General features: G+C 60.5%; 107 protein-coding genes (2 of these 107 cut by a window edge). 48 read left to right on the top strand and 59 right to left on the bottom strand.

All coding sequences use genetic code 11. From position 1 onward, the window contains the following. The 4 genes from ntrX to glnL form a co-directional block, all read right to left on the bottom strand. Window positions 1-810 carry the 5' portion of a nitrogen assimilation response regulator NtrX gene (gene ntrX / locus FHS83_RS16515; RefSeq protein ID WP_167084136.1) on the bottom strand. It extends 606 nt beyond the left edge of the window, so only the first 810 of its 1416 coding nucleotides appear in the window; its start codon is at window positions 808-810; its stop codon lies beyond the left edge, outside the window. After that, window positions 779-3061: a sensor histidine kinase NtrY-like gene (locus FHS83_RS16520; protein WP_167084139.1), complete on the bottom strand. Its 2283-nt coding sequence runs from the start codon at window positions 3059-3061 to the stop codon at window positions 779-781. Before FHS83_RS16520 ends, ntrX begins: the two co-directional genes overlap by 32 nt. A 150-nt stretch (window positions 3062-3211) precedes the next feature. Beyond that, window positions 3212-4663: a nitrogen regulation protein NR(I) gene (gene ntrC / locus FHS83_RS16525; protein WP_167084140.1), complete on the bottom strand. Its 1452-nt coding sequence runs from the start codon at window positions 4661-4663 to the stop codon at window positions 3212-3214. Further along, the gene (gene glnL, locus FHS83_RS16530; RefSeq protein WP_167085584.1) at window positions 4656-5774 is read right to left on the bottom strand and encodes a nitrogen regulation protein NR(II); all 1119 of its coding nucleotides are present in this window, start codon (window positions 5772-5774) and stop codon (window positions 4656-4658) included. The genes ntrC and glnL overlap by 8 nt, the downstream gene beginning before the upstream one ends. 223 nt (window positions 5775-5997) lie before the next feature. Here glnL and FHS83_RS16535 point away from each other — a divergent pair, with 223 nt between their 5' ends. The 3 genes from FHS83_RS16535 to FHS83_RS16545 are packed head-to-tail and all read left to right on the top strand — an operon-like array spanning window position 5998 to window position 8137. After that, the gene (locus tag FHS83_RS16535) at window positions 5998-7170 is read left to right on the top strand and encodes a bifunctional 2-C-methyl-D-erythritol 4-phosphate cytidylyltransferase/2-C-methyl-D-erythritol 2,4-cyclodiphosphate synthase (RefSeq protein WP_167084141.1); all 1173 of its coding nucleotides are present in this window, start codon (window positions 5998-6000) and stop codon (window positions 7168-7170) included. Further along, entirely contained in the window at window positions 7167-7640 is a 474-nt protein-coding gene (locus FHS83_RS16540) for a phosphatidylglycerophosphatase A family protein (protein ID WP_167084142.1), read from the top strand. Before FHS83_RS16535 ends, FHS83_RS16540 begins: the two co-directional genes overlap by 4 nt. After that, a complete protein-coding gene (locus FHS83_RS16545) occupies window positions 7640-8137 on the top strand; it encodes a CinA family protein (protein WP_167084143.1) in 498 nt (165 codons plus the stop codon). The genes FHS83_RS16540 and FHS83_RS16545 overlap by 1 nt, the downstream gene beginning before the upstream one ends. Window positions 8138-8233: 96 nt before the next feature. Here the strand turns inward: FHS83_RS16545 and FHS83_RS16550 are convergent, their stop codons facing one another. Together FHS83_RS16550 and lipA are read right to left on the bottom strand one after the other, a co-directional pair. Beyond that, the gene (locus tag FHS83_RS16550) at window positions 8234-8686 is read right to left on the bottom strand and encodes a type II toxin-antitoxin system RatA family toxin (protein ID WP_167084144.1); all 453 of its coding nucleotides are present in this window, start codon (window positions 8684-8686) and stop codon (window positions 8234-8236) included. Beyond that, the gene (lipA, locus tag FHS83_RS16555; RefSeq protein ID WP_167084145.1) at window positions 8686-9645 is read right to left on the bottom strand and encodes a lipoyl synthase; all 960 of its coding nucleotides are present in this window, start codon (window positions 9643-9645) and stop codon (window positions 8686-8688) included. Before lipA ends, FHS83_RS16550 begins: the two co-directional genes overlap by 1 nt. A gap of 206 nt (window positions 9646-9851) precedes the next feature. On the opposite strand from lipA, the gene FHS83_RS16560 reads away from it, so the two are divergent. Both FHS83_RS16560 and FHS83_RS16565 read left to right on the top strand, forming a co-directional pair. After that, window positions 9852-11447 carry an AMP-binding protein gene (locus tag FHS83_RS16560; RefSeq protein WP_167084146.1) on the top strand — a complete coding sequence of 532 codons (1596 nt, stop codon included), beginning with the start codon at window positions 9852-9854 and terminating at the stop codon, window positions 11445-11447. Window positions 11448-11615: 168 nt separating this feature from the next. After that, the gene (locus tag FHS83_RS16565; RefSeq protein ID WP_208414918.1) at window positions 11616-13205 is read left to right on the top strand and encodes an AMP-binding protein; all 1590 of its coding nucleotides are present in this window, start codon (window positions 11616-11618) and stop codon (window positions 13203-13205) included. Here FHS83_RS16565 and FHS83_RS16570 read toward each other — a convergent pair whose 3' ends face one another. Beyond that, entirely contained in the window at window positions 13206-14021 is an 816-nt protein-coding gene (locus tag FHS83_RS16570; RefSeq protein WP_167084147.1) for an arylamine N-acetyltransferase family protein, read from the bottom strand. It lies immediately after the preceding gene. Window positions 14022-14076: 55 nt separating this feature from the next. Beyond that, window positions 14077-15651, bottom strand: a complete 1575-nt coding sequence (locus tag FHS83_RS16575; RefSeq protein ID WP_167084148.1) for an asparagine synthetase B family protein — start codon at window positions 15649-15651, stop codon at window positions 14077-14079. Between the two features lie 240 nt (window positions 15652-15891). Between FHS83_RS16575 and FHS83_RS16580 the strand changes: the two genes are divergently transcribed. From FHS83_RS16580 to FHS83_RS16595, 4 genes are all read left to right on the top strand, one after another. Continuing rightward, entirely contained in the window at window positions 15892-16293 is a 402-nt protein-coding gene (locus tag FHS83_RS16580) for a PadR family transcriptional regulator (protein WP_341801565.1), read from the top strand. Further along, entirely contained in the window at window positions 16271-17179 is a 909-nt protein-coding gene (locus FHS83_RS16585; RefSeq protein ID WP_167084150.1) for a sensor domain-containing protein, read from the top strand. The genes FHS83_RS16580 and FHS83_RS16585 overlap by 23 nt, the downstream gene beginning before the upstream one ends. Window positions 17180-17436: 257 nt before the next feature. After that, window positions 17437-19017, top strand: a complete 1581-nt coding sequence (locus FHS83_RS19845) for a peptidoglycan DD-metalloendopeptidase family protein (RefSeq protein ID WP_167084152.1) — start codon at window positions 17437-17439, stop codon at window positions 19015-19017. A gap of 84 nt (window positions 19018-19101) precedes the next feature. Further along, the gene (locus tag FHS83_RS16595) at window positions 19102-19677 is read left to right on the top strand and encodes an acetate uptake transporter (RefSeq protein ID WP_167084154.1); all 576 of its coding nucleotides are present in this window, start codon (window positions 19102-19104) and stop codon (window positions 19675-19677) included. Window positions 19678-19714: 37 nt separating this feature from the next. On the opposite strand, the gene clpB is transcribed toward FHS83_RS16595, so the two are convergent. The 9 genes from clpB to FHS83_RS16640 all read right to left on the bottom strand — a co-directional run bounded on the left by clpB (window position 19715) and on the right by FHS83_RS16640 (window position 34433). Further along, on the bottom strand, window positions 19715-22333 hold the full coding sequence (clpB, locus tag FHS83_RS16600; protein WP_167084156.1) for an ATP-dependent chaperone ClpB: 2619 nt from the start codon (window positions 22331-22333) through the stop codon (window positions 19715-19717). 561 nt (window positions 22334-22894) lie between these two features. Further along, a complete protein-coding gene (gene galA / locus FHS83_RS16605) occupies window positions 22895-25348 on the bottom strand; it encodes a beta-galactosidase GalA (protein ID WP_167084158.1) in 2454 nt (817 codons plus the stop codon). 538 nt (window positions 25349-25886) lie between these two features. Next, entirely contained in the window at window positions 25887-26330 is a 444-nt protein-coding gene (locus tag FHS83_RS16610) for a DUF4167 domain-containing protein (RefSeq protein ID WP_208414919.1), read from the bottom strand. Window positions 26331-26517: 187 nt separating this feature from the next. Next, window positions 26518-27327 (bottom strand): peptide chain release factor N(5)-glutamine methyltransferase, encoded by an 810-nt coding sequence (prmC, locus tag FHS83_RS16615; RefSeq protein WP_167084162.1) that lies wholly within the window; start codon window positions 27325-27327, stop codon window positions 26518-26520. Further along, window positions 27324-28406 carry a peptide chain release factor 1 gene (prfA, locus tag FHS83_RS16620; RefSeq protein ID WP_167084163.1) on the bottom strand — a complete coding sequence of 361 codons (1083 nt, stop codon included), beginning with the start codon at window positions 28404-28406 and terminating at the stop codon, window positions 27324-27326. Before prfA ends, prmC begins: the two co-directional genes overlap by 4 nt. A 105-nt stretch (window positions 28407-28511) precedes the next feature. Then, on the bottom strand, window positions 28512-29633 hold the full coding sequence (gene ispG / locus FHS83_RS16625; protein WP_167084165.1) for a flavodoxin-dependent (E)-4-hydroxy-3-methylbut-2-enyl-diphosphate synthase: 1122 nt from the start codon (window positions 29631-29633) through the stop codon (window positions 28512-28514). 27 nt (window positions 29634-29660) lie between these two features. Next, window positions 29661-30710: a helix-turn-helix domain-containing protein gene (locus tag FHS83_RS16630; protein ID WP_167084167.1), complete on the bottom strand. Its 1050-nt coding sequence runs from the start codon at window positions 30708-30710 to the stop codon at window positions 29661-29663. A gap of 222 nt (window positions 30711-30932) precedes the next feature. Then, window positions 30933-33143 carry a phosphoenolpyruvate--protein phosphotransferase gene (ptsP, locus tag FHS83_RS16635; RefSeq protein ID WP_208414920.1) on the bottom strand — a complete coding sequence of 737 codons (2211 nt, stop codon included), beginning with the start codon at window positions 33141-33143 and terminating at the stop codon, window positions 30933-30935. 66 nt (window positions 33144-33209) lie between these two features. After that, on the bottom strand, window positions 33210-34433 hold the full coding sequence (locus tag FHS83_RS16640; protein WP_167084172.1) for an aspartate kinase: 1224 nt from the start codon (window positions 34431-34433) through the stop codon (window positions 33210-33212). 112 nt (window positions 34434-34545) lie between these two features. Here FHS83_RS16640 and ubiG point away from each other — a divergent pair, with 112 nt between their 5' ends. Continuing rightward, complete coding sequence (ubiG, locus tag FHS83_RS16645) at window positions 34546-35304, top strand: bifunctional 2-polyprenyl-6-hydroxyphenol methylase/3-demethylubiquinol 3-O-methyltransferase UbiG (RefSeq protein ID WP_167084174.1); 759 nt, start codon at window positions 34546-34548, stop codon at window positions 35302-35304. Here the strand turns inward: ubiG and FHS83_RS16650 are convergent. From FHS83_RS16650 to FHS83_RS16685, 8 genes are all read right to left on the bottom strand, one after another. Beyond that, complete coding sequence (locus FHS83_RS16650) at window positions 35301-37154, bottom strand: glycosyltransferase (RefSeq protein ID WP_167084176.1); 1854 nt, start codon at window positions 37152-37154, stop codon at window positions 35301-35303. The two genes, ubiG and FHS83_RS16650, sit on opposite strands and share 4 nt — an antisense overlap. Window positions 37155-37297: 143 nt before the next feature. Beyond that, entirely contained in the window at window positions 37298-37699 is a 402-nt protein-coding gene (locus FHS83_RS16655; RefSeq protein ID WP_167084178.1) for a hypothetical protein, read from the bottom strand. Continuing rightward, the gene (locus tag FHS83_RS16660; RefSeq protein WP_167084180.1) at window positions 37696-38085 is read right to left on the bottom strand and encodes a hypothetical protein; all 390 of its coding nucleotides are present in this window, start codon (window positions 38083-38085) and stop codon (window positions 37696-37698) included. Before FHS83_RS16660 ends, FHS83_RS16655 begins: the two co-directional genes overlap by 4 nt. 89 nt (window positions 38086-38174) lie before the next feature. Then, the gene (locus FHS83_RS16665; RefSeq protein WP_167084183.1) at window positions 38175-38591 is read right to left on the bottom strand and encodes a DUF1178 family protein; all 417 of its coding nucleotides are present in this window, start codon (window positions 38589-38591) and stop codon (window positions 38175-38177) included. A gap of 39 nt (window positions 38592-38630) precedes the next feature. Next, window positions 38631-38882, bottom strand: coding sequence for a DUF1178 family protein (locus FHS83_RS16670; protein ID WP_167084185.1), 252 nt, complete (start codon window positions 38880-38882; stop codon window positions 38631-38633). Between the two features lie 19 nt (window positions 38883-38901). Continuing rightward, entirely contained in the window at window positions 38902-39777 is an 876-nt protein-coding gene (locus FHS83_RS16675) for a carbon-nitrogen hydrolase family protein (RefSeq protein WP_167084187.1), read from the bottom strand. 18 nt (window positions 39778-39795) lie between these two features. Further along, the gene (grxC, locus tag FHS83_RS16680) at window positions 39796-40050 is read right to left on the bottom strand and encodes a glutaredoxin 3 (protein WP_167084189.1); all 255 of its coding nucleotides are present in this window, start codon (window positions 40048-40050) and stop codon (window positions 39796-39798) included. A gap of 27 nt (window positions 40051-40077) precedes the next feature. After that, window positions 40078-40854 carry a ComF family protein gene (locus FHS83_RS16685; protein ID WP_167084191.1) on the bottom strand — a complete coding sequence of 259 codons (777 nt, stop codon included), beginning with the start codon at window positions 40852-40854 and terminating at the stop codon, window positions 40078-40080. 17 nt (window positions 40855-40871) lie between these two features. Between FHS83_RS16685 and FHS83_RS16690 the strand changes: the two genes are divergently transcribed. Continuing rightward, window positions 40872-41723 (top strand): methyltransferase domain-containing protein, encoded by an 852-nt coding sequence (locus FHS83_RS16690; RefSeq protein WP_167084192.1) that lies wholly within the window; start codon window positions 40872-40874, stop codon window positions 41721-41723. Between the two features lie 167 nt (window positions 41724-41890). Here FHS83_RS16690 and FHS83_RS16695 read toward each other — a convergent pair whose 3' ends face one another. The 4 genes from FHS83_RS16695 to FHS83_RS16710 form a co-directional block, all read right to left on the bottom strand. Continuing rightward, complete coding sequence (locus tag FHS83_RS16695) at window positions 41891-42340, bottom strand: cupin domain-containing protein (protein ID WP_167084194.1); 450 nt, start codon at window positions 42338-42340, stop codon at window positions 41891-41893. Next, window positions 42337-43428, bottom strand: coding sequence for a RuBisCO large subunit C-terminal-like domain-containing protein (locus FHS83_RS16700; protein WP_167084196.1), 1092 nt, complete (start codon window positions 43426-43428; stop codon window positions 42337-42339). The genes FHS83_RS16695 and FHS83_RS16700 overlap by 4 nt, the downstream gene beginning before the upstream one ends. A gap of 76 nt (window positions 43429-43504) precedes the next feature. Continuing rightward, on the bottom strand, window positions 43505-43648 hold the full coding sequence (locus FHS83_RS16705) for a Flp family type IVb pilin (protein WP_167084198.1): 144 nt from the start codon (window positions 43646-43648) through the stop codon (window positions 43505-43507). After that, window positions 43645-44049: a (deoxy)nucleoside triphosphate pyrophosphohydrolase gene (locus FHS83_RS16710; RefSeq protein ID WP_167084200.1), complete on the bottom strand. Its 405-nt coding sequence runs from the start codon at window positions 44047-44049 to the stop codon at window positions 43645-43647. The genes FHS83_RS16705 and FHS83_RS16710 overlap by 4 nt, the downstream gene beginning before the upstream one ends. Before the next feature lie 828 nt (window positions 44050-44877). On the opposite strand from FHS83_RS16710, the gene adhE reads away from it, so the two are divergent. Next, window positions 44878-47535, top strand: a complete 2658-nt coding sequence (gene adhE / locus FHS83_RS16715) for a bifunctional acetaldehyde-CoA/alcohol dehydrogenase (protein WP_167084202.1) — start codon at window positions 44878-44880, stop codon at window positions 47533-47535. Between the two features lie 54 nt (window positions 47536-47589). Here adhE and FHS83_RS16720 read toward each other — a convergent pair whose 3' ends face one another. Beyond that, window positions 47590-48912, bottom strand: coding sequence for a serine hydrolase domain-containing protein (locus FHS83_RS16720; protein WP_167084204.1), 1323 nt, complete (start codon window positions 48910-48912; stop codon window positions 47590-47592). A 155-nt stretch (window positions 48913-49067) separates the two neighbouring features. Between FHS83_RS16720 and FHS83_RS16725 the strand changes: the two genes are divergently transcribed. Both FHS83_RS16725 and FHS83_RS16730 read left to right on the top strand, forming a co-directional pair. Then, on the top strand, window positions 49068-49601 hold the full coding sequence (locus tag FHS83_RS16725) for a MarR family winged helix-turn-helix transcriptional regulator (protein WP_208414921.1): 534 nt from the start codon (window positions 49068-49070) through the stop codon (window positions 49599-49601). 72 nt (window positions 49602-49673) lie between these two features. After that, window positions 49674-50735, top strand: a complete 1062-nt coding sequence (locus FHS83_RS16730; RefSeq protein ID WP_167084208.1) for an acyltransferase family protein — start codon at window positions 49674-49676, stop codon at window positions 50733-50735. On the opposite strand, the gene FHS83_RS16735 is transcribed toward FHS83_RS16730, so the two are convergent. From FHS83_RS16735 to argJ, 4 genes are all read right to left on the bottom strand, one after another. Continuing rightward, window positions 50736-50972: a hypothetical protein gene (locus FHS83_RS16735; protein ID WP_167084210.1), complete on the bottom strand. Its 237-nt coding sequence runs from the start codon at window positions 50970-50972 to the stop codon at window positions 50736-50738. 140 nt (window positions 50973-51112) lie between these two features. Then, window positions 51113-51838 carry a M15 family metallopeptidase gene (locus tag FHS83_RS16740; protein ID WP_167084212.1) on the bottom strand — a complete coding sequence of 242 codons (726 nt, stop codon included), beginning with the start codon at window positions 51836-51838 and terminating at the stop codon, window positions 51113-51115. Window positions 51839-51983: 145 nt separating this feature from the next. Beyond that, window positions 51984-52442, bottom strand: a complete 459-nt coding sequence (locus FHS83_RS16745) for a RidA family protein (protein WP_167084214.1) — start codon at window positions 52440-52442, stop codon at window positions 51984-51986. Window positions 52443-52531: 89 nt separating this feature from the next. Next, window positions 52532-53812, bottom strand: coding sequence for a bifunctional glutamate N-acetyltransferase/amino-acid acetyltransferase ArgJ (argJ, locus tag FHS83_RS16750; protein ID WP_167084216.1), 1281 nt, complete (start codon window positions 53810-53812; stop codon window positions 52532-52534). A 191-nt stretch (window positions 53813-54003) separates the two neighbouring features. Between argJ and secA the strand changes: the two genes are divergently transcribed. Both secA and FHS83_RS16760 read left to right on the top strand, forming a co-directional pair. Continuing rightward, on the top strand, window positions 54004-56766 hold the full coding sequence (gene secA / locus FHS83_RS16755; protein ID WP_167084218.1) for a preprotein translocase subunit SecA: 2763 nt from the start codon (window positions 54004-54006) through the stop codon (window positions 56764-56766). Between the two features lie 204 nt (window positions 56767-56970). After that, on the top strand, window positions 56971-57711 hold the full coding sequence (locus FHS83_RS16760; protein ID WP_167084220.1) for a CPBP family intramembrane glutamic endopeptidase: 741 nt from the start codon (window positions 56971-56973) through the stop codon (window positions 57709-57711). Window positions 57712-57714: 3 nt separating this feature from the next. Here FHS83_RS16760 and FHS83_RS16765 read toward each other — a convergent pair whose 3' ends face one another. From FHS83_RS16765 to FHS83_RS16775, 3 genes are all read right to left on the bottom strand, one after another. After that, window positions 57715-58497, bottom strand: coding sequence for a TylF/MycF/NovP-related O-methyltransferase (locus FHS83_RS16765; protein ID WP_167084222.1), 783 nt, complete (start codon window positions 58495-58497; stop codon window positions 57715-57717). A 74-nt stretch (window positions 58498-58571) separates the two neighbouring features. Next, window positions 58572-59945 (bottom strand): hypothetical protein, encoded by a 1374-nt coding sequence (locus tag FHS83_RS16770; protein ID WP_167084224.1) that lies wholly within the window; start codon window positions 59943-59945, stop codon window positions 58572-58574. A 26-nt stretch (window positions 59946-59971) separates the two neighbouring features. Beyond that, window positions 59972-60931 (bottom strand): acetyl-CoA carboxylase carboxyltransferase subunit alpha, encoded by a 960-nt coding sequence (locus FHS83_RS16775; protein WP_167084226.1) that lies wholly within the window; start codon window positions 60929-60931, stop codon window positions 59972-59974. Window positions 60932-61182: 251 nt separating this feature from the next. On the opposite strand from FHS83_RS16775, the gene FHS83_RS16780 reads away from it, so the two are divergent. Beyond that, window positions 61183-62400, top strand: a complete 1218-nt coding sequence (locus FHS83_RS16780; protein WP_167084228.1) for a dicarboxylate/amino acid:cation symporter — start codon at window positions 61183-61185, stop codon at window positions 62398-62400. Here FHS83_RS16780 and FHS83_RS16785 read toward each other — a convergent pair. From FHS83_RS16785 to FHS83_RS16800, 4 genes are all read right to left on the bottom strand, one after another. Then, on the bottom strand, window positions 62397-63521 hold the full coding sequence (locus tag FHS83_RS16785) for a pentapeptide repeat-containing protein (protein WP_167084230.1): 1125 nt from the start codon (window positions 63519-63521) through the stop codon (window positions 62397-62399). The two genes, FHS83_RS16780 and FHS83_RS16785, sit on opposite strands and share 4 nt — an antisense overlap. Window positions 63522-63677: 156 nt before the next feature. Beyond that, window positions 63678-64613, bottom strand: a complete 936-nt coding sequence (locus FHS83_RS16790) for a site-specific tyrosine recombinase XerD (protein WP_167084232.1) — start codon at window positions 64611-64613, stop codon at window positions 63678-63680. Then, window positions 64610-66475 carry a hypothetical protein gene (locus tag FHS83_RS16795; RefSeq protein ID WP_167084234.1) on the bottom strand — a complete coding sequence of 622 codons (1866 nt, stop codon included), beginning with the start codon at window positions 66473-66475 and terminating at the stop codon, window positions 64610-64612. Before FHS83_RS16795 ends, FHS83_RS16790 begins: the two co-directional genes overlap by 4 nt. Beyond that, the gene (locus FHS83_RS16800) at window positions 66456-66626 is read right to left on the bottom strand and encodes a hypothetical protein (RefSeq protein WP_167084236.1); all 171 of its coding nucleotides are present in this window, start codon (window positions 66624-66626) and stop codon (window positions 66456-66458) included. Before FHS83_RS16800 ends, FHS83_RS16795 begins: the two co-directional genes overlap by 20 nt. Before the next feature lie 102 nt (window positions 66627-66728). On the opposite strand from FHS83_RS16800, the gene FHS83_RS16805 reads away from it, so the two are divergent. The 3 genes from FHS83_RS16805 to FHS83_RS16815 are packed head-to-tail and all read left to right on the top strand — an operon-like array spanning window position 66729 to window position 69712. Beyond that, complete coding sequence (locus FHS83_RS16805) at window positions 66729-67262, top strand: shikimate kinase (protein WP_167084238.1); 534 nt, start codon at window positions 66729-66731, stop codon at window positions 67260-67262. Next, window positions 67259-68353: a 3-dehydroquinate synthase gene (aroB, locus tag FHS83_RS16810; RefSeq protein ID WP_167084240.1), complete on the top strand. Its 1095-nt coding sequence runs from the start codon at window positions 67259-67261 to the stop codon at window positions 68351-68353. Before FHS83_RS16805 ends, aroB begins: the two co-directional genes overlap by 4 nt. A gap of 51 nt (window positions 68354-68404) precedes the next feature. Next, window positions 68405-69712 (top strand): HlyC/CorC family transporter, encoded by a 1308-nt coding sequence (locus tag FHS83_RS16815; RefSeq protein ID WP_167084242.1) that lies wholly within the window; start codon window positions 68405-68407, stop codon window positions 69710-69712. 13 nt (window positions 69713-69725) lie between these two features. On the opposite strand, the gene FHS83_RS16820 is transcribed toward FHS83_RS16815, so the two are convergent. Beyond that, window positions 69726-69992 carry a BolA family protein gene (locus FHS83_RS16820; RefSeq protein ID WP_167084243.1) on the bottom strand — a complete coding sequence of 89 codons (267 nt, stop codon included), beginning with the start codon at window positions 69990-69992 and terminating at the stop codon, window positions 69726-69728. 311 nt (window positions 69993-70303) lie between these two features. Here FHS83_RS16820 and FHS83_RS16825 point away from each other — a divergent pair, with 311 nt between their 5' ends. The 4 genes from FHS83_RS16825 to FHS83_RS16840 all read left to right on the top strand — a co-directional run bounded on the left by FHS83_RS16825 (window position 70304) and on the right by FHS83_RS16840 (window position 75162). Then, the gene (locus FHS83_RS16825; RefSeq protein WP_167084245.1) at window positions 70304-70693 is read left to right on the top strand and encodes a J domain-containing protein; all 390 of its coding nucleotides are present in this window, start codon (window positions 70304-70306) and stop codon (window positions 70691-70693) included. Window positions 70694-70749: 56 nt separating this feature from the next. Next, window positions 70750-71745: a cobaltochelatase subunit CobS gene (cobS, locus tag FHS83_RS16830; RefSeq protein ID WP_344100937.1), complete on the top strand. Its 996-nt coding sequence runs from the start codon at window positions 70750-70752 to the stop codon at window positions 71743-71745. Window positions 71746-71749: 4 nt separating this feature from the next. Beyond that, window positions 71750-73639 carry a cobaltochelatase subunit CobT gene (gene cobT, locus FHS83_RS16835; protein ID WP_341801567.1) on the top strand — a complete coding sequence of 630 codons (1890 nt, stop codon included), beginning with the start codon at window positions 71750-71752 and terminating at the stop codon, window positions 73637-73639. 74 nt (window positions 73640-73713) lie between these two features. Then, window positions 73714-75162 carry an acetylxylan esterase gene (locus FHS83_RS16840; protein ID WP_167084251.1) on the top strand — a complete coding sequence of 483 codons (1449 nt, stop codon included), beginning with the start codon at window positions 73714-73716 and terminating at the stop codon, window positions 75160-75162. Window positions 75163-75303: 141 nt separating this feature from the next. On the opposite strand, the gene FHS83_RS16845 is transcribed toward FHS83_RS16840, so the two are convergent. Both FHS83_RS16845 and rpmB read right to left on the bottom strand, forming a co-directional pair. Next, the gene (locus tag FHS83_RS16845) at window positions 75304-76065 is read right to left on the bottom strand and encodes a hypothetical protein (protein ID WP_167084253.1); all 762 of its coding nucleotides are present in this window, start codon (window positions 76063-76065) and stop codon (window positions 75304-75306) included. A gap of 135 nt (window positions 76066-76200) precedes the next feature. Further along, complete coding sequence (gene rpmB / locus FHS83_RS16850) at window positions 76201-76494, bottom strand: 50S ribosomal protein L28 (protein WP_167084255.1); 294 nt, start codon at window positions 76492-76494, stop codon at window positions 76201-76203. A gap of 251 nt (window positions 76495-76745) precedes the next feature. Between rpmB and FHS83_RS16855 the strand changes: the two genes are divergently transcribed. The 6 genes from FHS83_RS16855 (at window position 76746) to FHS83_RS16880 (ending at window position 81550) form a co-directional block, all read left to right on the top strand. Then, window positions 76746-77603: a DUF3108 domain-containing protein gene (locus tag FHS83_RS16855; protein WP_167084257.1), complete on the top strand. Its 858-nt coding sequence runs from the start codon at window positions 76746-76748 to the stop codon at window positions 77601-77603. A 45-nt stretch (window positions 77604-77648) separates the two neighbouring features. Further along, entirely contained in the window at window positions 77649-78230 is a 582-nt protein-coding gene (locus FHS83_RS16860; protein ID WP_167084259.1) for a GNAT family N-acetyltransferase, read from the top strand. Continuing rightward, window positions 78230-79105: a carbon-nitrogen hydrolase family protein gene (locus FHS83_RS16865; protein ID WP_208414923.1), complete on the top strand. Its 876-nt coding sequence runs from the start codon at window positions 78230-78232 to the stop codon at window positions 79103-79105. Before FHS83_RS16860 ends, FHS83_RS16865 begins: the two co-directional genes overlap by 1 nt. After that, on the top strand, window positions 79105-79509 hold the full coding sequence (locus FHS83_RS16870; RefSeq protein WP_167085592.1) for a ketosteroid isomerase-related protein: 405 nt from the start codon (window positions 79105-79107) through the stop codon (window positions 79507-79509). Before FHS83_RS16865 ends, FHS83_RS16870 begins: the two co-directional genes overlap by 1 nt. Window positions 79510-79592: 83 nt before the next feature. Continuing rightward, window positions 79593-80816 (top strand): hypothetical protein, encoded by a 1224-nt coding sequence (locus FHS83_RS16875; protein ID WP_167084261.1) that lies wholly within the window; start codon window positions 79593-79595, stop codon window positions 80814-80816. After that, entirely contained in the window at window positions 80762-81550 is a 789-nt protein-coding gene (locus tag FHS83_RS16880) for an alpha/beta fold hydrolase (RefSeq protein WP_167084263.1), read from the top strand. Before FHS83_RS16875 ends, FHS83_RS16880 begins: the two co-directional genes overlap by 55 nt. Here FHS83_RS16880 and FHS83_RS16885 read toward each other — a convergent pair. Continuing rightward, a complete protein-coding gene (locus FHS83_RS16885; RefSeq protein WP_167084265.1) occupies window positions 81547-82434 on the bottom strand; it encodes a 2-dehydropantoate 2-reductase in 888 nt (295 codons plus the stop codon). The two genes, FHS83_RS16880 and FHS83_RS16885, sit on opposite strands and share 4 nt — an antisense overlap. Before the next feature lie 195 nt (window positions 82435-82629). Between FHS83_RS16885 and FHS83_RS16890 the strand changes: the two genes are divergently transcribed. Continuing rightward, window positions 82630-83595 carry a retroviral-like aspartic protease family protein gene (locus FHS83_RS16890; protein WP_167084267.1) on the top strand — a complete coding sequence of 322 codons (966 nt, stop codon included), beginning with the start codon at window positions 82630-82632 and terminating at the stop codon, window positions 83593-83595. Between the two features lie 169 nt (window positions 83596-83764). Here FHS83_RS16890 and scpA read toward each other — a convergent pair whose 3' ends face one another. Continuing rightward, window positions 83765-85870 carry a methylmalonyl-CoA mutase gene (scpA, locus tag FHS83_RS16895; RefSeq protein WP_167084269.1) on the bottom strand — a complete coding sequence of 702 codons (2106 nt, stop codon included), beginning with the start codon at window positions 85868-85870 and terminating at the stop codon, window positions 83765-83767. A gap of 433 nt (window positions 85871-86303) precedes the next feature. Here scpA and FHS83_RS16900 point away from each other — a divergent pair, with 433 nt between their 5' ends. After that, on the top strand, window positions 86304-89042 hold the full coding sequence (locus FHS83_RS16900; RefSeq protein ID WP_167084271.1) for a helicase-related protein: 2739 nt from the start codon (window positions 86304-86306) through the stop codon (window positions 89040-89042). 63 nt (window positions 89043-89105) lie between these two features. Further along, complete coding sequence (locus FHS83_RS16905) at window positions 89106-89378, top strand: RNA-binding S4 domain-containing protein (RefSeq protein ID WP_167084273.1); 273 nt, start codon at window positions 89106-89108, stop codon at window positions 89376-89378. A 149-nt stretch (window positions 89379-89527) separates the two neighbouring features. On the opposite strand, the gene FHS83_RS16910 is transcribed toward FHS83_RS16905, so the two are convergent. Continuing rightward, entirely contained in the window at window positions 89528-90295 is a 768-nt protein-coding gene (locus FHS83_RS16910) for a ThuA domain-containing protein (RefSeq protein ID WP_167084276.1), read from the bottom strand. A gap of 56 nt (window positions 90296-90351) precedes the next feature. After that, a complete protein-coding gene (locus FHS83_RS16915) occupies window positions 90352-91209 on the bottom strand; it encodes a DUF7946 domain-containing protein (RefSeq protein WP_167084278.1) in 858 nt (285 codons plus the stop codon). A gap of 135 nt (window positions 91210-91344) precedes the next feature. On the opposite strand from FHS83_RS16915, the gene FHS83_RS16920 reads away from it, so the two are divergent. Continuing rightward, a complete protein-coding gene (locus FHS83_RS16920; RefSeq protein WP_167084281.1) occupies window positions 91345-91692 on the top strand; it encodes a type II toxin-antitoxin system RelE/ParE family toxin in 348 nt (115 codons plus the stop codon). Further along, entirely contained in the window at window positions 91689-91994 is a 306-nt protein-coding gene (locus FHS83_RS19550) for a helix-turn-helix domain-containing protein (protein ID WP_167084283.1), read from the top strand. The genes FHS83_RS16920 and FHS83_RS19550 overlap by 4 nt, the downstream gene beginning before the upstream one ends. 2 nt (window positions 91995-91996) lie before the next feature. Here the strand turns inward: FHS83_RS19550 and FHS83_RS16930 are convergent, their stop codons facing one another. Next, complete coding sequence (locus FHS83_RS16930; protein WP_167084286.1) at window positions 91997-92416, bottom strand: GNAT family N-acetyltransferase; 420 nt, start codon at window positions 92414-92416, stop codon at window positions 91997-91999. 534 nt (window positions 92417-92950) lie between these two features. On the opposite strand from FHS83_RS16930, the gene fdxA reads away from it, so the two are divergent. The 3 genes from fdxA (at window position 92951) to FHS83_RS16945 (ending at window position 94761) form a co-directional block, all read left to right on the top strand. Continuing rightward, complete coding sequence (gene fdxA, locus FHS83_RS16935) at window positions 92951-93289, top strand: ferredoxin FdxA (RefSeq protein ID WP_167084288.1); 339 nt, start codon at window positions 92951-92953, stop codon at window positions 93287-93289. Window positions 93290-93614: 325 nt separating this feature from the next. Continuing rightward, window positions 93615-94175 carry a CarD family transcriptional regulator gene (locus FHS83_RS16940; protein ID WP_167084290.1) on the top strand — a complete coding sequence of 187 codons (561 nt, stop codon included), beginning with the start codon at window positions 93615-93617 and terminating at the stop codon, window positions 94173-94175. Between the two features lie 115 nt (window positions 94176-94290). Beyond that, complete coding sequence (locus FHS83_RS16945) at window positions 94291-94761, top strand: hypothetical protein (protein WP_167084293.1); 471 nt, start codon at window positions 94291-94293, stop codon at window positions 94759-94761. A gap of 9 nt (window positions 94762-94770) precedes the next feature. Here the strand turns inward: FHS83_RS16945 and FHS83_RS16950 are convergent, their stop codons facing one another. Both FHS83_RS16950 and FHS83_RS16955 read right to left on the bottom strand, forming a co-directional pair. Next, window positions 94771-95013, bottom strand: a complete 243-nt coding sequence (locus tag FHS83_RS16950; RefSeq protein ID WP_167084295.1) for a hypothetical protein — start codon at window positions 95011-95013, stop codon at window positions 94771-94773. Between the two features lie 26 nt (window positions 95014-95039). Further along, on the bottom strand, window positions 95040-95816 hold the full coding sequence (locus FHS83_RS16955) for a thermonuclease family protein (RefSeq protein WP_167084297.1): 777 nt from the start codon (window positions 95814-95816) through the stop codon (window positions 95040-95042). A gap of 173 nt (window positions 95817-95989) precedes the next feature. On the opposite strand from FHS83_RS16955, the gene FHS83_RS16960 reads away from it, so the two are divergent. The 5 genes from FHS83_RS16960 (at window position 95990) to FHS83_RS16980 (ending at window position 101628) form a co-directional block, all read left to right on the top strand. Beyond that, complete coding sequence (locus FHS83_RS16960; RefSeq protein WP_167084299.1) at window positions 95990-96568, top strand: cytochrome b; 579 nt, start codon at window positions 95990-95992, stop codon at window positions 96566-96568. 51 nt (window positions 96569-96619) lie between these two features. Further along, a complete protein-coding gene (locus tag FHS83_RS16965) occupies window positions 96620-97579 on the top strand; it encodes an L-threonylcarbamoyladenylate synthase (protein WP_167084301.1) in 960 nt (319 codons plus the stop codon). Next, entirely contained in the window at window positions 97576-98973 is a 1398-nt protein-coding gene (locus tag FHS83_RS16970) for an FAD-binding oxidoreductase (protein WP_167084304.1), read from the top strand. Before FHS83_RS16965 ends, FHS83_RS16970 begins: the two co-directional genes overlap by 4 nt. A 244-nt stretch (window positions 98974-99217) precedes the next feature. Further along, window positions 99218-99991 (top strand): molybdate ABC transporter substrate-binding protein, encoded by a 774-nt coding sequence (gene modA / locus FHS83_RS16975; protein WP_167084306.1) that lies wholly within the window; start codon window positions 99218-99220, stop codon window positions 99989-99991. Further along, on the top strand, window positions 99991-101628 hold the full coding sequence (locus FHS83_RS16980) for an OprO/OprP family phosphate-selective porin (protein WP_167084308.1): 1638 nt from the start codon (window positions 99991-99993) through the stop codon (window positions 101626-101628). The genes modA and FHS83_RS16980 overlap by 1 nt, the downstream gene beginning before the upstream one ends. 28 nt (window positions 101629-101656) lie before the next feature. On the opposite strand, the gene FHS83_RS16985 is transcribed toward FHS83_RS16980, so the two are convergent. From FHS83_RS16985 to FHS83_RS17010, 6 genes are all read right to left on the bottom strand, one after another. Beyond that, window positions 101657-102076: a hypothetical protein gene (locus FHS83_RS16985; RefSeq protein ID WP_167084310.1), complete on the bottom strand. Its 420-nt coding sequence runs from the start codon at window positions 102074-102076 to the stop codon at window positions 101657-101659. 1 nt (window position 102077) lies between these two features. Beyond that, window positions 102078-104726, bottom strand: a complete 2649-nt coding sequence (locus FHS83_RS16990; protein WP_167084312.1) for a glycosyltransferase family 2 protein — start codon at window positions 104724-104726, stop codon at window positions 102078-102080. Window positions 104727-104732: 6 nt separating this feature from the next. Next, window positions 104733-105293, bottom strand: coding sequence for a BamJ family beta-barrel-assembly machinery protein (gene bamJ / locus FHS83_RS16995; RefSeq protein WP_167084314.1), 561 nt, complete (start codon window positions 105291-105293; stop codon window positions 104733-104735). Between the two features lie 73 nt (window positions 105294-105366). Continuing rightward, window positions 105367-105792 (bottom strand): hypothetical protein, encoded by a 426-nt coding sequence (locus FHS83_RS17000; RefSeq protein ID WP_167084315.1) that lies wholly within the window; start codon window positions 105790-105792, stop codon window positions 105367-105369. A 4-nt stretch (window positions 105793-105796) separates the two neighbouring features. Next, window positions 105797-107029 carry a hypothetical protein gene (locus FHS83_RS17005; protein ID WP_167084317.1) on the bottom strand — a complete coding sequence of 411 codons (1233 nt, stop codon included), beginning with the start codon at window positions 107027-107029 and terminating at the stop codon, window positions 105797-105799. A gap of 64 nt (window positions 107030-107093) precedes the next feature. Then, on the bottom strand, window positions 107094-107792 hold the full coding sequence (locus FHS83_RS17010; RefSeq protein ID WP_167084319.1) for a LysE family translocator: 699 nt from the start codon (window positions 107790-107792) through the stop codon (window positions 107094-107096). 558 nt (window positions 107793-108350) lie between these two features. On the opposite strand from FHS83_RS17010, the gene FHS83_RS17015 reads away from it, so the two are divergent. Further along, window positions 108351-108614, top strand: coding sequence for an usg protein (locus FHS83_RS17015; RefSeq protein ID WP_167084322.1), 264 nt, complete (start codon window positions 108351-108353; stop codon window positions 108612-108614). Here the strand turns inward: FHS83_RS17015 and FHS83_RS17020 are convergent. Further along, the gene (locus FHS83_RS17020; protein ID WP_167084324.1) at window positions 108611-109936 is read right to left on the bottom strand and encodes a dihydroorotase; all 1326 of its coding nucleotides are present in this window, start codon (window positions 109934-109936) and stop codon (window positions 108611-108613) included. The genes FHS83_RS17015 and FHS83_RS17020 overlap by 4 nt on opposite strands. A gap of 65 nt (window positions 109937-110001) precedes the next feature. Here FHS83_RS17020 and ygfZ point away from each other — a divergent pair, with 65 nt between their 5' ends. From ygfZ to FHS83_RS17045, 4 genes are read left to right on the top strand one after another with little or no spacing between them, the layout of a single operon-like run. Continuing rightward, window positions 110002-110778 carry a CAF17-like 4Fe-4S cluster assembly/insertion protein YgfZ gene (gene ygfZ / locus FHS83_RS17025; protein WP_167084327.1) on the top strand — a complete coding sequence of 259 codons (777 nt, stop codon included), beginning with the start codon at window positions 110002-110004 and terminating at the stop codon, window positions 110776-110778. A 39-nt stretch (window positions 110779-110817) separates the two neighbouring features. Continuing rightward, window positions 110818-111588 carry a VOC family protein gene (locus tag FHS83_RS19275; RefSeq protein ID WP_208414924.1) on the top strand — a complete coding sequence of 257 codons (771 nt, stop codon included), beginning with the start codon at window positions 110818-110820 and terminating at the stop codon, window positions 111586-111588. Continuing rightward, on the top strand, window positions 111585-112211 hold the full coding sequence (locus FHS83_RS17040) for a DNA-3-methyladenine glycosylase I (RefSeq protein ID WP_167084329.1): 627 nt from the start codon (window positions 111585-111587) through the stop codon (window positions 112209-112211). Before FHS83_RS19275 ends, FHS83_RS17040 begins: the two co-directional genes overlap by 4 nt. Window positions 112212-112231: 20 nt before the next feature. Then, entirely contained in the window at window positions 112232-113110 is an 879-nt protein-coding gene (locus tag FHS83_RS17045; RefSeq protein ID WP_167084331.1) for a DUF1684 domain-containing protein, read from the top strand. 3 nt (window positions 113111-113113) lie between these two features. Here the strand turns inward: FHS83_RS17045 and FHS83_RS17050 are convergent, their stop codons facing one another. Then, a protein-coding gene (locus FHS83_RS17050; protein WP_167084333.1) for a hypothetical protein crosses the window boundary here: on the bottom strand, window positions 113114-113286 show its final stretch. It continues 1063 nt past the right edge of the window; the window shows 173 of its 1236 coding nt (coding positions 1064-1236); its start codon lies beyond the right edge, outside the window; it ends in the stop codon at window positions 113114-113116.

Raw genomic sequence — 113286 nt, forward strand, 5'->3', positions numbered from 1 at the left:
CCCTACCCGCGTAAAAGTCTGATCGACCAGAACACGCAGTACTTTGCCCTGGGTTTCGAGCGGCATGTCGCCGACCTCGTCCAGGAACAGCGTGCCGTTATGGGCAAGTTCCAAGAGACCGATTTTGCGCGGTCCCTCGGCGGTTTCCTGGCCGAAGAGTTCGATTTCGATGCGATCGGGCTCCATGGTGGCGCAGTTGACCGCCACAAAGGCATTGCCGGCGCGGCGTGAGCGGGCGTGCAAGAGACGCGCGAGCAGTTCCTTACCCGAACCCGGAGGGCCAGAGATAAAGACACGGCTATTAGTGGGCGCGATCTTCTCCACCGCTTGGCGGATTTGCGCCATCAGCGAGGACTGGCCGACGAGTTCGGTCTCATCGCCCGCCTTCAGCTTCAACTCTTGCACTTCACGCTTGAGGCGCGCGGCTTCCAAGGCACGTCCGACAACATGAATGAGCCGGTCCGCCTTGAAGGGCTTCTCGATGAAGTCGTAAGCGCCTTTCTTGATCGAGGCGACCGCGGTTTCGATGGTGCCATGACCGGAGATCATCACCACCGGCAGATCGGGGTGCTCGCGCTTGATCGCTTCCAGCACCTGGATGCCGTCGAGGCGGCTTCCCTGCAGCCAGATGTCGAGAACAACGAGTTGCGGACGGCGCTGGCGCACAGCGTTAAGCGCAGCATCAGCATCGCCGGCACTGCGCGTGCCATAGCCTTCGTCGTTCAAGATCCCCGCGATCAGGTCGCGAATATCCTCTTCGTCGTCGACAACCAGAATTTCAGACGCGAGAGGCAATCCGTGTTTGCTCATCGGTTAGACCTTTTTCACGCAAGTTCCGTTGTTTCAGCGGGAACACGAGTGACACCCGTGCTCCTTTCCCGTCTTCTGCGGCGTCTTCGAGGAGGATCTCGCCGCCATGGTCCTCCATGACCTTACGTACAATGGCAAGGCCGAGGCCGGTGCCTTTCGCACGCGTCGTAACATAGGGTTCGGTCAAGCGGTGCCGATGCTCCGCAGGCAGACCAATACCGTTATCGGTGACTCGGAATGCAACAAGCGAGTCGGACGTTTCTATGGCAACCAAGATTTTTCCTGGAAGATCGTCGCCTTGGGCAAAGCGCGAGGCGATGCCTTCCGTTGCGTTCTTGATGATATTAGTCAGCGCCTGGCTGACCAAGCGCCCGTCGCATTCAAGATAGACCATCTCCTTCGGCAGATCGGAGTCGAAGGTGATTTCCGGATGAGCTTCACGCTGCAAGAACAGCGGCTGGCTCACAAGTTCCTGCGCGCATTCGCGGCGCATCACCGGCGTCGGCATACGCGCAAAAGAAGAGAACTCATCTACCATGCGGCCGATATCACCGACCTGACGGATGATAGTGTTGGTGCATTGCTCGAAGACCTGGCTGTCTTCGCCGACACGCTCGAGATAGCGCCGCTTGAGGCGCTCGGCGGAAAGCTGGATCGGCGTCAGCGGGTTCTTGATTTCGTGCGCGATGCGGCGCGCCACATCGGCCCAGGCAGCGGTGCGCTGTGCGGAGACAAGATCGGTGATGTCGTCAAAGGTCGCGACATAGCCGGACGCTTGGCGGCCCTGCTCGCTTGTCACCTGCACCGAAAGCTGACGCGTGCTGGAGCCACGCTTGACGGTCGCCTCTCCGCTCGCCCGCCCCACAGGTTCCTGGATGGCGCGGCGGATCAAGGCAGCAAGTTCGGGAACGGCTTCGGCGTAATGCTGGCCCTCAAGCTCTTCCGGCGCGGCATTCAAAAGGCGCGCGGCGGCGCGGTTGACGATAGTGATCTTGCCATCGCCATCAAGGCCGATCACGCCCGCCGACACACCTGCAAGCACGGTTTCGGTGAAGCGGCGGCGCTCTTCATTTTGCTGGTTGGCGGCGATCAGCGCGCCGCGCTGGGCATCAAGCTGATGCGTCATGCGATTGAAGGCGGCGCCCAGCGCGCCCATCTCATCGTCGCCGCGTTCGATCAGCACTTGCGCCTTGAGGTCGCCTTCGGAGACCCGTTCGGCCGCGCTGATCAGGCGTGAGATCGGGCGCACGATGCGATTGGCTGCCCAGAGGCCGAGCCAGATGGCGGCGAGCAGGATCACCATCGACACGGCGGCATAAAGGCTGGCGAAGGTGAAAAGAATGCTCGACTTGTTGCGCTCGGTCGCCTTGTACTGGTCGTAATATTCCTGGGTGCGCTGGTAATAGCCGATCACTTTGGGATCGACGGTACGTACCAGCACGAGATAGGCGTCATTCAGCGCCGTGAGGCGCACCAGCGCGTAGACGATGCCTTGATCGGGCTTGCCATCGATGACGATGGTGCCGTCACGCGCAATATTCCAGGCTTCCGCAGTGGGCTGCGGTGCGGCGGCCAAATTGGGATTGCGGTTGTTGATTGGAACCGTACGCGACAGCACACCGCCGCTGGAATCGATGACGAAAGAGGCTTTCAAGCCGTGATTGCGCGTCATGTCTTGCAGCTTGGCAAAGAGAATGCCGAGCTGCACCTTGTCGGTCTTCCAATCGAAAATCTCGGGATCTTTTTGGAGCGCATTGGCGATTTCGCGCGCATCTGCCGTCAGGGTGCGTTCATGCTCGAGCTGATAGGCCTCGGCGACCTGGGCGCCGTTGCGGGCCACCTGTTTGACCTGGGAGGAGAACCACGCCTCCACCCCTTGATTGAGCGTCACCGCAGCGAAGACCGCGACCAGGATGGTCGGGACCACGGCGATCAAGCTGAAGGTCATCACCAGCCGTGCATGGAGCTGCGAACCGGCATGGCCGGAGCGGCGCTCAGCCCAAAGCCGCACCAATCGCCACGCGATCAGGGTGCCCAGGGCCAGCACCATGGCGAGATTGACGAGCCCAAGTGCAATCAATCCCGGCGGCGTCCCGTCGGTCGGCTTCAAGGTCTTCAGCGAAAGATAGAGATAGCCGCCCGAGGCGAGCGACAGCAGGGCCATGCTTATGGCGAGCCAAGCAGGGCCGGAAAGCCCGCCTGCGCCCGTTAACTTTCGGCCCGATGTTTTTACGACTGTTGTCGTTGCCATACCCAACCGCCAAAAAGCGGTGGCCCCCCTAAGTGGCAGCCAACGCTTCGGAAAAGGCCAGTGTAACGCAATCGACACCTGTTGCAAGAATGCAGCGGTGACAGCTTTGGGCCTGGTTAATTTGGCCCCGTTTTCCGCCTATTTCGCGGCTTATTCCGACTTCAAGCCGCGGATGACCTCCAGGCCCAGATCCCGGATTTTCTTGCGTAGCGTGTTACGGTTGAGCCCAAGAAGGTGCGCGGCGCGAATCTGGTTCCCCCGCGTCGCGGCGAGGCAGATGGACAGAAGCGGGCGCTCAATCTCCTGCAATACCCGGTCATAGAGGCCCGGAGGCGGCAGGCGGTCGCCATGGCTGCCGAAATACTTGGTCAGATGGCGCTCGACCGCCGCGCTGAGTGAGACGGGCTCGTCACCCTCCTCCGCGCTCGAGGTCCGCACCGGTTCTTTCAGTTCGGTGGCAACGGCGGCGGCGGGGATGGAATCACCGGCATGCAGCACCGCGAGGCGCCGGATGAGGTTTTCCAATTCGCGCACGTTACCGGGCCAGCGGTGGTGGCGCAGAATTTCCAGCGCCTCAGGCTCCAGATGCTTCGCGGGCAGGCCCTCTTCCTCGGCCTTGCGCAGGAAGTGGCGGACAAGATCAGGAATGTCCTCCGCACGCTCGCGCAGCGGCGGCAGGCGCAGCGGCACCACGTTGAGGCGGTAGTAGAGGTCTTCGCGGAAGAGGCCCTGCTGGATGAGCTGGCGCAGATCGCGATTGGTGGCGGCAATGATGCGCACGTCAGTCTTGATCGGCGTGCGGCCGCCCACAGTGGTGTATTCGCCCTGCTGCAAGACGCGCAGCAAGCGGGTTTGGGCTTCCAGCGGCATATCGCCGATTTCGTCCAGGAACAGCGTACCGCCTTCGGCCTGTTCAAAGCGCCCCACACCGCGGTTCGTAGCCCCGGTGAAGGCGCCGCGCTCATGGCCGAAGAGTTCGCTTTCCACGAGTTCCTTCGGAATCGCGGCCATGTTGACGGCGACGAAGGTGCCATGCCGCCGCTTGCCATAATCATGCAGCGCGCGGGCGACGAGTTCCTTGCCGGTGCCGCTCTCGCCCATGATCATGACGGTGAGGTCGGTCTGGGTCAGACGTGCGATGACACGGTAGATTTCCTGCATCGCGGCGGAGCGCCCGATCAGGGGCAGGCCGTTCTCCTCGCCTTCATGATCGGTGGCGGTATCGCGCGTCTTCTGTGGCGCGGCGAGCGCGCGCTGCACCACGCTGGTCAGCTCTTTCAGATCGAAGGGCTTGGGCAGGTAATCGAACGCGCCACGTTCGGCCGCGGTGATCGCCGTCAGGATCGTGTTCTGCGCGCTCATCACAACGACCGGCAGATCAGGCCGCAGCCGCTTGATGCGCGGGATGAGATCGAAGCCGTTTTCGTCCGGCAAAACGACATCGGTAATGACGAGATTACCGTCACCGGCCGAAACCCAACGCCAGAGCCCGGCGGCCGTGCCCGTTGTGCGGACGTTATAGCCAGCCCTGCCCAGGGCCTGGTTCAATACCGTGCGGATGGCGGAATCGTCGTCGGCAATCAGAATAGTGCCGTCAGGCATTCTTGCTCTCCTCGGGTCCGATCACTGCCTTGGGCAGGAGGATTTTGAAAATCGTACGGCGCGGCACCGAATCGCATTCGATCACCCCGCCATGGTCGCCGATGATTTTGGCCACCAGCGCCAGCCCCAGCCCCGATCCGCCACGCTTGGTGGTGACAAAAGGATCGAAGATGTAGGGCATCAAATCGGACGGGATACCCGCCCCGTTATCACGCACGGTCACTTCCAGCGGCAGGCTGAGTCTTTCGCCCGCTACCGCCGCGCCGAATTTCACGCCCGGGCGATAGCCGGTGGTCAGCGTGATTTCGCCGCCCTGCTCCGGCAGTGCATCGGCTGCGTTGCGCACCAGATTGAGGAAGACCTGAATAAGCTGATCGCGATCGCCGGAGACGCGCGGCAGCGAGGGATCAAATTGCTCTACGAATTTGACGTTGCGGGCGAAGCTCGATTCCGCCACACGGCGCACTCGGTCGAGGACTTCATGAATGTTGACGGGCGCGCGGGGGAAGCTCCTCGTGTCGCCAAAGGATTCCATGCGGTCGATCAAGCCGCGGATGCGATCCGCCTCGTCCAGAATAAGCTGCGTCAACTCGCGTTCATTCGGTGGCAATTGCTCTTCAATGAGCTGCGCCGCACCGCGAATACCCGCCAGCGGGTTCTTGATCTCATGCGCCAGCACTGAGGCCATGCCGTGCAGCGAGCGCACCGCGCCGCGCGCGATCAATTGCTTGTCGATGCGTTGGGCAAGGCTGCGTTCCTGCAGCGTGATCACCACCGCGCCATCCGGCTCGATCAATGGCGACACGGTAATATCAGCAACATGCTCACCATGACGCGGCGTGGACAGATCGACATGGCGTTCGCCCACCGAGGCGCGCCGCTCAATCGCTTGCGATACAAGCTGTAAGACGGGGCTGCCGAAGGGGATCAAATCCCGCAAAGTCTGTTTCGACAACAAACCAGCCCCGGTCGAGAAAAACTGCTCAGCGGCAGGATTCACGAAGACGATCTCAAGGCCGGGACCGACCACGATCACGGGCATCGGGAGGGCGTTGGCGATTTGGGCCGTCACGGGCAGATCGGCCATACCAGATGAAGCGGGCACACTCATATCCATGCCTATTACTTGGGCATGATAGAGCAATGCTGACAAACTGTGCAACACCTTGCGCTGCCTAAAAGAAGGCATTTTTTGGATCAGGGAGTCGCAGGCTGGTGGGTTCCTATAGCTCCGTTCCGTGACTTTTGCGATTCCCCTGCGTCTGGGGCTTGTCGCAGGCCTAGGAAGTTGACAGCCGATGGCTTATCCAACCCCGGTTCCTAGAGTCTGATCTATGTCGCGTTTAGCCATTTTGATCGTTGCCGCGGGAAAAGGCGTCAGGGCCGGCGGTGCCGTACCCAAGCAATATGCGCCCCTCGCGGGAAAACCCATTCTTCGCCGTACCTTGGAGGCGTTTGCCCGGTATGAGGGCGCTCTCGTCCAGGTGATGATTGGCCCCGAGCAGGCCTCGCTTTTCGCCGAAACCACCGCCGGGTTGAAACTGTTGCCACCCCAAACCGGGGGGGCCACCCGCCAGGAAAGTGTTCGCCTGGGGCTGGAGGCCTTGGCCGCCCATAAGCCAGATTTTGTGCTGATCCATGATGCCGCCCGCCCCCTCGTCTCGCCCAAGGTGGTGGACGGGGTAATTTCGGCCTTGGAAGCGGGGGCCGACGCCGCCGTACCGCATCTGGCGGTCTGCGATACCTTGCGCAAGGAAGTCGACGGGCAATGGGTGACGGTCCCGCGCGACGGGCTGATGCGGGCCCAGACCCCACAGGGCTTCCGCTTCGCTACCATTCTGAAAGCCCATCGCGACTTCGCCTCCCAAGAGGTCACCGACGATATGGCGCTGGCTGCGCTCGCCGGATTGAAGATTGTCGCCACGCCGGGAGAAGAAACCAACATGAAGGTCACCACGCCGGAAGATTTTTCCACCGCCGAAATGTTTTTGAAGGCGCGCGAGACTACGCTTCCCGATGTGCGCACCGCCTCAGGCTATGACGTGCATAAATTCTGCGAAGGCGATCACATCTGGCTTTGCGGCTTGAAAGTTCCCCATAGCCATGGGCTCGAAGGCCATTCCGATGCCGATGTCGGCTTACATGCTTTGACCGATGCGCTGCTCGGCACCATCGCCGACGGTGATATCGGCTCCCATTTTCCGCCTACGGATGAACGCTGGCGTGGCGCCGATTCCACGATCTTCCTGGCCCATGCGACGAGCCTGGTGCGCGACAAGGGCGGCGTGATCAGCCACTGCGACGTCACCATCATTTGCGAACGACCGAAAGTCGGCCCGCAACGCGAAGCCATGCGTGCTAAGATCGCCGAAGTGCTGAAAATGGATATTTCGCGCGTCAGCGTGAAAGCGACCACCACCGAGGGCCTCGGCTTTACTGGTCGTCGTGAAGGCATCGCCGCGCAAGCGGTCGCAACCGTCGTCTTTCCTCCCATGGTGTTGAAATGAGCGCAGCGCTTGCCACAGGCTTCGGGGTTGGCCGGGTTTCCAAAGCGCCTGGAACGGTCGCGAGCCTTGCCGCGCTGGTGATTGCCATTCCAGTGTTGTGGCTGACGCGCTGGCAGGGCCTTGCGGTCCTCGCCGTGATCACCACCGCGGTCGGCGTTTGGGCGTCGGAGCAATATGCCAACTCCACCGGCATCAAAGACCCCAAGGAATGCGTGATCGACGAATTCGCCGGGCAGTGGCTCGCCTGCGCCATCGGTGCCATGGCCGCGATGCACGACGAGCCCGCGCTTTCCATTGGTGGCTATGTCGCGGCGTTTCTGTTGTTCCGCCTCTTCGACATCGCCAAGCCCGGCCTGATCCGCCGGGCCGAGAAACTTCAAGGCGGCTTGGGCATTATGGCTGACGATGTGCTCGCAGGCGCGGTTGCTGGCTTTGTCGTCTTTCTTTTTGCCTTTTCGGGATTCCTCTGATGTTTTCAGACGCCCTCATTCAGCTTGCCGCGACGGTGCTGGATGAGGCGCGCACGAAAGGCGTGATGATCGCCACCGCAGAAAGCTGCACCGGCGGGTTGATCGCGGGGCTTCTCACCGAAATTCCTGGCTCCTCCGATGTGGTGGAGCGTGGCTTCGTCACCTATTCCAACGAAGCCAAAGCCGATCTGCTCGGCATTCCCTTATCGCTGATCCAGGATAACGGCGCGGTGTCTGAAGTGGTGGCGCGTGCCATGGCTGAAGGTGCGGTACAGAAATCGCTTGCGCAAGTGTCCGTTGCCGTTACCGGCATCGCTGGCCCTGGCGGCGGCAGCGCAGAGAAGCCCGTCGGCCTTGTGCATATGGCAGCGGCGCGCGAGGACGGCGTAACCCTCTATGAAGAACACCGCTTCGGCGATATCGGCCGCACAGAAGTGCGCCTTGCAACGGTTGAAGCAGCGTTGAAGCTGGTGCGGAAGCAGCTCGCACAACCCTAAACCGTCATGGCCGTCCTTGAGGCGGCCATCCATCTTTGCAGAAGAATTCGGAAACCCCGGATGGCCGAGTCCGAGCCCGGCCATGACGGAAAGGGCTTAGGTAATAGTCTTTCGCGACAGCTTCCGCGCCCTCGTCTCGAAAGCGCCGGCCATCTGGCCCATCACGACTTCAAAGGCTTTGCCCGCCACCATGTTGAGCAGCATGGAGCGGAATTCGAAGGCGATAGAGAACTCCACCTTGCACTGGCTTTCGCTGGTCGGCGTGAAGCGCCAGCGGTTTTCGAGCTGGCGGAAGGGTCCACCCTCTGTCTTCACCACATCGACGGTGTGCGCCACGGGATCAAGCGTGACCCGGCTGATATAGCGCTCATTCAGGCCAGCGAAGCCGACGCGCATTTCTGCATCGAACACCGTGTCCGAGACACGGCGCACGATTTTCAGGCCTGTCACCCAGGGAAGGAATTCCGGGTACTTCTCCACATCCGACACGATCTGGAACATCAGATCAGCCGTATACGGAAGAATCCGGGATTCGCGATGGCGGGGCATCAGCCGCCCTTTGCCGTCCGGTTGGCCTTCATCTGCGCGAAATCGGCATCGGCGTGATAGGAGGAACGCGTCAGCGGCGTCGCCGAAACCATCAGGAAGCCCTTTACCTTGGCGGTCGATTCCAGGGCCTGGAATTCTTCCGGCGTCCAGAAGCGGTCGAGCGGCGCATGCTTGCGGGTCGGCTGCAGATATTGGCCGATAGTGAGGAAATCCACGCCGGCGGAGCGCATATCGTCCATCACCTGCATGATCTCTTCGCGGGTCTCACCCAGGCCGACCATCAGACCGGATTTGGTGAAGCCTTCGGGATAGAGTTTCTTGGCTTCTTCGATGAGGCGCAGCGAATGGTAGTAGCGCGCGCCAGGGCGGATGGAGAGGTAGAGCCGCGGCACGGTCTCGAGGTTATGGTTAAAGACGTCGGGGCGCGCTTCCATCACGGTTTCGATGCCGCCCGGCTTACCGCGGAAATCCGGCGTCAGCACCTCGATGGTGGTGCCGGGGCTGGCGGCACGGATAGCGGTAATGGTGTCGGCGAATTGCTTGGCGCCGCCATCGGCGAGGTCGTCACGATCGACCGAGGTCACGACCACATGGCGCAGACCCAGCTTGGCGACCGCCTCGGCGACACGCGCCGGTTCCTCTGTATCAAGCCCGCTCGGCAGGCCGGTCTTCACATTGCAGAAGGCGCAGGCGCGGGTGCAGGTGTCGCCCAGGATCATCATGGTGGCGTGGCGATGGGTCCAGCATTCCCCGATATTGGGGCAGCCCGCCTCTTCGCAGACGGTGTGCAGGCCATGCTCGCGCACCACGGTCTCGGTGCCCGCATAGGCTTTCCCGCCTGGCGCTTTCACCCGGATCCATTCCGGTTTTCGTAAAACCGGCCCTTCCGGGTTCTTGGCTTTTTCGGGATGCCGGAGCGCCCGGCGGTCTTTTTCGGTTTGATCAATGACGACGGCCATAGCTCCGATATAGGCCGGGTCGCGGGGTGTTTCCAAGCTTTTTGCCGCGCCGGAGGCTTCTTGAGCGCCGAAAGTTCCGCCACAGCTTAAGCGTGTTGTGGAGAGGACCCTACCCCTGCCAAAACGCCCCTACCGTTAAGGTTGGCGCTCTTATATGGTCCCCCGCCAAATCAGCCAGGCCAGAAGAGTCTGGCACCTTGGGAGACATGCCAGCTGTGAGTGTAGGCCTTGCCGCGTTGACGGGCGCCCCGCTTGCCCCGTTCGATCTGTCTTGCAGCCAGAAGACCGTGTTCGAGGCGCTTCTGGAAGCGCGTGCGAAATTCGGCGGCAAGCGCACCGCCATTGTCGATAGCGATGACCGCGCCCTCTCCTATGATGAGCTGGTGCGCGCCGCCCTCGCCCTTGGCCATGCGCTCAAGAAGGGCACCTCGCGGGGCGAGAATGTCGGCATCATGCTGCCGACCGGGCTTGGCTCGGTGCTCTCCTTCTTCGCGGTCTCGGCCTTCGGGCGCATCCCGACCATGATGAACTTCACCAGCGGCGCTGCGGGCATGATGAGTGCCGCGCGCACCGCCACGGTGGAGCGAATCGTGACCGCCCGCCGCTTCATCGAACTCGCTAAGCTCGAAAACCTCGCCGAGGAACTCAGCAAGGTCACCCAGCTTGTCTATCTGGAAGATATCCGCGCTAAGCTCTCGCTGCGCGATAAGGCGGTGGCGGGTATCGGCCAGTTCTTGCCAAGGCTGGTGACCCCGCGCCCGGCGCATGAATCTCCGGCGGTGGTGCTCTTCACCTCGGGCACCGAAGGCGAGCCCAAGGGCGTGGCGCTGTCGCATTCCAATATCATCGTCAATATCAAGCAGGTCTGCCAGCACGTCGCCATGTTCCCGCATGATGTGATGTTCAACCCGCTGCCGACCTTTCACTGCTTCGGACTTTTGGGCGTGCTGGTGCCGCTGTTCCAAGGCATGAAATCGGTGCTGCATCCAACGCCCTTGCGGCCGCATGAGATCGTCAAGCGCGTGCAGGAGACCTGCGCTTCGATCCTGCTCTCCACCGATACCTTCATGTCCCAATATGCCCGCGTCGCCGAAAGCGGTGAGCTGAAATCGGTGCGTATGGCGGTGTGCGGTGCCGAGCGGGTGCGCGATGAAACAAGGCGCCTCCTCAAGAAGAAGCACAATCTCGATGCCATCGAAGGCTATGGCTTGACCGAGACCTCGCCCATCGCGGCGGCGAACCAGCCGGGCGATAATCGTCCGGGTACGGTGGGCCGCCTGATGCCTGGCATGCAGGCGCGGCTGGAACCAGTGGACGGCATTCCTGGCGCGGGGCGGCTTTACGTCAAAGGCCCTAATGTGATGCTCGGCTATATCAAGGCCCAGAATCCGGGGGTGATCGAGCCGGTGGAAAACGGCTGGCACGATACCGGGGATGTGGTCTCGGTGGATGATGAAGGCGTGATCTCGATCAGGGGGCGCCTGAAGCGTTTCGCCAATGTTGGCGGCGAAACCGTGTCGCTGACCGTTACCGAGAACTGCGCGGGTGCGGTCTGGCCCGACCACCGACACGCCGCGATCGCTGTCGCTGATGACCGCAAAGGCGAGCAGATTGTGCTGGTCACTACTGCAACTGAACCAGACCGTACAGCCCTGATCGCCTGGGCCCAGGCCAATGGCATGGCCGAAATCGCCCTGCCGCGCCGCATCCTCACGGTGGATGACATCCCCGTTCTTGGCACTGGTAAGCCAGACTACATGAAGGTGGACACGATCGTCCGGGCGCGTCTCAAAGCCGGTTAATGACCGCCACACCCAGGGACGCTTGCGTTCGTGCGCGGCCCGACATAGACAGCGCGACCAAAATCAGGCGCCCTGCCGCCCCCGGTAACTTACCCCTACCGCGTGGCCGCCCCGTCCTGATAGATTTTAGGCAAGGCGCGAGACTGCGCCATCTGGGGGGAGACGAATTTGGCCGTAGCGACACTTGCCGCCGCGTCGGGCGAAGACATCATTGCCTTCGACATGGTGCGGACCAAGAAATCCCTGTTCCAGGCACTCGCAGATGCGCGCGCGACCTATGGCGGCAAACGCCCCATCATCGTGGATGGCGACGAACGCGTCCTCACCTATGACGATATCTTCCGCGCCTCGCTGGCGCTCGGTCATGCGCTGAAGAAAGGCACCAAAGCACGCGAGGCGGTTGGCATCATGCTGCCGACCAGCGCGGGCGCGATCATCTCTTTCTTCGCGGTAACCGCTTTCGGGCGCGTGCCCGCCATGCTGAATTTCACCAGCGGCTCGGCAGGCATCATCTCCGCCATTCGCACCGCCAAGATCAAACGCGTCATCACCGCGAAACGTTTTGTCGATCTGGCCAAGCTCGACAGCCTCATCGCTGAACTCAGCCAAGTGGTGGAAGTCGTCTATCTCGAAGATGTGCGCGAGAAGATCGGCCTGATGGACAAGCTGACGGCAGGCGTCGGCCAGTATGCGCCGGGCCTCGTCGCCCGCAGCACCTCGGCAGATCAGCTCGCGGTGATCCTGTTTACGTCAGGTACCGAAGGCCAGCCCAAAGGCGTGGCCCTCAGCCATGCCAACATCCTCGCCAATGTGGAACAAGTACGCGCGCATATCGCACTCTATCCCAATGACGTGATGTTCAATCCCCTGCCCACCTTTCATTGCTTCGGCTTGACGGTGGGGGCGATCATGCCGCTCTTGTTCGGCCTGAAATCGGTCTATCACCCAACGCCCTTGCAGCCGCATGAAATCGTGCGCCGCATCAAAGGCTATGGCGCCACCATTCTGCTCTCGACCGATACCTTCATGTCGCAATACGCGCGCGCGGGCGATCAGGGCGATCTGAATTCGCTGCGTATTGCGGTCTGCGGTGCCGAGCGCGTGCGCGACGAAACCCGCCAGCTTCTGCGCCGCAAATATGCGATGGAAATTCTGGAAGGTTATGGCGTCACCGAGACCTCACCGGTCGCCGCCGCCAATCAGCCCGGTGCGATGCGCCCCGGCACTGTAGGTCGTTTGATGCCGGGCATGGAAGCGCGGCTTGAGCCGGTGGAAGGCATCCCGCATGCGGGCCGCCTCTTCCTCAAAGGCCCGAACGTGATGCTCGGCTATATGAAGCCGGAAAATCCGGGCGTGATCGATCCGCCCGCAGGTGGCTGGCATGATACTGGCGACGTAGTTGCCATCGATGAAGACGGTTTCATCGCCATCAAGGGGCGCCTCAAGCGCTTTGCAAAACTTGGCGGCGAAGCGGTGTCACTGGCGGTGGTGGAGAATTGCGCCTCCGCGGTCTGGCCCGATTTCGCGCATGCCGCCGTGGCCTTCCCCGATGGGCGCAAGGGCGAGCAGATTGTTTTGATCACCACCAATCCAGATGCGCAGCGTGTCGAGCTGGTTGGCTGGGCACAGAACCACGGCGTTTCCGAACTCGCGATCCCGAGAAAGATCGTGCATGTGAAGGAAATTCCCGTGCTCGGCACCGGCAAAACCGACTATGTGAAGGTGGAAAAACTGGCGTTGGCAAGTACCGCGAGCTGATCAGGCTTCGCGCTCTTTCAGCACCTCTTCATGCCGGGCGCAGATTTTCGGCCAAAGATCTGCGGCCTCAGGCAGATTTAGGCCGAAGACATCGCGCAGTGCGCCTACATATTCTGCCGCGCTTTCGACCAGATAGTCGGTGTCGCCTGCAGGCGTGAGCTTGCGCAGTACGCGCCCGCGCATTTGCCAGATACCTTCGGCGAAATGATGCTGCAGCACCGCGTTCTGCACAAAGGGCGAGTCCGCCGCCGATTGCAGCCATAGACAGCGCTCCGCCAGCGCAGCTTCATCCGCCGCTACAAGCTGGAAATCAAACGAAGCCGCGCCGCCCGTTTTATGATTGTGCAGGCGCCACCAATTTTCTTCCGGCCGTGACAGCGAAAACGCAAATCCGTGCGAGGAAAAAGGCCCCGTAACCAGAAATATAGGATCGATCGCGCCATCGCCAAAACCGACATCGGCGAGAAAGACACCCTCCTCCACATCGACGCGCAGGACCAGATGATTGGCATGCGCCTTAGCACCCATGGTCTCACGCATCACCGCGCCAGCGCAGCGCGTCACCTTGAATCCCAGCTCGGCCAGCACTGCACCGAAGAGGCCATTCATCTCGTAACACCAGCCGCCGCGCTTGCCGTGCACGATCTTGTCGAAGGCTGCTGCAGGATCGAGGCTGACCGGCCGGCGAAATTGCACATCCAGGTTTTCATAGGGGATGGCGCGCAAATGCGCCCGATGCAGCGCCGCAAGGGTGCGCAAATCTGGCTCTCTGGGGCCATCATATGCGATGCGTGCAAAATATGCGTCGAGGTCCATGCGCCTGCCCGGGGTGAACACTTCCCCTAGCAGATTTGCGCTCCTGCTGAAACTATCAGGCCGACTGTTCAACCACTGGGGGACGCACTGTAATAGCCGCCCGTGCCCGTAGCTGGGGGATACGGAACACATTCATCTTCGAAGACAACAAACGCAGGTAATAGAGTTCTTCCTTGGAGTGAATGTTGAAGCCTTCGAATTCCTTCAGACCATTCACGAAATCCATATCGGAAATGGCGTCTTCGAAACGGTCATCCCAGGCAAATTCATCGGCCTTGGCCTTAAGCCCAGCACCTTCGCTGAAGAGGATTTTGGAGCGGTCACGGATCATGCGCGGCAGCGATTTGGGGTGTAGATCGAAAAGATCACGCAATGCCGCCTTGCCGGTGAAACCGCTACTGCCCGGGCGCACCAGATCATCCGCCACAAGCCCGCGCGCGTAATTGGCCAGCATGGGATCGAGGAAAGGCACGCGCGTTTCTAAGGAATGATGCATCGAACAGCGATCCACACGCTGCAGGCTGATGCGGTTCATCAGTTCAAGAATTTCCTCGCGCATCGCGCGGCCATAGGTGGCGTCATGGGCGAAGGCTTTTTCAAGCGGGGTGTAGCCGCAGAAGAGCTCATCGGCGCCCTCGCCGCACAGCGCCACCTTGAAACCGTCCTTATGGATGGCTTCGGACACTTTCATGGAGCAGACCGCGCCACGCACCAGCGCAGGTTCAAAGGATTCCGCCGCAAGCACCGCTTCGCCGAGCGCGTCGAAGGTCTCATCGCTTAAGGGATCGAACGGGATCAGCTTCAAATCGAAACCGGTGGTCTCGGCATAGGCCATGGCGAAGGGATAATCGGTGGAGTCCGGTCCGCCGACGAAATACCCCGGCGCGCTCGGCGCGATCTGGCGCGCGTAATGGGCCACCAGTGTGGAATCGATGCCGCCCGAGAACATGATCGCGAAAGGCAGATCGCGCGGAATATGGCGCGCTACGGCTTCCGACAAAAGCTTGTCCAGCACCTTCGGATCACTAGATGCAAAGGGCTCTGTAGGGGTGGTGAGAAGCGACGGGAAAGCGCCGCAATATTCGCGGGTCAGAAGATAGCCAGGCGGCAATACCAAGACATCGCCGCTCTCGATACTATCCAGAAGCGGACGCATCTCGGAACAGAAGGCAAAGCCCTCACCTTCCTGCACCACATAAAGTGGCTTGATGCCGAAAGGATCGCGCGCGGCCAGGAACTGCCCCGTTGCAGGCTCATAGGCGACGAAGGCATACATACCCGAAATCTTCGCCAGCGCCTTGGCACCCCAGCTCCGAAGCGCGTTAACCAGCACCTCGGTGTCAGACTGCGTTTTGAAGCGGATGCCCGTGGCTTCCAGCTCGGCCCGCAATGCCTCGTAATTGTAGATTTCCCCATTGAAGGAGAGCCACAGCCGTCCGTCATAAGAGATTTGCGGCTGGATGGCGTGATCGCGGTCCACAATCGCCAAACGGCGGGTCGCCATGGCCACATTGGGGGCGGGCTCGCCGATGGGATCGCTAATATCGCCGCGGCTGGTGATTCCGGCCATCAGCCGCGCGACGACCGTTTTGGCCTCCGGCCAGCCTATGGCAACAGCAATTCCACACATCACGCGATCTCCCAGCGGGCAATTTTCAGCCTAGGCCGCGGGCGATGAAGGATAGATTAACCCTGCCAAAGCCTTACGCAGTGTTTCCAGTGGAAATATTCTTGCCATTTCTTAACCATTAGGGGTATGAAGTACAAAATAGTTCGAACTTCGCACTAGTCGGCACTTGCATATTGCCAAGTTGATGCTAGATAGAACTTAGCAATAGCCGAGAGGGCGGAAGACAACGCGAGTGTTTAAGTGACTGAAGAAACTCAATACACGCGGAAATTCCGTAAGGAGCTGATGGCCGGACTGTCGTCCCTGGTCCTGCTGGCGGTGCTCGCACGCGCCGGTCGGGAAATGTATGGATATGAGATCGCCAAAGCCGTGAAGGCTGAAGGCGAAGGTGGATTGATCTTCAAGCAGGGGGCGATCTACCCCGTGCTCAGATCCCTGAATGCCTTAGGGCTCCTGGAGAGCCGGGTGGAGGCGTCGGCTTTTGGTCCGCCGCGCCGCTACTACAACATCACCGACGAAGGCCGCAAAGCACTCGCCGAATGGCAATTCGCCTGGCGCGATATGCGAGAGTTCGTCGATGACGCGCTGAAGGCTGGCATCACCCCGGGAGGGACGGGACATGAATATCAGCCAACCGCCTGATTCAGTACGCGGTTATCTGAACGCATTGCGGCGCGCGTTAAAAGGCGCGCCGAAGGGGCTGATCGCCGATGCCCTCGCCGATTGCGAGGAGCATCTCAATATGGAGATCGCCCAGAATCCAGAGATGGACGAAGCCGCGGTGATGGCGCAGGTCATCGAAACCTATGGCTCGCCCGAAGAGATCGCAGAGGAGTACCGGGATATGGAAGCCTCGATATCGACTCCCTTCCCCAAAGCGCCTGAAACCAACGAAATCAGCCGTAATGGCGGCTTTTTCAACGTCATCTCCGATCCACGCACCTATGGCGCACTGCTCTATATGTTGCTGTCGCTGATGACCGGTATCTTCTACTTTGTCTGGACCGTGGCCGGACTTTCGATTTCGCTGTCCACCTCGATCCTGATTTTCGGCATCTTCATCGCCCTGCTTTTCATCGCCTCGATCCGCCTTCTCAGCCACGTCGAAGGCCGGATTGTGGAAGGCCTTTTAGGGGTGCGTATGCCGCGCCGCCTGCCGCTCTCCACTGCCTCCGACGAAAAGCTTTGGACGCAGATCAAGGAAGCCTTGGGTGATGTGCGTACCTGGACTTCCATCGCGTATCTCTTGCTGATGCTGCCGCTCGGTGTGGTTTATTTCGTGATCGCGGTTGTAGGGCTTTCGGTTTCGCTTGGCGTGACCGGCGGCTGCATCTACTCGCTCCTCACCAATGAGAGCCACATCTCCATCAGCGATCTTCCGTGGCTGGAACACCTCTTCCACACAGCGCCGGGCCTCATTCTGTTGGCACTCGTCGGCGTGTTGCTCTTCTTCGTGGTCCTGCATGTGGCGCGCGCCATTGGCTGGATGCATGGCAAGATCGCCGAGGCTCTGCTGGTTCGTCTCTAATCTTAAAACGATTACAGAATACGGCGCGTGTACCCCAACAGGTATGCGCGCCGTGTGTTTTTTGGGGCTCATCTGTTGCAGCAAAGAGAGTCTTTGAGGCGACAGTTCCGATCCCGTTACGCGGACAACACCCAAGTTTGCACGCATCTTATTGTTAAAGCTTGGGAAAAGGTTGACGTGCGAGGCTTGGCTGGGGCTATATGCGCACGCACTGCGTAAGCAGTCGCGTGAGGGGACATCCTGTAGAAGGCGGACTCGTGACTCGTCACAACGACACGACTCAATTCGATACTGAATGGACTCCGGCCATCGATGGCACGGGCAAGGTACTCAACACCGATAGTCGCTGGACGATTGTCTCTACCTCCGTGTCGGCGCTGATTGTCGGCTCGATTGCGTGGCTTGCGGTATCCACCATGCCACCGGTAACCGGCGGTTCCGTCGAAAACGCCAGCAAGGGCTTTTTACCTTATCGTCTCTTCCAGCAACTCAGCCAGTCGAGCAACAACGCCCTCTTCGGTAATGCTCCTGCCGAGCCTGCCCTCCCCGCCCAGCAGAATAACCTCGATCAGAATCTCGCCGCCGAACGCGCGCAAAAGCCCAAATCCTCCATCGAGACCCATACGGTAACGCTTGATGCGGGTGACACGCTCGCGGGCGCCCTCGAAAATGCAGGCATTTCGGCGGACGACGCCAATGCGGCGATTGCCGCGCTCTCCAAGGTCTATAGCCCGCGCCAGCTTCGCGCCGGCCTTGCCTTCGACATCACCTACAACACCAAGCCGGATGTTTCGACCACGAACAATTCGTCGTCGGATTATGAAGGCGACGACATCTCCAAGGGCAAAGCCGTTCAGGGCGAACCCATCGCGCGCCTTCTCAGCATTAAATTCTCGCCTTCCGTGGAGCACGATGTCACCATCACGCGTGGTGATGACGGCACATTCCAGGCGACCGACACGGTGAAGAAGCTGGTGCCGCATGTGCATCGCGCGGGCGCCGCCATCGATGGCAGCCTCTATCTCTCCGCAATGCGCGCCGGTATTCCGACCGATGTCGTCGGTGAGATGATCAAAATGTTCTCCTATAAGGTCGACTTCCAGCGCGACCTGCACCCCGGCGACTCCTTCGAGGTGTTTTACAATTACTACTACACGCCCGAGGGCCAGGCCGTCCGCAATGGCAACATCTCTTATGCCGTAATGCGGCTGGGCGATAAGCAGATCGTTCTCTATCGTTACCAATCCGATCCCAATGCCCCGGCCGAGTATTTCGATGCCACGGGCGAAAGCGCCAAGGGCCTGTTGATGAAGACGCCGGTTGACGGCGCGCGCATTACCTCTGGTTTCGGCATGCGCTTCCATCCGGTGTTGGGCTTCTCACGCATGCATAAGGGCGTTGACTTCGGCGTTCCGATTGGCACCCCGGTCATGGCCGCCGGTGCTGGCACCATCGCCTTCATGGGCTGGTCGAATGGCTATGGCCGCTTCGTTCAGGTCAATCACGGCAATGGCTATGCAACCGCTTACGGGCATCTTTCGCGTTTCGCGGCGGGCTTGCATGTCGGCTCGCGCGTCGGCCAGGCCCAGGTGATCGCCTTCTCGGGCAATACCGGCATGTCGACCGGCCCGCATCTGCATTACGAAATCCGCGTGCGCAACGAGCAGGTTAACCCCCTGAGCGTGAAGATGGCCCAGGGCCGCAAGCTCTCGGGCAAGGAGATGCGCGCCTTCCAGAGCGAGCGCCTCAGAATCGACGATCAGATGGCGGCAACCAAGCTCGAGACCAAAGTGGCGGACGCCACCGCGGCGGCCAATTTCAAGTCGCTCTCCAAATAAGCGTTTTTCGTTAGGAAAACTAACGAGAATCCCCCACTCTTCCCGGCAGCCGGCGCTCACGACCGGCATCGGGAGAGAAATACGATGTCTACACAAACTGCAGCCCCGCAGGCGAACCCGGCCGCTCTCGGCTTGGTCGGCTTCGGTCTTACCACCGTACTTTTGAGCCTGATTAATGCGGGCGTTTTGCCGGAGAGCGGCGAACCCGTCGTGATCCCCCTCGCTATCGCCTTCGGCGGCACCGCGCAAATTCTCGCCGGGCTGATGGAGTTCAAGCTCGGCAACACCTTCGGCACCACCGCCTTCACCGCCTATGGCGCCTTCTGGTGGTGGTTCGCGCTGATGCTGATCTTCGGCCATACCGGCGTCATCGATATGAGCAATCCGGGACCAACAGTTTCGGTAGCGCTGATCCTGTGGGGCGTGTTCACGCTCTATATGTGGATCGGCACTTTCAAACTCACCCGCCACCTCTTTCTTGTCTTTCTGACACTGTGGGTGACGTTCTTCCTGCTTGGCTTCGGCGGGCTTCTGCATATGCCTGCAGTGCATCAGCTTGGCGGCTGGCTCGGCCTCGTCTGCGGCACGCTGGCCATGTATGGCAGCTTCGCCATCGTGACCAACTCCACCTTCGGCAAAACCGTTTTGCCGCTCGGCTAAAAGACAAAGGGCGCGGGATCACCCCGCGCCCTTCTCGTTAGTTCAACGCCCTACTCGGCGCGTTCTCGAAAGCGAGATCATCCGGCTCGCGGAATTCCTGGCCGTTGAGCGTCAGCCCCGAATGGCCGGTGGAAACCTCCACGACGGAGCCATCGCCGATCCGCCCTTCGAGCAGCAACTGCGCCAACGGATCTTGCAGCCGCTTCTGGATCACGCGCTTCAAGGGTCGCGCGCCATAGACCGGATCATAGCCCGCATTGGCGAGCCATTCGCGCGCCTTGCCATCAAGCCCGATCTCGATCTTGCGATCCGCCAGAAGCTTGGTCAGCCGCCCGATCTGGATGTCGACGATGCGGTCCATATTTCCGCGGGTCAGGCGATGGAAGAGAATGATCTCGTCCAAACGGTTGAGGAATTCGGGGCGGAAATGTCCGCGCACCACCTCCATCACTGCCGCGCGGCTTTCGCGGGTCTCTTCGCCGGTGAGAAGCTCCGTACCAAGATTAGAGGTCAGGATGATCACGGTGTTCTTGAAATCGACCGTCCTGCCCTGCCCATCGGTCAGACGGCCATCATCGAGCACTTGCAGAAGCACGTTGAAGACATCGGCATGCGCCTTCTCGACCTCATCGAAGAGGATCACCTGATAAGGACGCCGCCGCACGGCTTCCGTCAGCACGCCGCCTTCTTCATAGCCGACATAGCCCGGAGGCGCGCCGATCAACCGCGCGACCGCATGCTTCTCCATGAACTCGCTCATGTCGATGCGCACCATGGCGTTGTCATCGTCAAACAGGAACGAGGCCAGCGCTTTGGTCAGCTCGGTCTTGCCGACGCCGGTTGGGCCTAAGAACAAGAACGAGCCGATCGGCCGGTTCGGGTCCTGCAAGCCGGCACGCGCACGGCGCACGGCATTGGAGACAGCGCGGACAGCTTCGGATTGGCCAACGACGCGGTTTTGCAGCGCCTCTTCCATCTTGAGCAGCTTGTCGCGTTCGCCTTCCAGCATCTTGTCGACGGGAATGCCGGTCCAGCGCGACACGATCTGCGCGATATGCTCGGGCTGCACCGCCTCATTGACCATGGCGCTCTGGCGCTGCTCATCAATTTCCTTTAGCTGCTTTTCAAGGCCCGGAATGACGCCATATTGTAGCTCGCCCGCGCGGGCATATTCGCCGCGGCGCTGGGCGATGTCGATTTCGGCGCGCGCTTTATCCAGGCGCTCTTTCAAGCTCTGCACATCCTGGACGGACTTCTTCTCGTCCTTCCATTTCGCGGTCAGAGTGGCGGAGTCCTGCTCCAGATTGGCGAGCTCTTTTTCGAGATTCAACAAACGTTCCTTGGAGGCGTTGTCGGTCTCTTTGCGCAAGGCTTCGCGTTCGATCTTGAGCTGCACAATGCGGCGATCAAGTTCGTCGAGTTCTTCCGGCTTGGAATCTACCTGCATGCGCAAACGGCTGCCCGCCTCGTCCATCAGATCGATGGCTTTATCGGGCAGGAAGCGGTCGGTGATATAGCGGTTGGAGAGCGTCGCCGCGGCCACAATAGCGCTATCGGTGATGCGTACGCCGTGATGGACTTCGTATTTCTCTTTCAGACCACGCAGGATGGAGATGGTGTCTTCCACCGTCGGCTCGGACACGAAGACGGGCTGGAAACGCCGCGCCAGCGCCGCATCCTTTTCGATGTGCTTGCGATACTCGTCGAGCGTGGTCGCACCAACGCAATGCAGCTCGCCGCGCGCCAACGAAGGCTTCAACAGGTTGGAGGCGTCCATCGCGCCTTCGGCTTTGCCTGCGCCGACCAGCACATGCATTTCATCAATGAAGAGGATCACTTTGCCTTCGGCGGCAGTGATTTCCTGCAGCACAGCTTTCAGACGCTCTTCGAATTCGCCGCGATATTTCGCGCCCGCGATCAGCGCGCCCATGTCGAGCGCCATCAGGCGTTTGTCGCGCAAGCTTTCGGGCACGTCGCCATTGACGATGCGCAGCGCCAGGCCTTCCGCAATCGCGGTTTTGCCAACGCCAGGTTCACCGATCAGCACGGGATTGTTCTTGGTACGGCGCGACAGCACTTGAATGGTACGCCGGATTTCCTCATCGCGGCCGATCACCGGATCAAGCTTGCCGGTGCGGGCGAATTCGGTGAGATCGCGGGCGTATTTCTTCAAGGCATCATAGGCGTTTTCGGCCGTCGCACTGTCGGCGGTGCGGCCCTTGCGCAGATCGGAAATCGCCTTGTTGAGGTTCTGCGGCGTGACGCCGGAATCCTTCAAGAGCTTCCCGCTGTCGCCGGTGGAGGTGGCGAGCGCCAGAAGCAGATATTCAGCAGTGACGTAGCTGTCACCGGCCTTGGTGGCGGCTTGCTGGGCGGCCTCGAACAGGCGCGCCAATTCGGGGTTCACATAGACCTGGCCGGAGCCGGAGCCCTCCACGCGGGGGAGCTTGCCAAGAGCGCGGGCAACGCCATCGCGCACCTGTTCGGGGCGCCCGCCAGAGGCTGCGATCAGCCTTGCGGCCAGGCCCTCTTCGTCATCGATAAGGACCTTCAAAAGATGTTCGGGGGTGAATTGCTGGTGGTTCGAGCGGACGGCTAAGCCTTGCGCCGATTGGATGAATCCGCGCGCCCGTTCGGTGAATTTCTCAATATCCATGTCTGCCTCTCTAGCCCTCGCGGCAAGGCCCCGGAAACCGGCAGCCTAGAACGAGTCCGGTGAAATGGGCACGCCCCAGAATGGGCCCGCACCCGAGAGACTATGTGGGAAGCGATTGGGGAAACGGCAAGGGCAAGCGGGGAACTAGCGGAAACTTTTCGGTGCGGCAGGCCTTTAACCTCCCCCTGGCGGGAAGGTCGGAGAGCGTAGCGATCCGGGTGGGGGGAAGCGTTTGGGGCGAGCCTCGACCGCCCCCACCCACCCGAAAAATCGTTCGCTGCGCGCCCAATTTTTCGCTCGCACGCTGGCGCTACTCGCCCCCGCAAGGGGGAGGTTAAAGGAGGCGTTCGACGCACGCTCATCACCCTCCGTGCCCGCTGCACCATCGCAAGGCGCAGGATCAGGCAGTCGGTTTGAGTGATCAGGGCGCGGATCTCGGCCCGATGCTGCTTGGTGCCTTCTGAATGGCGGCCATGGCGGAGGCGAGCCGTCCGAAATGCGCCATTAATTGCCGGAATTGTTGCGCAAAACAGTTGGCGGCGCGGCAGATGATCGCCGGGCTCAAGCCCGCGTCGGTTGTGACCGCGGGATCGGTCCGGCCTTGACCGGGATCGACAGTTCCGCCGACTTCAACCCGGGCGCCGTGGCGCGCAGCTTGAGCGTTCCGGTCTTTGCCTCGATCGACTGCACGATGACCTGGCCAAGGCCGTTGAACAGCGAACGGCGGTTGCCTTTTTCCGGCTCAAGAGAGGTTGGATCGCCGTTGCCGAGGCCGATGATGGCGCCGCCCTTGATCTCGTAGGTGATCATGTGATTGGCGAGCGGCACGGTCCGGCCCTTGACGTCCACGGCTTCGACCATGATCGGCTGGGCGTCACGGCCATCGGCAATGAGCGCCGGCCGGTCCTGTGTCAACCGCAGCGCCACCGGCTCGCCGGTGGTCTCATTGATGACCGTCGAGACCACCTTTGCGCCATTATAGGCGCGGGCCTCGATGCGGCCGGCTGTATAGGGCACGGTCCAGCGGTTCATATCGTATTTATCGGCCTTCTGCCGACCGGCCGACTTGCCATTGACGAACAGCTCGACCTCCTCGGCGTTGGTGCAGGCCATGACCATGATGGGCTTGTCCTCACTGCCCGCCCAGTTCCAGTGCGGCACGAGGCCGAGCACAGGCCCGTCTTTGATCCATTGCGCGCGGTGGATGTGGACCGCGGTCTTGTCGAATCCGCACAGATCCATGATGCCGAAATAAGAGCTGTTCGACGGCCAGGAGAACGGCTTCGGCTCGCCGTGGTAATCAAACCCGGTCCAGACAAAGGTGCCGGCGACGAAATCGCGCGTATCGATCTGCTTCCAGGCGTCGCGGTGCGTCTCGCCCCAGCCGGCAAATTCGTCGTCATAGCTGGCGAGGACTTGTGCCTTTTTATCCGTCACGAAAGCCCCGCGGGTCATGAGGGCGGAGCTGTCCTCCGATGAGAAGATCGGCTTGTCCGGATGCGCCGCGTGGAAAGGATCATACTGGCTCTGCTGGTAGTTGATGCCGACGACATCGACAGCATGGGACACGTTGAGTGGGGTGAACAGGCCGCCGCTCATCGCGGCGGTGACCGGGCGCGTGGTGTCGAGCGACTTGACCACAGAACTCATGCGCCGGACCATCTGATAGCCGGCCTCGGTGCCCTGCATCGGCTCCTCGTTGAACACCGACCACAGATAGACGCTGGGGTGATTGCGGTCACGCCGCACCAGCCATTCAAGCTGGGCCATGAAGTCCGGCGAGGCGTTGAAATTGCGGTTCTCGGCCATGACAAGGAAGCCGTGGCGGTCGCACGCGTCCATCAGCTGCTTGCTTTGCGCATTGTGCGAGAAGCGGATGGCATTGCAGCCAAGCGATTTCAGGCGGCGCAGGCGGAAGTCGAGCACGCCGTCTGGCACGGCGTTGCCGACGCCGGCATGGTCCTGATGCAGACACACGCCCTTGATCTTCACAGGCTGGTCGTTGAGGAAAAAGCCTTTTTGCGCATCGAAACGCTGGGTACGGAAGCCGGCATTGGTTGTAATTTGATCGAGCACTGCACCGGTCACGCTCGTGAGCGATGTCGTCACTTGGTAAAGATGCGGCGTGTCCACGCTCCACAATTGGGGATTGGCAAACGGTAGATCGTAGTTGACCACGGTTTCACTGAGCGGCGCGACGCTGACCTCTTTTGTCAAGCCGGGGCGCGTGCCTGTTGATGATTTTTCGTCGCCAATGTCGGTGTGAACGCGGACGGTCTCGGTCTTGTCGCCGGAATTGTAGATCGTGACCTCGACCGGCACATGCCAGCCGTGTTCGTCTTTTACCGGATGCGCGAAGACCCCGTCGGTTTTGATGTGCACGGGATTGCGCTTGACGATCCAGGCATCGCGGTAAAGTCCACCGCCTTCGTACCACCAGCCTTCCATAGCTTCGGCATCGACGCGCACCACCAGCGAATTCAGCTGATCGCCATAGGTGGCGTAGGGCGTAAGGTCGATATAGATCGAATTATAGCCGCTCCAGTTGCGGTCGACGAGTGTGCCGTTGAACCACACGGTGGCGAAGGTGGCGACGCCGTCCAGTTGCAGCTCTATATGCTTGCCGTCGTCCTGCGGCTCGAAGCGCAGCATGTTGCGATACCACGCCACGCCCCGGCGGCGGTAGCCCTGATCGACATTGCCGCTCTCCTCGATCGGCTGGAAGCTGACAAAGTCGTGCGGCAGGGTGACTGGCTGCCATGCGCTGTCGTCGAATTTGGGGGAAGCCGCTCCGCGCGCTGCGCCGGCTTTGGCAGCATTATAGGTGTCGTCATGTCCGGTGATCGGTGGGAAGGGGATATCTCCGGCAAAGAAGCGCCAGCCCTTGTTGAGTAACAGGACCTGGCGAGGCGCGGTAACGGGGGCTGCCGCGGCGATGGCGCGCGACACGAAACCCGGAGTGGATGCGACCAAACCCAGCGCGCTCGCGCCCTTGATCCATTCGCGGCGATCCATGCCTGCCTCCCTGCATTATTATTATTGCACTTATTAGTGCAGCGGCTTGCAGGGACGCGCAAGGAGAGAATGATCCCTCTTGGCATTTCGGATTTTGGGACGCGAGGTCACAATATCATGGCGACGATTCCATCGCCCAGTGTGGTGGCGCTCACGACGTATTCCCCCACCCGAAATACTTCACACTTCCGAAAATGGCGTTAGTCGGCTGGATTGCACTGATGCTGGTATTTCTTTCGCACCATTTTGCGAAAGGAGATTTAGCGTCAATTGGCTTTTACGAATGGTGTCACAGCATAGCTATTGCGACTGCAATAGCGGCACCGCAGGCTGAAATGCGCGCGAGCTAGCACCAACTCTAAGACCTAATTTCGTAAAACTGTGTCTCGCACCTGCGCCCCCCTTCGCCCCTGCGGGGCACTTCCCCCCCGTAAGAACGGGGGGCAGAAAAGGGAGGGCGGTGCGTTTGGGGGCGAGCCCCCACCAGAAATTTGCGGTCGCAAATTTCGACCTCCCCGCGAGGGGGAGGTTAAAGAAATTACTCCGCCGTTTCGGCTTCTTCGCCTTCTTCTTCGTCGGACTCTTCGTTGTTGCCTTCGGAGAGCGAGAAAGAAGCCTGGCTGGGGCCGCCCTGTTGAACCACAGGCTGCTCACCGGTGCCAGTGGGCTGGCGCTGCGCCTGTTGTGCCTGCCATTGCGCCTGTTGCGCCTGGGCCGCGGCCATGATGCGGAAATAATGCTCGGCATGCTGCAGATAGCTTTCCGCCATCACGCGGTCGCCGCTCGAATTGGCATCGCGGGCGAGCTGCAGATACTTCTCGTAGATATGCGAGGCCGTGCCGCGGATCTTCACCTCGGGGCCGTTGGAATCATAGCTGCGGTTCGGATTGAAACCGCCGCCACCGCCGCCGCCGTTACCGCCGTTGCCACCGCCGCTATGACCGTTTTGCGGCCTGCGGCCGCCTCTCCGAGAGCGTTTCACAGTATCCCCTTGGGTCCTAAAGCTGGCATGCCCTAACGCGAGCGCGAGGCTGCCTTGCATACAATAAATCGAAACACGTCTTTCGCAGTGTCTGAGGCTGGACGCATCCAACGCGCCACATCCGCCGCGGTCACAGCCGCAGGCAGGGCGCCTTTCCCCAGGCCCCGAAATTAGCCGTTCCCCCGCCCTATTCCAACTCTTTTTTCGGCAAAGGCTGACTTTGGGCAATCACGATACGGGAAATTCCTGAGAGGTCTTTGGCGGCACGCAATACGTGAAGCCCCGCGGCGGACAGAATCTCGGCCGTTGAGTCGGCCTGGCCGATTCCAATCTCGACGAATGAGGTGCCGCCCAGCCGGTTCAGCTCTGGCGCCAGGGCGCGCACCGCATCAAGGCCGTCGGGACCGCCATCCAGCGCGCCAAAAGGCTCATATTCGCGCACATCAGGCTCCAGCGTGGCGATATCGGCGGTGGAAATATAGGGCGGGTTGGTGACGATGACGTCAAAACGTTCATCAAGTGCCTCGGCCCAATTGCCGGGGCGGATTTCGGCCCTGGTGCCGAGCCTCAGCCGCTCCATATTAGCTGTGGCAATCGCACGCGCGGTATCGGAGGCTTCGACGCCGAGGCCCGTAGCATTGGGGTATTCCGACAACACCGCCGCCAAAATGCAGCCCGAACCGGTGCCAAGATCGAGGACGCGCAGCTTCGCGGCTCGGTCGGGAAATTCGGTTAACACCGATTCGATCATGGTTTCGGTGTCCGGGCGGGGAATCAGCACCCCAGGCCCGACCTGGAAATCAAGACTCCAGAATTCCTTGTGTCCGGTGATGTAGGCAACAGGCTCACGCTTCTCGCGGCGAGCGATGAAGCTTTCGAAGGGGGCCGGATCACGGGCGGCTTCCCAGAGCACGCGCGCCTCAAGCCGGGGATTGTCGACGCCTGCCGCCGCGAGCCGGGCACTGGCCGCGCGCAAGATCTCGCGCTCGTCGCTCACGCCAGTTCCGATTCGAGTTCGGAGAGACGATTGGCCTGATCTTCGGTGATCAAGGCATCGACCACATCGCCGAGATCGTCGCCGGTGATGATGCGATCGAGCTTATAGAGTGTGAGATTGATGCGGTGATCGGTGACGCGGCCTTGCGGGAAGTTATAGGTGCGGATGCGTTCCGAACGATCACCCGAACCGACCAGGGTCTTGCGCTCGGAGGCGCGCGCGCTATCGACGCGTTCGCGTTCCATCTCATAAAGCCGCGCTTTCAGCAGCTTCATCGCTTGGGCTTTGTTCTTATGCTGAGATTTTTCGGTCTGCTGCGCCACCGCAAGGCCGGTCGGCAAATGGGTGATGCGCACCGCGGATTCGGTTTTGTTGACGTGCTGGCCGCCTGCGCCGCTCGCGCGGAACACGTCGATACGCAGATCCTTTTCATTGATCTCGATATCGACGTCTTCGGCTTCCGGCAGCACGGCGACGGTGGCGGCAGAAGTGTGAATGCGCCCGCCTGCCTCGGTCACCGGCACGCGCTGTACGCGATGGCCGCCGCTTTCGAATTTCAGCTTGGCGAAGACGCCCTGCCCCTGCACATCGAGGATCGCTTCCTTGATGCCGCCGAGATCGGATTCCGAAAGGCTCATCACCTCCACCTTCCAGCCCTGAAGCTGGCAATAGCGGGTGTACATCTTCAAAAGATCGCCCGCGAAAAGCGCGGCCTCATCACCGCCGGTGCCGGCGCGAATTTCGAGAATGGCGGAGGAATTGTCGGCCGCGTCTTTCGGCAGAAGTTGAATCTTGAGCGCGTGTTCAAGCTGTTCCAGCGTGGATTTCAGCTCGGCGCGTTCTTCTTCGGCCAGGCTGCGCATCTCGCTATCCGTGGAAGGATCGGCGATCAGCGCTTCGGTTTCTTCGATTTGCTTTTGCGCGGTGCGATAAGCCGAAGCCGCTTCCACCACCGGCTCCAACTCCGCGCGTTCCTTGGCGAGCTTGACGAAGGCGGGACCGGCAATGCCGGAGGACAATTCGGCTTCGACAGCCTCGAAACGGGAAAGCAGACGTTCAAGTTTGGCAGCGGGGATCATGGCGAAGTCCTGATGGAGAAATGGCGAACAGCAGCGTGCGCAAAAGCAATGGCTCTCGTCGCTACAAGCTGTTCGCCCATTTCCGCATCGGTTTCGCCTTCTCGCTTATTCGGCCGCTTGATTATGCGTAGCTTCGATTTCGGCGGCCTTCTTCTCGCAAAGATCGACAACGTGATCGATGAGATCGCCGTTCTCGATGCGATAGACCGGAGCGCCATTGAGATAGATTTGGCCGTGGCCCTTGCCCGCGCCGCCGCCGGTGAAGCCGATATCGGTGCCGAGCGCCTCGCCCGGGCCGTTCACGACGCAGCCAATGATGGAAAGGCTCATCGGGGTGGTGATGTGCTTGAGGCGATCTTCCAGGGTCTTCACCGTGTTGATCACGTCAAAGCCCTGGCGGGCGCAAGACGGGCACGAGATGATGTTCACGCCGCGCGAACGCAGGCCCAGCGACTTCAGGATATCGAAGCCGACGCGCACTTCCTCTTCCGGAGGCGCAGACAGCGAAACGCGGATGGTGTCGCCGATACCGGCCCACAACAGATTGCCGATGCCGATGGCCGATTTCACCGTGCCGGAGATCATGCCGCCTGCTTCGGTGATGCCGAGATGCAGCGGACAATCGACCGCTTCGGCCAACGCCTTATAGGAGGCGACTGCGAGGAAGGCGTCCGAGGCCTTCACCGAAATCTTGTATTCGCGGAAGTCGTTTTCTTCGAGGATGGCGACGTGCTTCAGCGCGCTTTCCACCATCGCTTCGGGGCAAGGCTCGCCGTATTTTTCCATCAACTCGTTTTCGAGCGAACCGGCGTTCACACCGATGCGGATGGAGCAGCCGTGATCCTTGGCGGCTTTGACGACTTCCTTCACGCGCGCCGCCGAGCCGATATTGCCCGGATTGATGCGCAAGCAGGCAGCGCCCGCCTCAGCGGCTTCGATGGCGCGCTTATAATGGAAGTGAATGTCGGCGATGATCGGAATAGTCGCGGCCTTGCAGATCGCCTTCATCGCCGCGGTGGAGTCTTCATCTGGACAAGACACGCGCACCAGATCGGCGCCCGCTTCTTCCACGCGGCGGATTTGATCGATTGTCGCCTTCGCATCCGCCGTGACCGTGTTGGTCATGGTCTGCACGCTGATCGGCGCGTCTCCGCCGATAGCCACAGAACCAACATGGATTTGGCGGCTTTTACGGCGATTGATGTCGCGAAACGCGTAATGACCCATAGCTACCCTTCGACCGTCGGACTCTACTCAGCGACGGTTACCATTATAGCGATCCATAATCGACTGCGGATCGAGCGAAAGTGCTTCCGTGGTTTCCTGACTGTGGCCCGCGGTCCCCACCACCATCCCGTCCAGGTCGAGTTCGATCGCCCCTCCATTGGGTGTGGTTAAGGTCAGGCCTGGCACATTCGGCAGGCGATAGCTGTCGCCCGGCTTCAAAAGACGGTTTTGGAAAACGCGGCCATCGGCGGCCTGGACCAGAATACGCGTCGCCTCGCGGGCACGCAGCACCACGCGCGCGGGCTTGGAGGCATCGCCATATACCTGCCCCTTGGGCAGCGGCGGCAAGGCGAACGCGGGCTGACCCGAGCTTGGCTGCGTTTGTGCTGGCGGCGTCGCAAGAGACGGGTCGAGAATACCAGCCGCAACTTGGCCAGGCGCTGCCTGCCCTGGAACGGTCTCGGTTGAATCCGACTGCTGTGAGGTATCTGCGGGCGGCGGTACGACAACTGGCTGCGGCTGCTCGACGGGCTTCGGCGGTGGCGCTTTACGTACCGGATGCTGGATCACGGGAGCTGGCGCGACTGTAGGCTCGTTCAACATCCTGTCAGCAGACGCCGCGAGCTGATATGCGCCGTAAAGCACGAGCAGCACCACCACACCGGCCATGAATTTCCAGCCATGCGGCATGCGCGGTTCGGCGTCTTCATCGATCACGGTGATCGGAACGACCGTTGCGTCGCTGCGCCCGGCAATCTCAGCCTTGAAGCGTTCGACGCATTGAATGGAGTCGAGGCCAAGATAATCCGCATACGAACGAATGAAGCCGACCGCATAGGTTCGCCCCGGCAAAGCTTCAACGCGATCCTCTTCCAAAGCTTCGAGATGATCTTTGCGGATCTTCAGCGCCCGAGACACGGTCGCAAGATCATCACCACGCCGAAGCCGCGCCGTGCGCAGATCCTGGCCGACAGTGTCGAGGGGCGCGTCCATCTCATCGGAGATTTCGCGCAAATGGATGCGACGACGGTCCAAGCCGCCTTCGCTATCGAGTGTGAGCCGCGTGACTTTGGTCATGGTTCCTGAGTGCGCCGCCCAGCGCCCTGCCGCAGCAACTATACCGCGCTTCCATTAGTAACTTAGATCGAAGCTTCTAGTCACGGAAATAAAGGATTTCCCAGTTAGTACAAGTCCTTTGGCATATAGGCCGGTTCCCTGGAACGGTTCTGGAATCGGGTCGCAAAAGCATAACTCCCGGATGTGCAGCTATCGCGACATCATTTTACGGAAGTTATAATCTTATTTCAGGACGACCCCCCGTTCGGCCGCAAAGGCTGCCAGACGCGACCTGAGCGAGTGGTCGGTACGTCCGCACAACTTTTCCACGTATTGGGAGATTTCCCCATAATTGAGGCTGCGGATCATCGTTTTGATGGGGCCGATATGACCTGGCGACATCGACAGGGTGCGCACCCCGAGCCCGATCAAGGCCATGGCGTCCAGAGGCTTACCCGCCATTTCCCCGCAAAGGGACACCTCTCCCCCGCTTTCCGCCGCGCTTTGCACGATCTGGCGGAACAGGGTCAGGGCAGCCGGATTGAGGAAATCATAGCGCTTGGAGACACGCGGATTGGTCCGATCCACCGCGAAGGTGAAGGACAGAAGGTCATTGGACCCGATGGAGACGAAATCGGCCGAGCGCATAAGCTGTGGCAGCATGAAGGTCAGCGCGGGAACCTCCAGCATGGCGCCGACCAGCACCTGCCGGGGCTGACGCTGCCCCAAAAGCCGGGCGCGCTCGATTTCGCGGTCGATCAGCGAGCGCCCCGCATTGAACTCGGCGACATGGCTAACCATGGGCAGAAGGATGCGCAAAACCTTGCCGGCGGAGGCTTTGATCAAGGCGCGGGCCTGATAGCGCAGCAAGGCTGGGCGGTCCAAGGCGATACGGATGGCACGCCAGCCGAGCGCCGGGTTCTCCTCGCGCTCCCAACGGGCGTAAGGCAGCACCTTGTCACCGCCGAGGTCGAGGGTACGGAACACCACCGGCTTATCGCCCGCCGAATCCAGGATTTCCCTGTAAAAAGCGGTCTGATCAGAGAGCCGGGGCATGGTCTCGCCGATCATGAACTGCAGTTCTGTACGGAAAAGCCCGACCCCATCCGCGCCGGATTCCGCCAAATGGGGCATATCGAGCGCCAGGCCCGCATTCATCATCAGGCGGATGTGAACACCGTCTTTGGTCTCGGCGGGTAGATCGCGGATGGTGGCAAATTGCGCCGCACGATGCTCGCGCAGAATACGCTTGGCATCAAAAGCGTGGATGACATCCTCGGTGGGGCGAAGATGGGTTTCGCCGGTCTCGCCATCGACGGCGATGCGATCGCCTGCCCGCGCCGCATCGGTCACGCCAGCCGCTTCCGCCACCATGGGAAGGCCCATGGAGCGCGCCACAATAGCGACATGGGAGGTCGACGCCGCCTCTTCCAGCACCAGACCGACAAGGCGGTCGCGGCGGTAATCGAGCAATTCCGCCGGGCCCATACTGCGCGCCACCAGCACCGAATTTTCCGGCATATCGAGGCCGCGCTTACCGACATCACCCGCGAGATGGCGCAAGAGCCGCCGCGCCAGATCATCAAGGTCATGCGCGCGTTCGCGCAGGATCGGGTCCTGCATCTTGGAGACGCGCAAACGCATTTCGTCCTGCACACGCTCCACCGCAGCTTCGGCGGTAAGACCGGTGCGAATGGCATCACGCATGCGCTGGCGCCAGCCCGCATCATGGGCGAACAAGCGATATGTCTCGATCACCTCGCGGCTTTCACCGGTGAGATCAAGCTCGCCGGAATCCAGCATGTGATCGACGGCTTCGCGCAGCTTGCCGATGGCTTCTTCGAGGCGCGCCAACTCCAGCGTGGGATCGTCGGCGATCATGCGCTCGACCTTCACGCGCGGCTCATGCAGCACCACCGTGCCGATGGCAACGCCTTCGGAAAGCCCTTCGCAATTGAACTTGCGCGGCCGGTCCGGCGAGAGTTCCGGCTCATCCAGTTCGGCAACGTTGAAGAGCACACCCTGCGCCACCACTTCCGCCAGCACCATGGCGACGGTTTGCAGCGCTTCCACCTCTTCTTCGGCGTAATTACGCGAGGCCGCGTTTTGCACCACGAGGACGCCGAAGACCTGCCCGCCACGCACAATCGGCACGCCCAAAAAGGCGTGATACGGGTCTTCGCCGGTTTCCGGGCGATAGGAGAATTTAGGATGGTTGGGCGCGTCGGAAAGGTTCACCGGCTCGCCCGCCTCGGCCACCAAACCGACGAGGCCTTCGCCTGCCCGCATCCGCGTTCTATGCACAGCGGCGGGGTTCAGGCCTTCGGTGGCGAAGAGTTCGAGCGATTTGCCCGCCCGGGTGAGATAGATCGAACAGACTTCTGCCACCATGTTGGCGGCGATGACCGAGACCAGCTTATCGAGGCGCATCTGCGCGCTCGTGTTCTCGGCCATGATCTCGCGCAAGCGCCTCAGCAGTGTCCTCGGGCCGCCTGCAACGGGCATATCAGTTCACCTCACTCAAGCTGCATCCAGATCGTAAGCGGAGTGCAACGCGCGAACAGCCAATTCGACATATTCCTCGGCGATCAAGACGCTGACTTTGATTTCGGAGGTCGAAATCACCGAGATGTTGATGCCCTTTTCCGACAAGGTGCGGAACATAGTCTGCGCCACGCCTGGATGGGTGCGCATGCCGATGCCGATGATCGAAATCTTGGCGACATTGGCGTCTGACGTGATCTCGCGATAGCCGATGGTTTCGGCGGCATCTTCCAGCACCTTGATAGCGCGGGCCAATTCGGTGCGCGGACAGGTAAAGGTCAGATCGGTGCGCTTTCCGTCATCGGAGATGTTCTGCACGATCATATCGACATTGATGCCGGCATGGGCGAGCGGCCCGAAGATCGCGGCGGCGATGCCGGGATGATCCGGAATCTTCATCAGCGAAATCTTCGCTTCGTCGCGCGAATAGGCGATGCCGGTGACCGGTTTCTTTTCCACGATGTCTTCCTCGTCGCACAGAAGCGTGCCGCCCGCGTCGGGATCGAAGGTCGAAAGAACCCGGACGGGCACGCGATGTTGCATAGCGATTTCCACCGAGCGGGTCTGCAAGACTTTCGCGCCCAGCGAAGCCATTTCGAGCATTTCCTCGAAGGCAATCTTTTCCATCCGCTGCGCCTTCTTGGTGATGCGCGGATCGGTCGTGTAAACACCATCGACATCGGTGTAGATGTCGCAACGCTCGGCCTTGATGGCAGCGGCGACCGCCACCGCGGAGGTATCCGAGCCGCCACGGCCAAGGGTCGAGATACGCTCGCCTTCCGCCACACCCTGGAAGCCCGCGACCACGGCGACGGTGCCGGATTCCAGACAGGCGTTGAGGTTTTCGGGCGGCAAATCCTCGATACGGGCGGAGGCATGCATGTTGGAGGTCTTCATCGGCATTTGCCAGCCGAGGAAGGAGCGCGCCGGAACCCCGATGGAGCCCAGGGCAATGGCGAGGAGACCCGAGGTCACCTGCTCGCCCGCCGCCACCACGGCGTCGTATTCCTTGGGGTCGTAGTGCTGGTCGAGGTCATTGATGAATTTGACGAGCTTATTGGTCTCTCCCGCCATGGCCGAAACCACAACCGCCACTTGATGACCGCGCTCTACCTCTTTTTTGACCAGCTGGGCCACATTGCGGATGCGATCGAGGTCGGCCACCGACGTCCCGCCGAATTTCATCGCAATCTTCGCCATCGCACTGCCCGCTTAAGGAACCATTTGTTGCGTCATACATAACCGCGTGTTTCCAAAGGCTCAACCCGGACTTTGCCTCCCTTGATGGGCGAAGGTGCGATATAAGGCGCTCATGACCGAATCCGCTGACCCTTCCGCCCCCGCACGCCCCTCCGTTGATCCCGCTGAGATTGCAAAATTCTCGGCCATGGCCGCCGAATGGTGGGACCCTACCGGCAAGTTCGCGCCCCTGCACAAGTTCAATCCGGTGCGGCTTTCCTTCATTCGCGACACCGCCGCGGCCCATTTCGGCAAATCCGGGCTGGTACCGTTCGAGGGCTTGCGCCTGCTCGATATCGGCTGCGGCGGCGGGCTTTTGTCTGAGCCAATGACCCGGCTGGGCTTTGCGGTGACGGCTGTGGATGCTTCCGTAAAAAACATCAAAACCGCCATGACCCATGCCACTGCGCAGGGGCTTTCCATCGATTACCGCCACGGCAGCGCCGAATCGCTGGTGGAATCAGGCGAGCAATTCGATGTGGTGTTGAACATGGAAGTGGTCGAGCATGTCGCCGACCTCTCCCTCTACCTGGCCGCTTGCGCCAAGCTGGTGAAGCCGGGCGGGATCATGTTCGTCGCCACCCTGAACAAGACACTGAAGTCCCTCGCGCTCGCCAAAATCGGGGCCGAGTACATCCTGCGCTGGCTGCCGCCGGGCACCCATGACTGGTCGCGCTTCATCGAGCCCAAGACGCTGAAGGCGCTTCTCACCGAAAACGGCCTCTCCGTCACCACCACGCAAGGCGTCAGCTTTGACCCGCTCAATTGGTCCTGGCGCCTCTCGAGCGATACCGACGTGAATTACATGGTGGTGGCGGAACAAGCCCGCTAAGCGACGGCGGTTGCGGGGACCTCCTTTGTCTCGACGTAATCGGGCACGGTGAAGTTCTCCCACACGGGATAACCTTCCAGGATTTCCTTGGCGGCTGCACGCAGTTCGTAAGGGGCATCGCCCGCCAAAGCCATCAGCCAGTAAAGCCAGACCAGCATGAAATCGCGCGCGGCCTGCTGGCGCCCCGCCTCGTCCTTGGCGAGGAGATAGCCGAAATTGCGCATCGCGAAATCGGCGAGCTTGGCCAGATCTTGCGGCACCGCGGTTCCTTTTGGTGCGAGAATGCGGCCCATATCGGCATGCGCAATAGCGGGCTCCGACGCCAACTCATTCTCCAAGGCACGGCAAGCGGCAAGATTGATGACGCCCTCCTGCGCCGCCAAAGCCAGACGATTAAAGCGATCGACCGTCGTCGGCTTGGGGATCAGCGCGAAGGCTTTTTCGTAAAAGGCCAGCCGCAGCGCGCGCAAATCCTCTGTCTTCGGCAACCCGCCCACCATATCGGCCAAGGAAGCGGGACCGAAAGTCTGCTGGATATCGCCATAGAACGGCATGGCGAAAGCCGCGGGATGGCTCGCGCAGGCCTCGGCGGCCGCCAGCATATCATCGACGGCCAAGAGCCGTTCAGGGCTTTCCACCTCCATATAGGCATGAATGCGCGAGAGCGCGGCCTTGCCGGGAGAGACGCGGCGTTCGCGCCAACCCGTCTCGGCGCCGATCTTGGCAAAGAGATCATGGTAAAGCGTGCGGTAATCATAGTCTTTTTTCATCCGCGCCTGGCCCTGGCGCGCGATGCGGATGCAAGCCTCTTGGTCGTTTAGAAGCTGCTCCAGCTTGGCATCGAAGTCGCTTTCATCGAAACCGACATATTCCTCGCCAGGCGTGAGCGTTTTCTCCATCTCCTGCGGGCCGGTGGCATAGCGCGGCTCATATTGCATTAGCACCGCCCCGGCATTGGCCGCTTCGCAGCTTCGGTAATTGTAAGGGCCATGGATGCCGACGGCATTGATCACAATCCGCGCCGCGCCGAGCAGTGCGATGTAATCGTCGCGCGACAGGCCCGTTACCATCTCGAAACGGAAGCGGGCGCCGTATTTGGCCTTGGCTTTTTCGAAAAGCGCCGCCGTGATCTTGCGATAAGGGCCATAGAACATCGGCCCCTCACCGGGAAAGGTCATCAGCACATCGATCGGGCGCGGATCAGCAGCGTTGCCGCCGATGATGTGATGGAACGAGCCCCAAGATAACCCGAACGGCACATCGAGGATTTTGCGCGGGTCCACCGTGTTCTTCAGAATATCGCAGTAGCGGCTGGAGAGCGGCAGGACATAATCGAACTGCCGCGCCACGGCATCCACCTTCCAAGCATAGAAATGATGGCAAAGGCTCGCGACCGTCGGAAAGGGCGCGCGCTCCAGCCCGCGCAGATACCTGTCCAGTGAACAGGTCTGATAGTCGAAATAGAGATCGGGCACGAACCCCTTGGGTAAGGCGGCCAGGACATCGCTCATATCCTGGGTAAAAGGATCGACCACGATGACGTCTTGCGCGGGCTGATCACTTTGAGACAGCACCACATAGAGCACATCGGCAACCGCCAAGAGCGGGACGGCGTGGAAATTAAGCAGCTTGCTACGGCTGCCATACAGTACGCGTGGTCTACGAATTTTCAGATGGGCGGCATGGCGGATGCGGAAGCGGTTGCGGGCGTCCAAGGCAAATGGCTGGCTGGCGGACGCAACCACAAATTGCTCGAACTGTTCTTCCAGCGCCGGGACGAGATCCGGCGCCTGCTCGGCTAAGGTGGAAAACTGCTCTAATTGCGCGAGAATTTGTTGAAGTGGTTGCATAAGTAACTCCCCGGGTGAGGGATTTTACTTACGTCCAAATACCTAGAGTGGAATTAACCCTAACGGGAATATAAAATCACATTCCCGTGCAAGCTGCGACATTCCATCGCAGCGGGAATTATTCACAATATGCAACTGTAGAACTACCCAGCCCGGGCGAAGGGCACCTGCTGGCGGGCGGGCATGCGGCGAGAGCGGACCATCACGAATTTGCCGGACCAGTCCGGTCGGATGGTCCAGATACCCTCGATGATCGAGCCATCAGAATTCGACAGGCCTCGATACTGAATCCGGCAATGGGCCTTGCCTTCATAGCTCTTGATGAAATGGATATCCCGCCCCTGGCGGCGGCCTTCGATGATGCCGAACAACACCGCGCCGCGATCAGGACCTCTGGTGCAAATCTCATTGGTGGCGCCCGTGAAGCCGCTGCTGGTATCGATCAGCGTTGCTCCAAAGGGCACAGTAGGATCTTCATTCGGATAGCTGAAGAATCCTTGCCAGATACCGGTCAGGTTGATGGCGGCGAGTTGGGGCTGGGTCATCGCTGGAACGGCCTGTCGATATAGAGTTTCTGACGGACCAAAATATGGGGCACACAGAATTTCTCCTGCCCGCTGGTAATGCCCTTGGGCACATCCACGCTGACAATATCGCCGCGCGTCTGCGCGCACGCCGCCTCCGTCTGGCCGATATAATGGATGAACCGAACTGTGTTTTGCGGGCAGACATCGCCACAACGCACGTCGACGACCACCGGCAAGCCGCGATGCAACCCGAGAACGCGATCCACAGGCGGATCTTTCACGGCCTGAACACTTTGGGCGCGGCTGACGAGAGCGTTATCATCGAGCTGGTCGCCGGCGGCGAAAGCAAAACCGCCTAGCACGACCCAGGCCGTCGCGAGACATGCGTTGAAGACCAGCCGCATCCCGGATTCCCTTAATTCCAGGATGAAGTATAGCGATCTACGCGCTTGACGGGAATTAAGTTTGCGTCACCGGAGTGACGCTTTTCATCTCAGTTGGCTTCTTCTTCGAGATCAGGCGGCAAAGCGGCGATTTCAACGCCCTCTTCCACCAGCGCTTTGGCCTCTTCCAGCGAGGCTTCACCATAAATTTGGCGCTCTTCCGTCTCGCCGTAGTGAATTTTACGCGCTTCTTCGGCAAATTCCTTGCCCACGTAATCGGCATTCTCAGTGACGTATTTGCGCATGCCCGTCAGGAACTGGCGCATTTTCTTGAGTTCATCGGCTTTCAGCGTGGATTTCTTGGTCCCCGATACCGCCGGGGCCATCGGCGCTTTGGTCACCTTGGGCGAGGAGCATACCGGGCAGACAAGTTTTCCAGACGCTTCCTGCTCGTCATAAGCGGAGCTGGAGGCGAACCAACCCTCGAACGCATGGCTGTTAGCACATTGAAGACTGTAAACGATCAATACCGTACCTCTGGGCAGTACCTTTAAGCCTTCACCAAATCATCTGGCGAAACAGCCGCCGCCGCAAGTCTGAGCACAGGGCGGTGCATCGGCCATATCCATACAGGACCCTGGCACCGCATTGCGCGTGCCCGAAAGCGAGGGCGCCATCGGTGCTTTCTCGACATGATGTGAATGGCATTCTGGGCAAGCGATCTCGCCTTTTTCCGCCATCTCATCGAAGCGGCTTGAGGAGGTGAACCACTCCTCGAAGTGATGATCCTTGTCGCATTTCAGCGTGTAAACGATCACGGCAATTCCCCTGAACTGGTCAGTCTTCTGATGCTTCACCAGAGAGGCGCTTTTCCGCAAGGCTGATGCCGGTTGTCAATGTGAAACGGCGACCATGCCGCAGGCTGGGGATTTGGGCCCGCGCCGCGCGCGACTTCTCCGGATCAATCTCGGCGAGGATGAATCCCGGCTCGGTGCCTGCTTGCGCCAGAATCTCTCCCCAAGGCGAAATGATCAGTGAATGGCCATAGGTGCGCCGCCCATTGGCATGCAGACCGCCTTGCGCGGGCGCCAGCACAAAGGCACCGTTTTCAATCGCGCGGGCGCGTAAAAGCACTTCCCAATGCGCCCTGCCCGTGGTCTCGGTAAAAGCCGCGGGAACCGTGAAGAGGAATGCGCCCGCCTCCGCCAAAGCGCGATAAAGCTGCGGGAAGCGCAAATCATAGCAGACCGAAAAGCCGATGCGGCCCGCGGGCAAATCCGCGGTCACCGCGATATCACCGCCCGCAACGGTATCGGATTCGCGATACAGCTCGCCGCCCGGCAGATCGACATCGAAGAGATGGATCTTGTCGTATTGCGCCGCGATCGAGCCATCCGGCCGGATCAGGAAGGAACGATTGGCCGTGCGCGTCTCGCTCACCTTGATCGCCAAGGAGCCGATCATCAGCCAAATGGAAAGTTCCTCAGCAAGGGCGCGAAACACCGCCAAAGCAGGATCGTGTTCTTGCGCAAAACTCTTGTCGAGCTTGGCGCCCGCATCCGCTGCCATCAGGCTGGTGTTTTCAGGAGTCGCTATGAAGCTCGCGCCCGCGGCTTTCGCCTCGCGGATCAACGCCACTGCCGCGGCGACGTTCTCTCCAATCTCCTCGCCCGCGCAAAGCTGTACGCAAGCGGCCTGGAACGGAGCCGTCATGGTGTTTGCCTTTCTGGCTTATGCGCTCAGAAGCGGATCAAGCTCGCCCGACGCATCCAGCGCATGCAGATCATCACAGCCGCCGACATGGCGCTCGCCGATGAAGATTTGCGGCACGGTGCGGCGGCCGGAACGCTCCATCATCTCCTTGCGCGCGGCGGCGTCCATGTAGACGTCAACTTCCTCAAAAGCGGCGCCCTTGTCGCTAAGAAGCTTCTTGGCCCTTGCGCAGTAAGGGCAGATCGGGGTGGTGTAGATTTTGATGTTCGCCATAACTGTCCTTTATACCGCCTCTCCCCCCTATATGGGATGCGTAGTCACACGTGCCAAGGCCAGCACGAATACTGCCGAAGCGCCCGCGCGCTTCAAGGCCCTTGCGGCGGCGCTGACGGTGGCGCCGGTAGTTAAAACGTCGTCGATTAATAAAACGCGCTTTCCCGCCACTTGGCTGCGTGCCGCTTTGGGGACACGGAATGCCCCCTGGACGTTGCGGCGGCGGGCCTCGGCAGAGGGCATTTTGCCCTGGCTGGGGGTGGGTTTGATTCGCTCCAGCACCGTCGGCTCCAAAGGCAGGCTGCAGCGTCGCGAAAGCCCCCGCGCCAGCTCACCAGCCTGGTTATAGCGCCGCTTCCACAGCCGCCAGCGGTGCAACGGAACCGGCACAATCATATCGGATTGGGAGAGGAGCAGCCGCCCACTGCGCTCCAGCCAGCGGCTGAAGGCGGGCACCAGATCCAGCCTATCGGCGTGCTTCAGCGCCAGAAGCGGCTTTTTGGAGAGCTCGTCATAGGAGAGGATAGCCCGAGCCCGGTCGAAATATGGCGGATGCGCAAGACACGCGCCGCACAGCGTATCCTCGCCCGCATCAATCTCAAATGGCAGGCCGCAGGAGGCGCAGACCGGATCATCGATGAAATGCAGCATGGCCCAGCATTCGGGGCAAAGCCCATCCGGCTCGGTCACGCCCTCGCGGCACAACATACAGAGCGGCGGATACACCACATCGATCAGCATGCGGGCGAATTTTCGCCGCCACCTGCCCTCTCTCTCGCCGACACTGTTTTCGTTGGGGCTCATTCTGCTAGTTTAGCGCAATGAGCCAGAATGATCCAAAAGCCGAGAACAAGCCCGGCCCGCCGCGCATTTTCGACCCCGCGATTCAACGTCTTCGCAGGCAACGTGCGGCGCGGCTGCAAGCGGACCGTTTTCTCCTGACCGAGGCTGCGGAGGGGGTCAAGGCTCGCCTCGCTCCGGTCAATCGGACATTCACAACCGCGCTATCTTTAGATGAGAACGCCAACGCCATACTTCAAGGGCCCGGACTTACTTGGCGGACGGCAACATTCAACGATGTTGGCCGTCTGGACGCGGATAATGGTTACGATCTCGCGGTCAGCATATTAGGATTGCATAATATTAACGATCTGCCCGGCGCGCTGGCGCAAATCCGCCGCGCACTGAAGCCCGATGGCTTGTTCGTGGCCGCGCTGTTCGGCGGCGCAACGCTTACTGAACTGCGTGATAGTTTCGCCCAAGGCGAGATTGCCACGACGGGCGGGATTTCTCCGCGCGTCGCCCCGATGGCGGATGTGCGCGAGCTGGGCGGTCTCTTGCAGCGCGCGGGCTTTGCCCTGCCCGTCGCCGATGTCGAGCGCACCACCGTGCGCTATCGCGATTTCTTCACTTTGGTGCGCGATTTGCGGGCTATGGGCGAAACCAATGCCCTTTCCAGCCGCAAAGGGTTCTTATCGCGTGCCACCCTCGCCGCCGCGCTGGAGCATTACCGCGAACATTATGCCGACGAGAATGGCAAGCTGATTGCCACCTTCGAGATCATCTATCTCCTCGGCTGGGCCCCCGATGAAAGCCAGCAGAAACCGCTTAAACCCGGCAGCGCGAAGATGCGGTTGGCCGATGCGTTAGGGGTGAAGGAGCAGAAGCTGTAACGCGCATGTCATCCCGGCCAAGCACTTCGCAGCACAAAGTGCGTAGAAGCGCGCCGAGCCGGGACCCACTTCATCGCCAGCACAGATTTCGAAGTAGGTCCCGGATCGCGCCATAGTGCGAGACTTCGAAATCTGCGTGGCGCGTCCGGGATGACAAACTATTTGGGTTATCCGAAGAACTTCGCCACCGCCGGATCAGAGGCTAGCGCGGCGCGTTCGGCTTCGCTCGGGAGCTGGGGCTTGTCGCGTTCGACATCGACCATGCAGAGAAAGCCCATCGCCTCTCCCGCATTGGCACGGAACTGATGCCAGGTCATGGGATCGATGGTGACGAGATCGTTTTGCGCGATATCGAAGACCTTGCCGCCGACCATCACTTGGCCATGGCCGCGCAGGATCAACACGGCGTGGACATGCTCGTGCCGTTCCAGGGTGGAATAGCCGTTCGGCGCCATTTCGAAATAGCGCAGCTCGCCCTTCATGCCGGGATGGCGAAACAAGGTTTGGCGCGTGATGGCATGAAACGGCGCTGCGCCTTCTTCCTTGTAAGCGAGAAGATCGGTGTTCTCCCAACGATAGTCGGAGAAGTGCCGCACCGGGCTCGTGGTCTCGCTCATGAAAAATTCCTCACCGCATCACAGAATTTCGCCGTCTCGGCGGTGATGTTCTCTTTCGCCGACAAGAGGCTACCGCCGATGAGAAGGATCACGCCCGTGCCGAAGAAACTCAGAAGTTCGGGCACGCGTTTGAGCTCCATGCCGCCCGCAGGCACCGGCACGCAAGGCTTTTGGCCTTTGCTCTCTTCCAGACACCAGCCCGCGATCTTCTTGCAGAGCTGCGGGGGATAGCCGAAACGCCCGCCGTAATTGGCAAAGACCGAGGCATCCGAGCCCATCAAGCGCATCAGCTTGCCGAAGAAAAACGCCGGCGCCATCGGCCCGCCCGCCATGGACGGATGTGTCATGAACAGGAAGTCAGGATTTTCCGCCTTGATGGTCTGGAATTGCGCGAAACCACAAAGCATCGGCGCTATAAGAACGCCATCGACACCGTTATCGCGGCAGATCTGCATCTGCGCCCGCATCTTGTCGAGATTGCCGTTGAGGCTCGGCAAATAGCGCGTGGCAACGCCGCTCTTGGCGCGCGCCTTATGCACGGCTTCCGCGATCACCGGCACACGCGCGGCGAAGGGCGCGTAATACTGGTCCGCGAGACCGTGATCGTCCTTGATGTAATCGATGCCGCCGAGCGCGATGTCATAGGCAAGCCGCGCCAGCGTGGCGGGCGGGGTTCCTTGCGGCTTCAAAGCGGTGGCCGACAAAGCGCCCTTGGCGCCGACGCGGGCGCGAAAACCTTCGAGGCCGTGATTGGGACCGCCGAAGGCCTTCACGATATCTTCGGGGAAAATCGCATCTTCCAGCGTGATGCCATCCTGCAGCGACGTATTGCCGAGGATCATGTTGATGAACTGGGCGGCGTCATAGCCCGTGGTGATGGAGGCCAGCCCGATGCGCACTTCGTATTCGCCCGCGCCGAGATCTTTGATCTCCTCCACCCGGCCGAGCACATTCTCCAGCACAAAGGGGTCGTCGATCGGCGCGACGGGCATTTCCACGCTTTGCTCCACGGCGATGCCTTGAGCGCGGGCTTCGATGGTCGCGGCCTCAGCCTTGACGCGATAAATGGTCGTGATGCGTGTCGTCATGGCGCCGGACCTTAACGGCGGCGCGCCCCAAGGCAAGAAAATTCATTTGCCGGGAAAAAGCCGTAAAACGGCCAAGCTAGAACTGAATCCGCTCATAGAGCGCCAGCACGGATTGGCCGAGATTGGTCACCGCCAGCACAATCACCGCCGCGATGAGCGAGGCCACGAGCGCGTATTCGATGGCGGTGGCGCCGCTCTCGTCGTGCAGGAAGTCCGTCATAGCAGGTCCCTGAGCATCGGGATTAGCGGCAGGTCCGCTGGCGGCATCGGATAATCGCTGAGCTCCTTTGCCCGCACCCATTTCAGCGCCGTGTGTTCCTTGGCCTGCGGGATGCCCTCCCAGCGCCGGCAGATGTAGAGCGGCATGAGCAAATGAAAGTCCGCGTAGGCGTGCGAGGCGAAAGTGAACGGCGCCAGACAGGGCTCCTTCACCGTGATGCCCAGCTCCTCCTGGAGTTCGCGGATGAGTGTCTCCTCCGGCCGCTCTCCCGCTTCCCATTTGCCGCCCGGAAATTCCCACAGTCCCCCCATCTGCTTTTCAGGCGGACGCTGCGCGATCAGCACCCGGCCATCGGAATCGATCAGCGCACAGGCCGCCACCAGAACCAGTTTCAGCGCCATATGCTCATCTCCCGCCATTGTGCCGTACCGATCCTTGCGGAGCGGTTTAAAAGCGCGCTTCGCTTGTAGGCGGTTTGCTTAACCGCAGGCTAACGGCGAGGCCAGCCTGGTTTAAGGATTTCTGTGGATGCCCTGGGTTACTTGCGGGACTTGGGGCGACCCAAGTCCCGCCAGCCGGCACACGCTGATCCCCTGGGCTGCAGAAGGTCTCGTGGTGCGCGCTTGAGGTTATCGCGGTCGTCTTCCAGTCCGATCCTAGAACCGGATGGACCGTCGCCGCCCTCAAGTATGAAGAAATTGTGACTCCAAGCCCCTACACTGTCCAGGGGAATCCCGGATCGGGACAAGTTTACCGCGATCATCTACTGGAGGTTGTTTTCGGGAGTGATCCGCAGCCCGGCGGCCCTGCTACCAAGGCTCAGCTCATTTTGTATGCGCCGCTGACAATCATGCACGAAAGAGAATCGCGGGGCGACGTCCCGGAGATTTCGGCCGTTTTCCCCCTTCGCGTCCCAAAACGGCAAAAAAGGGCTGAAATATTTTGTAACACTCCGCGCGGGCGTCAAATCGCTTGCAGCAGCGCCGAGTATTTCAAAAGCGCCCCGTGTGCCTTGCGCTTCGTGAAAATGATGCATCTCGGATACCGCAACTTGCCTCGACGATAGGCAGTAAAACGGGGCAAGTCCGTGGCGGTACGGATTGATGTTACTGCCTATGACAGACAGGTTGCCGCATGTGCGCACCCGCCATACTTCTTTGTCTAACGCTGTCAATAAAGCGGGTTTATATCGCGGACATCACTGATGCGAAGTTGAAGAGGACCTGAACATGTCAGTCTCTAGCCTGCCCGAGTTGGATGCCCTGGTCGCCCGCGTAAATGCGGCCCAGAAGGAATTCGCCGGCTTCTCGCAGGAGAAGGTCGACCAAATTTTCCGCGCTGCGGCTTTCGCCGCGACCGAAGCGCGTATCCGCCTTGCCATGATGGCCGCCGAAGAAACCGGTATGGGCGTTGTCGAAGACAAGGTGATCAAGAACCACTTTGCCTCTGAATACATCTACAACAAGTACAAGGACGAGCCGACCTGCGGCGTGCTGGAAGTCGACAATGTCGGCGGCACGATCACCATTGCCGAACCGATCGGCGTGATCTGCGGTATCGTTCCGACCACCAACCCGACTTCGACCGCGATCTTCAAGGCGCTGATCTCGCTGAAGACCCGCAACGGCATCATCTTCAGCCCGCATCCGCGCGCCAAGAAGGCGACCTGCGCCGCTGCCAAGCTGGTGCTCGACGCCGCCGTCGCCGCAGGCGCCCCGGAAGACATCATCGGCTGGATCGACGCCCCCTCGATCGAGCTTTCCAACGCCCTGATGCGCCACCCCGGCATCAACCTGATCCTGGCCACTGGCGGCCCGGGCATGGTGAAGGCGGCTTACTCCTCGGGTAAGCCCGCCATCGGCGTCGGCGCCGGTAACGCCCCGGTCGTGATCGACGAATATGCCGACATCAAGCGCGCCGTCGCTTCGATCCTGATGTCCAAGACTTTCGACAACGGCATGATCTGCGCCTCTGAGCAGGCCGTGGTCGTGGTCGACAGCGTTTATGATCAGGTCCGCGAGCGCTTCTCCAGCCATGGCGGTTACATCCTGTCGGATAACGAGCTGGGCGCGGTGAAGCAGACTGTCTTCCCCGAAGGCCATCTCAATCCGAACGTCGTCGGTCAGCCCGCGGTGAAGATCGCCGCCATGGCCGGCTTTACCGTTCCGCCGGAAACCAAGGTCCTCATCGGCGAAGTCGAAGAGACCGTGGATAGCGAACCTTTCGCGCACGAAAAGCTCTCCCCCACCCTCGCCCTGTATCGCCGCAAGGATTTCGCGGCGGCGGTCGATGCGGCGGCGGACATCGTGGCGCTGGGCGGTATCGGCCACACTTCGGTGCTCTACACCGATCAGGACCGTCACGCCGATCGCGTGATGGCCTTCGGCAAGCGCATGAAGACCGCGCGTATCCTGGTCAACATGCCGTCGAGCCATGGCGGCATCGGCGACCTTTATAACTTCACCATGGCCCCGTCTCTGACGCTCGGCTGCGGCTCTTGGGGCGGCAACTCCATCTCGGAGAACGTCGGTCCCAAGCATCTCATCAACCGCAAAGTGGTCGCGAAACGCGAAGAAAACATGCTCTGGCACAAAGTCCCCAAATCCATCTATTTCCGTCGCGGCGCGATGGTCGAAGCCTTCAAGGAACTCGCCGGTAAGAAGAAGGCCCTGATCGTCACCGACCACTTCCTCTTCGCCAACGGCTACACCGACGAAATCGTGCGTCTGGCCAAGGAACAGGGTCTCGATGTCGATATCTTCAACGAGGTGGAAGCCGATCCCACGCTGTCGATCGTCCGCAAGGGCGTTCTCAAGGCCAATGCCTTCCAGCCGGACGTGATCATCGCCGTCGGCGGCGGTTCGCCGATGGACGCGGCCAAGATCATCTGGGTCATGTATGAACACCCGGAAGTCCATTTCGAGGATCTGGCGCTGCGCTTCATGGATATCCGCAAGCGCATCTACAAGTTCCCGAAAATGGGCATCAAGGCCGAGTTCATCGCCATCCCGACCACCTCGGGCACCGGTTCAGAAGTCACCCCCTTCGCGGTCGTGACCGACGATTCCACCGGCCAGAAATATCCGCTCGCCGATTACGAGCTGATGCCCACCATGGCGATCGTGGACGCCAACCTGGTGATGAACCTGCCCAAATCGCTCACCGCTTTCGGCGGCGTCGATGCCATCACCCATGCCTTGGAAGCCTATGTCTCGGTCATGGCGAACGAGTATTCCGACGCCCAGGCCCTGCAGGCCCTCAAGCTCCTGCGCGAGTACCTGCCGGCCTCTTACAAGGAAGGCGCCGCCAATGCGGTGGCCCGCGAAAAAGTGCATAACGGCGCCACCATTGCCGGTATCGCCTTCGCCAACGCCTTCCTCGGCGTTTGTCACTCCATGGCGCACAAGATCGGCGCGGCCTTCCACATCCCGCACGGCCTCGCCAATGCGCTGCTGATCTGCAACGTCATCCGCTACAACGCGAATGACAATCCGACCAAGCAGACCGCCTTCTCGCAGTATGACCGTCCGAAGGCCCGTGCCCGTTACGCCCAAATCGCCGATCACCTCGGCCTTGGCGGCGCGCGCACCGGCGATAAGGTCAACAACCTCATCGCTTGGCTGGAAGGCCTCAAGAAGGAGCTCAACATCCCGGCGTCGATCCAGGCTGCAGGCGTCTCTGAAGCCGACTTCCTGGCGCAGCTCGACGAAGTTGCCGTTAAGGCGTTCGACGACCAGTGCACCGGCGCCAACCCGCGCTTCCCGCTGATGAGCGAACTGAAGCAGATCCTGCTCGACAGCTATTATGGCCGCGCTTACGTCGACACCTATGACAAGAACTCCACGGAAGATATCGACTCTGCCGTGGTAAACCTGATCCGCGCCTAACAGATCAGGGTTTCACTGAAAGCCTCCGGAGCGAAAGCCCCGGAGGCTTATTTTTTAAGTGCGGTCCGGCAGACGGGCGCCGATAAAGTCCGCTGGATTGGCGGCGTGGGGATGTCCCCGGTTGGATAAGACAATCACGGTGTAGCCGGATCGCGGATATACGGCAAAGTCGGCATTCACGCCGGGCGCGCTTCCGCCATGGCCATAGAAGGACGCGCCGTTTCGAGCTGCAACGGTGAGGCCCAAGGACCAGTTGCGGCTGCCCGCGGATACTTTTGCTGTCGTCAACAGCGCAAGATGACGAGCATCGAGCAAAGCCCCCGCCGCAAGCGCCATTGCGAAATTGTTGAGGTCATCCACCTTGGAATACCCTCCCCCCGCAGGCAGACCCACGTAATACGGTAACGGCTTTAATCCGGTCTGCGCTGCGCCCACTTGCGGTATCGCAGTGTTCTCTTTCGTGGCGAGCGGCCCGGTCTCGGACATATCGGCTTTACGGAAAACATTTTCAGCGAGATAGGCGTCCCAGCTTGTGCCGGAGACCCGTTCGAGGATCGCGCCCAGCAATATGAAGCCCAAATTGCTGTAGCCCCACCGCGTGCCAGCCGGAAACGCCGGCTCAACCCGCCCGAAGATACGGATAAAATCGGCGGGGGTGCGCAGTTCCCCGGCATGGCGATCATATTCAGGTCCGAAAAAGTCCCCCGTCCCTCCTGTATGGGTCAAGAGATGCTCCACGGTCACCGTGCGGGCTATGGAGGTGTCTGGATAGTCGGATAAAAGTTTGCCGACGGTGTCGGTTAGCTGCAGTCGGCCGCGCTGTACAAGCTGTAGGATGCCAACCGCCGTGAACATCTTGCCCATGGATCCGATGCAATAACGGGTGTTGGGCGATGCTGCTGGATCTCTCATGCCTGCCACCGAGCCATAAGCCTCGCGCATCACCACATGGTCTTTTTGGGCGATAAGAACCGTGCCCGAAAACCGTTTAGCCGTCGCCTCCGTCGTGAGTTTGGCGTGCAACATCTTCAGGCCTGCGGCCTTGCCAAGACGCGGGAGGACGGCCTCGCGAGGATCGGTTGCACCGGAAAAACGCACATCTGAAATCCCATGCGTGTCGAGCGACAGCACGACCTTCGAAAAACGCCCCCAATTATGATCGCGAACAAAAGCTGTAATCTCGCCTGCGCCGGTCTCCTCGCTGCGCAACAGATCATAGCCGCCCGATGCTTCACGAACCCCGAGATCCTCGTCGATGTAGGGTGCTAAGTCAGGAATATTGGTCTTCACAAAGGCTGCATAGGTTGCGATATCCGGCGCGTTGAACGCGGCCAGCCAACGCTGCAACCAGCTCTTCGCCGAGGGTTGCGCCGCCAAGGCCCGGCCACCCAACAAGGCACAGGCTCCTCCGATTACGCCTCGTCTTGAAACAGTCATGGTGACGCCCAGCGTTTTTCTGCTTGCCCAGAGTTATGTAGGCGCCTACATATTGTCAAGCGAACGGAAGTGCTATGAAAGACTATGTATCCGAAATGGGCGGCGCGGCGCTTGGTGCGCGGCTTCGTCGGCTGAGTGCGGTGATCGATGCGGATGCGGCGAGGATCTATGCCGCGCAGGGCATCAAGTTTGAGCAACGCTGGTATGGCGTTATAAATCAACTGGCGATGAAGGGCCCTTTGAGCGTGCGCGATCTTGCAGCCCTGCTCGGGATTAGCCATGCATCGGTCAGTGAAACCGCAAAGTCGCTTAAGCAGGCGGGCCTGATCACCGCGCATAGCGATCCGGATGATTCCCGCCGCAGTGTTTTATCCCTATCCCGATCTGGAAAGGCTTTGGTCGCAAAGCTTCGCCCCTTATGGGATGCCTTCGATGCCGCCGCGCGCGAACTCGATGCGGAAGCCGGAGAAGTCAGCGCAGCTTTGGCCAGGCTCGAAGACGTCTTGCAGCGAAAATCGCTACAGGCGCGGATTGCGGAGCACCTTCAGATACTGCCCCGGGGGGCGCTAAAACCCTCCCTTACGACGCGCGCGGTATATTTTTTGTCACGGCCCATTTTGAATTCGTGACGTTACGCCCATTCTTCCGCCCATCAGCGCGGTATGCGATGAATACAATGTGAGCGATGGCGGGATTTCTTGATGACGATAACTCAGGTCGTTGGTGAGACCAGACCCTCGCCTGCGTCCGCGCAGCCCATCAAGAATGCCAATATTCAAGTGCTGCGTGCCGTCGCGGCGCTGGGTGTCGTCTTTCACCACAGCATGCATGCGCTGGAAGATTCCGCGCCCGGCCATTTCCAATGGAATTGGTCCTTTGGCGCCTATGGGGTGGAGATTTTCTTCGTCATCTCGGGCTACATCATGATGATGGTGACCTCGGCGAAGGAAAAGACGGCGGGTTCTTTTCTCACCGCGCGGCTGATCCGCATTCTGCCGCTTTATTATCTTCTCACCGCGTTTGTGATCGTGCTGAAAATCACAGGGCTGGCCCATTTCGGCAATGATCCAATCACGCCCGCCTGGGCGGCGAAATCCTTCCTCTTTTTGCCCTTCACCAAGGCCGATATGCCCTCCTCGCCGATCCTCTTTCCCGGCTGGACGCTGAATTATGAGATGATGTTCTATCTGCTGTTTGCAGCCTCCCTCATGGTGCGCAGCGAGACCTTGCGCGTGAAGATCGTCATTGCATCCATCGCGGCTGCGTTCCTGTTGCCCTGGATCTGGTCCACACCGCTGACGCGCTATTTCGGCTCAGAGGTGATTACCGGCTTCGCCTTTGGCGTCGCGCTGTGGCCATTGACGCAAAAGCTGCGCCTCACCCCAGCCATCGCCACAGCCCTCATCGTGGCGGGCGTTGCCGCCATGGCGGCGATCGACCACAACCATCTCAATGACACGCCCTTGATGGGGGCCGCATTGTCCCTCGCTGCGGCAGCGATTGTTGCGGGCGCGATATTTCTGGAGCGAGGCGGTCTGTCGGTGAAAAATCGCGCGCTGGTGGGTTTAGGCGATGCGAGCTATGCGCTCTATCTCGTCCATCCCATCGTCATCGCGGTGATCGCCCATCTTGCCGCAAAGGCACATGTCGGCCCCGTCGCCATGGTTCTGACGATGATAGCGGCGTCTCTGGCCGTGGCAGTAGTGATGTATGAAAAACTCGACCGGCCACTGCATGAGGGACTGCGGCGGCTGACGCGCTGATCAGCGCTTGGCCTCTTCCACCGGCGGGGGCACTTCGCGCGGCGCGTCCGGTGTGGTGCGGATGACTTCGCTCTGGACCGCGGCGGGAGCTTTATCAGGCGTGACATGCTGCGAGGCAAAACTGAAGGCGCCGAGAACCACAACGCCCATCACTGCGACCGCCAGAAGGCTCAAGAGACGGCTATAGCGTGTCGTCACCTCCGTTACCCGGATTCTGTGGCGCCGCATATCGACCATTCTCTGCTCCCTGTTGCTAGGGATTATAGGTAAACGCGGTGTTGGGCGCGGTGATAACTAAACCTGGGAGATAGTGCGGCAAGTCGTGCTGAGATTGTGGCGAAGCGGTGGCGCGGCCTCCACAAACATTGACGAAAAGCTCACGGCGCGGATGACACCGCGATCATTTGCTCAAAGGCTGCGCGTGCTTCTTCTGGCGGCAAGGATGCGAGCCGCTCGGCCAGCGCGCGCGTAATGTCGAAATGCTGATAGTCGATAGGCTCATCCCAGAAGCCACCCCAGTTGGAAAAGCCATTACGAGTGAAGATCGCGACCACGCTTTCGGCCATGCCGGGCCGCGCTGGCTTGCCGGGGCGCTGCTGCAGGCGGTTGAGAAAGCCCGCCCCTTGCGGCGGAGCAACGGTCACCGTGGCCCCGGAAAAGGTGAGATAGGGATTTTCGCGCGGGTTGATGTCGATCGCCGCGCCATAAGCATGCAGTGAGAGCCGGTTCGAGCCCGCGATGGGGCGATGATTGAAGGAAGAGGTGTTGTCATCCGCCATCGAGGCGTCGTCGCTACCCTCATACGCCTCCACTGGCCTCGCTTTGCTAATGGGAAAGCCTTGCGCCTTCATCTCCTGGAAAATCTTGAGCACGCGCGGCGCCAGCGCATCCAGCACCACCACGCGGCCATCATCGTGGCTGCGGCCCTCGAAATCGACATATGTGAAGGTGACGGTTGCGAGCCGCGCACATCCCACCGGCGCGCCGTCATTGAGGACATGATGCGCCTTCATCGCGGCACAATCGGCTGTCGAGAGCGGCGCGATATTGTCCGCGAAAGCGGGGGCGGAAAGGAACACCAGCGCTGCAAAAAGGTTTCGCATCAGCCAAGCCCCACCTCTTCGTCATGGCCGGGCCCCGCCCCGGCCATCCATATCATCGCCGCACAAAGCTTAAAGCCAAGCAGAATTCTCCGCCACAGGATGGCCGGGTCGAAGCCCGGCCATGACGGTTGGGGGTGAGGCTGTTCTACCTCTTCGCGGGCCGTCTCGCGATGATCTTGATCTCGGTGATGCCGTTATCAGGGATCAGGCGCACCACTTGAATGGCGGTCCAGGCGGGGAATGGCGCTTTGATGTAGCGGCTTTTGACAGCCACGATGGCGGGCATCTGGGTTTTCAAATCGGTATGAAAGCTGGTGATGTCGACCACATCGGCCCAGCTTGCCCCGGCGCGTTTCAGGATGGCGCCGATATCCTCAAAGGCGCGGCCATACGCGGCTTCAAGATCGGTTTCGCCGGTGCGCGTTCCGGCCACCACGCCGGATAGATAAATGGTGTCGCCAGCGATGCGCGCATCAGCAAAGCCCCAGTTCTCCTGAAGTTTGCGAAAGCCCGGGTCTTCGGACATCAGCGCAGGCGTTTCGCTCGCAACAGCGCCCGCAGTTACAGCCGCCACGGCCAGCATTGCAGCAGTAAAGGTTTTCATCTTGGCCCGCTCCCCGCGCTACACGCAGGAAGTGTCGGACCAAGATCTTTCCCGGTCAATGGCAGCACGCGATTGTGAAGCGGTGTGCCTTAGCTGCGATAACTGCCGTTGATGTCGATGTAGCCATGGGTGAGGTCGCAGGTCCAGACTTTGGCCTTGCCCTTGCCGAGGCGCAGATCGACGGTGATTTCGACTTCCAGCTTGGAGACTTCCTTGGTCGCCTTGGCCTCGTTATAGCCCGGGGCGCGTTCGCCCTTTTCGGCGACGAGTTCCTTGCCGAACCAGATCTTCAAGCGGTCGCGATCCGCGGCCTCGCCCGATTTGCCGACCGCCATCACGACGCGGCCCCAATTGGCGTCATTGCCCGCAACCGCCGTCTTCACCAGTGGCGAATTGGCGATGGAGAGCGCGACTTTCTTGGCCGCCGCATCGTCTTCGGCGCCTTGAACAGTGATGGTGATGAGCTTACCCGCGCCTTCACCGTCGCGCACCACTTGCAGGGCGAGGTCGAGCAGCACCGCATCGAGCTTCTTCTTGAAATCGCGCAAGGCAGGATCGGTGGCTGAACGCACCGGCTTATTGCCCGCCTTACCGGTCGCGAACAGCAAGAGCGTGTCGGAGGTGGAGGTGTCGCTATCGACGGTGATCGAATTGAAAGACGGCTTCACGCCTTCGCTGAGAAGCTGCTGCAAGACTTTCGCGGGCAGATTCGCATCGGTGACCACGAAAGACAGCATGGTCGCCATATCCGGCGCGATCATGCCCGAACCCTTGGCGATGCCGTTGATCTGTACCGGCTTGCCGCCGATCTTGGCGGTCGCCTTGGCAAGCTTGGGATAGGTGTCGGTGGTCATGATGGCTTCCGCCGCCTCACGCCAGCGATTGGGATGCGCCTTGGCCTTGAGATCGCCCAGAACGGCCGTGATCTTCTCCGCCGGGAGCGGCTCACCGATCACGCCAGTGGAGGCCATATAGACCTCATCGGCGCCGCAGCCCGTCACGGAGGCTGCCGCGACCGCGACGTCGCCCGCGCCCTTGAGGCCCGCGCGGCCCGTAAAGGCATTGGCATTGCCCGAATTGACCACCAGTGCCCTGGCCGTGCCGTGTGGGAGGCACGCCTTGCACCAATCCACCGGGGCGGAGGCCGCCTTGGACTTGGTGAAGACGCCTGCGACCTTTGTGCCCGGCTCGAAAATCGCCAGCATGACGTCGGTTCGGTTTTTGTAACGAACCCCGGCCTCGCCCGCGGCCAAGACTACCCCTTCCAGAGGTGGCAATTTGGCGAAGCGCTTGGGCGCCAAGGGTGAAACAGCGTGAAGACCGGTCTTTTTGGCGGCTTTTGGGGTCGCCTTGGTGCGATTCTGCGGCATTTGGAATCTTCTCCCCGTGCAGCGCGGGGGTTTGGCCGGAATCATCTTATTTGACAAGGGGGTGTGCCGTTCTTATCTCTCGGTCGCGGCCCAAGCCGGGGAGTCCTTTCCCGGCCTGTTTCGCCGTGCTTGCCCGTGCTTACCGCCCGTGTTGGCCGACCGTTTTGGCCAATTGATTGTCAGAGGATTTCATGAGCTCGTTCGACGCGTTCCTGCAGCGTCTCTTCGGTTCCGCCAACGAGCGGAAACTCAAGCGGTTTTGGGCAACGGTCAAAGAGATCAATGCCTTGGAGCCCCGCTTCAAAGCCATGACCGATGAAGAGCTGGCGGGCATGACCCCGCAGTTCAAGGATCGGTTGAAGGGCGGCGAGAGTTTGGAAGACCTCCTTCCCGAAGCCTTTGCGGTGGTGCGCGAGGCGGCCCTTCGCACCCTCGGCCAGCGCCATTATGATGTGCAGCTCGTCGGCGGCATGGTCCTGCACCACGGCAACATCGCCGAGATGCGCACCGGTGAAGGTAAAACCCTGGTGGGCACCCTGCCCGTCTACCTCAACGCGCTCGCGGGCGAAGGCGTGCATGTCGTTACCGTGAACGACTACCTTGCCAAGCGCGACTGCGATTGGATGGGGCAGATCTATCGCTTCCTCGGCATGAGCGTCGGCTGCATTCTGCACGGCCTCACCGATGAGGAACGCCGCGCCGCCTATGCTGCCGACATCACCTACGGCACCAACAACGAATTCGGCTTCGACTATCTGCGCGACAACATGAAATACACCATCGATACGATGGTGCAGCGCGGCCATGCCTTCGTCATCGTCGACGAAGTGGACTCGATCCTGATCGACGAAGCCCGTACCCCGCTGATCATTTCCGGCCCGACCGAAGACCTCACCGAGATGTATCGCGCCGTCGATACGCTGATCCCCTCGCTGATCCCGCCCAAGCGCCAGGGCAAGGACGTGCCGCCGGAAGAAAAAGGCGATTACGAACTCGACGAAAAGCAGCGCCAGGTCACCCTGACCGACCTCGGCAACGAGCATATGGTTCAGCTTCTGAAGGAAGCGGGCCTGCTCACCACTGGCGATCTTTACGACATCGAGAACATCTCGATGGTCCATCATGTGAACCAGGCCCTGAAGGCCCATAAGCTGTTCCAGAAGGACAAGGACTACATCGTCAAGAACAACGAAGTCGTCATCATCGACGAGTTCACGGGCCGCATGATGCAGGGCCGCCGCTTCTCCGAAGGCCTGCACCAGGCATTGGAAGCCAAGGAAGGCGTCGCGGTTCAGCCCGAGAACGTGACGCTGGCCTCGATCACCTTCCAGAACTACTTCCGCCTTTACGACAAGCTCGCCGGCATGACCGGCACGGCGCTGACCGAAGCAGCCGAGTTCATGGACATCTATGAACTCGACGTGATCGAGATCCCGACCAATGTACCGGTCAAGCGCAAGGACTATGACGACGAGGTCTATCGTTCCTTCGATGAGAAGAACGAAGCCATCATCAAGCTGATCGAGCAGTGCCAGAAGAAGGGTCAGCCGGTCCTGGTCGGCACCACCTCGATTGAGAAGTCGGAGCACCTGTCGGATCTGCTCAAGCAGCGCAAGATCAAACACAACGTCTTGAACGCGCGCTATCACGAGACCGAAGCCGAAATCGTGGCTCAGGCCGGCGTCTCCGGCACGGTGACCATCGCCACCAACATGGCGGGCCGCGGTACCGACATTCAGCTCGGCGGTAACGCCGAAATGCGCATCCGCAACGAGCTAGGCAGCATCACCGATCCCGAAGAACTGTCACGCCGCGCCGCGGAAATCCGCGCTGAAGTCGCCGCCGATAAGGAAAAGGTGATCGCCGCGGGCGGCCTCTACATTATCGGCACCGAGCGTCACGAAAGCCGCCGCATCGACAACCAGCTGCGCGGCCGTTCGGGCCGTCAGGGCGACCCGGGCGCCTCCAAGTTCTTCCTGTCGCTGCAGGACGATCTGATGCGCATCTTTGGCTCTGAGCGCATGGATGCGGTGCTGACCCGCCTCGGCCTCGAGCCCGGCGAAGCCATCACCCATCCCTGGGTGAACAAGGCCCTCGAAAAAGCGCAGCAGAAGGTCGAAGCGCGCAACTTCGAAATCCGCAAGCAGATCCTGAAATACGACAACGTGCTGAACGACCAGCGCAAGGTGATCTTCGAACAGCGCAAGATCATCATGTCGTCGGAAGATGTTTCGGACGAGATCAAGGAATACCGCGCCACGGTGGTGGAGGAATTGGTCGAGCGCCATATTCCGCCCAAGGCCTATGCCGAACAGTGGGACGCCAAGGGCCTGGAAGAAGAGATCAAGGCCGTCTTCGATATGGACCTGCCGATCGTCGATTGGGCCCAGGAAGAAGGCATCGCCGACGAGGAAGTGCGCGAACGCGTGTTGCGCGATGTGGAGCATCGTGCCGCCGAACGCGCCGTCGCCTTCACGCCGGAAATCATGCGTTATGCCGAAAAGGCGGTTTTGCTGCAGACGCTGGATCATCTCTGGCGCGAGCACATCATCAACCTGGAGCATCTGCGCCAGTATGTCGGCCTGCGCGGCTACGGTCAGCGCGACCCGCTGAACGAGTATAAGAGCGAAGCCTTCGAACTCTTTGAGGGCCTGCTCTCGCGCCTGCGTCTGGATGTGGTGCGCCAGCTCATGCACATCGTCATTTCGATGGAGCAGCCGCCGGAAATCCCGCAAGAAGGCCCACGCGAGATGTATGCCTCCAAGCCGGAATTCAACGCCGGTGGCGAAGCGGATGCCGATCCCTATCGCGGCCAGCGCACGGTGGTGAACCAGGACCCCGATGTGCCGGTCGATCCCAATAATCCGGCGACCTGGGGCAAGGTCCAGCGCAACGCCCCCTGCCCCTGTGGCTCTGGCCGCAAGTTCAAGCATTGCCACGGCGCGCTGGTGTAACGGACGCTGCCGGTAAAAGATCAAAGGCGCCGTCACAAGCGGCGCCTTTTTTCATGCATGAAACATCTTCACTCTCCCTCAAAGGGAGGATTGAAGCCTGTCACTAGTTTCATCGCATCTGTCTGCTGCATTCCTGTTTCGCGTTGATGATCCCGTTGCCAAGCCAGAATGCCGCATCTAGCTTAGCGCAAACACGGAGATTTCATGCGCGCTAAAGCTCTCATCCCCGCGATCATAGCCATTCTCGTGCTCGTTGCGGCGCTTGAGCTACGCGACATCTTCGATTTCATCGGGCTGAAGTTGCCGCGCATTCCGATGCCCTATGGACGGTCAACAGTCGATAATCTCGCCGCCGTACTGCTGGTAATCGTGGCGGCACTCTTCCTCGCACGGAAGCGGCGCTGGGCTTTGGGCAAAAATCTCGGCCTTTCCACCAATGGCTGGCGCGCGCCGCTGGTCACGCTTCTGGCTACGACGCCTTGCTGGGTCGGCCTCGCGCTGCAAGGCCACCTTGCGACGGATACGACCGCGCGCGATCTTCTCTTCACCGCGCTTCTGTTTCCCCTCGCCGAGGAAATCGTCTTTCGCGGCTTCGGCTTCATCTTCACCCGCAATCAGCTCGGTTGGAACATGACTGCTGCGGTGCTAGTCCAAGCCGTGGTGTTCGGCGCCATGCATTGGCTGGGTGCAGGCGGCGGCATGGGCATGGCGCTGCAAATCTTCATCATGACGGCGCTGGGCGGGGTGATCTTCGCCCTCCTCGACGCCATGGACGGCTACACGATCTGGAGCGGCCTCGTCTTCCACATTTCCTTGAACGCGGCCTGGAGCGTCTTTACCGCGCCCGACGCGATGGTGTTCGGCTGGCACGGCAATATCCTGCGCCTCGTCAGCGCGGCGCTCGCGCTCAGCCTGATCTACATCCTCCACCGCAAACGGGCGTAAGTTCTATTCGCCCCACACGGCCCAGGAGGCATAGCTTTGATGCGGGAAGCGGTGCAGCTTGAGCTTATTGGCGCCGATGACCTCTTGCAGCGCGGTCGTCTCGCCGGGAAAGGCCGGACAACTCAGCTCGTCGAACACCAAGAGTGAGCCTTTGGTCAGCCGCGGCAGCACTTTTTCCAGCGCATCGCGGGTGGGCTGATAGATATCCATGTCGAAAATCGCCATGGCGATCAACGCATGCGGATTTTGCTCCAGCCAAGCGCCAGCCGTCACCGACACATCGCCCTTCACCAGCTCATGCTTCTTCACATGCGGCACTGGCGAGAGGATTTCGTGCAGCGCCAGGATTTCCTCCAGCACCGTTTCATAGGACGGCATGGAGCGGTAATCGCCGACCTGAACAATGGCGCCATCTTTCGCATCCACACTCGGAAAGCCTTCGAAAGTATCGAATCCGATGATGCGGCGCGAGACGTTGAACGGCTCATACATGCCGCGCAGATTCATCAGAAGCGCCATGCTCGCGCCCCATTGCACGCCGAATTCGCAAATCACGCCCGGCACATCGATGATCTTCTGATAGAGCGTCTGGTAATAGATCACACGGCTCAAGGCCATGCGGTTCATCGCGACCAGGCTATGCACGCCCCAATTGGCGCCAAAACGCGGCATCAGATCCGAGGAGATATCGTAAAGCGCTCGCAACGCGGCACGCTCTTGCTCCGCACGGATGGTGATTTCGCCGTTATTCACGCGCTGCCCGATGGGAGATGGTGTATCGCTCATAGCGACTCCCTTACCGAATTGTCAGGTAATGCTGCACGTTCCCGCCGAGGGAGGCAACTCTCCTGCTCGTGGCATCAGGCTTTCGCGGCCTTGCCGAACAGCCCGCGCCAGTCAGCGGCTGCATAAACCACCCCCGCCATCGCGGAAAGATCGATGAGGCAAAGATAGCGGTAATCGCAGGCGATGGAGATCACAAAGAAGGTCGCCGTAAAGGCAGCACTCGCTGCGATTAATCCGCCAATCACCAGATCGCCATCGCGGCGGCGGCGCAGTACCAGCACCAGCACGCCAAGCCCTATCAGCGCGAATATCCCGTGCGAATAAAACCCGGCACTGACCATCGCATCACCGACATGCCAGAGCATGACATCGCGCGCGTTGATCCTTTCGTGCATGCCGAGGGCTTGCAAATCTTCCGGATCGCCGCGGTCGCCAACATGATAGGGATGACAAAGATCAACCCGCGGCGGTAGAAACACCCAACGGAAATAGAGCGCGCGTATTTGAAGATAGCGCAGCGGATAATGATAGATCAGCGACCGCCATTGCCGCGCCATCACCGGTTCGGGTGTCGCCTCCAGCACCTTCACAATGCGCGGCACTTCCAGCGTGTCATTCAGAAGCGGCGTCCAGCGCGCCACAGCTTCCGTGCGGATGAGCCAGGCAAGCTTTGGTGCCTCTTTTTCGAGTACTGTTAGCGGCATGTCGAGGTCGGCATAGACCATACCGGTGATGTCGTAGAGTTCCAGAACCTTGAACTGCTCTGCCTTGGCCGGATAATCGTCCGCGCGGGTCTGAAGCGCAGCATTGCTGAGAAAGGCGATCACCGCCACGGCCGCAAAGAAGCTGCCGCCATAGCTAAGCCCCTTGCGCCAGTTGGAGCGGCGCCCTGCGATCAGCCCCAGCGTTGCCGCCGCGCAAGGCACCACCACCACGCCATTCTGCCGCGTTAAAACCGCGAGCGCGAGAAGCAGCGCCGAAGCGAGGAGCCAGCCCAAACGCAGCCCAGTGTGATGCCAGCGGCGCGCGGCGAGCCCAATGGCGACAAAGCCTGCAAGAACGGTGTCTGCGAAGAGGCAGTCCTTCCACACCGTGGCTTGGGACAGAAACGTCTGCGGCAGGAACAGGATCGCGCCCGCGGCCACAACGCCAGCCCAGGATGGCCGAGGTCGCAGCCAGAAAAGCGCCGCCAATGCGCCAAAGAGGATGAAATAGAGCCCGGCGAGATACCAGATTGCGGGTGGGCCGGGCAGCCAGTCGGAAAGCCCGAGCAAAAAGCTCATCACCGGCGGATGCCAATTGGAATAGCTCGCGGTGCGGCCCTCAACGAGCTGCACCAGCGAATCATATTCCAGCGAACCTGGGTAATTGAGGACGTAGATCGCGATTGCGCCGAAGCTGAGGACGGCCACTGCGGCGTGCCGCGGTGAAATCCATCCCCTGTTCATGCGGCCCCGCCCCCGTTGCCTCGGCGCTACTTGCCGAGATCGCGTCCGATGGCGAGGAACTTTTCGCGGCGCTGACGGCGCACTTCGTCGGCCGACATATGCGAAAGCTCGGCAAGGCCGCGGGCGATCTGCTCGCTCACCGCGCCAATGGCTTCTTCCGGCGCGCGATGGGCGCCGCCCATGGGTTCGGGGATGATGCCGTCGATGATGCCGAGGCTGACGAGATCCTGCGCGGTGATGCGAAGGCTCGCGGCTGCATCCTGGGCCTTGGCGGCATTGCGCCAGAGAATCGAGGCGCAGCCTTCCGGTGCGATCACCGAATAGACCGAGTTCTCCAGCATGTAGACTTTGTTCGCTGCCGCAATCGCAATGGCGCCGCCCGAACCGCCTTCACCGATGATGGTGGCGATCATGGGAACGCGCAAATTCAGGCAGGATTCGATGCTGCGCGCGATGGCTTCGGCTTGCCCGCGATCTTCCGCGGCAACGCCCGAAAACGCGCCCGAGGTATCGACCAGCGAAATCACCGGCAGGCCGAAACGATCTGCCATTTTGAAGACGCGCTGCACCTTGCGATAGCCTTCCGGCATCGCCATGCCGAAATTATGCTTGAGGCGCGATTTGGTGTCGTTGCCCTTTTCCTGGCCGACAACCGCGACGGCTTGGCCGCGGAAACGCGCAATCGCGGTGATGATCGCCGAGTCCTCGCCAAAGGCGCGGTCGCCCGCGAGCGGCGTGAACTCATCGAACATGCTTTTCACATAGTCGGTGAAATGAGGACGTGCGGGATGGCGGGCCACCTGGACCTTCTGCCAGGGCGTCAGCCGGGCATAGGTGTCTTTGACCAGGGCATCGGCCTTGGCCTGCAATCGCGCCACATCGGCGTCGATCTGCATCGTGGGGTCGGCGCTGGCCAGTTGCCGCAATTCGACAATCTTGCCTTCGAGTTCAGCGATGGGGCGTTCGAAATCCAAATAGGCGTGCATGCGTCACCATAAAGAGCGGCGGAAATTGGCAATCTCGCCGGGCCAAGTCAAATCCCCTTTGGGCGGCGGCTCGAAAGAGCTAAACCCCTTGGCTGCACAAGGATATTTCACGTTTTGGCGAGAAGGTCCAGGGCTAGTCGCGCAGGCTGGTAAATGGCGGACCGCGCCGGGCGGGCTAAAACTATCGTAATGCGCGCGGCTTGCGTGATCCTCCCAGACTGTTAGACCTGCAGCAGCGCTTGGGGGAAGAGATGAAACGCGGATTTGCTTTGATCGTCGCGGCGGCCATGGTCCTGGGCATTGTCGCGGGCTTTTTCGCCAACGAAAATCTTGCCCCCGATCAGATCAAACAACTCGCCTCCGGGTTGTCGATCATCACCGACCTGTTCCTCCGCCTGATCCGCATGATTATCGCGCCGCTGGTCTTCTCGACCCTGGTGGCGGGCATCGCCCATATGGAGGGCGCCGCCCAAATCGGCCGGGTGGGCCTTAAGACGCTGGTCTGGTTCATCGGCGCTTCGATTCTCTCTCTCGGCATGGGGCTGGTGCTGGTGCATGTGTTCCAGCCCGGCAGCGGCCTCAACCTCGCCCCGCCGGAAGGCAGCCTCGGAACCATCGCGACCGCCAGCTTCTCCTTGAAAGAGTTCCTCACCCATCTGGTGCCCGCCTCCATCGTCCAAGCAATGGCGTCCAACGAGATTTTGCAGATCGTGGTGTTCTCGCTGTTCATCGGCACGGCGATCTCGGCCATTCCGGGCAAGGCGCCCGCGGTCACCGCGTTGGTCGAGCAGATCGCGGCGATCATGCTCAAGGTAACGGGCTATGTGATGCTGCTGACGCCTTTCGCGGTCTTCGCGGCGCTCTGCTCCACGGTGGCGACGCAAGGCATCGGGGTGCTGCTCGTCTATGCCCGCTTTGTCGGCGGCTTTTATGTGGCGCTGCTGGCGCTCTGGGCCGTGCTGCTTCTGGCCGCCGCCGTGATCCTGAAGGGTCATATCAAGCCGCTCCTCGGCGCCATTCGCGAGCCGGTGCTGCTCGCTTTTTCCACTGCGAGTTCGGAAGCGGCCTATCCGAAATTGTTAGAGGGCTTGGAGCGCATCGGCCTGCCGCGCAAAATCGTCAGCTTCGTCCTGCCGCTCGGCTATTCCTTCAATCTCGACGGCTCGATGATGTACTGCACCTTCGCGACGCTCTTCATCGCGCAGATCTATGGCATCCAGCTCAGCATCGCCCAGCAGCTCACGCTGCTTTTGTTGCTGATGGTGACGAGCAAAGGCATGGCGGGCGTGCCGCGCGCCTCGCTGGTGGTGATTTATGCCGCGCTGCCGCTCTTCCATCTGCCGGAGACGGGGCTGCTTTATGTGCTGGCCGTGGACCACTTGCTCGACATGGGCCGCAGCGGCACCAATATCGTCGGCAACTCCGTCGCGACCGTTGCCGTCACCCGCTGGGAAAAGCAGCTCAGCTAAAGTTCCACTTCCTCGCCTTGCGCCAAGCCCATGGCCGCGAGGGATTCCTCCAGAATGGCATCGGCGAATTGCGCGGGATCGGCATCGGCGCCGAGGAAGTTGGGCGCCAGCGCCTCACCTTGGCGCAGACGCAGGCTCGCCAGCTTGGCTTTGGCGAAAGAGGCGTGTGAGAGCCGCGCGGCATGAAAGGATGTACCGCTCAGATCGCAGGAGTCGAAATTTGCACCACGCAGATCAGCGGCGTCGAATTTCGCGCCTTGCAGTTGGCTGCCGGTGAAATCCATTCCGATAGCGATGGCGCCACGCAAGGAAAGCCCGGCAAGACTGCGCCCGGCGAAATGGCCAGCCAGCGGGCGCAAGTCCGCGCCATCCAGCACCGCGAAGACGCCTTCGCCGCCGCCGCTCGTCACAAAGCGATGATGCTGCGCCACCATCTCGGCCAAAGCATCGGCCTTGGCGCGCGCCTCGGGCGTGATGTCGAAGACGCAGCCCACGAAACTATCGTGAGGCAGATTCAGCTCCAGAAGATTGACGCCCATCATCACCGCGCCCGCGAAACTCGCGCCGGTGAGGCGTGCGCCGCGAAAACTCGTGCCGATCAGAAGCGCACCGTGAAAGATTGCGCCGTCCAGCTTGGCCTTGCCGAAAGACGCATGGCGCAGTGAGCAATTGGAAAAATCGACATTGCCGAAGCTGTTCTTTTCGCGCCCGTGGTTGACCACGGAAACACCGCGATCGCCAATCACCATCATGGTGGCGGCGCGCAAATCGGCTTCGTCCAGAATCGCATGCGAAAGCTCCGCACCGCGAAACGCCGCGCCGCGCAGATCGGCTTGCGCCAGTGTCGATTTCTGGAAATGGCTGCGGGCAAGATTGGCGCAGTAAAAACTTGTGCGCACCAAACGCGCGCCTTCGAACCGCGCACCAACCAGAGAGGCGCCGCTGAAATCGGCTTCATCAAGTACGCGGTGTGAAAAATCGAGACCGTCTAAAACAGCGCCCTTGAACGAGGCGCGCATGCCGCCACGCCCAGCCACATAGCGCTCATGCTCTTGCAGCACGCGCAGCAACTCAGCTTGGCTATAGCTTGGCCCTTCGGTTGCTGCAGAATGTGCAGACATACACTCGTCCCCAGCCGGAAATGTCGGCAAATGCGCTGCAATTCGCGCGTGTGCTGTGTGCCTCAAGATTCGCGGTTTCGAAAGTAAATTCTCTCTACAGTGGACAAAAACACCTGCGCAGCTTGCCAGAGCATTAATGGCGCGCGATGGATGCGATTATTCCTTGGCTGTTTTCTTGCGGCCAAGCGGATGAGAGGCAGCAACTGTGGCTGCGAGTCGATCTTGCGCGACGTGGGTATATATCTGTGTGGTTGCGATATCAGCGTGACCTAACAACGTCTGGATACTACGCAAATCGGCACCGCCTTCCACCAGATGCGTAGCAAAGGCATGCCTGAGCACATGTGGAGAAAGCTTCTCAGGATCGATTTGCGCCTTCACTGCCAGCTCTTTCAGCAGCTGATGCAACCGCCGCCGTGTGAAATGGGACTCCTCCGAACGCGAGGGGAAAAGAAAACGCTCGGCTTTGGCGCGGCGCTCGCCTTTGGGAAGAAAACCGTCCCGTACAGTCAGCCAGCGCGCGATCGCCTCACGCGCTTCTTCGTTCAGCAAGGCGAGGCGTTCCTTGCCGCCCTTGCCGCGCACCATCAGGAATCCATCGCGGTTCTTCACAGCCGCGAGCGGCAAGGTCACCAATTCCGAAACACGCAGGCCCGAGGCGTAGAGCATCGTCACGATGCAATGTAAGCGAATCCCCTCCTCGCTTTTTTCGGCTTCCACATTCGCCGCCTCGATCAGCCGCTGCATATCCTCCCGCGAGAGGATTTTCGGCAAAGGCCGTCCGCGCCGCGGCGCCTCGATGGCGACGGTGGGATCGTCGGAGCGCACACCATCGGCATAAAGAAAGCCGAAGAACTGGCGCAGTGCGGAAAGCTTGCGCGCTTGCGAGGTCGCAGCCGCGCCGGATACCGAAAGCCCTTCGAGATAGGCGCGCACCTCCTCGCGGCCCGCGCGGCGCACACTCGAGCCCCTCGCCGCAAGCCAGCCGAGAAAGTCCGACAGGTCACGGCGATAGGCGGCGAGCGTGTTTTCAGCCGCGCCACGCTCCGCGCTCATCATGTCGAGAAAGGACTCGACCAGAGCCGCACTCATGGCGTTGCGGCCGCGACCGTGCTCACAGGCGCGTAAGAGGCCATCGCTTCAATCGCCAAAGCGCGCGCAGCTTGCGTCTCATTCATGCTCGAGAGCAATCGCACGAAGGTAATGGTCGCATCCGGCGCCATGTCCTTCAGACCGATCGACTGCACCAGCCCTGTGAGCGTGAGGATCGCCTCGCCACGCCGTTCAGGAACGCCGGCAGCATCTTCCAACTGCCGCATGACGTCTGCAGAGGGCCGCTTACCGTCCCAATTCTGCGACGCGATTTGCGCCACCGCACCTTGCGCCTGCGGCGAGAGCGCGACGCCCAGCGCATCAGAGAGCCCCACCAACAGCGCTTTATAGCTGCGATCAGGATCGGCGGCGGGCGGGTTCTGGCCCAAGCTCAAAGCGAAAGTGGAAAGATCGGCCCGCGCCGACGCGAGCCTTGTGCCATCCTGCGAGGCCAAAGCGATCACGGCTTTCATCACCGCATCGCCTTCGGCCCATTTGCTCGCGGCCTCATAGCGTTTGGCCAGCACCAGCGCGCCCGCAAAGGCACGCCCATCCGGCTGCACCGGCAGCTTGGCGATCATATCGGCTTGAAGATTCGCGGTCAGCGGCAGAAGGCCAGCCTTGCTGCCCAAACTCAGCGCTTGCGCCAGAAGCCGCACTTTGTCGGCGGGTTGAGGCTGCACGGCGGCGGCACGGCGCAGCACCACTTGGCCCATGAAATAGGGCAAGCCCGGCGCTTCACCCGCAGCGTCCGCCACCCGGTTCAAGGGCAAATTCTGGGCATCGGCGATGGCACGCAACTCATTGGCCGAGAGCGCACCGCTTTTCACTGCGCGCTCGGCGGCTTCAAATTTGGCGCGCGGCGAAGCTTTGGGATCCTTCAGCACCAGCAAATTCGCAACCGTGCCAAGCTTGCGCGCGACCGCTTCGGTCACCGGCAGGCTGGATTGCTGCAGCAGGAAGATATGCACCGCGCTCGGCTTGGCGATGGCACCCGGCGGCAGCGGCTTCTTGGAGACCAAGCCATCGACCAGCGTATCGAAAGCGGGATCTTTATAGCCCTGCGCGTTGAGGATATCGCGCGTCAGCCCCGCCGTGGCGTTATCTCCCGAGATGGCCGCGCAATAAAGCCGGAGCTGCAACCAGAAAACATCGCCCGCCGCGTTGCGCGTCGCCGTCAATGGCCCGCACGCATCCTGGCCGCGATTGGCGTAAAGGATCGCCTTGGCCTGCGCGCGCGCGAAATCATCATCATTGGGCACAGAGGTTTGCGCCGCAAGCGCACCCGCCTCCATCACGAAACCGGCTTCCAAGAGACGTTCCAGGCGCACCGTCTGAAAGGCACGCTTGGATTGGCCGGGCGGCACCGCAGCCTTGGTCAGGATCACGCGGCGATTCAAGTCGCGCAGCACCGGGTCCATCAGCGGCGCGTCAGAAATCAGATCCACCACGCGCTGGCGGTCCGAGCCGCTCCAGATGCGATCCGAGAAACCGCCCGTCGTGGCATCCAGGGTTCCGGCGGGCGGGCCTTCCGGCGTGCCCAGGCTCGACACGGCCACCGGCGCGGGTTGGGGAATAATCGGTCCTCGCGTCGTGGGAGGCTGCGCGGCTCCAGGCGCGGGCGAGGTCTGTACCTCTGCGGGGTGTCCCAGGCGGCGGGGCGCGCCAGCGCTATCCGGCGCGGCCCCTTCATCCTCTGCCGGACGGGCGGCATGCTTGGCGTCCGGCGGGTCTTCGGTCGCTTGGGGCGGATAGTCCTCTGGCTCCAAGACCGGCGGCTTATCGCTGATCCATTGCGCGGCCGCAGGCGCCAAAAGCGCCAATCCGGCACTGAGAAGAAGGCTAACGCGCAAACCTGTCATTGGGAATTACCTGCTCCACGTCCTGCTGCACCGGATGGACCTGACCGCCATAAATCGTAAGCGCGACAACACCTACGAGCACAACCACAAGCACCACCCCCAAAACCCAAACACCCCAGCTAGGCCCTTCGGACCTGCCATAAGAACGCATACCGCACCTCACAGAAATTATGCTTCAATTACGTGGGCTTGCGTCCAATCATACAAGTCTCTTCTAGCGATAAAAGCAAAACCCCTGTAATGCGGAAGGACCATGGGGCAGTTGACGCGCACGATAGCATTGGTTGGCATGATGGGAGCTGGAAAAAGTTCCATCGGGCGGCGCTTGGCCGCGCGAATGGGCGTTGGCTTCCATGATGCTGATCATGCCATTGAGGCCGCCGCTGGCCGCCCTATCTCCGCGATCTTTGCCGAATATGGCGAATCCGCCTTCCGTGATTGCGAGCGCAAGGTTATTGCGCGCCTGCTCGATAGGGAGCCGCATATTCTGGCCACCGGCGGCGGCGCCTTCATGTCGGAAGCGACCCGCGCCCGCTTGGCCGAGAAGTCCGTGACGGTCTGGCTGCGCGCGCCGCTTGATATTCTCTTCGCCCGTGTCAAACGCAAAGGCGACCGTCCGCTGCTGAAGACTCCAAATCCTCGCGAGACGCTCGAAAAACTCTTGTGCGAGCGTGAGCCGACCTATGCCCTCGCCGATCTCATTATCGATAGCGAGGACGCGCCCCACGCCGAAGCAGTCGAAAAGCTGATGACTGTGCTTACAGAAAAGGGAATTTGGCAGCCATGACGGTGCATATCCCGGTTTCCCTCGGAACCCGTAGCTACGGCATCCATGTCGGCCCCGGCCTGATTAGCGAGGCTGGAAAGCTGCTGAAGCCCTTCGCGAAGGGACCGGTTCCTATTGTGACCGACAGCAATGTCGCCTTCCTGCATCTGGACCGCTTCATCGGTGTCTTGCAGGATGAAGGCATCGAGGTGCATCCCATCGTGCTCGATGCGGGCGAGGGCACCAAAAGCTTTGCCTGGCTGGAAAAGCTTATCGGCCAGCTTCTGGCGGCAGGTGTGGATCGCGGCGGCTTGATCGTGGCGCTTGGCGGCGGCGTGATTGGTGACCTCACTGGCTTTGCCGCCGGTATCTTGAAGCGCGGCATCGCTTTTGCGCAGATTCCGACAACGCTTTTGAGCCAGGTGGATTCCTCTGTAGGCGGCAAGACCGCGATCAATGTGCCGGAAGGCAAGAATCTCGTCGGTGTGTTTCATCAGCCGAGCATCGTGATTGCCGATACCGATGTCTTGGGCACCCTGCCCCGTCGCGAGCTTCTGGCGGGCTATGCCGAAGTGGTCAAAACCGCAGCCCTTGGCAATGCGGACTATTTTTCCTGGCTGGAGAAGAACGCGGTGCAGGCGCTCAACGGCGAGCCTGAGGCCATCGTTCGCGCCGTCGCGGAAGCCTGCAAAATGAAAGCAGGCATCGTTGCGCGCGATGAACGCGAATCCGGCGAGCGGGCGCTGCTCAACCTTGGCCATACCTTTGGCCATGCGCTCGAAACCGCGACCGGCTTTTCCGGCCGCCTTTTGCATGGCGAAGGTGTGTCTATCGGCATGGCGCTGGCGTTCCAGCTTTCGGTCAAGCTGGGCCTTTGCCCCGCCGCCGATTGCGAACGCCTGATCGCGCATTTGAAGATGGTGGGCATGCCGAGCGCGATCTCCGACATTCCTGGCGAGCGGCCCTCACCCGAGGTGCTGATCGCGGCCATGGCGCACGATAAAAAGGTCAAGGATGGCAAGCTTATTTTCGTGCTGGCCCGCCGTATCGGCGAAACCTTCGTCACCGGCGATGTGCCTGTAGACGCGGTACGTGAGGTTTTGGAAGTTTAGCCTCCCCCTGGCGAGTCTATCAGGTATTATGGCCTCTCACCCGAGGATGCCATGGATACCGTTCTGATCGTCACTATATTCGCCATCGCCGGACTGCTGGCAGTTTCGGCCTTCTTTTCCGGCTCGGAAACGGCGCTGACCGCTGTCTCACCCGGCAAGATGCACCAGATGGAAAAGGACGGCTCGCGCTCCGCCGCCCTGATCAATCGGCTAGTCTCCGATAAAGAACGGCTGATCGGCGCCATGCTGCTCGGCAATACCTTCGTCAATATTCTGGTGTCCTCGCTTGCTACGGCGGTGCTGGAAGACCGCTTGGGCACCCACGCAGTCGTGATCGTCACCGCGATCATGACGGTTGCCGTCTTGATCTTCGCTGAAGTCCTGCCCAAGACGCTTGCCATCGCGCGCACCACTGAAGTCGCCCTTGCGCTTGCCCGCCCGATCACGGTGGTTGTCGCCGTGCTTGGCCCCGTCGTGGGCACTGTACAGCGCCTCGTCTGGGCGCTTCTCAAACTCTTCGGCATCAGCGGTGAGAACAAAGGCATCGTCGCCGACGAGGTGCATGACGAAATCCGCGGCACCGTTTATCTGCGCCACAAGGAAGGCGCGGTGGAGCGCGAAAGCCGCGACATGATCACCGGCGTGCTCGATCTACGCGAGCTGACGGTCGGCGATGTCATGACCCATCGCAAAAAGATGGTCTCCATCGATATCGGCCAGGAGACCGATGAAATCGTGCGTCAGGTTTTGGCCTCGCGCCGCTCGCGCGTTCCGGTGTGGCGCGATGAACCGGACAACATCATCGGCGTTTTGCGCACCAAGGACCTGATCCGCGCCGCCATGGGCAATCCCGAAGCCTTCAAGGGCCTGGATATGAACACGCTGGTGACCCAGCCCTGGTTCGTACCGGAAACCATGGGGGTGGAAGAGCTCTTGGATGCCTTCCGCCATCGCCGTTCGCATTTTGCCATGGTGGTGGATGAATACGGGGAGATCATGGGCCTCGTCACCCGCGAAGACATTCTCGATGAAGTCTTCGGCCGCATCCCGGATGAAAACCAGCCGCGCCCGGCGCTGGGCCTGCGTCCGCAAGCCGATGGCACCTTCCTGGTCGATGGCACCACCCCGATCCGCGATCTCAACCGTGCCATGGATTGGAGCCTGCCGGATGAGGAATACACTACCCTCGCGGGTCTTGTGATCCACGAAGCGCGCACCATCCCGGAAGTGGGCCAGCGCTTCTCCTTCTATGGCTTCAAATTCGAAGTCATGCGCCGCCAGCGAAACCAGATCACCGTCTTGCGCGTCACCGCCCCCGAAAACGCCGAAGGCGTCGCTGCGACGAATGCCTCGGGGTGATGTTTCCGCGCCCCTATTCGCCTGGGGCCTTGGTTTCGAGCTGAAGCGCGTGGATCTGCGTATTCAGCTCCTCCGCCAAGACAGCATATACCTTGCGCTGGCGCTCCACCCGGCCCATACCGGCGAAAGCTTGCGAGACGATCCGCACGATAAAGTGGGTTTCGCCGCCGTGGCGGTGCCCGTGATGGCCCTCATGGCGGGCACTATCATCGGTCACGGTGAGTTCCACAGGGGAAAAGGCCGCGTTCAACTTGGCGGTGATTGTATCAGTCATAGCCATGGAATAGCCCTGACGCGACGAAATCCTCCTGTCAAGCGCTTCGTTTTCTTGTTTTTTCCCCTCTCAACCCCATAATCACTCTCATGGCGAAATCGGAATCTCCTACGCGTTCACGGTTTGCTGACGCCATCCGGATCAAAAAACCGTCGGCTCGGCAGACCACCAAAAAGACCACGCGTCCCTGCAGCATCAAAGGCTGCGAGGGTGATGCGACCTGCCGTGTCCCCAAGTCACGGGATTTGTCTTCTTATGTCTGGGTTTGTCAGGCTCATGCCCGCGAACACAATGAGAAGTGGGATTATTTCAAGGGCATGAGCGAGGAAGACGTCGCGCGCTTCCAGGAGGAGGCCCTGACCGGCCACCGCCCGACATGGCAGCTCGGAAAGCGCGCCGCCGGGGTGAAAACCGCGGATGGGACCAGTGGCAGCTACCGCATTGAGGATGGGTTTGCCGTCTTCGGCGATGCCGAGCCGGAAAAAAGCCGCCGCCCGGAACGCGCACTGACCGGCCTGCAGCGCCAGGCCTTGGACACGCTGGGCCTCGAGCCAACGGCAACCTTGAACGAGATCAAGGCCAAGTATAAGGAACTTGTGAAGCGTTTCCACCCTGACGCGAATGGCGGCGACCGGGGCACGGAAGAACGCCTGAAACAGGTGATCAAGGCCTATAGCCATTTGCGCAGTTCTGGCCTTGTAAGCTGAGAGAGGGCGCCTCTCCACCTCCCCCGCGGCGCGGATCAATGAACACCGGAAAAAGCATCATGACCACTGAGACTGAGGGTCTCGACCCAGCCTTGACGCCCGATACCAAGCTCGATGTGAAATCCACCTTCGGGATTGAGGCGAATATCAAGGTCCCGGCCTTTTCCAAGCCGAACGCCTATGTGCCCGATCTCGATCCGGCCTATCGCTTCGACCGCGACACCACGCTGGCGATTCTGGCGGGATTTGCCCATAACCGCCGCGTCATGATCCAGGGCTACCACGGCACTGGCAAATCCACCCACATTGAGCAGGTCGCGGCGCGCCTCAATTGGCCTTGCATCCGCATCAACCTAGACAGCCATATCAGCCGCATCGATCTCGTCGGTAAGGACGCGATTGTGTTGAAAGATGGCTTGCAGATCACTGAATTCCGCGAAGGCATTCTGCCTTGGGCCTTGCAGCATCCCGTTGCCCTGGTGTTCGACGAATATGACGCCGGCCGCCCCGATGTGATGTTCGTGATCCAGCGCATCCTGGAAGTCTCGGGCAAGCTGACCCTGCTCGACCAGAACCGCGTCATCCGCCCGCACGCCGCCTTCCGCCTCTTCTCCACCACCAACACCATTGGTCTTGGCGATACCACCGGGCTTTATCACGGCACCCAGCAGATCAATCAGGGCCAGATGGACCGCTGGTCGATTGTTTCGACCCTCAACTATCTGCCGCATGAGGCCGAGGTCGAGATCGTCAGCGCCAAGGTGCCTGCCTATCAGTCGGGAGAGAAGAAAAAGAAGATCGCCGCCATGGTGCGTGTCGCCGATATGACCCGCAATGCCTTCATCAATGGCGATCTTTCCACCGTGATGAGCCCCAGAACGGTCATCACCTGGGCAGAGAATGCGGAAATCTTCGGCGATATCGGTTTCGCTTTCCGCGTCACCTTCCTGAACAAGTGCGACGAACTCGAACGCCCCACGGTGGCTGAATTCTATCAGCGCGCCTTCGGCGAAGAGCTGCCCGAAAGCGCCGCCAAGGTGCTGGTGGCCTAACATCGTGAGCAATTCCCCGCCGCCTTCTTCCAGCGATGATGTCAAGCGGGCCATGGCTGGCGCGCTTCGGGCGCTGGCGGGCGAAGCTGAGATCGAAATCAGCTACACCACCGAGCAGCAAAGCTGGTGGGCGGCGGTCACGCGTTTTTTCGGCGGTGAACAAAAACGCGCCCAGCTTCCGGCGCCTTCGCGGCAGATGACGGCGAAGGAGCTTGCGGTGCTGCGCGGCTCGGCCGACGCGCAAGCGCTAAAGCTCGCCTATCACGATGCGAAAATTCACGCCCAGAACCGGCCCTCGACGCCGGATGCCGTGGCCCTCTTCGAAGCCGCCGAGCAAGCACGTGTGGAAGCGATCGGTGCGCTCGCGATGCGCGGTGTCTCCGACAATCTCACGGCCAGTTTAGAGCAGCGCGCTTCGCAAAAAGGCCTGGCCCGGGCCCGCAGCCAAGATGATGCCCCGCTCGCAGATGTGCTGGGCCTGATCGTACGTGAGAAGCTCACCGGTGCCCCGCCGCCGCCTTCGGCCAAAGCCGCAGTCGAGCTCTGGCGCTCGCATATCGAGAAACGCGCGGGAGCCGATTTGAATGCGCTGACTGCGGCGCTGCGTGATCAGCAGGCTTTTGCCAAACTCACCCGCGCCGTTTTGCGCGATCTCGATTTCGGTGAGGAAGGCGAAGACCAGAATCCCGAGCAAGGCAGCGAGGAATCCCAAGAGGCCGAGCCGAATAACGACGGTGCCGAAGCGCAGGAAACCGAAGGCGATAGCGGTGCCAGCGATGCTGAGCAGCGCGAATCCGAAGGCGCGGAAGGTGAAGCCAGTCCTGCTGAGATGCGCGCCGAGTCCGCCGATATGGCGGATTCCGAAAGCCCGGCGGATGGCGAACAGCCCTGGCGCCCAGATATTCCTTATGGCGACAATAGCGGCTGGGACTACAAGCCCTACACAACCCAATTTGACGAGGTGATCGGCGCCGCCGAGCTTTGTGATGCCGAGGAACTGGCGCGGCTGCGCAATTACCTCGATCAGCAGCTCTTGCAAGCGCAAAGCGTCGTGGCGCGGCTCGCCAACAAGCTGCAGCGCCTCTTGCAGGCGCAGCAGAACCGTTCCTGGGATTTCGATCTCGAAGAAGGCATGCTGGACACGGCCCGCCTCACCCGCGTCGTCATCGATCCCATGCATCCACTCTCCTTCAAGCAGGAGAAGGACACCGATTTCCGCGATACCGTCGTGACCTTGCTGCTCGACAATTCCGGTTCGATGCGCGGGCGCCCGATCATGGTGGCGGCGATGTGCGCCGATATTCTCGCGCGCACGCTGGAGCGCTGCGCGGTGAAGGTGGAAATCCTCGGCTTCACGACGCGCGCCTGGAAGGGCGGACAGTCCCGCGAGAAGTGGCTCGCCGATGGCAAGCCGCCCCAGCCGGGCCGCCTCAATGATCTGCGCCATGTCGTCTATAAGGCCGCCGATGAGCCCTGGCGCCGGGCGCGCAAGAATCTCGGCCTGATGATGCGCGAAGGCCTTCTCAAGGAGAACATCGATGGCGAGGCCCTGATGTGGGCCTATAACCGCCTCGCGGGCCGCCCGGAGCAACGCAAAATCCTGATGGTGATTTCCGATGGCGCGCCGGTGGACGATTCCACCCTCAGCGTGAATACCGGCAATTACCTCGAGCGCCATTTCCGCAAGGTGATCGATTTCATCGAGAACCGCTCCTCGGTCGAACTCACCGCCATCGGTATCGGCCATGACGTGACGCGCCATTACGCGCGCGCGGTGACCATCGTGGATGCCGAACAGCTTGGCGGCGCCATGACGGATCAGTTGATCGGCCTCTTCGCCGAAGACCGCCACCCCAACCGCCGCGACCGGATGAAAAAGCGCGGACGCCGCTGAACCATTTGCGGGGTTGACCCGCGCGCCCAGCGGCAGAACACTCCTCCAAAAGAACGACGCTTCGGGGAGTCTCCATGACATCGCGCGTATCGCTGCTGTTTGCGGCGGGCCTTTTTGCAGCTTCTGCCTCTGCGGCGGAGCTAAATTTCACGCCGCTCAAATCCTCCGGCATTTATCAGACCGGCGAAACCGTGAGCTGGAGCGTGACGACCGCTTATGGTTTCACGCCCAAGACGACCTACAGCTACACGGTGAAGGAAAACGGCGGCACGCTGGTGTCTTCCGGCACGCTCGACCTTTCCCAAGGCAGCGCGACGCTTTCCGCCAAGCTCGATCATCCCGGCATGCTCATGGTCACGGTAGATAGGAGCGGTACCACCCCGCCCGCGCGCCCGACGCCTGCGGATGTGAATAAGGTCGACAGCGCGCTGAAAACACTGCTGGTGAAAAACGATCCCGCGCTGAAAGCGATCTTCGACAAATATCCAAGCTTCTGCCTCACCTTCGAGCCTTGTGGCCTGCCGGTTGCCGATCTTGGCCCCTCCCCCGTGCCGCAGCCGCATATCGCGGTCTTGGGCGCCGCGGTGTCGCCGACGAAAATCCAGCCCGTCGCGCCCCGCCCCGCCGATTTCGATGCCTTCTGGGCCGAGAAGCTTGCGGCGCTGGCGAAGGTCCCGATGCACCCGATCCTCACCGAGATTGCCGCGCCGGTGCCGGGGATCAAGTTCTACAAAGTGCAGCTCGACAGCCTGAATTCGCATGTGCAGGGCTATCTCGCGGTGCCGCTGAAGAAGGGCCCGCATCCCGCGATGATCCAATATCAATGGGCGGGCGTGTACGCGCTGATCCCTTCCATTTGTGCCAATCGCGCGGCGGAGGGCTGGCTCTGCTTCAACGTTTCCTCGCATGACATGCCGCTCGACTCCGCTAATGGCACGCCGAAGAATTACTATGAGCTCGGCAATCAGAGCCGCGAAACGAGCTATTACCTCAACATGTATCTGCGTGATACGCGCGCGCTTCAGTGGGTGCGCAGCCTGCCGGAGTGGAACAAGAAAACCCTGGTGGTCACCGGTACCTCGATGGGCGGCCATCAAAGTCTTGTCACGGCAGGTCTGAACCCGGGCAAGGTCACCGCGGTGCTGGTCAACGAGCCTTCGGGCGGCGATACCAATGCGGTGCTGAAAGGGCGCTTAGCCGCTTATCCCAATTGGCCAGTGCAGGATCCGCGCGTCGCCGAAGCTTCGCGTTATTTCGATACCGCCAATTTCACGCCGCACATCACCGCGCCGACCATGGCCGCGATCGGTTTCATCGATACGACCTGCCCGCCCGCGACGATCTTTTCCGCGGTCAATCAGATCAAAGCGCCGAAAGAGATCATTCCGATGATCGAGTCCGAGCATAACAACTACACGCCGGATAAGCAGGCGGGCTGGCTGCAACGCTCCGAAGAAGTTCTCGCGGTGCTGCTGCACGGCAGCAAATTCGTGCCGGATGAATGGGTGGCGAAGACGCCGTAATCTTTCACCTCCCCCTTGCGGGGAGGTCGAAATTTGCGTGCAAATTTCGGGTGGGGGGAAGCGTCCGAGGACCCACCCCCACCCGACGTGCTCGCTTTGCTGCGCGCGTCGACCTCCCCGCAAGGGGGAGGTGAAGTGGGTTCAATACCCCCCAAATCCCGACATCGGCGGGACCATGCGGCGGAGCGCCCAGAAAGGAATCAAGAGCAGGATGCCCTCACCCGCCAGGATGCCCATATAGGTGGCGCCATGGCTGAACCATTCGGCATCTGCCCCGGCGTATGAGGCCAGGAAGAAGATGGTGGCAAAGGTGAAAGCCGCGACCAGGAAGCCGACCAGCGGCGCCGTCCACCACATCGGCCCGCGCGCGCCGTCAAAGGCCGTGATCGAGACAAATCCGGCCAGGATGAACGCGCCGCCAAAAGCCAGCGCCTCGCGCATATCCGGCACGCCCTCCGGCCCCAGAATTTGATAGATGTCTTGCCCGGCGGCGAGCGCGAAGCCCGTCACCACAATGGCGGTGACCAGCACCTGGACAAAGGCATAGCCCGGGCCATAGCGCCGGTTGGTCAGAAAGACACAGAAGAAGCCGGTCGGCACCAAAGCATGTGCCAGAGTGAGCCAGCCCTGACCGGCCCCCAAAATGCTCACCGGCGTGTCGCGATAGAGAAATACGCCGATCACCCAGGCCAAAAGTACGCCGACCGAAACGGCCACGCGCGCTGTCGCAGCCAGCGCGCCCAGGATTTTCTCACCAAAACCAGATTTGCGGCCGTAGCCATAGGCGGCGGCATAGGGAACGTCGCTCGCCGCCCTTAACCGGTAGAGGCCCCGGTCTTGCGGAGCCATCTGCATGCCGCCAACGCGGCCCGGAACCACATGTCGATTATACGCCTGCACCATAACCCACCCCGTAATGCCCGGCCTTTTAATGACCTGGCACATTTTGACACATTACGGGAGATTTATTGCAGGCACTATGCCGTTAAACGCGAAAAACAGCGTAAACGTCGCTTTACCGCGTTTTTTATCGGCACATTACGCTGCGGTGGCGGCGACCTTCTTGGCAACCTGACGCTTCAGCTTGAGAGCCTTCGGCGACAAAGTCGCATCGCTGGCCTTGAGCAAGAAGGCATCCAGGCCGCCGAGCTTGTCGACGGAACGCAGGGCGTTCATGCTGATCTTCAGCTTGTAGATCTGCTTCAGGCTGTCGCTGGCGAGCGAGATCACCTGCAGGTTCGGACGGAAAACCCGCTTGGTCTTGTTATTGGCATGGCTGACGTTATGGCCAACCTGAAGGGTCTTTCCGGTCAATTCGCAACGGCGCGACATAGGTGTTCCTCGGGGTACAGCCCGGCCAAGCCGGGATTCGCGAAAGAGGCGCTCTCATAATTGCGCAGCGCCACCGGGTCAAGACATTGTCGTGACGGTGCCCGCCGGTTCGGGGCTTTTAGGCTGGCATTGCGGCCATTTAGGGGACAAATCGCCCCGGCTTTTAACGAATTTATCATGTCAGCGGGTTCGACAACCGGGCCTGCGTCATAATAAAACCTCTGCGGAACCACAGCTCCGGCACCCTTTCCATGCGGATTTCGACCACCGTCTTTACGCTTTTGGCCCTGGCAGCCCCCCTGGCGGCCCCTGCGGGGATGGCGCTGGCGGCGGGTGGCGCAGGCAGCGAAACCGCCGGTCCAGGCGGCAGCCTGACCCTGGCCATGACCCTTTATGCGGGCGGCATCACGCTGGGCAAGGTGGATATGGACGCCAAATTCAGCGGCGCCAATTACCATGTCGTCTCGAACCTGGAGACTTCGGGCGTGGTCAACGCCTTCTGGCAGTCCCAGATCCAGGCAACCTCGAATGGCAAGCTCGAAAAGAAGTCGATGCAGCCGGGAATGTATCAGTCCTTCTATACCGGCCATTCTGCCAAGAACCAGGAAGTGTCGCTGACCTATGAGGACGGCTATCCAGCCCGCCTCTACGCCAATCCCAGCTATCCCCTCACCGGCTATGAAGTGAAGCCGGAAGAGAAAAAGGGCACCGTCGATCCCTTGAGCGCGGTACTGATGATCGCGGCCACGGCCAATACCGAAGGCGGCAATCCCTGCAGCGTGAAGGCGCCGGTTTACGATGGCCGCCGCCGCTACGATGTGACTCTGGCGAAGGTGAAGCCGGTCAACGTCACCATGGATAACGGCCTCTACAAGGGCCAGGCCATGCTGTGCTCGATCGAATACAAGCAGCTTTCGGGCTATAAGCCGCGCGTTTTGCGTGACACCAACTTCCCGGCGATCAATGCCTGGGTGGCGGTGTTTCCCAGCGCCGTTACCGGCCGCAGCTATGCCATCCCCTTACGCGTCTGGGCCAATACGCAGTACGGCGTGATCGCCGCCGTCACCAACACCCTGAAAATCGACGGCCAAACCCCGAAGGTGAATTGAGGGCGCCCCGTCGACAGGTCTCGCGCGCGGCGCTATAGCGGCGGTATGGTCGAACTCGTTCCGCTCACCGGCCCTGCGATTGCTGCGCATATCGGCGATCTAGCGCGCTTGCGCATCACCGTGTTCCGCGACTGGCCGTATCTCTACGAAGGCGATGAAGCTTACGAACGCGACTACCTCTCGGTTTTCGCGAACACGCAAGATGCGCTGGTTGTCCTCGCAATCGACAATGGTGCCGTGGTGGGCGCCTCCACCGGCATGCCGCTTCTGGCCGAGCAGGATTATGTCCGCGCGCCGTTCCAGAAGGCTGGCATCGACGAAGCACCGATTTTCTATTTCAGCGAATCCGTTTTGCTTTTCTCCTATCGTGGCCAAGGCATTGGGGTGCGCTTTTTCGAAGCCCGCGAGGACTTCGCGCGGCAAAAGCATGAATGGGCCTATTTTTGCGGCGTGGTGCGCGCCGACAACCACCCTGCCCGGCCCTCCGATTTCGTGCCGCTGGATGCATTCTGGAAAAAGCGCGGCTATGCGCCCGTCAGCGGCCTCACCGCGTCGTTTTCCTGGAAAGACATCGGCGACAGCGACGAGACCACCAAACCCATGGCCTTCTGGCGCAAGAGGCTCTGATGCGTATCGCGACCGCGGCTTGGCCGATCGAACAGCACGAAAATTGGCAGACCTATGTCGCCAAGGCGGAGCATTGGGTCAAAGAGGCTGCCGATAACGGCGCCGAGCTTCTCGTCTTCCCCGAATATGGAGCCATGGAGCTGACGTCGCTGTTCCCGCCGCGCGAAGATTTGAAAGACAGCCTTGCTGATTTGCAGACCATCTTTGTGCCCTACCGCGAAATTTGGGCGTCGCTCGCCAAACGCTATGGCGTGCATCTGGTGGCGCCGAGTTTTCCGGTGCTACGCGATGGGCGGTATTACAACGAAGCCTGGCTGTTTTCACCTGAGGGCCAAAGCGCCTCTCAGCAGAAACTACACATGACGCGCTTCGAGGATGAGATTTGGGGTATTGCCGCGGGCGACGGCCTGAAGCTCTTCGAGATCGGCGGCATCACCGCCGCCATCGCCATTTGCTACGACGTGGAGTTTCCCGATCAAGTGCAAGCGCTGGCGGCGGCGGGCGCCGATCTCATCCTGGTGCCGTCTTGCACCGATACCGATGCGGGCTACACGCGCGTATCGATCACCGCGCGGGCGCGCGCCATCGAGAACCAGTGTTTTGTGGTACAATCCTCCACCGTCGGCGAAGCGCCCTGGTCGCCCGCCGTGGATGTAAATACCGGCATGGGCAGCATTTACGGCCCCGCCGATAAAGGCTTTCCGGCGGACGGCGTCCTCGCGCGCGGCAAATACAATCAGCCCGGCTGGACCTATGGCGAGCTTGATCTTGCCGCGCTGAAAGCGGTGCGCGCGCAAGGCCAGGTCCTTAATCACCGCGACCAGACAAAAACCGCTTACGGCACGCCCACAATCGCCTTACGGAGCTCGCCATGATGACCGACACCGAAATCCTGATCCGCAGCTATTACGATGCTTTCAACCGCCGCGATTTCGAGGACATGCTGGCGCTGCTTTCCGAGGATGTGCGCCACGACGTCAATGAAGGCGGACATGAAATCGGCCGCGACGCTTTCCGTGCCTTCGTGGAGCGCATGAACCGCTGCTATCGCGAGCACCTCACCGATATCCGCGTCGCGGTCGGCGAACACGGCGCCTATGCCGCCGCCGAATATGTCGTGCACGGAGAATATATCGCCAGCGATGAAGGCCTGCCGCCCGCCAAGGGCCAGAAATACGTCCTGCCGGGCGGGGCCTATTTCGATATCAAGGATGGCCGGATCGCGCGCGTCACCAACTACTACAATCTGTCGGACTGGATCCGGCAGGTGAACCCGTAAGTCGCACCGCTTAACCGCAACATTTCTCTATACGCGTATCCCCTCTTGTTCTAGTTTCTTGGGCAAAAGGATCTGGGGGGATCATGTTCACACGCTGCACCGCCGCGGTTTTGGCGGCTCTGTTCACGATTGCGCCTGCGCTGGCTGCAAAGCCGCCGGTCGAAGCCTTTGCCGATCTGCCGAATATCGCGATGGTGTCCATCTCGCCGGATGGTAAGCGGGTCGCCATGATACAGGGGCTGAAGGGGCGGCCCGTCGTTTCGGTCTGGACATTAAACTCCAACACGCCGCCGATCCTTCTTCCTTATGAAAAAGGCATCATCGATCACGTTCAATGGGCAAACGATCATCGCCTGCTGATCCGCATCAATCTGAATGCGAATCTCTGGGGCGAAGGCGTTCACCCCTGGCATCGCACGGTTTCTATTGATCCCGACACTAGAGATGGTGTCGCCGTGTTCTCCAATATGACCGAAGACCGGGCGGATAATTACTCCGCCTCCCGGGTCAGCGACCTCGCCATGAATGATCCGGACCATATCTACATGCCGCTATATGCGGGCGGCGGCTATGTCATGAGCCAGTATTATCCGCCCGTCAGCACCATGTTCAGGGTCACGCTGGAAAACGGCATGGCCAAGTACATCGAGAAAGGCAATACGAACACCTATGGCTGGGTAATGGATGGCAACGGCAATCTGGTCGCGCGCTTCGACATGACCCCAAAACCGCTTACGGATCATATTTTCGCCTATACGGCGGATAAAAGCTGGAAAGAAATAGCCTCGACCGATGCCACCAACGGCCATGGCTTTGCCGTGCACGGCCTGTCGCAGGATGGCAAGTCGCTGGTCTTGTCGGTCGATGAAGGCCAGGACGGCAGAGGCGTCCACATGTCCATGTCCTTGGCCGACGGTAAGATGCGCGAGCTTTATTCTCACCCCGTCTACGATGCGACCGGATCTTTCGAAGATCCTTGGACAGGTCGCGTCCTCGGCGCGGTTTACACGTCGCATTTTGCCAAGCTCGCCTTCTTCGATTCCAATCTGCAAGAGATGCAACGCAACATTGAAGCAGATTTTCAGGGCCTCTCAGCGTTTCCGATTTCTTGGGATTTGGCGCGCAACAAAGTCGTGGTGGCGACGGATGGCCCCATGTCGCCGCCCTCATTCTATGTGCTCGATCTCAGACCAACGCGTTACAGCGGCTCGGGCGAAACTATGCGCAGCTGCAGATTTCCGATCTCGGGCAGGTGCGGGTCTACAATTATGCGGCCCGCGATGGTCTCGAAATCCCCGCCTATCTGACTGTGCCGCCCGGCAAGGAAGCCAAAAATCTTCCCGTCGTGATCCTGCCGCATGGCGGGCCGATGGCGCGCGATGACATGTCCTTCAATTGGGAGGCCCAGTTCCTCGCCAATCGCGGCTATGCCGTGCTGCAACCCAACTTCCGCGGCTCAACAGGATACGGCAAAGCCTTCAAAAAAGCCGGCTATGGCCAGTGGGGTTTGAAAATGCAGGACGATGTCACCGATGGGGTCAAGAAACTGATCGCCGATGGCATTGCCGATCCCAAACGCATCTGCATCGTCGGCGGCTCCTATGGCGGCTATGCGGCGCTGGCAGGCGTTTCGTTCACACCGGAGCTTTATGCCTGCGCCGCAGCTTGGGCACCTGTCACCGATTTACGCGAACAATTGGCAGATGAATCTCGCGATTCCGGCGGCTCAGACGCTTGGCTGATGTCGGCGGAATCCGTCTATATCGGCGACCGGCGCAATGATGCGACCAAGCTCGACGCCGTTTCTCCGGCGTTGCATGCAGGCAAAATCAAGGTGCCTGTGCTTCTCGTCCATGGCACCGCCGATGCTACTGTGCGTATCTCGCAAAGTGAACGCATGGCAAGCGCTCTGGAAAAAGCCAAAAAGAAAGTCACCTTCATCAAGGTGGACAAGGAAACCCACTATCTGCAAACCGCGCCGTCTCGCATCCTTTGGCTGACGGAGCTGGAGAAATTCCTCAAAGCCAATATCGGGGATTAGGCTTTCGCCTCCGAAATAGCTTGCAGCAGGGGCACCACCACGGCGCTGACAGGTGTTGCAATGCCGTGTTTCTCGCCTTTGCGCAGGATCACGGCGTTGCGCGCGCTCCATTCCATGGGGCGGCCAGCCATGCGGTCTTCATACATCGAATTGCCTTCCTGCGCGGGCGCCGAAAGAAACGCCTGCATCTGGCGCTCGATCAGCTCATCGTCCAGCTTGGCACCATCAGCGCGGCCCACCGCGATGCACTCGGTCAGGATCGCGCGCGCCACCTCGGCGACACCAGGGCTATGCATCACGCCCAAGGGCAGCCCCGTCAATGCCAGCACCGCGCCGCTGGGTGCGTTGTTGCAAAGCTTCAGCCAACCGCGGGTGACGAAATCTTCCGTCGTTTCCGCCGTCAGGAACGAGCCCTCGAACAGCGCGACAAAAGCTTTCCCGGCCTCGCCCTCCGGCACAAAGGCCTGCGCTATGCGCTTCCACACCACCTCACCCGGCGCTTTGCGGCTGGCGGGCAGATCGATGATCACCGGCACGATCTCGGTTCCTTCCGGCACGAAGGGTTCGACATTCTCGCGCTGCTCAATACCGTTCTGCAGCACCGCCACCTTGGCGCCCGGCGTCACCGCCGCTTTCAACCAATCAGCGACACCTGGCACCTGATAGGTCTTGACGCAGACCAGCACCCAATCGGCCTCGGAAAGGTCTTCCGGCGCGGTCACGACATTGACGAGGTGCATTTTCGGGCGCTCGTCTTCCTTGCGGACGGAAAGCCGCGTGAAAGCCTTGCGCGCGCAAAAGGTCACTTCATGGCCGGCGTCCAACAGCGCGCCACCCACGGCTGAACCGATAGCCCCAGGTCCAATCAAGCTAATGCGCGCCATGGCGATCTCCTGTCATCAGGCCTGCTCCGCTATAGCCTCGCGCCGCCGCCCGCTACCTTTTTTAGAAACCATCCACGGCAATCGCACCACAGGCGTGGCGGCGCATGAAAAATTCCCAGCTTTGCCGCCCGCCACATTGCGGCCCCCACACAAGGTTGCTTATGTAAACTAGATGGATCAGCCGGGGCTTTGGCGATGAAATTGTCCGCCGTGGTGTTTTGGGGCGCGGCCCTGTGTTTCAGCGCGGCGGAAGCCGAGGACTGCAAACCCCTCAAGATGCTGGCGAGCATCCCGCTCAAAACGAATGACGATCTCACCCGCCTCTATGTTCCGGTGGAGATTGCGGGCAAGCCGACGCATATGATCCTCGACACCGGCGCCAGCAGTACGGTAATCACCAAGAAAATCGCCGATGATGATGGGCTGCTGCTGACCGACGCCCCGATCAAACTTTATGGCCTGACCGGCCGCTACACCGATAAGAAGGCGACTGCCCCGCTCAAGCTTGGCCGCATCGCATTCGACAATGTTCAGTTCATGGTGGATCCGCAAGAATGGGATTCAGCGGATGTGGCCGGTCTTTTAGGCGCCAACGTTCTTTCCCTCTTCGATGTGTCCATCGATCCCGCAAACAAGAAACTAGATATCCTGAGCCAGGAGCATTGCCCGCATAATGTGATCTACTGGCCCGCCGCAGGCTATTCAGAGATCCCTATCGAGCGGATGGATGGGCATGCCCTCACCATTGAGGTGAAGCTCGACGGCAAGCCGATTTTGGCGCAGATCGATACCGGCGCGCCGAACTCCACCATTTTCATCAACACTGCCGTAAAGAATTACGGGGTGAAGCCGGGTGACGCGGAGACGCCCAAGCATGGCATCCTCAACGGCGATGAAAACCTCACCACCTATAGCCACACCTTTAAGACATTGGATTTCGACGGCGTAGCGGTGAATAACCCGCAACTCAGGCTTATCCCGGATAAGATCAGCGAGCCTTTGACTTACATTCCTACGGGCTCACGCATCGGCCAAAAGCTCGACGGGGCAAAGCCTGAAATGCTCATCGGCATGAATATCCTCAGGCACATGCATCTCTATATCGCCTATAAGGAAAACGCGATCTACTTCACGCCTGCGAGCCCGCCGCCTGCGAAGTGAGAGGCAAAATAGACCTGTCATCCCGGACGCGCCGCGAAAATGTCCTCGTCTGGCAAAGGGCGCGATCCGGGACCCACTCAGGAATCTGCTCTGGCGTGAAAGTGGATCCCGGGTCTCACTGCCGCTCGCTTCGCGCACGCCAGTTCGCCCGGGATGACAATCTAGAAGCTCACCCCTTCAACAACTCCAGCACCATTTTCGCTGCGTCGGGGATGTTGGTGCCCGGGCCAAACACGGCGGCGGCGCCCGCTTCTTTCAACGCGGCGTAATCCTCTGGCGGAATGACCCCGCCGACCACCACCAGCGCCGAAGAGCCTGCCGCACGCAAGGAAGCGATCAATTCCGGCACCAAACGCTTGTGTCCTGCAGCGAGCGTAGACACGCCCACCACTTGCGCCTGCGCCGCGACGGCTTCCACAGCGGCTTCTTCGGGCGTCGTAAACAGCGATCCCATGGTGACGGCGAAACCGATATCCGAAAACGCCGAGGCGATCACTTTGGCGCCGCGGTCATGGCCATCCTGGCCCAACTTGGCGACGAACAAACGCGGCGGCGCACCAGCAATGGCGGCGTAGTCCTCCACCTCGCCTTTCAACGCGGCAAATTCATTGTCGCCTTGGAAACAGGCGCCATAGACACCCGACACGATCTTCGGCACGGCCACATGCCGCCCATGCACAATCTCAATCGCGGCGGAGATTTCACCGACGGTGGCGCGCGCCCGCGCTGCCTCCACCGCTAGCTCCAACAGATTGGCCTCACCCGCAGCGCCCGCGCGCAAGGCCGCTAAAGCAGCTTCCACCTTGGCCGGATCACGCGATGCCTTCACTGCCTTCAGCCGCGCGATCTGCACCTCAAGCACCGCCTGATTATCCACCGCGCGGGTCTGAACCACATCTTGCGTGTCCGGCTCGAAGCGATTGACGCCAACAATGACATCCTCGCCCTTGTCAACGCGGGCCTGCCGCCGTGTGGCGGCTTCCTCGATGGCGGCTTTGGCATCATCGAGGCAATTGGCGATGCCGCCTTTGGCGTCCATTTCCGCGATGAGCCCGCGCGCCGCAACAGCCAAAGAATGCGTCAGCGCTTCGACATAATACGACCCGCCCAAAGGATCGGCGCTGCGCGTCACTTGCGTTTCCTGTTGCAGGATATGCTGGGTATTGCGGGCGATGCGCGCGGAAAATTCGGTCGGCAGCGCGATGGCTTCGTCAAAGGAATTGGTGTGCAGGCTTTGCGTGCCGCCCAGCACCGCCGCCAGCGCTTCATAGGCGGTGCGCACGATGTTGTTGTACGGGTCTTGCTCGGTCAGCGACACGCCAGAGGTCTGGCAATGGGTGCGCAGCATCAGGCTTTCGGACTTCTTGGCGCCAAAGCTCTGCATGATCTCGCACCACAAGGCGCGGGCGGCACGGAGCTTCGCAATCTCCATGAAGAAATTCATGCCGATGCCGAAAAAGAACGACAGCCGCGGCGCGAAATGATCCACCGCCAGCCCGCGCGCCAAAGCGGCCCGGACATATTCCTTGCCATCGGCCAGCGTAAACGCCAGCTCCTGCACCGCGGTCGCGCCTGCCTCATGCATGTGATAGCCGGAAATCGACACCGAATTGAATTTCGGCATATGGCGCGCGGTGTATTCGATCACGTCGGCGCAAATCCGCATCGAGACCTTGGGCGGATAAATGTAGGTGTTGCGCACCATGAACTCTTTCAGGATGTCGTTCTGGATGGTTCCTGAAAGCTGGTCGGGCTTCACCCCCGCCTCTTCCGCCGCCACGATGAACGCGGCCATCACCGGGATCACCGCCCCGTTCATGGTCATGGAGACCGACATGCGATCCAGCGGAATGCCGCCAAAAAGGATTTTCATATCCTCGACGGAGTCGATGGCAACGCCCGCCTTGCCGACATCGCCCGCCACGCGCGGATGATCGCTGTCATAGCCTCTGTGGGTCGCCAGATCGAAGGCTACCGACAGCCCCATCTGCCCGGCGGCGAGATTGGCGCGGTAAAAGGCGTTGGACTCTTCGGCGGTGGAAAATCCCGCATACTGACGAATGGTCCAGGGCCGGCCGGCATACATCGTGGCGCGCACCCCGCGGGTGAAGGGGGCAAAGCCCGGCGCCCCGCTCTCTTCCAGCCCCTCAAGGTCCGCCGCCGTGTAAAGCGGCTTCACGGCTAGCCCTTCCGGCGTCTGCCAAAGAAGCTCTGAGAGAGGGCGGGACTTCAGCTCCCGCTGGGCCAGCGCGGCCCACTCTTCTGGGGTGGTCATGGCTGCTCCCGGAATCCTGGCACGCACACGGCCAGATTGTCGTCGAACCGTATCAAGCCTGTCATATTGCTCCGCCTACGGAGATTTCCGTGGATAAGTGGCTTTCCCGCTAGACGTCGCGATACCCACAACATCTGGGGTCACCACACTCTTGACAGCACCCTAATGGTATGAGAACAAAGGCTGATTTTTATGCGGTTAGTGATTCGAACTACGTTCGTTCCGTAGCTGTTCTTGATTGTTCATTGTGACTCGTGCCATTTGCAAAGCAACGATTCTTTGCGAGTCTTGAGCCTGGAACAGCCGCCCGCGCACAGCTTCTTCGTCGCGGTGACACATCAAAGCCTTACCCCCAGCTTGTCTGACGAACACCCCGTCGCGCCCGGTCTAAAAGCCTTGCGTTGACGCCCAACACCGGTGAATTGTCCTCCTGATGCGCACATCAACACTCGGCTCCCGCGTTACGGCGGTGCTAGGCCCCACCAACACGGGCAAGACCCATTTCGCCATTGAGCGGATGCTCGCCCACAAGACTGGCATGATTGGCCTGCCGCTTAGGCTTTTGGCCCGCGAGGTCTATGACAAGATCGTGCGGCTGAAGGGGGCTGCCCAGGTTGCCCTGATCACCGGGGAGGAGAAAATCATTCCCCAGGGGGCGACGCACTATGTCTGCACCGTGGAGGCCATGCCGACCGGGCTTGGCACCGCCTTCCTGGCGGTGGACGAGATCCAGCTCTGCGCCGACCCGGAACGCGGCCATGTCTTCACCGACCGCCTCTTGAATGCGCGCGGCGAGGAAGAGACCCTGTTCATGGGCGCCGATACCATGCGCGGCGCCATCCAGCGCTTCATCCCGAAAACCTATTTCCTCTCGCGCTCGCGCTTTTCGGATCTGGCCTATACCGGCCCCAAGAAGCTGACCCGCCTGCCCCGGCGCTCGGCGGTGGTCGGCTTCTCCTCCGAAGACGTCTATGGCATCGCCGAGATGATCCGCACCCATCGTGGCGGCGCCGCGGTCGTCCTTGGTGCGCTGTCGCCTCGCACCCGCAACGCCCAGGTCGCGCTCTATCAATCCGGTGAGGTGGACTTCCTGGTGGCAACCGATGCCATCGGCATGGGCCTCAACATGGATGTCGATCACGTCGCCTTCTCGGCGCTGGAAAAATTCGACGGATATACCACCCGCCCGTTGCGCCCTGAGGAAATGGGCCAGATCGCGGGCCGCGCCGGACGTCACATGAATGACGGCACCTTTGGCGTCACCGGCGAAGCGCAGCCCTTGGAAGCCGAACTCGTCAGCCGGATCGAGAACCACCATTACGATCCCGTGCGCGTGCTGCAGTGGCGCAATTCCAACCTCGCCTTTGTCAGCCTGGAAGCCCTGGTGCAGAGCCTGGATGAGCCGCCGCCGACCCGCGGCCTGGTGAAAGCCCGCCCGTCTTCGGACCTCATCGCGCTGCGCACCCTCGCCGAGCAGGACGAGATCAAGGACCGCACCACCGCGCCGGCGCAGATCCGCCTGCTCTGGGACGCCTGCCAGATGCCGGACTTCAACAAACTCTCGACCGAAGAGCATGTGCGTCTGGTGCGCACCATCTTCGGCCATCTCATGAGCGATGCAGGCGTCTTGCCGGAAGATTGGCTTTCCGCCCAGATCAACCGCCTGGATGTCCCCGAAGGCGATGTTTCCACGCTTTCAGGCCGCCTCGCCCATATCCGCACTTGGACTTACGCCGCCAACCGCCCCGGCTGGGTGAAAGACCCCGGCCATTGGCAGGAACTGACGCGGTCGATTGAGGACCGTTTATCAGATGCTTTGCACGAAAAGCTCACCCAACGCTTTATCGATAAGCGCACCTCCGTGCTGATGCGCAGCTTGCGTGAAGAAGACATGCATATTGCGCTGGACGATTCCGGCGGCGTCACCGTCTCGGGCGAGGCCATCGGCAAGCTGGAAGGATTCCGCTTTACCTCGGCCGAAACCGCACAAGGCCAAGCCCTACAAAGTTTGGAAGCCAGAGCGTTACGCGCCGCGGCTGTGAAAGGACTTGAAAGCGAGTTCCAGGCCCGCGCCCGCCGCCTCTCCTTCGCGCCGGAAGAAGAAATCACCCTCTCCGAACATGGCCGCCTCTGGTGGGACGGCGCCGTCGTCGCCAAACTCATCGCGGGCGCCAATCCCATCAGCCCGACGGTACTACTGCTGGCCGATGAAAGCCTCAGCGGGGCCTCGCGCGAAGGCGTGCAGCGCCGCCTGGAAGACTGGATCAAGAAGCGCATCGCCGCCAAACTGACCCTGGTCACGGCGCTGGAAACCGCCATCGAGGCCAAGCCCGGCACCGAGGAGGCCCTGCCCGGTGAAGCCCGCGCCATCGCCCATCAGCTTTGGGAGAATTTCGGCTCCATCGATCTTGCCCGCACCGATCTGCGCGGTGATCGCGGCGCTATCATGCGGGCCTTACGCCCTTACGGCGTCTGGTTCGGCCGCCGCGCCGTGTACTTGCCCAAACTGCTGCGCCCCGAAGCGGCGAGCCTCCTCGCGCTGCTCTGGAGCGTCTGGCAGAAGCTCGATCAAGTCCCGACCCTGCCGCGTGCCGGTCTCACCTCCTTCGAGAGCGAGGCGCCGGATGGCTTCCTTGCGGCAGCCGGTTTCCGCAAATTCGCGGGCCGCGCCATTCGCCTCGACATGCTGGAGCGTCTCGAAGACGTGCTGGAACAGGCCCTCATCGGCGGCGAAACCTCCGATATCCTGCTGCCCAAACTCGTCTCGCTGCTCGGCTGCGGCAATGACGAGCTGAAGACAGTGCTCACCGCGCTGGGCTGGCAGGAAATGGACGTGGCGGACGGCAAAACCGTCTGGCGCCGCGAACAGCCCAAGCCCCGCCGCCAGCAATCGCGTCCGCAAGAGCCGCGCGAACGTGGCGAACGCAGTGAGAAGCCGGAAGGCGAAGGCGGTGAGAACCGCCCGCCCAGGCACGGCAAACATCGCGGCGGCCACCACAAGAAGCGCCCGCAAGGCGAAGGCCAAGTCGGGACCCAAGCTGAAGCGCGCGGTGAAAATCGCGAGAAGCACGGCAAGCGCCCGCCGCGTCAGGATCGCCGCGCCGACAAGCCGCAAATCACCGTGAACCCGGATTCCCCCTTCGCCAGCTTGGCGAGCCTGTTTCAGAAGTGAAGGTGCTGCCATACCTCCCTCTCCCCTTGTGGGAGAGGAAGGAAAATCACGCCCGGCACAACTATGACCGACACCTCAACTCGCATCCGCATCGATAAATGGCTGTGGTGCGCGCGGTTTTATAAGACCCGCGAACTCGCCGCCGAGGCTTGCGAAAAAGGCCGCTTGCGGCTCAACGGCAATCGTGTCGAAAAGCCGGGCAAAGAACTTCGCCCCGGCGATATCCTCACTTTGCCCGTGCGTGGCAAGGTGATGGTGATCAAAGTCCTCTCCGGCGCCCCACGCCGCGGCCCAGCTAGCGAAGCACAGATGTTGTATGAGGTGATCGAGGAGTAATCCTCCCTATCCAAAAGCGTCATGGCCGGGCTCCGGCCCGGCCATCCATGTCCGAGCCGCATCCGATCTAAATCCAGCCAGCTCTTGCGCTAGCACTGCTGGATGGCCGGGTCGGAGCCCGGCCATGACGGAATAAAAAGCGGAGGCTCTTACTTCTGCACGCCCTTGCCGGTGGCGGCCCAATAGAGCCCACCCATGAGGTGATCAAGATAGTGCGGATCGCGATACATCTCGGCGGTGTGGCCGAGTGCGGTCACGAAGACGCGGCCCTTTTCAAAGCTGTGATACCAGGCTTCGGGATGATCCTTGCCCATGCCTTGCGTCTTCTGCCCCGGCCAGATCTTTGCCGGGTCATAGCTTGTCTCATCTACATTCAAGACCGGCGTGATCGCGATGTTGTAGGGATTGCTCAGTGGATAAAACTCGTCGCTCCAAATCCAATGCGCGGGCAGCCCGAAGCTGGCGGGAAAACTCTTATCCACCACATTGACCACGCCGGTTTGCAGCATGGGATGCGTGCCGACCGAGCGCCCGACGAATTTTTCATACCAAGGCCAGCTTCCTGCCGGCAGCGCCATCGCGGCGCGATGCACCACCACGGCATTGCCGCCGCTCTGCATATAGCTTTCCAGATGCGCGCGCTCAGCCGCATTCAACTCCTCGGTCGGCGTGTTGAGGAGCATGATGGCGGCATAAGGCGAAAGGCCCTTATCCAGCGCGTCCGCCGTGGTGGCATAGGTGAAATCGAAGGCGTGAAGTTTCGCCATCCACTCCAAACTCTCACGCGCCACCGGGACAAATTCGTAGTGATATTTGCTCGGCATCGCCAGCACGAGCACCTTGTACTGCGTGTCGGCGGCGAAAGCATGCGAGACCAACGTCATGACAACTGCGAGCAATAACGCAATACGACGCATGCATCCTCACTTGATGCTAATTCGAACTGCCTACAGATATGCGTCGTGGTTACACATCATATGTGGTCAGCAACAAGGTGCTCAATATCCTCCCTGGCCTTTAGGACGAATATCTTTTTAATTCTGCCGTCCACGGCCAAAACTCGGGTATATCGCAACGCTATCGCGGAGTTCATGTTCCTACCTTCTCGACTGAGGGCGTAGCTGCTGAAGCTTTCAAGTATGAATTCGGTCGTTTTAATATCCGCGTCCACGGAAAGATCGAATGCAATTGTCTGATGAAGCTCGTAGTCATAAACTCTGCCGTGGCGCGTGTTCGCATTGTAACTCCCCACACTAAATAGTTTAGACAGTACCTCCCCATCTTTAAAGCTCGCTTCGACATATTGCTTTGATACATGATCAAAACTGACAACATTGTTCGAGCCAGAAACTATTGCGATATTCCCCGCGCCATAATTTATAACGCGATGAGCTCTTTTTATTGCAGGAGCAACTGCTTCAACTAGAGCACCCATATCGCCGGTATCTAGCTTGTCTTCTGCCTCAAGCGTTTCTATTGCGGAGGGGGCAGACTTTCCAATTGCGCGCCGAAATACAGCCTTGAGAAAATCGCTCGCGAAATTCCCCGCCACGCCCATCGCGAGCCCAGATAAAATTGGGCCATTTTCATTGAGAAATGTAAGTACAAACTGGACATCAAAACTACCGGCACGGACGGCGAGTATATCAAATGAATAGCCTGAATATTTAAAATCACGATATCGAACCCGCCCTTCCGCAATATAATTCGCCACAATCAAGGTAGTCCTAGCGATACCGTCGAGACTCTCTGTTGCATTGTAAGCAGGCAATCTATGTTGATCTGCGTCTGCTCCAGTAAACGTCACGTTCAATGGAAGCGTGATTGTCAAATGCTCCCCCCTATTGTCTCCCATATCTAGATAGGCAGATTCGCCAATAAATTGAAACTAGCTTCAAGGCAACTCCATGCAATATCAAGCCTTGATGCATTGACTGATTGTACCAATTATGGTACTTGAGTTTTCATGTTCACCAAGCACATTGCGGCGGTGTTCTTCGCGAATGAGTTGGGCGCGGAGCCGGTACGCGATTGGCTGAAAGAACTCGACAAGCTGGATCGCACCAAAATCGGTGAGGATATCCGCACGGTTGAATATGGCTGGCCGGTGGGTATGCCCGTATGCAGGCCATTAGGTGACGAGCTTTACAAGGTCCGCACAAAACTCAAAGACCGGATTGCCCGGGTGTTATTCGGCATCGAAGACGGAGAAATGGTTCTTTTGCATGGCTTCATCAAGAAGTCGCAGGCAACACCGAAGAGCGATTTGGATTTGGCGCGTAAACGGCAGAAAGCGTATCGGAGTTGGCGGTGAAGAAGCAGGTCAAGAAAAATCTCCGTCGCGGCTCGTCTTTTGACGATTTCCTCAAGGAAGACGGCACGCTGGAAGAAGTCACCACGGCGGCGATGAAGCGCGTGCTGGTGTGGCAGCTTACGCAAGCCATGACCAAGCAGAAGATCACCAAAGCCGAACTCGCCAAACGCATGAAGACCAGCCGCGCGGCCCTCGACCGGTTGCTGGATGGGGCTAATACCTCCGTCACCCTGCAAACCATGGGACGCGCTGCCGCCGCGCTTGGCAAAGAGCTTTCCATCTCCCTGCGCGACGCCGCTTAGCTTCACACCCTCTTCTGCAAAAAATATCGCCGTGTGCCTTTCGGGTGGTCCTCGATGGTGCCGAACACGGTGAAGCCTAGTTTCTCGTAAAAGCCGCGCGCTTGGAATTCATAGGTGTCGAGCCAGATACCAAGGCAGCCGGCATCCCGGGCGATCTGTTCGGCTTGTTGCATCAGCCTGGTGCCGTAGTCTTGGCCGCGATGGTTGGGCGAGATAGCGAGGAATTCGACGAAGAGCCAATCATAGGCGATCTTGCCCCACAGCCCACCCGCGTCGGCGCCAGCCTCGTCCTTCAACAGGATCGCGACGGGGCGCAGCTTGGGGTCTCCGGCTTGCGCCACATTGTAGTCGCGCAAGACCGCCAGCACGGCGTCGCGGTCTTTTTCGCTCGGTGCGTCCGGCACAGTGATTTGCAACATCATCTTCTCCAATTGGCGAAGCGAGGCTGGCAGAGTCGGGGCCACGATTGAAGGACGCCATCGTCTTGAAGCCTGAGAGCGCCTTGAATCACCGCCCTCCGCTTCCCACCTTTAAAGGGCTGTTTGACATCGCCGCCCCCGCCACCGCGCGAGCCCTCTTGCCGCCCATCAGTTCCAAGACGTTTTTCCAAGACCCTCAGCGAGTTACGGGAAAAATCGGGGATTTGAATTCGCGTTTTTATGGTCTGAGTCTCCCCCGCCTATCCCCCACCATAACAATTATGCTGCCCACCCAGGCGTAGTGCGGCAACATCATGTCCCAACGCGCAGCAGCGCCGAGACGAGCCGTCACGCCATACCCCCACCTCAAAAGGGTCTTGCGCCGCGCCACCACCTTCGCGCGTTGCTTTCAAAACACCCCGGGAATTTCCCGCGTGGGCAATTGCCCTAAGGATCGGAAAACGCCCTTTAAGCCCTTGATCCGCAGGGCAACGCGTCTTAGGAACTCCCCGGAATTTGACCGGAGCCCGTCTTTCAATGGCCTATGTCGTCACCGACGCCTGCATCAAGTGCAAGTTCATGGATTGCGTCGAAGTCTGCCCGGTCGATTGCTTCTATGAAGGCGAGAACATGCTCGTCATCCATCCCGATGAATGCATCGATTGCGGCGTCTGCGAGCCGGAATGCCCGCCGGAAGCCATCAAGGCCGATACCGAATCTGGCCTCGAAAAGTGGATGGCGCTGAACGCCGACTACGCCAAAGTCTGGCCGAATATCACCCAGAAGGGCGAAGCACCGGCCGATCGCGAAGATTTCCGCAATGAGACCGGCAAGCTGGAGAAGTATTTCTCGCCGAAGCCGGGCCAGGGTTCTTGATAAGGAGCCCTGATCAGGGTTCCCAAATATTAACCCAACTCGCTGGGGATAAACGGAAAATTTGCCAGTTTTCCGCCGTGTTGATGGGGCAAACACGCTTCTGGAACACAAAGAAGTCTCAATCTTTCAAAGGTTTGAGGAATGGGTCCTTCCCTTTTTCTCAAATCTGTGATACCCCTATGCCGTTCTGAGAAATGAACTCGAACGGCGCTGCCCCACCCGGATGATTGAGGTCCGGAGGCGCCGAATTATGTCAGTCACGAATTCAAACGGTGCCGGCCTTCCCCGGTCGGCGCCCGTTCGAGTGCGCTATACGGAAAGTGAAATGACGACGGCAAAAGCTCCTGTAGCACCAGTTCCGGTTAAAAAAGCCCCGGCGAATTCCAACAAGAAGCTCGATTTCAAGGCTAACGACCATGTGGTCTATCCGACCCACGGCGTCGGCAAGATCATGCGCATCGAAGAGCAGGAAGTCGCGGGCACCAAGCTCGAGCTTTTCGTAATCACCTTCGATAAAGACAAAATGACCCTTCGGGTTCCCGTGGCCAAGGCGAAAGCCGTGGGCATGCGCAAGCTCAGCTCGCCTGACACCGTTGCCACGGCGCTGAACACGCTGAAGGGCCGCGCCCGGGTGAAGCGCACCATGTGGTCGCGCCGCGCTCAGGAATATGAAGCGAAGATCAATTCCGGCGACTTAGTCTCGATTGCAGAAGTGGTGCGTGACCTGCACCGCGCCTCGGGCCAGCCGGAGCAGTCCTATTCCGAGCGCCAGCTTTACGAAGCGGCCCTCGCCCGTATGGCGCGCGAAGTTGCCGCTGTCGAGAAGATCGACGAAACGGCGGCCGTGAAGCGGGTTGAAGGCGCGCTGCTGAAGAAAGCCGCGTAAGCGTTCAGCTACGTCTTGATACAGTTTAAGACCCGGGGGCAACTCCGGGTCTTTTGCTTTTGGTTTATAAGGGTATTCTGTTAAGGCACGCTTAGACCGCTTGGGGAGCACGGATATGCGCTGGTTGATTGCAATGGTGATTGGGGCCTTGGCCGGCTGGCTGATTGCTTCGGTAACCGAGGAAGTCGCCATCGCTTCAGCGAGCGGTGCCGCCATTGGTATTCTGGCGACCATTGCCCTGATTGGCAGCCGCCCCTTGCACACCGTGGTGAAGGTAGCGAGCGCCATGGCGGTTGGTTGCTTGTTTGGCTGGGTGGCTTCGCTGCTTACCACGCGCATGGCGCCTGCGATTGTCATCGGCGCCGCGATTGGCGTGCTCGCCACCATGGCGATTGCCACGGATCGCCCGGTACGTTCGCTTGCCAAGCTGATTGGTGCGATGGCGATCAGCTTCACCGCTGGCTGGGGTATTGGCATTGCGGTCGGCAATCACCATATCGGTATGGCGCTTGCGGTTCCGATCAGCATGCTGCTGCTCCTGCCGATGGCCGACACCATCCGCCTTCCCCGCCGCCGGCCGTTTTAAGCCTTAGATTTAGGGATTGATCACGATCGGCAACGGGCGCTTGCACGCCCGGCAGATGGGTGCGCCCGCTTTCAGCGCGGCTTTGACAGAGGTCGCGCCGAACACCGTCATCAGCACCGCGGCGAGCACCGCCACGGGAAAATGCACGAACAGCAGCAGCAGGAAACCGGCGGCGATGAGGCCGATGCCGGAGGTCAGCATGCGCGCGCGCGGGCGCGAGGGAAAAGGCGTGCCGCAATGAGGACAGTTCATGGCTGATTTCTAGACCTTAACGCGGGCTATTGCAGCAACTCGATCTGCTTCGGATTGCCCACGGCGATAACGGGGCCGGCGACGCCTTGCACCACACCGCGCACCCTGACCAGCTTGCCGCCATAATTGAGCGGATCGACACCCATGAACTTGAAAGTCTTGAGATCGTCCGGCCCAATCACCACATTGAAGTCACGGCGCAGATCCTGGCCGAACTGGAGAAGCACCTTGCCATCGCGGTTTTCCGCATTCGTCACCCGGCCCACCACGAGCTGGAAGGTACCAAGATCGCCCTTCAGGCTTTCGGGCGCCCGCTGGGCATAGGCAGTATTGGCCCATAAACCGACCCCGGCACGGCGCGCATCGGCCTCGGCGGCATAGAGTTCGCGATAGCATTCGCCGCGATCCGGTGAGATCTCCACCCGCGCCAGGCCTTTGCGCAAAAGTTCGAGCTGAATCCACTTGCCGTCGGCGGTGAAGAGCTGGCTGCGCACCCGGTCATAGCGATCCTGCTTCGGCCAAGTGGCATAGGCATCCACCTCGCGCCCCTTGGCGAGGCTGTCGAGTTCGCTGCGCGCTTCCTCCGCGATGGAAGCTGGCGCGCGATCCTGCGGACCGCCGGGCAAGCGAATACCTTCCAGCTTCAAGGCGCGCCCGTCTGTCAGCACCAGCACGCCGTTGGTTTCGATACGCATGACATGGGCCGAGGAAATCTCGTGTTCTCCAGCGCAGCTCGGCAGTTCGGCCATGGCGGGCAGCGCCAGTGCGACAGCCCCAAGCCCGGCCATAAGAATAGCTCGCATCACGCCCCCAGTTCACGCACGCTTTGGCCATTGTGCCGTGTTTTGCCTGCCCTGCCCAGCGCCCCCGCCCATTACGGTTTCTCAAGAAGCCGTCAGCGGTGCGAATTTTCCTTCCGCCCGGACGGGCCACCCACGTAAGATAAGTTAGATCTATTCAAATCAGCGAGCACCGCATGAGCCTCACCCCCGTTTCGCCCCAGCGCTATGGCACCGTCGCGATGAGCCTGCATTGGCTGATCGCGTTGGCGATTATCGCCAATCTGGCGATTGTCTTTCTGATCGAGGACATGCCGCGCCCGGACCGCATGTTCTGGATGGGCTGGCACAAATCTATCGGCCTGACGGTGCTGATCCTGTCCCTGGCGCGCGTCGCATGGCGTCTCACGCATCCCGCGCCCGCCCATCCCGTCGGAATTTCTCCCGCACAGCGCATCGCAGGGGCGGCGCTGCACCATCTCTTTTACCTGATGATCATCGTGGTGCCGCTGGCGGGCTGGCTGATGGTGTCGACCAATCCCCGCCCAATCCCGTTTTTTGGCTTGTTTGATTTCCCGGCCTTCCCCGGGCTATCCGGCATGACGCGGGAAGAGGCACACCCCTATCACGAGCTTTTTGAGAATATTCACGTCCTCGTAGGCTGGGCGTTTGTGTTCCTGGTGCCGGTCCATATCGCCGCCGCCCTTTATCATCACCATTTCCTCAAGAATAACGTACTGTTGCGCATGATCCCAGGCTCCAAACTGCGCCCCTAAAGCGGCTTTGCGCGGGTTTTCAGAACGGGGTGATCGGTTTAGATTGCCCCGATGAAACAGGGCCTTATTCGCGCGGGCGACGACGCCGCTTTGGTAGACGCCGCGCAGTTGTTGCGGGCGGGGAAACTCGTCGCCTTTCCAACCGAGACGGTTTACGGGCTGGGCGCCGACGCCACCAATGGTGAAGCCGTTGCCGCGATTTTCGCAGCCAAGGATCGTCCGCGCATCAATCCCTTGATCGTGCATGTGACCAGCCTCGCCGAGGCGGAACGGCACGTTGTTTTTTCCGACGCCGCACGCCGTCTGGCGGAGGCATTTTGGCCCGGTCCATTGACCTTGGTCCTGCCGCGCAAAACCGATACGCCACTGTCATTGCTGGTGAGCGCGGGTTTGGAGACGGTGGCCATCCGCCTGCCCGCTCATCCGCTCGCGCGGGCTTTGATTACCGCCACAGGCCGTCCGTTGGCTGCACCGAGCGCGAACCCATCAGGCAGCGTGAGCCCCACCACCGCCCAGCATGTCGCTGAAGGGCTTGGCGAGCGGCTCGACATGATCCTTGATGGGGGGGCCACGACTGTTGGTGTGGAGTCGACGGTCATCGGCTTTGATGGTGATTGTACGCTGATGCTGCGCCCCGGCGGCCTGCCACGCGCGGATATTGAAGCCATTGTTGGGCCATTATCCGCACCGGATCACGGCGGGCCCATCACCTCACCTGGTCAGCTTTCCAGCCATTACGCGCCGAATTCGAAAATGCGCCTGCACGCGAGCGGCGCTGAAGCCGGCGAAGTTTTTTTGGGCTTTGGCCCGAATGCACAAGGTGTTGCGCTCAATCTCAGCCCGCGCGGTGATTTGAGCGAAGCCGCCGCCAATCTTTTCGCCATGCTGCGCGCGCTGGACGGCAAAGCCGCCACCATCGCCGTCTCGGACATTCCCAATGAAGGCCTTGGCGAGGCCATCAATGACCGGCTGCAACGCGCCGCCGCCCCAAGGCCGGAGAAGACATCATGAGCGATCTCTTCGAACAGCTAAAAGCGATCGTCGGCCCGAAAGGCTTCAGCACTGATCCGGCCGAGATAGCGCCGCATCTCACCGAATGGCGCAGCAAATATGAAGGCTCTTCGCCGTTGTTGCTGAAACCTGCTTCGACGCAGGAAGTCTCGGCCATTCTCGCGTTGTGCCATAAGGCCGGCGCCGCAGTAGTGCCGCAAGGCGGGAACACAGGCCTCGTTGGCGCGCAGATTCCGTTTCACAACGAAATCCTTCTGAGCCTGTCGCGGATGAACCAGATCCGCAGCCTGGATAAGCATGATGCGAGCCTGATCGCGGAAGCAGGCGTGGTCCTTTCCACCGCGCAGAGCCACGCCGACGAAGTCGGATTGCTTCTGGCCCCAAGCCTCGCGTCCGAAGGTTCTGCCATGATTGGTGGACTGATTTCCTCCAATGCGGGCGGGGTGAATGTGCTGCGCTATGGCATGATGCGCGAGCAGGTCTTGGGCCTGGAAGTCGTGCTCGCCAACGGCCATGTGCTGAACACGCTGCGCACCCTGCGCAAAGACAATACCGGTTACGACCTGAAGCAGCTGTTCATCGGAGCCGAAGGCACGCTCGGCATCATCACCGCTGCCGCCTTGCGCCTGGTGCCCAAGCCCTCCGAACGCGCGACGGCTTTTGTTGCCGTGCCTGATGTAAATGCAGCAACCGCTTTGCTGGCGCGGCTGCAGGAATCCACCAACGGGCTGCTCAACGCGTTTGAGGTTTTGGCACGCTCTGGCTTGGAGCTGGTGCTTGCCCATATCGCGGGCGCTAAAGATCCTTTCGCTGCACCTGCGCCCTGGTATGTGCTGTGCGAAGCTTCCGGCATCAAAGGCGTCAGCGAGGCATTTCTTTCGGGCCTTGAATCCGCGTTAGAAGACGGTATCGCCGCCGATGTCGTGATTGCCTCAAGTGAAGCGCAGCGCGAAAGCCTTTGGCGCTTGCGCGAAACCATGTCGGAAGCGCAGAAGCTGGAAGGCCCCTCACTGAAACACGATATCTCCGTGCCCGTGAGTGCCGCTGCGCGCTTTATCGAGACTGCGATCGCCGCGGTCGCCGCGCGTTTGCCGGAAGCGCGCCCTGTGCCCTTCGGCCATTTGGGCGACGGCAATCTACATTTCAATTTCCAGATGGCGAAGGGCACCGATCCCAAGCATTACCTCGCCCATTGGGACGAGATTCAGCAGATTGTGCATGACATCGTGCATGAATTCGGCGGCTCGTTCAGCGCCGAGCATGGCGTCGGCATCATGAAACGCGATGCGCTCGCCCGGTATAAGACGGTGCAGGAAGTGGAGCTGATGCGCACCCTGAAACGCGCGCTCGATCCAAAATCTATTCTCAATCCGGGCAAACTCATCCCAGATTGACTTAAAAAACATGCGCTGCGACAAGATTGCCGCGCCCGCATCGCCTGCATGCGTTTTGCGCAAGACTTGAGCTGCGTTGCTCTTTTCTGGACCTCTTAATCCCCGCGATCGGGCTGGTTTGCCTTTGACGTGATCAACCCAGCTAGGCGTAACAGGCACAGCACGCCTATGTCTTGTTTTCCAGACATTGACAGCCATACCTCACATGTTACCCCTACATACGAAAACAAATCTGGGGGTCTAGATGCGTCTTTCGCGCTTAAGCCGCTTTGTGCTGGCGGCCATCACCACCGTGTTCCTCACCGCAGGCGCCTTTGCCGCCGATGTCACGATGTTCGCGGCTGCCTCACTTGGTACGGCACTACCGGAAATCGCTGCCGCTTATAAGGCGAAGACCGGCCAAAGCGTCCAATTCTCCTTTGCCGCCTCCTCGGTTCTGGCGCGCCAAATTGAGAATTCGCCCGGCGCCGATGTCTTCATGTCCGCCGATGCCGATTGGATGGATTATCTCGATAATCGCGGGCTGGTGCAGCATGCGACACGCAAAACACTCCTCACCACCAAGCTGGTGCTGATCGCGCCAGCGGCCTCCACGGTGCAGGTGAAGATCGGTCCCCATTTCGATCTTCTCGGCGCGCTGAAAGGCGGGCGGCTTGCCATCGCGGATCCAGATTCCGTGCCGGCGGGCAAATATGGCAAATCCTCACTGGTTTCGCTCGGTGTGTGGAACGCGGTGGTGGATCGCACTGCCAATGCGGAAAGCGTGCGCGTGGCGCTCGCTTATGTGGCACGCGGTGAAACCCCGCTTGGCATTGTCTATCGCACCGATGCGCTGATCGAGCCCAAGGTGAAGGTTGTCGACACCTTCCCTGACAAAACCCATGCGCCCATCGTCTATCCCGCAGCGCTGACTAAGGACGCCAGGCCCGCCGCGAAAGCCTTTTTGGATTTTCTCTCAGGTCCTGAGGCACGCGCGATTTTCGTCAAATACGGCTTTGAACTCGCGGGAGGAAAATAATGAAACTCCGCACCCTTCTTCTTGCCGGAACCGCGCTTATCGCGTTTAGCGCTTCCGCGCTCGCCGATAACGCCTCCGTCGAAAGCCGCCTTGATGCCTTGCAGAAGCTGATCGAAAACCAGCAGGCGCAGATCGAAGCGCAAAGATCCGAAATCACCAATCTGAAGAAAGCGCTTGGCGGCAAAAAGGGCAAAGCGCCCTCCCCGGCAAGCTCGGTTGCCGTAGCCCCACCACCGCCATCACCTCAAGCGGCGCCTGCCGTCGAAACCAAACTCGCCGAGCAGCAAGCGCAGATCGACACGCTCACCCAGCAGCTGGAAGCGGACGAAAACAGCGCGCGGCTCGCCAAACAGGAAGCGCCAACCGTCAGCATGGCAGGCGGACGGCCCACATTCACCTCGGCCGATGGGCGTTTCTCGCTCGCCATCCGCAGCTTGGTGCAATACGACCTCGCCCATTACATGCAGCCCGGTAAGGCACAGTCGCTGGCCGCTGCGAACGGGCCTGATCTTTCCAGCGGCGGTAATTTCCGCCGCGCCTGGTTTGGCGTGCAAGGCAAGGTCTTTGGCGATTGGTCCTATTACCTGAATTATGATTTCGGCGGCGGTGGCGGCACCGAAACGCCAGGCCATGTGCAGCAGCTTTGGGTGCAATATGACGGGCTTGGACCTATCGCGCTGCGCATCGGTGCCTTCACACCGTCGAATGGCATCGAAGACGCGACCAGTTCAGGCGATACCATCTTCCTGGAACGCAATGCAGTAGCCGAGATGGCACGCAACATTGCAGGCGGCGACGGGCGCAATACGATCTCAGCCACCTATTCCGCCGACAAGCTGTTTGCCCAGATCACCTATACCGGCAATAAGATCCAGGATTCCGGCGCATTTGACGAGCAGCAAGCCGTCACCGGACGTCTCGCGGGGCTGCCGTTCTCGAACGACAGCACCAAGCTCCTTCTCAGCGCGGCAGGCAGCTATGTCTTTAAAGTGGCGGATGCCGCGGCCGGACAAGGCGCAGCGCGTACCATCACCTTGAACGCGCCACCGGAAATCACCGTCGACAATACCGGCACAAAGTTTGTTACCTCCGGTTCGCTGAATGCGGAACGTGTCTGGCAATATGGGTTGGAAGCGGCAGCCGAATGGCAGAGCCTTTACACGCAAGCGGGATATTTCCGCTATGGTGTCGATCTTCGCGCCAATGCGGGCGCTTATGGTTTTGGCGGCTGGTATGGGCAGGCGAGCTATCTTCTCACCGGAGAAAGCCGCCCCTATTCCGCAGCGACGGCCTCTTTCGGCAATCCCAAACCGCGTATTCCTTTCTCACTCTCCGGCGGGGGCTGGGGGGCTTGGGAAGTGGCGGCACGCTATTCCGATCTTGATCTCAACGATCATGCTGGAATGAAGGGCGCGGCCTTGCCGACCGGCGGGCTTCGCGGTGGCGAGCAGAAGGCGTGGACGCTGGGCGTGAACTGGTATCCCAATCAGGCGCTGAAATTCGAAGCGCAATACCAGAATGTCGGCATTGACCGGCTCGGCACCATCCCGGCGGCGGGGACTAAACCTGCCGTCAACAATGCCTTCGTGGGTCAGTCGCTCAACATCATCGCGCTGCGCTCGCAGATCGCGTTTTAGCTTTTCAGGGGCGTGCTGCGGCGCGCCCCTACTTTTCTTTCAGCGCCCGCAGCATTTGGCGGCGCATTACAAATCCTGCCGCGATCAGCATCAGCCCGAACACCACCATATCCATGCCATGTTCGGCAAAGCGCAGCGGTTGAAAACCGTGCAGCGCGAAGGCTGGATAGACGAACGCCTCAAAGCCCGCATCTGCGAAGAACAACGCGGCAGCACCCATCACCACCCAGAAGGTACTGAGGATAGTACCCTCGCCCGGCGCCTCTTCCGGCAGCAAGAAACGGCGGAACGCTATTGCCAGCACCGCCGCCAAAGCCAGAAACGCGATGATGATCTCGCGTGCGACATGCGGCCCGAAACGGTCATCGATAAACACCGCGCCCATATAGACCAACGCGGCCAGCACTACCGGCAGAAAAATCGCGAGCAGCACGGGCGTGCGCGCCATTTTACGCCGCCTTGGCAATGGGCGGCGCGGCGGGCACGTCGGGCTTGGAGCGGTCCTTGGCTTGGGCGCGGGCACTGATGGCCGCTGTCACCACTGTGGCGGCATAGGGAAGGCTCTGTACCCCCAGCATCACGATCCAAAGCCAGGAGGCCGGATCGTCATACCGACCCGTGGAAATCACCGAACAGATCGCCAGAATGATCGCCGCGAAAAGCGTCGTCTCTTGCCACACGCCGCGCAAGGCTTGGCTCAGCATCGCCTCATCGGCCATTTTCGGCGTGCGGAAGAAAGGAACGCCGCTGGTGAAAATCCCGCTCCACACCGCTTTCGATACCGTGTGGGTGAGCGCGAGCCCGGCGACTGCTGCGAGGAATGCCCCGCGCATGCCGGAACGTACTTTGGAGGGATAGAGCAGCAGCGTCTTTGCCATCTTGGCCGCGAAAAGCGCGAGCGCAGCGCCAGACAGCACCGGCAGCGGCACGTCGACATAACGCGGCGCGGCCCACATCGCGAAAGTCCAGGCGATGGCGATGAAGGTCACCACCAGCCCCAGCCCGTCGGAAATCCAGGGCAGCCAGCCCGAGAGGAAGTGATAGCGCTGCGCCAGCGACAGCTTGCTGCCGCCTTGGAAGATCGCCTTGGAATGCTTTTTCAAAATCTGCATGGCGCCATAGACCCAGCGATAGCGCTGGCCCTGAAAAGCCTTCAGCGTATCGGGGATCACGCCGCGGCCCATGCTTTGCGGGATATAGGCAGCGCCATAGCCTGCTTCGAACAGGCGAAGCCCCAGCTCGGTGTCCTCGGTGATGCACCAGGTTGCCCAGCCGCCTACCTCGTCCAGCTTATCGCGGCGCACGATGGTCATGGTGCCGTGCTGGATGATGGCATCACTTTCGTTGCGCTCCACCATGCCGATATGGAAGAAGCCGCGATATTCCTCGTAGCACATCGCCTTGAACAGGCTTTCCTGCCCGTCGCGGTAATCCTGCGGGCCTTGCACGATGGCGATGCGTTCCTCGGCGAAATACGGCAGCGTAAGGCGCAGCCAATTGGGCTCGACCAGATAATCGCTGTCGATCACCGCAATGTATTTCGCATCAGGATGGGTGAGCGTCATGGCGATGTTGAGCGCGCCCGCCTTGAACCCTTTCACGCCAGAGAAATGGAAAAAACGGAAGCGCGGCCCCAGCGCGGCACAATGGGCCTGCACCGGGCGCCAGGTTTCTTCATCCGGCGTGTTGTTGTCGAGAATGACGACCTCGAAATTCTCATAATCGAGCTCGGCGAGCGCATTCAGCGTCGCGATCATCATATCCGGCGGTTCGTTGTAACAGGGCACGTGAATCGAGACGAGCGGCGCGACTTCCGGAATCTCGGCCTTCACCGCGCGGCGCTCCACCCGCCACAGCACCGCTGCCATCTCGATGCCTTCCGTCAGCACCACAATGGAGGCAAGCAGCACCAGCGGCGACATCAGAATGATCATCGCGATGTTGTAGGGATCGATGTAGTTCAGCGAGGTGGTGTCGAAGAGCAAAAGGATGCCGGAGGTCACCAGCACCACCAGCCCGCCCATGACGAAATAGCCGATCGCCTTCACCCGTGGCATGCGCGAGAGGATCACCAGGCCCAAAAGCAGCGAGAATAACGCCGCCACAAAGGTATATTTGCGCCATTCGGGGAAAGAGCGCACATCGCCGGTGAAATGGAATTTCGGCTGGCCTTCCGCATTGAAAAGGCCCCAATAGGCACCCGCACTGCCGCCCTTGCCTTCATGCGCCGCTTTCCAGGGCTGATCATAGGCTTCGATGATGTAGTAGTCGTAGCCCTTATTCAGCGCGAGCTGCACGAAGTTGCGGATGAAGAAGGCCTGATTGGCGGGGTTGGCTTCCGCGTTATTCATAGTGCGGCCCTGGCTCGGCCAGCCCACTTCACCAATTACGATCGGCTTATCGGGAAATTCGTCCTGCACCAGATTGTAATGGGACTGCAAAAATCCGTTCGCGGTGCGCACATCCGCGCCTTCCCAATACGGCAGAAGGTGCACGAAAATGACGTCGCAATACTGCCCGACTTCAGGATGCAAAAGCCAGGTGGACCAGGTTTCCGCGGTCGTCACCTTGATACGCGCGGGCAAGGCTTTGCGCACGCGTTTGATATAGCCGTTAAGCTGATCGCCGGTGACGTCGCCACGCATCACCGATTCATTGCCGACGATGACGCGATCCACGACGCGGCGATTGGCGAGAATGGCGCCGAGCGCCTTCTCCAATTCGATTTCATTCTTATCGAGGTCGGCACCGATCCAAATGCCAACGGATACCGTCAGCCCATAGCGCCGCGCGATCTCGGGCACTTTGTCGAGGCCGTAGTTGACCGTGTAGGTGCGCACATGGCCGGTGAAGCGCGAAAGCTGCGCCATGTCGGCGTCAATGCGGTCCGGCGTGACATGCTTGAATTGATAACTGTCGTAGGTATGGCTTGGGTAATAGGTGACGCCGCGCACGAGGCCGTCCCAGTCGGGGGCCACGAGGGTGTAATCGCGGCTCGCCCAGAACAGCGCGCTGGCCGAAACGACCAGAAACAGCGCGAGGCCGATGCGGATAATGCCGCCCCGGCCGCGCAATAATGCCCTAAGCCTCTCGATCAAGGTCTGTTATTTCCCGTCATCCGGGCCGAGATCTTCGCCGGCATGCTTGTCATCGGGGTCATTTGGATCAGCCGGACGCAAACGCGGCGGCGTCACCTTTTTCAGCTCCACTTCGAAAACCAGGGTCTGGTTCGGCGGAATGGAACCATCGGGCGTACCCGCCTCGCCATAGCCGAGCTTGCCGGGGATGACGATCTCCCACTTGTCGCCAACCTTCATCAGCGAGAGCGCTTCGGCCCAGCCGGAGATCAGCGAGTTCACCTTGAAGCGGACCGGCATGCCCTCTTCGGTACCGTCGAAGACCTTCCCGTTGATCAGCTTGCCCGTGTAATAAACGGTGACGTAATCAACCAGCCGGGGCCGTCTGCCGAACCCGTTGGTGATGATGCGATAGCGCAAGCCGTCCGGCTTCACGATCACGCCGGGCTTCTTGTCATAGGCGGCCAGAAAAGCCTGGTTGGCCTGAGGGCTCAACTTTGGATCAGCTGCCGCCGCCCGGGCCTGTCCGGCAAGAGCAATTCCGACAAAGGCCAGCGCCAGCACAGCCACCATCCATCCACGACGCATGGAGATACCTCTTCTTCCCAAATGCCCTTCCTCGATGGCCCGCAACATAGCCCAAAGACCTTGTCGCGCCAGCCTAATTATCGCGGCGGAACAGCCGATTAAACAACCCCCGCTTGGGTCCCGGCTTGCCTAAGCCAGCTCCAATATAGTCGCCGGTGTGCCGAGTGCCCGCTGCCGTTTTAACCGGCTCCGACAAGCTTTGCTGCTCCGGACCGGAATTATCCCTAAAAACCGGCTTTTTGGGCATGCCTCTGCGCTGGATGTCCACAGCAAAAGAGGCCAGCGGCGCCAGATTGGAGCGCTCCAGGGGCAGTGTTCCGGGTGAGGAGGATTTTGGAGACCGCACCGCGATGGCCCGCCGCCAGACAGGCGCATCCTCAGGCAGGAGTGGCCGCTGACGCAAGCCCGTCGCCTCATATTGCTGCTGTTTAATGTCGTGCACCAGCCGTTGAAGCTGGTCTGCGGCGGCAGCGAAGGTGGAACGGGGACGGATCGGCATGGCTTCAGCCTCCCTGTCTCTTGACCCAAGAAAACCCGGCCTCGCGACTGATCACAGCCACGTCGATCGCACCGCCAACGGTTGGGCTCTGCGCGGTAATGCGCTTCTTGAGAATGTTGAGCGCCACCAGGTCCTCGACGGTTTCGGCGAGTTCCGGTTTGGAGGCGATTTCAAGTACTGCCAGCATCGGCTCGATGTAATTCTCCTGCTGGAACGCGCCGATGGTGTCTTGCCACTGCAGCATGGCCTGCGGCACGCCTTCGGCCTGAAATTGGCGCCGAACCGCCTCGCGATGGACGGGATCCATCCCCGAAAGACCTTCCACCACAGAATCCACCAGCCCCAGCGCCATTTCTTCGCTGCGCTGCCAAATCTCCCTTTCCAAACCGAATTCAATGCCGCGCAAAAAGGCGTAGCTCGCTTCGCTTTCGGCATAGATGGCAATCGCCGAATGCAGATCGCCGCTCACCGCGATATCGTCCGCCCGCGCGCGCTTTACGATCCCGCCCACCACAGCCGAAACATTGTAGGTGACAATGCCCGGATAGTGATCCTCCGCGCCATAGCCCGCGAAAGCCAGACCCGTAATGTCTTCCACGAAGAGGTCTTTCACCACGCAGAGATGGGCGATCTCCTTCAGCTTCTCGCGCGCCTGAAGATCAAGCGGAAAGGCCGAGAAACTGTAAGCAATCACCTCATCGGCCACCGTACCGTAATCGCGCTTAACCACCTCGGCAAAGCCCGGCGGGAAACAGGCAAGATCGGCGCGCGGCGCTCCATCGGGATGGGCGAGATAGCGCTGCCAGACGAGATCAATGGCTTGGCCGAGGAGAACCTCATCCGGCCCAATTACGCCCGCCTCGTAAAGGTAATGCGCCAAACGAAACACAAAGCGCAGCACCGAAGCATAGAGACGGCGATATTCCTCGCGCTGCCGCGCAGGCGGAAAAAAGCCCTCCAGCCGATCCAGATAGGCGAAGAAATCCTCACCATGCTCGTGAAGACGATCTTTAACGCTCGCGCTTTTGGCATACTGGCCGATGAGCACGTCCCAGGGATGGCCCATCAAATCGGCGAGGCCGAAGAACATCACCCCCACCGGCAGACCTTCGCCAAGATTGAACAACTTACGCTGATCGTTGCGGATGATGATTTTCCCGCCGTCCACCATGGTCACAGCCGAATCGGCGGCGAGCGCAATGGCCCGCTGATTCATCGCAGCGATTTCCGAGGTCATTGCCCCTGCCCACTAGTCCCCAGACAGGAGCATTACACAGCGAGATGGCGTTTGGGAGATGGGCCTAGCCCGCGATCGCAGACCGCCAGGTCATGGGGAACGCGACATGAACAAGAACGACCAGCCCGAACAGGAAGACGAGCACACCGGAAACCCGATTGATCATCTGCACCGCGCGATCGTCGATCTTGGCGTGCAGCTTGCCCACTACGGTTGTGAGGGTCGCCCACCACGTCGTCGAGCCCACCACCACGCCGATCACCCAAAACGAGGCATCGAAGAAGCTCGGACTGTGCGAGAGACCGCCCAAGCTGCTCGACCATGCCACGAAACCGGCAAAGGTCATGGGATTGGTAGTTGTAAGCGCAAAAGTGGTAGCCATGCCTTTGGCGGGCAGCTTGGCGCCGCCGTTCACGACGGGCCTGCCGTTTTTGCCATTCGCAGGAGGACCATAGGTGTCGCCGATTCGCGGCGGCGGCGGGGCCAGGAACATGCGAACGCCGATCACCAGCAGCATGATTCCGCCCACGATCTGCAGGGGCGTGGAATATCCGGCGATGACCTGTGAAATAGCCGTCAGGCTGAAGGCGGCGATGCAGGCAAAGATTCCATCACCCAGCGCCGCGCCTAAACCCGACAAAAAGCCGTAAAGCGAGCCAAATTGCAGTGTCCGGCGGATGCAGATGAGATTCACCGGACCAATCGGAATGGCCGCGATCAGTCCGACAATCCAGCCGGTAAGAATGATACCAACGTAATCCATTAGACCCCGAAAGCCGTCCCGGGCGGCGCTTTCTTTTGCTTCACATCTTCCCCAGCGACCGCGGCGGCTGCCGCATATAGACGATTTTGGGTCCCAGATGCGAGCATCTTCGAACGCCCGATCCGGTCCCTGGGCACCGAGGCAGTGAGCCGCCTATTTTCCAATTCCCCAAAAAAGGCCGGGTTATCGACCGTTGCCGCAGAGTGATCCCTCGCCCTCGCCGATCTCCATGCGACGTGACGACGCGACCAAGAGTTGTCCGCAAGCGCAACTAGAAACCGCAGCGGCCCGGTCGGGCGCGTTTGGATCGGGCGCAATAGGATTTTCCACGGACGCTCCACCTCGCCTCCCAATACGCAACTACTCCGTACACGTCTCATTTCGATTAGCACTTCCGGGCGCCGATTGCTGCTGATTAAAACACCGGCAATGATGCCAACAGTAGGTGCAACCACCACTCTCGACAGAGAAGAAATTTCACGACACAGTTTCATCTAACGAAAACGGAGGAACCCTGAGAAGTCTCACGTCTATGGGCGTTTCATGAAGAGGAATGCGATGCGTACAATCGAATTGAAGCTTCAAGGATACCGTCTCACCACTGCTGAAATTCTCTATCACCTGCCCGATCATCCGGGGCTCTTGCAAAGCTTCATCTGGCAAGACCTCGACATGGCGCCGCGCTTCCCGGTGCTGAACAAATTTCTCAAATTCTGGGACATGAGCATCGAAGGTCGTCTGCATTCGGTGCGGATCGCCGCGCGCGGAATCATCTCCGATGCCGAGCTGAGAATGGCGGGTGGCGAGTTCGTCTTAAACTAGAGCGTACCCCAGAAGCGGAACGGCTTGCCGGCGCCTTGGGTGACCACGGCGCCATCACGCATAACGGTCAGGCCTCGCACGATGGTGGCGATCGGCCAGCCGGTAACCTCCATGCCGTCGAACGGCGTCCACTGCGCCCGTGAGGCGATCCAGCTATTCTCGATGCGCTTCTTCAGCTTGAGGTCGACCAGGGTGAAATCGGCGTCATAGCCGAGCGCGATGCGCCCCTTTCCCGCGATGCCGAAAATCCGCGCCGCACCCGCACTCGTCAGATCCACGAAGCGCTCCAACGTCAGCCGCCCTTCATTCACGTGATTCAGCATCAGCGGCACCAGCGTCTGCACACCGGTCATACCTGAGGGGCTGTCGGGATAGGTCTTGGCCTTCTCTTCCAGTGTATGAGGGGCGTGATCGGAGCCAATGACATCCACCAGACCATCCGCCACAGCCTTCCACAGCGCCTCACGATGATGGGCCTCGCGGATCGGCGGGTTCATTTGCGCCAAAGTTCCCAGCCGCTCGTAACATTCCGGCGCCGCGAGTGTCAGATGCTGCGGGGTGGTTTCCACGGTCGCAAAATCGCGCGCCCCCGCCAGCAAAGGCAATTCGTCGGCGGTGGTGACATGCAGGACATGCAACAGCCGTCCGGCTTCCCGCGCCAGCCGCAGCACACGTTCGGTGGAGCTGCGCGCGGCTTCCGCATCGCGCCAGACCGGATGGGTCTTCACATCGCCGCGTACCGCGTAGATTCTGCGTTCCTTGAGGCGGTCTTCGTTCTCTGAATGTACCGCCATGCGACGCCTGCCCGCCTTAAGCGCAGCGAGGATCGCCTCTTCCTTGTCGAGCAGCAACGAGCCGGTGGAAGAACCTAAAAAGGCTTTCACCCCACAGACACCCGGCAGACGTTCGAGCGCCGCCAGTGCCCCAACATTGGCCGGGCTGGCGCCGACATAGAAGGCGTGTTCGCAATGCATCCGCCCCGCCGCGCGGGCGAGCTTATCCTCAATGGCCTCGCGGGTGGTGGTGGTGGGATTGGTGTTCGGCATCTCGAAAACGCCTGTGACACCGCCCAAAACTGCTGCGCGCGAACCGGTTTCGAGGTCTTCCTTATGTTCATTGCCGGGCTCGCGCAGGTGCACCTGGGTGTCGATTACACCGGGCAGAACATGCAGTCCCTTAGCATCAAAAACCTCGGCGGCTTTCGAATCGCTCAGCGTTCCGATGGCGGCAATCTTGCCTGCCTTAACGCCAATATCGGCTTGCGCCACCCCGTTTGGTGTTGCGCAGAGCCCTCCACGGATCAAAAGGTCATAGGATTCCATAGTCTAAGGAGTAGGCTGTAGCGCATGGCTTGGCAATCGGGCATTGCTTAGAGTACCTGCGAACAATGTCAGAGATTCTCTTGACCCAAACACTTTCCGAGCGCGCGGTGATCGCGCTGACAGGCCCCGAAGCCAAAAGCTTCTTGCAGGGGCTGGTGACCAACGACGTCACCAAAGTGGCGCCGGACCATCCCGCCTATGCCGCGCTTTTGACGCCGCAAGGCAAAATCCTCTTCGATTTTCTGGTCTTCGCAAGCGATGACGGGCTTTTTCTCGACTGCCGCAAGTCGGTGCGCGAGGCCCTGATCAAGCGCCTGTCGATGTACAAGTTGCGCGCTCAGGTGGAGATTTCCCCGCGCGATGACCTCGCCGTGGTTCTCGAAGGTGCTGCCGATCCACGCCATCCCGGCCTGCCACCACGTGGCATCGCAGCCATCACCGGCACACCAGCCGACGAAGCCTACCTCGCCCGCCGCCTCGAGCTTGGCATTCCCGAAGGCGATGATTTCGGCTCGGGCGCGCTCTTCGCCCTCGATGCAGGTTTCGACGAGCTCCACGGCGTCGCCTTCGATAAGGGCTGCTATATCGGCCAGGAATTGACCGCGCGCATGAAGCATCGGGGTACCGACCGCAAACGGCTTCTGCTTGCCACTGCACTTGAGGGCGCGCTATCGCAAAACACCCCCGTGACTTCCGGCGACATGGCGCTGGGTGACATCATCAGTGTTTATGGTGCGAAAGGTTTCGCACTCATCCGTCTTGACCGTTTGGCTGAAGCAAAGGAACCGCTCGTTGCGGCTGGACTTGCTGTAATACTGACCAAACAGGACTGGCTCGTTTAACTCGCGTCCTCTCGGGCGCTGCAATCTGGAGGGATTGTCATGCTGCATCATGTTTCCGTGGGAGTACGCGACGTCGAACGCGCGGCCAAGTTCTACGACGCCGTGCTTGGCGCCCTCGGCTATTCGCGGGTGATGGAAGTCCTGCCCTATGGCGTCGCCTATGGCGAAGACGAGCCGGTGTTCTGGGTGCAGCTCCCCCATAACCAGCAGGTCGCCACCCCGGGCAACGGCACCCATTTCAGCTTCGTCGCCTATTCCACGGAAGCCGTGGATGCCTTCTATCAGGCGGCCATCGAAGCTGGCGCTGAAGATGCCGGCAAGCCCGGCCCGCGCCCGGACTACACGCCCGATTACTATGGCGCTTTTGTTTACGATCTTGACGGTAACAAGCTAGAAGCAACCTATCTGCCGCTGCCGGACCTCGAAGTTGAAATCGATGACGGCGTGATTGAAGTCGCCTTTGCAGATGAACCAGACGACTTCGAAGAAGAAGACCAGGCCACTCCTAAGGCCGCAAAAAAGAAAGCTACTAAAAACGTGAAGAAAGCAGTGAAGAAAGCCCCGGCCAAGGCCGTTGCGAAGAAGACCGCCAAAAAGGCCGCCCCCAAAGCCGCGAAGAAGGCCGTGAAGAAGACCGCCAAAAAGGCCGTCAAGAAGAAGGTCGTGAAGGTGGTGAAGGTCGCCACCCCGAAAGCCGCGAAGGCGCCGAAGGCTGAAAAGGCCGTCAAGCCTGCCAAGGCTGAAAAAGCCGGCAAGAAGAAGGATAAGAAGGACAAGAAGTCCAAGGACAAGAAGAGCAAGCGCAAGTGAGTAAAGCGCGCTGCCATTGGCCGGGCGAAGACCCGCTCTATGTCGCTTACCACGACACGGAGTGGGGCGTGCCCGAATACGATGCGCGCGCGCTCTATGAAAAGCTGGTCCTGGACGGCTTCCAAGCGGGGCTGTCCTGGATCACCATCTTGCGTAAGCGCGAGAATTTCCGGCAAGCCTTCGACCATTTCGAGCCGGAAAAGATCGCCCGTTATGGCAAGCGCGAGATCACAAAACTGATGGGCAATGCGGGCATCATTCGCTCCGAGCCCAAGATCACCGCGGCCATCAAAGGCGCCCAGCTCTGGCTCGAAATTCAAGAGAAAGAGCCGGGCGGCTTTCCCGAATTCATCTGGAAGCATGTCGATGGACGGCCCCAGATCAATCGCTACAAAGACGGCACAAAAATCCCGGCCAAGACCGAGATGAGCGAAAAGCTCGCCAAAGAATTGAAGCAGCGCGGTTTCAATTTCTGCGGGCCGGTAATCATTTATGCCTTCGCCCAGGCCATCGGCATGGTCAATGACCACGTGGTGACTTGTTTTCGCCACGCCGAATGCGCCAAGCTGGCGGAGAAATCTGTCTTCAAATCCTTGGAGCAGAAGCGCGCCAAGCTGCGCTGAGCCACATCTCGGGGGTCATCATGTGGAAACATCTCGCTGCCGCAGCGTTGCTCGTGGTTGCCGCGGACGCCAAGACGCTTAGCCCGGCCGACGCCTGGAAAGCCTCGCTCAAGGAAGACAACGCCGCCTGGGCCAGCGCCAAACACGCCATCCTCAAGATCAATGACGCCGCCTATGTGCATGAGGGCGAGACCTATTCCTTGATCGGCGAGCCTTCGAAATCCGCCACTTGGCATTGGAAGAAGGGCAAGGACGCCAAAGCGGCCCTCACCGCCTCCTTTTCCGGCGGCAAACCAGTCCTCAGCAAAGACAGCAAGCCCCTGCCCGCCGAAGCGCTCGGCAAAGGCATCGACATTGCCCCGGGCGTGGACGTGACCGGCGCGGTGACCCAGATGTCGCCCGGCCAGTCGGGCCTGCGCATCATGGTTTTCGATCAGGAGAATAAGGCCGCTAAAGCCTTCAAGGGCGTCGATTACTTCGCCTATGACCCGTCCTATCGCGTCACCGCCAGCTTCAAGCCCGATCCCAAGATGACGCCGCATGTCTTCCGCACCTCGCGCGGGCTCGACAAGCAGTTCTTCCATACCGGCGATGCCGTCTTCACCCTGCAGAGCAAGACCATCACCCTGCCCCTTTATGCCGACGACAAAGACCCGGCTAAGGTCACTTCGATGACCTCGTTCTTCACGGATCAGCTCACCGGCAAAGGCGCCTACCAGGCTGGGCGCTATGTCGATGTCGAGCCCTTCAAGAAGTTTCCGCCCGCGAGCGTCACCATCGATTTCAATTACGCCTACAATCCCAATTGCGCGCGCTCGAGCTTTTATAACTGCCCCTTCGCGGTGGATTTCATTCCGCTGGCGATGAAGGCGGGCGAAAAAGACCCGCACGCGCACTGACAGCTAGACCCAGAGCTCGGTGACCGGTTGGGTGAGGACCTCGCCCCAAGTCAGCCGGAAGACGCCTTTGGGCTCTGGGCAGGCCGACTGGATGGCGGCACCGCTGATATAATGAATGCCCGCATCCTGGGCGATGCGCAGCTCGGCCTTGTTGCTGAGTCCCCAGAGAAACGTGG

The organism is Rhizomicrobium palustre (genome assembly GCF_011761565.1).
GTDB classification, from domain to species: Bacteria; Pseudomonadota; Alphaproteobacteria; order Micropepsales; family Micropepsaceae; genus Rhizomicrobium; species Rhizomicrobium palustre.

Excerpts from the sequence above, each read along its gene's own strand:
- FHS83_RS16520 (WP_167084139.1), bottom strand. The coding sequence starts at position 3,061 with ATGGCAACGACAACAGTCGTAAAAACATCGGGCCGAAAGTTAACGGGC.
- ntrC (WP_167084140.1), bottom strand. The coding sequence starts at position 4,663 with ATGCCTGACGGCACTATTCTGATTGCCGACGACGATTCCGCCATCCGC.
- glnL (WP_167085584.1), bottom strand. The coding sequence starts at position 5,774 with ATGAGTGTGCCCGCTTCATCTGGTATGGCCGATCTGCCCGTGACGGCC.
- FHS83_RS16535 (WP_167084141.1), top strand. The coding sequence starts at position 5,998 with ATGTCGCGTTTAGCCATTTTGATCGTTGCCGCGGGAAAAGGCGTCAGG.
- FHS83_RS16540 (WP_167084142.1), top strand. The coding sequence starts at position 7,167 with ATGAGCGCAGCGCTTGCCACAGGCTTCGGGGTTGGCCGGGTTTCCAAA.
- FHS83_RS16545 (WP_167084143.1), top strand. The coding sequence starts at position 7,640 with ATGTTTTCAGACGCCCTCATTCAGCTTGCCGCGACGGTGCTGGATGAG.
- FHS83_RS16550 (WP_167084144.1), bottom strand. The coding sequence starts at position 8,686 with ATGCCCCGCCATCGCGAATCCCGGATTCTTCCGTATACGGCTGATCTG.
- lipA (WP_167084145.1), bottom strand. The coding sequence starts at position 9,645 with ATGGCCGTCGTCATTGATCAAACCGAAAAAGACCGCCGGGCGCTCCGG.
- FHS83_RS16560 (WP_167084146.1), top strand. The coding sequence starts at position 9,852 with ATGCCAGCTGTGAGTGTAGGCCTTGCCGCGTTGACGGGCGCCCCGCTT.
- FHS83_RS16570 (WP_167084147.1), bottom strand. The coding sequence starts at position 14,021 with ATGGACCTCGACGCATATTTTGCACGCATCGCATATGATGGCCCCAGA.
- FHS83_RS16575 (WP_167084148.1), bottom strand. The coding sequence starts at position 15,651 with ATGTGTGGAATTGCTGTTGCCATAGGCTGGCCGGAGGCCAAAACGGTC.
- FHS83_RS16585 (WP_167084150.1), top strand. The coding sequence starts at position 16,271 with ATGAATATCAGCCAACCGCCTGATTCAGTACGCGGTTATCTGAACGCA.
- FHS83_RS16595 (WP_167084154.1), top strand. The coding sequence starts at position 19,102 with ATGTCTACACAAACTGCAGCCCCGCAGGCGAACCCGGCCGCTCTCGGC.
- clpB (WP_167084156.1), bottom strand. The coding sequence starts at position 22,333 with ATGGATATTGAGAAATTCACCGAACGGGCGCGCGGATTCATCCAATCG.
- galA (WP_167084158.1), bottom strand. The coding sequence starts at position 25,348 with ATGGATCGCCGCGAATGGATCAAGGGCGCGAGCGCGCTGGGTTTGGTC.
- prfA (WP_167084163.1), bottom strand. The coding sequence starts at position 28,406 with ATGATCCCCGCTGCCAAACTTGAACGTCTGCTTTCCCGTTTCGAGGCT.
- ispG (WP_167084165.1), bottom strand. The coding sequence starts at position 29,633 with ATGGGTCATTACGCGTTTCGCGACATCAATCGCCGTAAAAGCCGCCAA.
- FHS83_RS16630 (WP_167084167.1), bottom strand. The coding sequence starts at position 30,710 with ATGACCAAAGTCACGCGGCTCACACTCGATAGCGAAGGCGGCTTGGAC.
- ptsP (WP_208414920.1), bottom strand. The coding sequence starts at position 33,143 with ATGGCCGAGAACACGAGCGCGCAGATGCGCCTCGATAAGCTGGTCTCG.
- FHS83_RS16640 (WP_167084172.1), bottom strand. The coding sequence starts at position 34,433 with ATGGCGAAGATTGCGATGAAATTCGGCGGGACGTCGGTGGCCGACCTC.
- ubiG (WP_167084174.1), top strand. The coding sequence starts at position 34,546 with ATGACCGAATCCGCTGACCCTTCCGCCCCCGCACGCCCCTCCGTTGAT.
- FHS83_RS16650 (WP_167084176.1), bottom strand. The coding sequence starts at position 37,154 with ATGCAACCACTTCAACAAATTCTCGCGCAATTAGAGCAGTTTTCCACC.
- FHS83_RS16655 (WP_167084178.1), bottom strand. The coding sequence starts at position 37,699 with ATGACCCAGCCCCAACTCGCCGCCATCAACCTGACCGGTATCTGGCAA.
- FHS83_RS16660 (WP_167084180.1), bottom strand. The coding sequence starts at position 38,085 with ATGCGGCTGGTCTTCAACGCATGTCTCGCGACGGCCTGGGTCGTGCTA.
- FHS83_RS16675 (WP_167084187.1), bottom strand. The coding sequence starts at position 39,777 with ATGACGGCTCCGTTCCAGGCCGCTTGCGTACAGCTTTGCGCGGGCGAG.
- grxC (WP_167084189.1), bottom strand. The coding sequence starts at position 40,050 with ATGGCGAACATCAAAATCTACACCACCCCGATCTGCCCTTACTGCGCA.
- FHS83_RS16685 (WP_167084191.1), bottom strand. The coding sequence starts at position 40,854 with ATGAGCCCCAACGAAAACAGTGTCGGCGAGAGAGAGGGCAGGTGGCGG.
- FHS83_RS16690 (WP_167084192.1), top strand. The coding sequence starts at position 40,872 with ATGAGCCAGAATGATCCAAAAGCCGAGAACAAGCCCGGCCCGCCGCGC.
- FHS83_RS16695 (WP_167084194.1), bottom strand. The coding sequence starts at position 42,340 with ATGAGCGAGACCACGAGCCCGGTGCGGCACTTCTCCGACTATCGTTGG.
- FHS83_RS16700 (WP_167084196.1), bottom strand. The coding sequence starts at position 43,428 with ATGACGACACGCATCACGACCATTTATCGCGTCAAGGCTGAGGCCGCG.
- FHS83_RS16705 (WP_167084198.1), bottom strand. The coding sequence starts at position 43,648 with ATGACGGACTTCCTGCACGACGAGAGCGGCGCCACCGCCATCGAATAC.
- FHS83_RS16710 (WP_167084200.1), bottom strand. The coding sequence starts at position 44,049 with ATGGCGCTGAAACTGGTTCTGGTGGCGGCCTGTGCGCTGATCGATTCC.
- adhE (WP_167084202.1), top strand. The coding sequence starts at position 44,878 with ATGTCAGTCTCTAGCCTGCCCGAGTTGGATGCCCTGGTCGCCCGCGTA.
- FHS83_RS16725 (WP_208414921.1), top strand. The coding sequence starts at position 49,068 with ATGGGCGGCGCGGCGCTTGGTGCGCGGCTTCGTCGGCTGAGTGCGGTG.
- FHS83_RS16730 (WP_167084208.1), top strand. The coding sequence starts at position 49,674 with ATGACGATAACTCAGGTCGTTGGTGAGACCAGACCCTCGCCTGCGTCC.
- FHS83_RS16735 (WP_167084210.1), bottom strand. The coding sequence starts at position 50,972 with ATGGTCGATATGCGGCGCCACAGAATCCGGGTAACGGAGGTGACGACA.
- FHS83_RS16740 (WP_167084212.1), bottom strand. The coding sequence starts at position 51,838 with ATGCGAAACCTTTTTGCAGCGCTGGTGTTCCTTTCCGCCCCCGCTTTC.
- FHS83_RS16745 (WP_167084214.1), bottom strand. The coding sequence starts at position 52,442 with ATGAAAACCTTTACTGCTGCAATGCTGGCCGTGGCGGCTGTAACTGCG.
- argJ (WP_167084216.1), bottom strand. The coding sequence starts at position 53,812 with ATGCCGCAGAATCGCACCAAGGCGACCCCAAAAGCCGCCAAAAAGACC.
- secA (WP_167084218.1), top strand. The coding sequence starts at position 54,004 with ATGAGCTCGTTCGACGCGTTCCTGCAGCGTCTCTTCGGTTCCGCCAAC.
- FHS83_RS16760 (WP_167084220.1), top strand. The coding sequence starts at position 56,971 with ATGCGCGCTAAAGCTCTCATCCCCGCGATCATAGCCATTCTCGTGCTC.
- FHS83_RS16765 (WP_167084222.1), bottom strand. The coding sequence starts at position 58,497 with ATGAGCGATACACCATCTCCCATCGGGCAGCGCGTGAATAACGGCGAA.
- FHS83_RS16770 (WP_167084224.1), bottom strand. The coding sequence starts at position 59,945 with ATGAACAGGGGATGGATTTCACCGCGGCACGCCGCAGTGGCCGTCCTC.
- FHS83_RS16775 (WP_167084226.1), bottom strand. The coding sequence starts at position 60,931 with ATGCACGCCTATTTGGATTTCGAACGCCCCATCGCTGAACTCGAAGGC.
- FHS83_RS16780 (WP_167084228.1), top strand. The coding sequence starts at position 61,183 with ATGAAACGCGGATTTGCTTTGATCGTCGCGGCGGCCATGGTCCTGGGC.
- FHS83_RS16785 (WP_167084230.1), bottom strand. The coding sequence starts at position 63,521 with ATGTCTGCACATTCTGCAGCAACCGAAGGGCCAAGCTATAGCCAAGCT.
- FHS83_RS16790 (WP_167084232.1), bottom strand. The coding sequence starts at position 64,613 with ATGAGTGCGGCTCTGGTCGAGTCCTTTCTCGACATGATGAGCGCGGAG.
- FHS83_RS16795 (WP_167084234.1), bottom strand. The coding sequence starts at position 66,475 with ATGACAGGTTTGCGCGTTAGCCTTCTTCTCAGTGCCGGATTGGCGCTT.
- FHS83_RS16800 (WP_167084236.1), bottom strand. The coding sequence starts at position 66,626 with ATGCGTTCTTATGGCAGGTCCGAAGGGCCTAGCTGGGGTGTTTGGGTT.
- FHS83_RS16805 (WP_167084238.1), top strand. The coding sequence starts at position 66,729 with ATGGGGCAGTTGACGCGCACGATAGCATTGGTTGGCATGATGGGAGCT.
- aroB (WP_167084240.1), top strand. The coding sequence starts at position 67,259 with ATGACGGTGCATATCCCGGTTTCCCTCGGAACCCGTAGCTACGGCATC.
- FHS83_RS16815 (WP_167084242.1), top strand. The coding sequence starts at position 68,405 with ATGGATACCGTTCTGATCGTCACTATATTCGCCATCGCCGGACTGCTG.
- FHS83_RS16820 (WP_167084243.1), bottom strand. The coding sequence starts at position 69,992 with ATGGCTATGACTGATACAATCACCGCCAAGTTGAACGCGGCCTTTTCC.
- FHS83_RS16825 (WP_167084245.1), top strand. The coding sequence starts at position 70,304 with ATGAGCGAGGAAGACGTCGCGCGCTTCCAGGAGGAGGCCCTGACCGGC.
- FHS83_RS16840 (WP_167084251.1), top strand. The coding sequence starts at position 73,714 with ATGACATCGCGCGTATCGCTGCTGTTTGCGGCGGGCCTTTTTGCAGCT.
- FHS83_RS16845 (WP_167084253.1), bottom strand. The coding sequence starts at position 76,065 with ATGGTGCAGGCGTATAATCGACATGTGGTTCCGGGCCGCGTTGGCGGC.
- rpmB (WP_167084255.1), bottom strand. The coding sequence starts at position 76,494 with ATGTCGCGCCGTTGCGAATTGACCGGAAAGACCCTTCAGGTTGGCCAT.
- FHS83_RS16855 (WP_167084257.1), top strand. The coding sequence starts at position 76,746 with ATGCGGATTTCGACCACCGTCTTTACGCTTTTGGCCCTGGCAGCCCCC.
- FHS83_RS16860 (WP_167084259.1), top strand. The coding sequence starts at position 77,649 with ATGGTCGAACTCGTTCCGCTCACCGGCCCTGCGATTGCTGCGCATATC.
- FHS83_RS16865 (WP_208414923.1), top strand. The coding sequence starts at position 78,230 with ATGCGTATCGCGACCGCGGCTTGGCCGATCGAACAGCACGAAAATTGG.
- FHS83_RS16870 (WP_167085592.1), top strand. The coding sequence starts at position 79,105 with ATGACCGACACCGAAATCCTGATCCGCAGCTATTACGATGCTTTCAAC.
- FHS83_RS16875 (WP_167084261.1), top strand. The coding sequence starts at position 79,593 with ATGTTCACACGCTGCACCGCCGCGGTTTTGGCGGCTCTGTTCACGATT.
- FHS83_RS16885 (WP_167084265.1), bottom strand. The coding sequence starts at position 82,434 with ATGGCGCGCATTAGCTTGATTGGACCTGGGGCTATCGGTTCAGCCGTG.
- FHS83_RS16890 (WP_167084267.1), top strand. The coding sequence starts at position 82,630 with ATGAAATTGTCCGCCGTGGTGTTTTGGGGCGCGGCCCTGTGTTTCAGC.
- scpA (WP_167084269.1), bottom strand. The coding sequence starts at position 85,870 with ATGACCACCCCAGAAGAGTGGGCCGCGCTGGCCCAGCGGGAGCTGAAG.
- FHS83_RS16900 (WP_167084271.1), top strand. The coding sequence starts at position 86,304 with ATGCGCACATCAACACTCGGCTCCCGCGTTACGGCGGTGCTAGGCCCC.
- FHS83_RS16905 (WP_167084273.1), top strand. The coding sequence starts at position 89,106 with ATGACCGACACCTCAACTCGCATCCGCATCGATAAATGGCTGTGGTGC.
- FHS83_RS16910 (WP_167084276.1), bottom strand. The coding sequence starts at position 90,295 with ATGCGTCGTATTGCGTTATTGCTCGCAGTTGTCATGACGTTGGTCTCG.
- FHS83_RS16920 (WP_167084281.1), top strand. The coding sequence starts at position 91,345 with ATGTTCACCAAGCACATTGCGGCGGTGTTCTTCGCGAATGAGTTGGGC.
- FHS83_RS16930 (WP_167084286.1), bottom strand. The coding sequence starts at position 92,416 with ATGATGTTGCAAATCACTGTGCCGGACGCACCGAGCGAAAAAGACCGC.
- fdxA (WP_167084288.1), top strand. The coding sequence starts at position 92,951 with ATGGCCTATGTCGTCACCGACGCCTGCATCAAGTGCAAGTTCATGGAT.
- FHS83_RS16940 (WP_167084290.1), top strand. The coding sequence starts at position 93,615 with ATGACGACGGCAAAAGCTCCTGTAGCACCAGTTCCGGTTAAAAAAGCC.
- FHS83_RS16945 (WP_167084293.1), top strand. The coding sequence starts at position 94,291 with ATGCGCTGGTTGATTGCAATGGTGATTGGGGCCTTGGCCGGCTGGCTG.
- FHS83_RS16950 (WP_167084295.1), bottom strand. The coding sequence starts at position 95,013 with ATGAACTGTCCTCATTGCGGCACGCCTTTTCCCTCGCGCCCGCGCGCG.
- FHS83_RS16955 (WP_167084297.1), bottom strand. The coding sequence starts at position 95,816 with ATGCGAGCTATTCTTATGGCCGGGCTTGGGGCTGTCGCACTGGCGCTG.
- FHS83_RS16960 (WP_167084299.1), top strand. The coding sequence starts at position 95,990 with ATGAGCCTCACCCCCGTTTCGCCCCAGCGCTATGGCACCGTCGCGATG.
- FHS83_RS16965 (WP_167084301.1), top strand. The coding sequence starts at position 96,620 with ATGAAACAGGGCCTTATTCGCGCGGGCGACGACGCCGCTTTGGTAGAC.
- FHS83_RS16970 (WP_167084304.1), top strand. The coding sequence starts at position 97,576 with ATGAGCGATCTCTTCGAACAGCTAAAAGCGATCGTCGGCCCGAAAGGC.
- modA (WP_167084306.1), top strand. The coding sequence starts at position 99,218 with ATGCGTCTTTCGCGCTTAAGCCGCTTTGTGCTGGCGGCCATCACCACC.
- FHS83_RS16980 (WP_167084308.1), top strand. The coding sequence starts at position 99,991 with ATGAAACTCCGCACCCTTCTTCTTGCCGGAACCGCGCTTATCGCGTTT.
- FHS83_RS16985 (WP_167084310.1), bottom strand. The coding sequence starts at position 102,076 with ATGGCGCGCACGCCCGTGCTGCTCGCGATTTTTCTGCCGGTAGTGCTG.
- bamJ (WP_167084314.1), bottom strand. The coding sequence starts at position 105,293 with ATGCGTCGTGGATGGATGGTGGCTGTGCTGGCGCTGGCCTTTGTCGGA.
- FHS83_RS17000 (WP_167084315.1), bottom strand. The coding sequence starts at position 105,792 with ATGCCGATCCGTCCCCGTTCCACCTTCGCTGCCGCCGCAGACCAGCTT.
- FHS83_RS17005 (WP_167084317.1), bottom strand. The coding sequence starts at position 107,029 with ATGACCTCGGAAATCGCTGCGATGAATCAGCGGGCCATTGCGCTCGCC.
- FHS83_RS17010 (WP_167084319.1), bottom strand. The coding sequence starts at position 107,792 with ATGGATTACGTTGGTATCATTCTTACCGGCTGGATTGTCGGACTGATC.
- FHS83_RS17015 (WP_167084322.1), top strand. The coding sequence starts at position 108,351 with ATGCGTACAATCGAATTGAAGCTTCAAGGATACCGTCTCACCACTGCT.
- FHS83_RS17020 (WP_167084324.1), bottom strand. The coding sequence starts at position 109,936 with ATGGAATCCTATGACCTTTTGATCCGTGGAGGGCTCTGCGCAACACCA.
- ygfZ (WP_167084327.1), top strand. The coding sequence starts at position 110,002 with ATGTCAGAGATTCTCTTGACCCAAACACTTTCCGAGCGCGCGGTGATC.
- FHS83_RS19275 (WP_208414924.1), top strand. The coding sequence starts at position 110,818 with ATGCTGCATCATGTTTCCGTGGGAGTACGCGACGTCGAACGCGCGGCC.
- FHS83_RS17045 (WP_167084331.1), top strand. The coding sequence starts at position 112,232 with ATGTGGAAACATCTCGCTGCCGCAGCGTTGCTCGTGGTTGCCGCGGAC.